General features: G+C 57.2%; 116 protein-coding genes and 2 tRNA genes (1 of these 118 cut by a window edge). 48 read left to right on the forward strand and 70 right to left on the reverse strand.

From position 1 onward, the window contains the following. Position 1: 1 nt before the first annotated feature. From AB3X55_08520 to AB3X55_08545, 6 genes are all read right to left on the reverse strand, one after another. Positions 2-78 (reverse strand) — tRNA-Met (locus AB3X55_08520). A gap of 100 nt (positions 79-178) precedes the next feature. Next, positions 179-370, reverse strand: a complete 192-nt coding sequence (locus tag AB3X55_08525; protein MEX0503624.1) for a hypothetical protein — start codon at positions 368-370, stop codon at positions 179-181. 101 nt (positions 371-471) lie between these two features. Then, a tRNA-Ile gene (locus AB3X55_08530) sits at positions 472-548 on the reverse strand. A gap of 167 nt (positions 549-715) precedes the next feature. After that, a complete protein-coding gene (gene rpoD / locus AB3X55_08535) occupies positions 716-2,719 on the reverse strand; it encodes an RNA polymerase sigma factor RpoD (GenBank protein MEX0503625.1) in 2,004 nt (667 codons plus the stop codon). A gap of 87 nt (positions 2,720-2,806) precedes the next feature. Continuing rightward, positions 2,807-4,504 carry a DNA primase gene (gene dnaG / locus AB3X55_08540; GenBank protein MEX0503626.1) on the reverse strand — a complete coding sequence of 566 codons (1,698 nt, stop codon included), beginning with the start codon at positions 4,502-4,504 and terminating at the stop codon, positions 2,807-2,809. A gap of 123 nt (positions 4,505-4,627) precedes the next feature. Next, positions 4,628-5,098 (reverse strand): GatB/YqeY domain-containing protein, encoded by a 471-nt coding sequence (locus AB3X55_08545; protein ID MEX0503627.1) that lies wholly within the window; start codon positions 5,096-5,098, stop codon positions 4,628-4,630. A 254-nt stretch (positions 5,099-5,352) separates the two neighbouring features. Here AB3X55_08545 and carA point away from each other — a divergent pair, with 254 nt between their 5' ends. From carA to AB3X55_08565, 4 genes are all read left to right on the forward strand, one after another. Then, the gene (gene carA / locus AB3X55_08550; GenBank protein MEX0503628.1) at positions 5,353-6,546 is read left to right on the forward strand and encodes a glutamine-hydrolyzing carbamoyl-phosphate synthase small subunit; all 1,194 of its coding nucleotides are present in this window, start codon (positions 5,353-5,355) and stop codon (positions 6,544-6,546) included. Positions 6,547-6,548: 2 nt separating this feature from the next. Further along, positions 6,549-9,797 carry a carbamoyl-phosphate synthase large subunit gene (gene carB, locus AB3X55_08555; protein MEX0503629.1) on the forward strand — a complete coding sequence of 1,083 codons (3,249 nt, stop codon included), beginning with the start codon at positions 6,549-6,551 and terminating at the stop codon, positions 9,795-9,797. 198 nt (positions 9,798-9,995) lie between these two features. Beyond that, positions 9,996-10,490, forward strand: coding sequence for a transcription elongation factor GreA (gene greA / locus AB3X55_08560; GenBank protein MEX0503630.1), 495 nt, complete (start codon positions 9,996-9,998; stop codon positions 10,488-10,490). Between the two features lie 94 nt (positions 10,491-10,584). Next, a complete protein-coding gene (locus tag AB3X55_08565) occupies positions 10,585-11,922 on the forward strand; it encodes an HNH endonuclease (protein ID MEX0503631.1) in 1,338 nt (445 codons plus the stop codon). Here AB3X55_08565 and AB3X55_08570 read toward each other — a convergent pair. Further along, on the reverse strand, positions 11,919-12,407 hold the full coding sequence (locus AB3X55_08570; protein ID MEX0503632.1) for an Lrp/AsnC family transcriptional regulator: 489 nt from the start codon (positions 12,405-12,407) through the stop codon (positions 11,919-11,921). The genes AB3X55_08565 and AB3X55_08570 overlap by 4 nt on opposite strands. A 189-nt stretch (positions 12,408-12,596) precedes the next feature. Here AB3X55_08570 and AB3X55_08575 point away from each other — a divergent pair, with 189 nt between their 5' ends. Further along, positions 12,597-13,661 (forward strand): mitochondrial fission ELM1 family protein, encoded by a 1,065-nt coding sequence (locus AB3X55_08575; GenBank protein MEX0503633.1) that lies wholly within the window; start codon positions 12,597-12,599, stop codon positions 13,659-13,661. Between the two features lie 65 nt (positions 13,662-13,726). Here the strand turns inward: AB3X55_08575 and msrP are convergent, their stop codons facing one another. The 4 genes from msrP to AB3X55_08595 all read right to left on the reverse strand — a co-directional run bounded on the left by msrP (position 13,727) and on the right by AB3X55_08595 (position 18,018). Next, a complete protein-coding gene (gene msrP / locus AB3X55_08580) occupies positions 13,727-14,692 on the reverse strand; it encodes a protein-methionine-sulfoxide reductase catalytic subunit MsrP (GenBank protein MEX0503634.1) in 966 nt (321 codons plus the stop codon). A gap of 79 nt (positions 14,693-14,771) precedes the next feature. Next, entirely contained in the window at positions 14,772-16,013 is a 1,242-nt protein-coding gene (locus AB3X55_08585; GenBank protein ID MEX0503635.1) for a pyridoxal phosphate-dependent aminotransferase, read from the reverse strand. Positions 16,014-16,060: 47 nt separating this feature from the next. Next, a complete protein-coding gene (locus AB3X55_08590) occupies positions 16,061-16,627 on the reverse strand; it encodes a hypothetical protein (GenBank protein MEX0503636.1) in 567 nt (188 codons plus the stop codon). Then, the gene (locus AB3X55_08595) at positions 16,624-18,018 is read right to left on the reverse strand and encodes an AAA family ATPase (GenBank protein MEX0503637.1); all 1,395 of its coding nucleotides are present in this window, start codon (positions 18,016-18,018) and stop codon (positions 16,624-16,626) included. The genes AB3X55_08590 and AB3X55_08595 overlap by 4 nt, the downstream gene beginning before the upstream one ends. A 254-nt stretch (positions 18,019-18,272) precedes the next feature. Here AB3X55_08595 and uvrB point away from each other — a divergent pair, with 254 nt between their 5' ends. The 7 genes from uvrB (at position 18,273) to AB3X55_08630 (ending at position 25,998) form a co-directional block, all read left to right on the forward strand. Next, positions 18,273-20,438 carry an excinuclease ABC subunit UvrB gene (gene uvrB, locus AB3X55_08600; protein ID MEX0503638.1) on the forward strand — a complete coding sequence of 722 codons (2,166 nt, stop codon included), beginning with the start codon at positions 18,273-18,275 and terminating at the stop codon, positions 20,436-20,438. 431 nt (positions 20,439-20,869) lie between these two features. Then, positions 20,870-22,792 carry an excinuclease ABC subunit UvrC gene (uvrC, locus tag AB3X55_08605; protein MEX0503639.1) on the forward strand — a complete coding sequence of 641 codons (1,923 nt, stop codon included), beginning with the start codon at positions 20,870-20,872 and terminating at the stop codon, positions 22,790-22,792. A gap of 96 nt (positions 22,793-22,888) precedes the next feature. Continuing rightward, on the forward strand, positions 22,889-23,449 hold the full coding sequence (gene pgsA, locus AB3X55_08610) for a CDP-diacylglycerol--glycerol-3-phosphate 3-phosphatidyltransferase (protein MEX0503640.1): 561 nt from the start codon (positions 22,889-22,891) through the stop codon (positions 23,447-23,449). After that, on the forward strand, positions 23,442-24,017 hold the full coding sequence (gene mobB, locus AB3X55_08615) for a molybdopterin-guanine dinucleotide biosynthesis protein B (GenBank protein MEX0503641.1): 576 nt from the start codon (positions 23,442-23,444) through the stop codon (positions 24,015-24,017). The genes pgsA and mobB overlap by 8 nt, the downstream gene beginning before the upstream one ends. Then, a complete protein-coding gene (gene glp, locus AB3X55_08620; protein MEX0503642.1) occupies positions 24,014-25,270 on the forward strand; it encodes a gephyrin-like molybdotransferase Glp in 1,257 nt (418 codons plus the stop codon). The genes mobB and glp overlap by 4 nt, the downstream gene beginning before the upstream one ends. After that, complete coding sequence (gene moaD / locus AB3X55_08625) at positions 25,267-25,548, forward strand: molybdopterin converting factor subunit 1 (protein ID MEX0503643.1); 282 nt, start codon at positions 25,267-25,269, stop codon at positions 25,546-25,548. Before glp ends, moaD begins: the two co-directional genes overlap by 4 nt. Positions 25,549-25,551: 3 nt before the next feature. Further along, positions 25,552-25,998, forward strand: a complete 447-nt coding sequence (locus tag AB3X55_08630) for a molybdenum cofactor biosynthesis protein MoaE (GenBank protein ID MEX0503644.1) — start codon at positions 25,552-25,554, stop codon at positions 25,996-25,998. Between the two features lie 28 nt (positions 25,999-26,026). Here AB3X55_08630 and AB3X55_08635 read toward each other — a convergent pair whose 3' ends face one another. After that, positions 26,027-26,914, reverse strand: a complete 888-nt coding sequence (locus AB3X55_08635) for a branched-chain amino acid aminotransferase (protein ID MEX0503645.1) — start codon at positions 26,912-26,914, stop codon at positions 26,027-26,029. 124 nt (positions 26,915-27,038) lie between these two features. Between AB3X55_08635 and AB3X55_08640 the strand changes: the two genes are divergently transcribed. The 3 genes from AB3X55_08640 to AB3X55_08650 are packed head-to-tail and all read left to right on the forward strand — an operon-like array spanning position 27,039 to position 29,604. After that, positions 27,039-27,551 (forward strand): MarR family winged helix-turn-helix transcriptional regulator, encoded by a 513-nt coding sequence (locus AB3X55_08640; GenBank protein ID MEX0503646.1) that lies wholly within the window; start codon positions 27,039-27,041, stop codon positions 27,549-27,551. Between the two features lie 18 nt (positions 27,552-27,569). After that, positions 27,570-28,298, forward strand: a complete 729-nt coding sequence (locus AB3X55_08645; GenBank protein MEX0503647.1) for a response regulator transcription factor — start codon at positions 27,570-27,572, stop codon at positions 28,296-28,298. Further along, positions 28,285-29,604 carry an ATP-binding protein gene (locus AB3X55_08650; GenBank protein MEX0503648.1) on the forward strand — a complete coding sequence of 440 codons (1,320 nt, stop codon included), beginning with the start codon at positions 28,285-28,287 and terminating at the stop codon, positions 29,602-29,604. Before AB3X55_08645 ends, AB3X55_08650 begins: the two co-directional genes overlap by 14 nt. A 73-nt stretch (positions 29,605-29,677) precedes the next feature. Here the strand turns inward: AB3X55_08650 and AB3X55_08655 are convergent, their stop codons facing one another. The 5 genes from AB3X55_08655 to AB3X55_08675 form a co-directional block, all read right to left on the reverse strand. Next, positions 29,678-30,037 (reverse strand): tRNA-binding protein, encoded by a 360-nt coding sequence (locus tag AB3X55_08655; protein MEX0503649.1) that lies wholly within the window; start codon positions 30,035-30,037, stop codon positions 29,678-29,680. Between the two features lie 27 nt (positions 30,038-30,064). After that, complete coding sequence (locus tag AB3X55_08660) at positions 30,065-30,748, reverse strand: hypothetical protein (GenBank protein ID MEX0503650.1); 684 nt, start codon at positions 30,746-30,748, stop codon at positions 30,065-30,067. An 87-nt stretch (positions 30,749-30,835) separates the two neighbouring features. Continuing rightward, complete coding sequence (proC, locus tag AB3X55_08665; protein MEX0503651.1) at positions 30,836-31,651, reverse strand: pyrroline-5-carboxylate reductase; 816 nt, start codon at positions 31,649-31,651, stop codon at positions 30,836-30,838. A gap of 27 nt (positions 31,652-31,678) precedes the next feature. Next, positions 31,679-32,182, reverse strand: coding sequence for a YbjN domain-containing protein (locus tag AB3X55_08670; GenBank protein ID MEX0503652.1), 504 nt, complete (start codon positions 32,180-32,182; stop codon positions 31,679-31,681). Between the two features lie 220 nt (positions 32,183-32,402). Continuing rightward, a complete protein-coding gene (locus AB3X55_08675; GenBank protein ID MEX0503653.1) occupies positions 32,403-32,738 on the reverse strand; it encodes an accessory factor UbiK family protein in 336 nt (111 codons plus the stop codon). 192 nt (positions 32,739-32,930) lie between these two features. Here AB3X55_08675 and lgt point away from each other — a divergent pair, with 192 nt between their 5' ends. From lgt to AB3X55_08715, 8 genes are all read left to right on the forward strand, one after another. Next, entirely contained in the window at positions 32,931-33,722 is a 792-nt protein-coding gene (gene lgt, locus AB3X55_08680) for a prolipoprotein diacylglyceryl transferase (GenBank protein ID MEX0503654.1), read from the forward strand. Beyond that, positions 33,719-34,828 carry a class I SAM-dependent methyltransferase gene (locus AB3X55_08685; GenBank protein ID MEX0503655.1) on the forward strand — a complete coding sequence of 370 codons (1,110 nt, stop codon included), beginning with the start codon at positions 33,719-33,721 and terminating at the stop codon, positions 34,826-34,828. The genes lgt and AB3X55_08685 overlap by 4 nt, the downstream gene beginning before the upstream one ends. 1 nt (position 34,829) lies before the next feature. After that, complete coding sequence (locus AB3X55_08690) at positions 34,830-35,669, forward strand: polyphenol oxidase family protein (GenBank protein ID MEX0503656.1); 840 nt, start codon at positions 34,830-34,832, stop codon at positions 35,667-35,669. A 238-nt stretch (positions 35,670-35,907) separates the two neighbouring features. Further along, on the forward strand, positions 35,908-36,837 hold the full coding sequence (locus tag AB3X55_08695; GenBank protein ID MEX0503657.1) for a ribose-phosphate pyrophosphokinase: 930 nt from the start codon (positions 35,908-35,910) through the stop codon (positions 36,835-36,837). A gap of 119 nt (positions 36,838-36,956) precedes the next feature. Beyond that, on the forward strand, positions 36,957-37,592 hold the full coding sequence (locus AB3X55_08700; protein MEX0503658.1) for a 50S ribosomal protein L25/general stress protein Ctc: 636 nt from the start codon (positions 36,957-36,959) through the stop codon (positions 37,590-37,592). A gap of 72 nt (positions 37,593-37,664) precedes the next feature. Further along, positions 37,665-38,309, forward strand: a complete 645-nt coding sequence (gene pth / locus AB3X55_08705; protein MEX0503659.1) for an aminoacyl-tRNA hydrolase — start codon at positions 37,665-37,667, stop codon at positions 38,307-38,309. After that, positions 38,309-39,409 (forward strand): redox-regulated ATPase YchF, encoded by a 1,101-nt coding sequence (gene ychF / locus AB3X55_08710; GenBank protein MEX0503660.1) that lies wholly within the window; start codon positions 38,309-38,311, stop codon positions 39,407-39,409. Before pth ends, ychF begins: the two co-directional genes overlap by 1 nt. Positions 39,410-39,439: 30 nt before the next feature. Beyond that, the gene (locus AB3X55_08715; GenBank protein ID MEX0503661.1) at positions 39,440-40,117 is read left to right on the forward strand and encodes a dienelactone hydrolase family protein; all 678 of its coding nucleotides are present in this window, start codon (positions 39,440-39,442) and stop codon (positions 40,115-40,117) included. Between the two features lie 360 nt (positions 40,118-40,477). On the opposite strand, the gene AB3X55_08720 is transcribed toward AB3X55_08715, so the two are convergent. The 8 genes from AB3X55_08720 to AB3X55_08755 all read right to left on the reverse strand — a co-directional run bounded on the left by AB3X55_08720 (position 40,478) and on the right by AB3X55_08755 (position 47,004). Beyond that, positions 40,478-41,248 carry a cytochrome c1 gene (locus AB3X55_08720; protein ID MEX0503662.1) on the reverse strand — a complete coding sequence of 257 codons (771 nt, stop codon included), beginning with the start codon at positions 41,246-41,248 and terminating at the stop codon, positions 40,478-40,480. Further along, complete coding sequence (locus tag AB3X55_08725; protein MEX0503663.1) at positions 41,248-42,474, reverse strand: cytochrome bc complex cytochrome b subunit; 1,227 nt, start codon at positions 42,472-42,474, stop codon at positions 41,248-41,250. Before AB3X55_08725 ends, AB3X55_08720 begins: the two co-directional genes overlap by 1 nt. A 31-nt stretch (positions 42,475-42,505) precedes the next feature. Then, positions 42,506-43,066: a ubiquinol-cytochrome c reductase iron-sulfur subunit gene (gene petA, locus AB3X55_08730; GenBank protein MEX0503664.1), complete on the reverse strand. Its 561-nt coding sequence runs from the start codon at positions 43,064-43,066 to the stop codon at positions 42,506-42,508. 256 nt (positions 43,067-43,322) lie between these two features. Further along, entirely contained in the window at positions 43,323-44,189 is an 867-nt protein-coding gene (hemF, locus tag AB3X55_08735) for an oxygen-dependent coproporphyrinogen oxidase (protein MEX0503665.1), read from the reverse strand. A gap of 56 nt (positions 44,190-44,245) precedes the next feature. Continuing rightward, positions 44,246-45,535 carry a CCA tRNA nucleotidyltransferase gene (locus tag AB3X55_08740; protein MEX0503666.1) on the reverse strand — a complete coding sequence of 430 codons (1,290 nt, stop codon included), beginning with the start codon at positions 45,533-45,535 and terminating at the stop codon, positions 44,246-44,248. Continuing rightward, positions 45,510-45,806, reverse strand: a complete 297-nt coding sequence (locus AB3X55_08745) for a hypothetical protein (GenBank protein MEX0503667.1) — start codon at positions 45,804-45,806, stop codon at positions 45,510-45,512. Before AB3X55_08745 ends, AB3X55_08740 begins: the two co-directional genes overlap by 26 nt. A gap of 2 nt (positions 45,807-45,808) precedes the next feature. Next, positions 45,809-46,420, reverse strand: coding sequence for a CoA pyrophosphatase (locus tag AB3X55_08750; protein ID MEX0503668.1), 612 nt, complete (start codon positions 46,418-46,420; stop codon positions 45,809-45,811). A gap of 2 nt (positions 46,421-46,422) precedes the next feature. Then, positions 46,423-47,004 carry a DUF1285 domain-containing protein gene (locus tag AB3X55_08755; protein MEX0503669.1) on the reverse strand — a complete coding sequence of 194 codons (582 nt, stop codon included), beginning with the start codon at positions 47,002-47,004 and terminating at the stop codon, positions 46,423-46,425. A 485-nt stretch (positions 47,005-47,489) separates the two neighbouring features. On the opposite strand from AB3X55_08755, the gene AB3X55_08760 reads away from it, so the two are divergent. The 7 genes from AB3X55_08760 to AB3X55_08790 all read left to right on the forward strand — a co-directional run bounded on the left by AB3X55_08760 (position 47,490) and on the right by AB3X55_08790 (position 52,647). Beyond that, complete coding sequence (locus AB3X55_08760) at positions 47,490-48,269, forward strand: hypothetical protein (protein MEX0503670.1); 780 nt, start codon at positions 47,490-47,492, stop codon at positions 48,267-48,269. Between the two features lie 437 nt (positions 48,270-48,706). After that, on the forward strand, positions 48,707-49,036 hold the full coding sequence (locus AB3X55_08765; protein ID MEX0503671.1) for an ArsR/SmtB family transcription factor: 330 nt from the start codon (positions 48,707-48,709) through the stop codon (positions 49,034-49,036). Positions 49,037-49,308: 272 nt separating this feature from the next. Next, positions 49,309-50,223: a sulfite exporter TauE/SafE family protein gene (locus AB3X55_08770; GenBank protein ID MEX0503672.1), complete on the forward strand. Its 915-nt coding sequence runs from the start codon at positions 49,309-49,311 to the stop codon at positions 50,221-50,223. Between the two features lie 14 nt (positions 50,224-50,237). Then, positions 50,238-51,041: a TIGR02186 family protein gene (locus AB3X55_08775; GenBank protein MEX0503673.1), complete on the forward strand. Its 804-nt coding sequence runs from the start codon at positions 50,238-50,240 to the stop codon at positions 51,039-51,041. 57 nt (positions 51,042-51,098) lie between these two features. After that, positions 51,099-51,569 carry a universal stress protein gene (locus AB3X55_08780; protein ID MEX0503674.1) on the forward strand — a complete coding sequence of 157 codons (471 nt, stop codon included), beginning with the start codon at positions 51,099-51,101 and terminating at the stop codon, positions 51,567-51,569. A gap of 92 nt (positions 51,570-51,661) precedes the next feature. Further along, a complete protein-coding gene (locus AB3X55_08785; protein ID MEX0503675.1) occupies positions 51,662-52,132 on the forward strand; it encodes a peptidylprolyl isomerase in 471 nt (156 codons plus the stop codon). 305 nt (positions 52,133-52,437) lie between these two features. Beyond that, on the forward strand, positions 52,438-52,647 hold the full coding sequence (locus AB3X55_08790; protein MEX0503676.1) for a cold-shock protein: 210 nt from the start codon (positions 52,438-52,440) through the stop codon (positions 52,645-52,647). Positions 52,648-52,680: 33 nt separating this feature from the next. Here AB3X55_08790 and AB3X55_08795 read toward each other — a convergent pair whose 3' ends face one another. The 3 genes from AB3X55_08795 to AB3X55_08805 all read right to left on the reverse strand — a co-directional run bounded on the left by AB3X55_08795 (position 52,681) and on the right by AB3X55_08805 (position 55,139). After that, positions 52,681-53,793 (reverse strand): glycine cleavage T C-terminal barrel domain-containing protein, encoded by a 1,113-nt coding sequence (locus AB3X55_08795; protein ID MEX0503677.1) that lies wholly within the window; start codon positions 53,791-53,793, stop codon positions 52,681-52,683. Positions 53,794-53,895: 102 nt separating this feature from the next. Continuing rightward, positions 53,896-54,945, reverse strand: a complete 1,050-nt coding sequence (gene ltaE, locus AB3X55_08800) for a low-specificity L-threonine aldolase (GenBank protein MEX0503678.1) — start codon at positions 54,943-54,945, stop codon at positions 53,896-53,898. Positions 54,946-54,998: 53 nt separating this feature from the next. Further along, entirely contained in the window at positions 54,999-55,139 is a 141-nt protein-coding gene (locus tag AB3X55_08805; protein MEX0503679.1) for a hypothetical protein, read from the reverse strand. Between the two features lie 196 nt (positions 55,140-55,335). On the opposite strand from AB3X55_08805, the gene AB3X55_08810 reads away from it, so the two are divergent. Next, entirely contained in the window at positions 55,336-56,025 is a 690-nt protein-coding gene (locus AB3X55_08810; GenBank protein ID MEX0503680.1) for a hypothetical protein, read from the forward strand. Positions 56,026-56,096: 71 nt separating this feature from the next. Here the strand turns inward: AB3X55_08810 and AB3X55_08815 are convergent, their stop codons facing one another. From AB3X55_08815 to AB3X55_08835, 5 genes are all read right to left on the reverse strand, one after another. Next, entirely contained in the window at positions 56,097-56,471 is a 375-nt protein-coding gene (locus tag AB3X55_08815) for a DOPA 4,5-dioxygenase family protein (GenBank protein ID MEX0503681.1), read from the reverse strand. Continuing rightward, positions 56,464-57,978 (reverse strand): aldehyde dehydrogenase, encoded by a 1,515-nt coding sequence (locus AB3X55_08820; GenBank protein MEX0503682.1) that lies wholly within the window; start codon positions 57,976-57,978, stop codon positions 56,464-56,466. Before AB3X55_08820 ends, AB3X55_08815 begins: the two co-directional genes overlap by 8 nt. After that, the gene (locus AB3X55_08825) at positions 57,978-58,904 is read right to left on the reverse strand and encodes a dihydrodipicolinate synthase family protein (GenBank protein ID MEX0503683.1); all 927 of its coding nucleotides are present in this window, start codon (positions 58,902-58,904) and stop codon (positions 57,978-57,980) included. Before AB3X55_08825 ends, AB3X55_08820 begins: the two co-directional genes overlap by 1 nt. A gap of 71 nt (positions 58,905-58,975) precedes the next feature. After that, positions 58,976-59,722, reverse strand: coding sequence for an HAD family hydrolase (locus AB3X55_08830; protein MEX0503684.1), 747 nt, complete (start codon positions 59,720-59,722; stop codon positions 58,976-58,978). Between the two features lie 30 nt (positions 59,723-59,752). Then, on the reverse strand, positions 59,753-60,373 hold the full coding sequence (locus AB3X55_08835; GenBank protein MEX0503685.1) for a glutathione S-transferase family protein: 621 nt from the start codon (positions 60,371-60,373) through the stop codon (positions 59,753-59,755). A gap of 142 nt (positions 60,374-60,515) precedes the next feature. Here AB3X55_08835 and AB3X55_08840 point away from each other — a divergent pair, with 142 nt between their 5' ends. Then, complete coding sequence (locus AB3X55_08840; protein MEX0503686.1) at positions 60,516-61,427, forward strand: LysR family transcriptional regulator; 912 nt, start codon at positions 60,516-60,518, stop codon at positions 61,425-61,427. 52 nt (positions 61,428-61,479) lie between these two features. On the opposite strand, the gene AB3X55_08845 is transcribed toward AB3X55_08840, so the two are convergent. The 3 genes from AB3X55_08845 to AB3X55_08855 all read right to left on the reverse strand — a co-directional run bounded on the left by AB3X55_08845 (position 61,480) and on the right by AB3X55_08855 (position 62,736). Next, the gene (locus AB3X55_08845) at positions 61,480-61,794 is read right to left on the reverse strand and encodes a polymer-forming cytoskeletal protein (protein MEX0503687.1); all 315 of its coding nucleotides are present in this window, start codon (positions 61,792-61,794) and stop codon (positions 61,480-61,482) included. Between the two features lie 132 nt (positions 61,795-61,926). Beyond that, positions 61,927-62,301, reverse strand: a complete 375-nt coding sequence (locus AB3X55_08850; GenBank protein ID MEX0503688.1) for a polymer-forming cytoskeletal protein — start codon at positions 62,299-62,301, stop codon at positions 61,927-61,929. An 87-nt stretch (positions 62,302-62,388) separates the two neighbouring features. Next, positions 62,389-62,736 (reverse strand): polymer-forming cytoskeletal protein, encoded by a 348-nt coding sequence (locus AB3X55_08855; GenBank protein ID MEX0503689.1) that lies wholly within the window; start codon positions 62,734-62,736, stop codon positions 62,389-62,391. Between the two features lie 181 nt (positions 62,737-62,917). Between AB3X55_08855 and AB3X55_08860 the strand changes: the two genes are divergently transcribed. The 8 genes from AB3X55_08860 to AB3X55_08895 all read left to right on the forward strand — a co-directional run bounded on the left by AB3X55_08860 (position 62,918) and on the right by AB3X55_08895 (position 67,676). Beyond that, positions 62,918-63,280: a hypothetical protein gene (locus AB3X55_08860; GenBank protein ID MEX0503690.1), complete on the forward strand. Its 363-nt coding sequence runs from the start codon at positions 62,918-62,920 to the stop codon at positions 63,278-63,280. Between the two features lie 3 nt (positions 63,281-63,283). Next, positions 63,284-64,798, forward strand: a complete 1,515-nt coding sequence (locus AB3X55_08865) for a peptidoglycan DD-metalloendopeptidase family protein (GenBank protein ID MEX0503691.1) — start codon at positions 63,284-63,286, stop codon at positions 64,796-64,798. Between the two features lie 135 nt (positions 64,799-64,933). Beyond that, on the forward strand, positions 64,934-65,365 hold the full coding sequence (locus tag AB3X55_08870) for a hypothetical protein (GenBank protein ID MEX0503692.1): 432 nt from the start codon (positions 64,934-64,936) through the stop codon (positions 65,363-65,365). Beyond that, positions 65,358-65,648, forward strand: coding sequence for a hypothetical protein (locus tag AB3X55_08875; GenBank protein ID MEX0503693.1), 291 nt, complete (start codon positions 65,358-65,360; stop codon positions 65,646-65,648). The genes AB3X55_08870 and AB3X55_08875 overlap by 8 nt, the downstream gene beginning before the upstream one ends. A 139-nt stretch (positions 65,649-65,787) precedes the next feature. Further along, entirely contained in the window at positions 65,788-66,708 is a 921-nt protein-coding gene (locus AB3X55_08880; GenBank protein ID MEX0503694.1) for a potassium channel family protein, read from the forward strand. Between the two features lie 69 nt (positions 66,709-66,777). Beyond that, positions 66,778-67,131, forward strand: a complete 354-nt coding sequence (locus AB3X55_08885) for a cyclic nucleotide-binding domain-containing protein (protein ID MEX0503695.1) — start codon at positions 66,778-66,780, stop codon at positions 67,129-67,131. Positions 67,132-67,137: 6 nt separating this feature from the next. Next, positions 67,138-67,458: a cyclic nucleotide-binding domain-containing protein gene (locus tag AB3X55_08890; GenBank protein MEX0503696.1), complete on the forward strand. Its 321-nt coding sequence runs from the start codon at positions 67,138-67,140 to the stop codon at positions 67,456-67,458. Between the two features lie 11 nt (positions 67,459-67,469). Then, the gene (locus tag AB3X55_08895; protein MEX0503697.1) at positions 67,470-67,676 is read left to right on the forward strand and encodes a hypothetical protein; all 207 of its coding nucleotides are present in this window, start codon (positions 67,470-67,472) and stop codon (positions 67,674-67,676) included. Between the two features lie 155 nt (positions 67,677-67,831). Here AB3X55_08895 and rpoN read toward each other — a convergent pair whose 3' ends face one another. After that, entirely contained in the window at positions 67,832-69,343 is a 1,512-nt protein-coding gene (rpoN, locus tag AB3X55_08900) for an RNA polymerase factor sigma-54 (protein MEX0503698.1), read from the reverse strand. Between the two features lie 318 nt (positions 69,344-69,661). On the opposite strand from rpoN, the gene AB3X55_08905 reads away from it, so the two are divergent. Further along, a complete protein-coding gene (locus AB3X55_08905) occupies positions 69,662-69,979 on the forward strand; it encodes a hypothetical protein (protein ID MEX0503699.1) in 318 nt (105 codons plus the stop codon). Here AB3X55_08905 and AB3X55_08910 read toward each other — a convergent pair. Continuing rightward, a complete protein-coding gene (locus AB3X55_08910; GenBank protein ID MEX0503700.1) occupies positions 69,897-70,370 on the reverse strand; it encodes a DUF1566 domain-containing protein in 474 nt (157 codons plus the stop codon). The two genes, AB3X55_08905 and AB3X55_08910, sit on opposite strands and share 83 nt — an antisense overlap. Before the next feature lie 221 nt (positions 70,371-70,591). Here AB3X55_08910 and AB3X55_08915 point away from each other — a divergent pair, with 221 nt between their 5' ends. Both AB3X55_08915 and AB3X55_08920 read left to right on the forward strand, forming a co-directional pair. Continuing rightward, entirely contained in the window at positions 70,592-71,353 is a 762-nt protein-coding gene (locus AB3X55_08915) for a motility protein A (protein MEX0503701.1), read from the forward strand. Between the two features lie 56 nt (positions 71,354-71,409). Continuing rightward, entirely contained in the window at positions 71,410-72,567 is a 1,158-nt protein-coding gene (locus AB3X55_08920; GenBank protein MEX0503702.1) for a flagellar motor protein MotB, read from the forward strand. Positions 72,568-72,618: 51 nt separating this feature from the next. Here the strand turns inward: AB3X55_08920 and chrA are convergent, their stop codons facing one another. From chrA to AB3X55_09020, 20 genes are all read right to left on the reverse strand, one after another. Then, positions 72,619-74,022, reverse strand: a complete 1,404-nt coding sequence (chrA, locus tag AB3X55_08925; protein ID MEX0503703.1) for a chromate efflux transporter — start codon at positions 74,020-74,022, stop codon at positions 72,619-72,621. Between the two features lie 92 nt (positions 74,023-74,114). Beyond that, positions 74,115-75,011: a hypothetical protein gene (locus tag AB3X55_08930; GenBank protein MEX0503704.1), complete on the reverse strand. Its 897-nt coding sequence runs from the start codon at positions 75,009-75,011 to the stop codon at positions 74,115-74,117. Positions 75,012-75,139: 128 nt separating this feature from the next. After that, on the reverse strand, positions 75,140-75,877 hold the full coding sequence (locus tag AB3X55_08935) for a hypothetical protein (GenBank protein MEX0503705.1): 738 nt from the start codon (positions 75,875-75,877) through the stop codon (positions 75,140-75,142). Between the two features lie 211 nt (positions 75,878-76,088). Then, positions 76,089-76,313, reverse strand: a complete 225-nt coding sequence (locus AB3X55_08940; GenBank protein ID MEX0503706.1) for a hypothetical protein — start codon at positions 76,311-76,313, stop codon at positions 76,089-76,091. Next, positions 76,313-77,470, reverse strand: coding sequence for a flagellar biosynthesis protein FlhB (locus AB3X55_08945; GenBank protein MEX0503707.1), 1,158 nt, complete (start codon positions 77,468-77,470; stop codon positions 76,313-76,315). The genes AB3X55_08940 and AB3X55_08945 overlap by 1 nt, the downstream gene beginning before the upstream one ends. Continuing rightward, on the reverse strand, positions 77,463-78,284 hold the full coding sequence (gene fliR, locus AB3X55_08950; protein MEX0503708.1) for a flagellar biosynthetic protein FliR: 822 nt from the start codon (positions 78,282-78,284) through the stop codon (positions 77,463-77,465). The genes AB3X55_08945 and fliR overlap by 8 nt, the downstream gene beginning before the upstream one ends. 7 nt (positions 78,285-78,291) lie before the next feature. Beyond that, a complete protein-coding gene (gene fliQ / locus AB3X55_08955) occupies positions 78,292-78,558 on the reverse strand; it encodes a flagellar biosynthesis protein FliQ (GenBank protein ID MEX0503709.1) in 267 nt (88 codons plus the stop codon). Between the two features lie 25 nt (positions 78,559-78,583). Further along, positions 78,584-79,354, reverse strand: a complete 771-nt coding sequence (gene fliP / locus AB3X55_08960; protein MEX0503710.1) for a flagellar type III secretion system pore protein FliP — start codon at positions 79,352-79,354, stop codon at positions 78,584-78,586. Next, positions 79,351-79,773, reverse strand: a complete 423-nt coding sequence (locus AB3X55_08965) for a flagellar biosynthetic protein FliO (GenBank protein MEX0503711.1) — start codon at positions 79,771-79,773, stop codon at positions 79,351-79,353. The genes fliP and AB3X55_08965 overlap by 4 nt, the downstream gene beginning before the upstream one ends. A gap of 230 nt (positions 79,774-80,003) precedes the next feature. Further along, positions 80,004-80,291 carry a flagellar motor switch protein FliN gene (gene fliN / locus AB3X55_08970; GenBank protein ID MEX0503712.1) on the reverse strand — a complete coding sequence of 96 codons (288 nt, stop codon included), beginning with the start codon at positions 80,289-80,291 and terminating at the stop codon, positions 80,004-80,006. A gap of 72 nt (positions 80,292-80,363) precedes the next feature. After that, positions 80,364-81,329 carry a flagellar motor switch protein FliM gene (fliM, locus tag AB3X55_08975; protein ID MEX0503713.1) on the reverse strand — a complete coding sequence of 322 codons (966 nt, stop codon included), beginning with the start codon at positions 81,327-81,329 and terminating at the stop codon, positions 80,364-80,366. Positions 81,330-81,350: 21 nt separating this feature from the next. Beyond that, complete coding sequence (gene fliL, locus AB3X55_08980; GenBank protein ID MEX0503714.1) at positions 81,351-81,929, reverse strand: flagellar basal body-associated protein FliL; 579 nt, start codon at positions 81,927-81,929, stop codon at positions 81,351-81,353. 82 nt (positions 81,930-82,011) lie between these two features. Beyond that, complete coding sequence (locus AB3X55_08985) at positions 82,012-84,021, reverse strand: flagellar hook-length control protein FliK (protein ID MEX0503715.1); 2,010 nt, start codon at positions 84,019-84,021, stop codon at positions 82,012-82,014. A 125-nt stretch (positions 84,022-84,146) separates the two neighbouring features. Then, positions 84,147-84,563: a hypothetical protein gene (locus tag AB3X55_08990; protein MEX0503716.1), complete on the reverse strand. Its 417-nt coding sequence runs from the start codon at positions 84,561-84,563 to the stop codon at positions 84,147-84,149. A gap of 2 nt (positions 84,564-84,565) precedes the next feature. Continuing rightward, a complete protein-coding gene (locus tag AB3X55_08995; protein MEX0503717.1) occupies positions 84,566-85,852 on the reverse strand; it encodes a FliI/YscN family ATPase in 1,287 nt (428 codons plus the stop codon). Between the two features lie 34 nt (positions 85,853-85,886). Then, positions 85,887-87,164, reverse strand: a complete 1,278-nt coding sequence (locus AB3X55_09000; protein ID MEX0503718.1) for a FliH/SctL family protein — start codon at positions 87,162-87,164, stop codon at positions 85,887-85,889. Between the two features lie 17 nt (positions 87,165-87,181). Then, entirely contained in the window at positions 87,182-88,219 is a 1,038-nt protein-coding gene (gene fliG, locus AB3X55_09005; protein ID MEX0503719.1) for a flagellar motor switch protein FliG, read from the reverse strand. A gap of 57 nt (positions 88,220-88,276) precedes the next feature. Beyond that, on the reverse strand, positions 88,277-90,016 hold the full coding sequence (gene fliF, locus AB3X55_09010) for a flagellar basal-body MS-ring/collar protein FliF (protein ID MEX0503720.1): 1,740 nt from the start codon (positions 90,014-90,016) through the stop codon (positions 88,277-88,279). A gap of 48 nt (positions 90,017-90,064) precedes the next feature. Beyond that, on the reverse strand, positions 90,065-90,379 hold the full coding sequence (fliE, locus tag AB3X55_09015; GenBank protein MEX0503721.1) for a flagellar hook-basal body complex protein FliE: 315 nt from the start codon (positions 90,377-90,379) through the stop codon (positions 90,065-90,067). A 36-nt stretch (positions 90,380-90,415) separates the two neighbouring features. Further along, on the reverse strand, positions 90,416-91,594 hold the full coding sequence (locus tag AB3X55_09020; GenBank protein ID MEX0503722.1) for a sigma-54 interaction domain-containing protein: 1,179 nt from the start codon (positions 91,592-91,594) through the stop codon (positions 90,416-90,418). A gap of 338 nt (positions 91,595-91,932) precedes the next feature. On the opposite strand from AB3X55_09020, the gene AB3X55_09025 reads away from it, so the two are divergent. Together AB3X55_09025 and AB3X55_09030 are read left to right on the forward strand one after the other, a co-directional pair. Then, a complete protein-coding gene (locus AB3X55_09025; protein MEX0503723.1) occupies positions 91,933-93,018 on the forward strand; it encodes a sigma-54 interaction domain-containing protein in 1,086 nt (361 codons plus the stop codon). 38 nt (positions 93,019-93,056) lie between these two features. After that, positions 93,057-93,368 (forward strand): hypothetical protein, encoded by a 312-nt coding sequence (locus AB3X55_09030; GenBank protein MEX0503724.1) that lies wholly within the window; start codon positions 93,057-93,059, stop codon positions 93,366-93,368. Positions 93,369-93,390: 22 nt separating this feature from the next. Here AB3X55_09030 and fliS read toward each other — a convergent pair whose 3' ends face one another. Then, positions 93,391-93,858 (reverse strand): flagellar export chaperone FliS, encoded by a 468-nt coding sequence (gene fliS / locus AB3X55_09035; GenBank protein ID MEX0503725.1) that lies wholly within the window; start codon positions 93,856-93,858, stop codon positions 93,391-93,393. 418 nt (positions 93,859-94,276) lie between these two features. After that, positions 94,277-96,016 carry a chloride channel protein gene (locus tag AB3X55_09040; GenBank protein MEX0503726.1) on the reverse strand — a complete coding sequence of 580 codons (1,740 nt, stop codon included), beginning with the start codon at positions 96,014-96,016 and terminating at the stop codon, positions 94,277-94,279. Between the two features lie 185 nt (positions 96,017-96,201). Between AB3X55_09040 and fliD the strand changes: the two genes are divergently transcribed. Continuing rightward, positions 96,202-97,827, forward strand: coding sequence for a flagellar filament capping protein FliD (fliD, locus tag AB3X55_09045; protein ID MEX0503727.1), 1,626 nt, complete (start codon positions 96,202-96,204; stop codon positions 97,825-97,827). 42 nt (positions 97,828-97,869) lie between these two features. Here fliD and AB3X55_09050 read toward each other — a convergent pair whose 3' ends face one another. Continuing rightward, positions 97,870-98,358: a hypothetical protein gene (locus AB3X55_09050; protein MEX0503728.1), complete on the reverse strand. Its 489-nt coding sequence runs from the start codon at positions 98,356-98,358 to the stop codon at positions 97,870-97,872. A gap of 240 nt (positions 98,359-98,598) precedes the next feature. Here AB3X55_09050 and AB3X55_09055 point away from each other — a divergent pair, with 240 nt between their 5' ends. Both AB3X55_09055 and AB3X55_09060 read left to right on the forward strand, forming a co-directional pair. Beyond that, a complete protein-coding gene (locus AB3X55_09055; GenBank protein ID MEX0503729.1) occupies positions 98,599-101,028 on the forward strand; it encodes a flagellin in 2,430 nt (809 codons plus the stop codon). Positions 101,029-101,244: 216 nt separating this feature from the next. Further along, positions 101,245-103,089 (forward strand): tetratricopeptide repeat protein, encoded by a 1,845-nt coding sequence (locus tag AB3X55_09060; GenBank protein MEX0503730.1) that lies wholly within the window; start codon positions 101,245-101,247, stop codon positions 103,087-103,089. Between the two features lie 65 nt (positions 103,090-103,154). Here AB3X55_09060 and AB3X55_09065 read toward each other — a convergent pair whose 3' ends face one another. The 9 genes from AB3X55_09065 to AB3X55_09105 all read right to left on the reverse strand — a co-directional run. Then, positions 103,155-104,465 (reverse strand): tetratricopeptide repeat protein, encoded by a 1,311-nt coding sequence (locus AB3X55_09065; protein MEX0503731.1) that lies wholly within the window; start codon positions 104,463-104,465, stop codon positions 103,155-103,157. Between the two features lie 125 nt (positions 104,466-104,590). Next, a complete protein-coding gene (gene flgL, locus AB3X55_09070) occupies positions 104,591-105,493 on the reverse strand; it encodes a flagellar hook-associated protein FlgL (GenBank protein ID MEX0503732.1) in 903 nt (300 codons plus the stop codon). A 12-nt stretch (positions 105,494-105,505) separates the two neighbouring features. Then, entirely contained in the window at positions 105,506-109,720 is a 4,215-nt protein-coding gene (locus AB3X55_09075) for a flagellar basal body rod C-terminal domain-containing protein (protein MEX0503733.1), read from the reverse strand. A 5-nt stretch (positions 109,721-109,725) separates the two neighbouring features. Further along, a complete protein-coding gene (locus AB3X55_09080; GenBank protein MEX0503734.1) occupies positions 109,726-110,028 on the reverse strand; it encodes a rod-binding protein in 303 nt (100 codons plus the stop codon). A gap of 9 nt (positions 110,029-110,037) precedes the next feature. Beyond that, positions 110,038-111,129, reverse strand: a complete 1,092-nt coding sequence (locus tag AB3X55_09085; GenBank protein MEX0503735.1) for a flagellar basal body P-ring protein FlgI — start codon at positions 111,127-111,129, stop codon at positions 110,038-110,040. A gap of 70 nt (positions 111,130-111,199) precedes the next feature. After that, positions 111,200-111,889, reverse strand: coding sequence for a flagellar basal body L-ring protein FlgH (locus tag AB3X55_09090; protein ID MEX0503736.1), 690 nt, complete (start codon positions 111,887-111,889; stop codon positions 111,200-111,202). 21 nt (positions 111,890-111,910) lie between these two features. Then, positions 111,911-112,699, reverse strand: coding sequence for a flagellar basal-body rod protein FlgG (gene flgG / locus AB3X55_09095; GenBank protein ID MEX0503737.1), 789 nt, complete (start codon positions 112,697-112,699; stop codon positions 111,911-111,913). Positions 112,700-112,805: 106 nt separating this feature from the next. Next, positions 112,806-113,561, reverse strand: a complete 756-nt coding sequence (locus tag AB3X55_09100; protein MEX0503738.1) for a flagellar hook-basal body complex protein — start codon at positions 113,559-113,561, stop codon at positions 112,806-112,808. Between the two features lie 60 nt (positions 113,562-113,621). Beyond that, on the reverse strand, positions 113,622-114,091 hold the 3' portion of the coding sequence (locus tag AB3X55_09105; GenBank protein MEX0503739.1) for a flagellar hook-basal body complex protein. The gene runs 3,706 nt beyond the window's last position; the window shows 470 of its 4,176 coding nt (coding positions 3,707-4,176); the start codon falls outside the window, past its right edge — the gene reads right to left on this strand; its stop codon occupies positions 113,622-113,624.

The following is a 114,091-nucleotide window of genomic DNA, read 5'->3' on the forward strand; positions in this document are numbered from 1 at the left end:
ATGGTAGCGGAGGAGGGACTCGAACCCCCGACACGCGGATTATGATTCCGCTGCTCTAACCAGCTGAGCTACTCCGCACTTGAACCTGACACCACAATTCCCGACATCACTCGGCATCCAGTTTCAGACCGTCCCGCAGCAGCCGGTTGAGGCGCGTCTGCCAGCCCTTCTCCTGTGGTCACTTCAAGGCCGCGAGAACGTCGAAATCGAGCCGCACCGAAACATGCGCCTTTCTGGCGCCGGCGGGGCGGCCGCGCCGGATGACCCTTGCGTCGGGCGACGTTGGCCAGGTATCCGGGTCCTCCGCGATCTGCCGCTGGATGTCCCGCTCCTCCTCGGCTGTATTGTCCCTGATATCCGGTTTACCCATCCTGAAACTCCTTTCGCCAGATCGCGATTTCCGTCTGGTCGGCCCTTCGCGCATTTGACGGACGCTGAACGCGGTCTTTTTCTGCTATCTGCGGCGTAGGTTGGTGGGCCCGGCAGGACTCGAACCTGCAACAACACGGTTATGAGCCGTGGGTTCTAACCAATTGAACTACAGGCCCCCAAGGGTGGACTGACAATGGCGATCCCGCCTGTCATATCATCTTCACGCCATGCAGCATATACACCCCATCAGGCCGGTCGGCCAGAGGCGAATGCCATTTTTCAATGCCAGAATGCCGCTACAGCATGCCGCTACAGCATACCGCGCAATCCGAAGATGTGACCACTAGTTCTCGAGGAACGAGCGAAGCTTGCGCGAGCGCGAAGGATGCTTCAGCTTGCGAAGCGCCTTGGCCTCGATCTGGCGGATCCGCTCGCGCGTGACGCTGAACTGCTGCCCAACCTCTTCCAGTGTGTGGTCGGTATTCATACCGATGCCAAAGCGCATCCGCAGAACACGTTCCTCACGCGCCGTCAGGCTGGCCAGAACGCGGGTCGTCGTCTCGCGAAGATTGGCGTGGATGGCCGCATCCAGCGGCTGCACCGCATTCTTGTCCTCGATGAAATCGCCAAGATGGCTGTCCTCTTCATCGCCGATCGGCGTCTCAAGGCTGATCGGCTCCTTGGCGATCTTCAGAACCTTGCGAACCTTGTCGATCGGCATCGACAGCTTTTCGGCAAGTTCCTCCGGCGTCGGCTCGCGGCCAATTTCATGCAGCATCTGGCGCGAGGTGCGGACAAGCTTGTTGATCGTCTCGATCATATGGACAGGAATACGGATGGTGCGCGCCTGATCGGCGATCGAACGTGTGATCGCCTGGCGGATCCACCAGGTCGCATAGGTCGAGAATTTATAGCCGCGGCGATACTCGAACTTGTCGACAGCCTTCATCAGGCCGATATTGCCTTCCTGGATGAGATCAAGGAACTGCAGGCCGCGATTGGTATATTTCTTGGCAATCGAGATCACCAGACGCAAATTCGCCTCGACCATTTCTTTCTTGGCGCGCGCGCTTTCACGCTGACCGCGCTGAATGGTCTGGATGATGTCACGGAATTCGGCAACCGGCAGCCCCACATCGTCAACCACCAACCGGATCTTGCCAAGAATGTCATCCAGCTCGTCGGCATGCTGCGCCTTCAGTTTGCGCCATTGATTGCTGCGATAGCCGTCACCAGGCCATGATTCGACACATTCGCGGCCGCTCCAGGCGTCAAGAAGCTGGTCACGCGGAATGCCGGCATCGGTGGCAATCCGCAACAGCCGGCCATCAATTGTCGTGACATGCTTGTTCAGGGTGAACAGCTGGTCGGTCAGCGCCTCGATCCGCGCTGGATTGAAATTCACGCCTTCCATCAGTTCGACAAGCCGGATCTTGTACTCGAGATGGGTTGTCTCGCTGCGGGGTGACAGCGCTTCATCAGCCGCCATCCTGGCAAGCCGGCGATCCTGCGAGCGGGTGAATTGCTTGAACAGCGCGGCAATCTCGTCAAACAGCGCCATCATGTGGTCACGCACCGCGTCTTCCATCGCCGCAAGCGACATGTTCAGGTCATCGCCGTCATCGCCGGTATTTGCATCGCGGGTCGAGGTGTCGGTATCGGCGTCACCATCGGACGATTCCTCGTCTTCGGACTCGTCGTCTTCCTCTTCTTCCTCTTCGTCAAGATCGGCATCATCGATACCGTCACCCATCGAACTCATCACGTCCTGCTCGACCGGACCGCCATTGATTTTGGCATAGGTGGTTTCAAGGTCGATAATGTCGCGAAGCGGCACCACGCCATCGGCGATCTGATCGCGCCAGTGAAGCAGGGCCCGAATTGTCAGAGGTGATTCGCAGATCCCACCGATCATCATCTCGCGACCGGCTTCAATACGCTTGGCAATGGCGATTTCGCCTTCGCGCGACAGCAGCTCGACACTGCCCATCTCGCGAAGATACATCCGCACCGGGTCGTCCGTGCCCGATACATCGCTGTCGGACACATTGCCCGCGGCACGGGTTTCCTCTTCATCACCATCAGATGAATCGTCACCATCCGCGGCCTCGACGACAGACACGCCCATCTCGCTGAGAGTGGACATGAATTCGTCGATCTGTTCAGAGGTGAAATCCTCGGTTGGCAGGGCCGCGTTCAGCTCGTCATGCGTGACGTAGCCGCGCTCCTTGCCAAGCTTCATCAGCAGCTTTTGCGCCTGCTGGGCAGCATCGGTATCAGGCGCGTCGACGGCACCATCCTGCTGTTGGGTTTCAGATTCGGTCTGCTGTGATGCCTTGGATGCCATTTATATCGTCTGCTTTCCTTAGTACGGTCGGGCCTTGGTGCGGACGGGCCGCAACGGTCAATGGATCGGTCCGGTCAGAAACAGGAATCAACGCGGCACCGATGCCGCGCTGGAGAAAAGCCCTGACGATCCGCCAACAAGCTGGAGCAACTCCCTTAAATGCTGGCCGGCATCAGTGCCGGAAATTTTGCCTGGGTCGAATGGCATTCGCGCTTTCATCTCGTCCCCCTCAAGCACGCCAATCGCTTCCGCCAAATTCAACCCATCTAGATGATGCCTCAGCGCCGCCGCGTCAAGGTCAGGATCGCGAATTACCGCATCAATTGCCGCTTTTTTCAGCGCTTCGAGGCCCACATCGCCGGACTCGATGGCAAGAAGCGATTCGAACATGTCCGGCACCAGCTCCGGATGGGCCAGAATCAGCGCACAGATGGCCCGGTGTCGGTGAATGGCGCCAGCCGCAGGACGACGCACGCGCGGCCGGGCCATGCCGCCAAATGTGCCGCCGGCCCCTCTGGCCCTGCCGGCCGTGCGCATGGCGGCGATCCGGGCCTCGATCTCGTCTGAAAAGGCACCGCGAACCTGACCATGACCAATCTGCCGGACCTGATCGCGGATCGCCTGCCAGAATTGCGCGCGCTGCTCCGGCTGGCGCAGATCGTGCTGGTCGCCGGTGATTGTCCACAGGCTGTCGACAAGCGAGCGCGCCGTTGACAGCACCTTCAGCAGACCATCGCCGCCCTCGCTCTGCAGCAGATCGTCGGGATCCTGGCCTGCCGGCAGCACCGCAAGCCGCGCCGATTTGCCCGGCTGAAGCTGAGGCAACAGACGTTCCAGCGCCCGTGCCTGGGCCCGCTGTCCGGCGGCATCGCCATCGAAACACAGGACAGGCTCGTCATGAAGTTTCCAGAGCAGCCCGATCTGTTCTTCGGTCAAGGCCGTGCCGAGCGGCGCCACAGCCGTCGCAACGCCACTTTCCTGAATCGCGATGACATCCATATAGCCTTCGGCGACAACAAGCGGCAGACCGCGTCGCAGCCCTTCGCGGGCCTGCACCCAGCCATAGAGGACGGTTTTTTTGGAAAAGGTCGGTCCCTCGCCTGAATTCAGATATTTCGGCTGCGAATCACCAAGTGCCCGCGCGCCGAATGCAATCACCCGACCCTGGCGGTCCTCGATCGGGAACATCACCCGATCGCGGAAATAATCATACAGCTCGCCGTCACGGTCACTTTTCCTGATCACGCCGGCGGCAAGCATGTCATCATCGCTGAACCCGCGTGCCGCCAGTGCGGTACGAAGCCCGCTTCGCGGCGCATAGCCAAGCCGGTAGGTCGAGATCACCGCCTCGCCAAGACCACGTCGCTTGAGATAGGCGGCAGCTGTCTGGCCGTCATTGCGCTGCAGAGCCGCCTGAAAGACCCGTGCTGTTTCTTCGAGTATATCAAGCGCGGCCTTGCGTTGACGTGTACGCTGCGGATCCTCGGGGGCGCTTCGCGGAACGGCAAGCCCGGCCATGCCGGCAAGTCGTTCGACAGCCTCCATGAAATCCAGCCCATCTGTTTCCCGAAGAAACGAGATCGCATCGCCATGCGCGCCACACCCGAAGCAGTGATAGAAGCCCTGATCGTCGACAACCGAAAATGACGGTGTCTTTTCCGAATGAAACGGGCACAGACCGCTGAACCGACGCCCCTTGCGAACAAGCTTTACCCGCTTGCCGATCAGGTCGGACAACGGCACCCGCTGACGCAGATCTTCGATGAATTCCGGCGGTACGGCCATTCCCACTCCGACAGACGGCTGACCAGCCCCGAAAGCGGGGCCTGACGATCCGGACCAAGACGCCGGACTATGATGCCGAACCATAATGGGTGCCGCTTCGGCAATCGGCAAGCCGCCGACGGGCTAGCCGCGATCGAGAAGTGCGGCCTTGACCTTCTGGCTGGCGACCGAAAAATCCATCTGGCCGGCATGTGTGCTTTTCAGATGGCTCATGACCTGGCCCATATCCTTTATGGAAGCCGCGCCGGTGGCCTCGATTGCAGCGTCGATGGCGGCGGCAATCTCGGCATCGCCAAGCTGGGCTGGCAGAAACCTGATGATGATCTCGATTTCAGCTTCCTCGGCCTCGGCCAGCTCGGGACGGTCACCATCGCGATACATCTTTGCCGATTCGGTCCGCTGCTTGATCATTGTCTGCATCATCGACAGGATTTCCTCGTCGCTGATTCCATCCTGATTGCCGCTGCCGCGTGCCGCAATGTCGCGGTCCTTCAGCGCAGCGCTGATCAGGCGCATGGTTGCCAGCGCTGTCTGATCCTTTGCCTTCAGCGCATTCTTCATTGCCTCGGCAATATCTTCGCGCAAATTTGCCATAATGTCCCCGCCCTGAAATCTGTCCGTATAGCCTGGGCACCAGTCATGTAACGCCTGAAGGCTGCCGGGTCTTAGCGACAAAACACATATTTCGCAAGAGGTGGTCACAATTTGAGGCCGGCAGCCACTTGACCGGCTGCCATGCCTTATGTATCACACACCGGCTCTGCAGAGTCGCCGCCGCTGACGGGGATCCGTCGGTCGGCATCGCGCTACAGGGTCACCACTATAGACGATTTGCTGCAGGGATCTCAATGGCGCAGAACATGAACTCTGGCCGGACCGGTGCCGCGCCAAACCAGGGTCGGGCGAAACCGACCGCCGTTCTTGTTCTTGGTGATGGTTCAGTTTTCGAAGGTTACGGGTTTGGCGCCGCGACGACAAATGTCGGCGAGGTCTGCTTCAACACCTCGATGACCGGCTATCAGGAAATTATGACTGACCCGTCCTATGCCGGGCAGATCATCACCTTTACCTTCCCGCATATCGGCAATGTCGGTGCCAACGCCAAGGATTATGAAACGGATACACCGACCGCACTTGGCATGATCACCCGCCAGCTGCCGACAGAACCTGCCAACTGGCGCAGTGACACGCCGCTGCCGGCCTGGATGGAACGTCACGGTCTGCCGGGCATTGCCGGGATTGACACCCGCGCCCTGACCCGCCGCATTCGCGACGCCGGCGCGCCAAACGGTGTGCTTTGCCACGCGCCGGATGGCAATTTCGATATTCCGGCCCTGACCAGAATGGCCAATGAATGGCCCGGTCTTGCCGGCATGGATCTGGCAATCGAGGCGACCATTGATGCCGAGACCAGCTGGCAGGAGGGAAGCTGGGATATCGCCACATCCAGCCACCGCGCCAGCGCGGCGACACACCGTGTTGTGGCGATGGATTTCGGCTGCAAGCAGAACATTCTGCGCTGCCTGACGGATGCCGGGTGCGATGTCACGGTGGTGCCTGCCGAAACCGATGCCAAGACCATTCTGGCGATGCAACCCGATGGGGTGTTCCTGTCGAACGGTCCCGGCGATCCCGCCGCGACCGCGGGCTATGCGGCAACACAGATCGCTGCCCTGATCGAGGCTGACATGCCGGTCTTCGGGATCTGTATCGGCCACCAGCTGATGGCACTGGCAATGGGGGCGAGGACACACAAGATGGAGCGTGGCCACCGCGGCGCCAATCACCCGGTCAAGGATCTCGCCACGGGTCGGATCGAGATCACCAGCCAGAATCATGGCTTTGTTGTCGATCCCGACTCGTTGCCGGAAACGCTCGAGGTTACGCATCTGTCACTTTTTGATGGCTCGATCGAAGGCCTTCGGCATCGCGACAAGCCTGCTTTCTGCGTGCAATACCACCCCGAATCCTCACCCGGTCCGCATGATTCGCGTTACCTGTTCGACCGGTTCACTGCGCTCATGGACGGGCGGAAAGGATAAAGATGCCGCGTCGTGACGACATCAGCTCCATTCTGATCATCGGCGCTGGCCCCATCATCATTGGCCAGGCGTGCGAATTCGACTATTCCGGGGCGCAGGCCTGCAAGGCGCTCAAGGCCGAGGGATACCGGGTCATTCTGGTGAATTCCAATCCGGCCACCATCATGACCGATCCGGGAATGGCCGACGCCACCTATGTCGAGCCGATCACACCGGCGACTGTCGCGCAGATTATCGAGGCTGAACGGCCTGACGCGCTGTTGCCGACCATGGGTGGACAGACGGCGCTGAACACCGCGCTGGCACTGGAAAAGGATGGCACCCTGGCGAAATTCGGCGTCGAAATGATTGGCGCCAGACCTGATTCGATCGAAAAGGCGGAGGACCGTGAACTGTTCCGCCTGGCGATGGAAAAGATCGGCCTGCAATGTGCCCGCGCCAGAACAGTCAATAATTACGAGGATGCTGCCGCGGCGCTGGACATCGTTGGATTGCCAGCCATCATCCGCCCGTCCTTCACCCTTGGTGGCGAGGGCGGCGGCGTTGCCTACAACCACGCCGAATTCGAAGAGATTGTCCGGAACGGCCTGCGGCTGTCGCCCGTCAGCGAGGTGCTGATCGAGGAGTCGATCCTTGGCTGGAAGGAATTCGAGATGGAGGTGGTGCGGGACACCGCCGACAACTGCATCATTGTATGCTCGATCGAAAATATGGATCCGATGGGGGTTCATACCGGTGATTCGATCACCGTGGCACCCGCGCTGACATTGACCGACAAGGAATATCAGGCGCTTCGCGATGCCTCGCTTGCCGTGCTTCGCGAGATTGGCGTCGATACCGGCGGATCGAACGTACAATTCGCTGTCTGCCCGGATACCGGGCGCATCATCATCATCGAGATGAACCCGCGGGTCAGCCGGTCTTCGGCGCTGGCATCCAAGGCAACAGGATTCCCGATTGCCAAGGTGGCGGCGAAACTTGCCGTTGGTTACACGCTCGACGAGCTGGCAAACGACATCACAGGCGTGACCCCGGCAAGCTTTGAGCCGACGATCGACTATATCGTCACCAAGATCCCGCGCTTCACCTTCGAAAAATTCCCGGGGTCCGACGCCAAGCTGTCCACCTCGATGAAATCTGTCGGCGAGGCGATGGCCGTTGGCCGGTCATTTGAGGAAAGCCTGCAAAAGGCTCTGCGGTCGATGGAGACAGGCCTGTCGGGACTTGACGAAGTGCCGATGCCGGAACCGGACGAGGCGCTTGGCGGCGACCCGCTCCGCGGGTGGCTTGGCGAATTCGTGCCCTTCCGCATCCTGAGGATCGCGCAGGCGCTTCGGTCCGGCATGTCGATCGACGATCTCCACGCCATCACCAGCTGGGACAAATGGTTCCTCGAGAGGATCGCCACCATCATCGCGGCAGAGGCATCGCTTGCCACTGACGGCATGCCGACAGACGCAGCGTCGCTGCAGCAGCTGAAATCGATGGGATTTGCCGATTCCCGGATTGCCGCACTTGCCGGTATACCGGCCGCCAAAGTGGCCGAGGCCCGCCGCGCCGCCAACGTGCATCCGGTCTTCAAGCGCATCGACACATGCGCCGCCGAATTTGCCGCCGAAACAGCCTATATGTATTCGACCTATGAGCCGGTGCTTGGGGCCGAATGCGAGGCCGCGCCGTCAGATCGCAAGAAGGTTGTCATCCTCGGTGGCGGGCCAAACCGGATCGGCCAGGGTATCGAGTTCGACTATTGCTGCGTCCATGCCTGCTATGCGTTGGCGGATGCCGGCTACGAGACGATCATGATCAACTGCAACCCGGAGACGGTGTCGACCGATTATGACACGTCCGACAGGCTGTATTTCGAACCGCTGACAGATGAAGATGTCATTGAAGTCATCCGGCGCGAATCCCAGGCCGGCACCATGCATGGTGTGGTTGTCCAGCTTGGCGGCCAGACGCCGCTGAAAATCGCGGCGGCACTCGAAGAGGCCGGCATTCCAATTCTTGGCACCAGCCCGGATGCGATCGATCTTGCCGAAGATCGCGAGCGGTTCCAGAAGCTGGTCAATGATCTTGCGCTCAGCCAGCCACATAACGGCATCGCGCATTCGGCTGAAGAGGCCCGCGACATCGTCGCCACCGTCGGATTGCCTGTGGTGATCCGGCCGTCCTATGTCCTTGGCGGTCGGGCGATGGAGGTGGTTCACCAGCTTGCCGACCTTGAACGCTATATGCGGGACGCTGTGGTTGTGTCCGGCGACAATCCGGTATTGATCGACAGTTTCCTGAGCAATGCCATCGAGGTGGATGTCGACGCGCTGTGCGACGGCACCGACGTCTATATCGGCGGGATCATGGAACATATCGAGGAAGCCGGCATCCATTCCGGTGATTCCGCATGTTCGCTGCCGCCACAGACCCTGTCGGACACGCTGCTTGCCGAAATCCGCCGCCAGACCGAAGATCTTGCACGGGCGCTTGGCGTTGTCGGACTGATGAATGTGCAGTTCGCGATCAAGGATGACCGCATCTATCTTCTCGAGGTCAATCCGCGCGGAAGCCGCACCGTACCGTTCGTCGCCAAGGCCACCGGCGTGCCGCTAGCCAAGATTGCCGCGCGCGTGATGGCCGGGGAAAAGCTGGCCGGCTTTGCGCTGTCCGAGATCTCGCTCAACCATGTCGCGGTAAAGGAAGCCGTCTTCCCCTTCGCCCGCTTCCCCGGAAGCGATGTTGTCCTTGGACCGGAAATGAAATCAACCGGCGAGGTGATGGGAATCGACAGTGATTTCGGTCGGGCGTTCGCCAAGAGCCAGCTTGGTGCCGGGGTCGATTTGCCGCTTGCCGGCAAGGTGTTCGTGTCGGTGCGGGATGAGGACAAGACAGCCTTTGTCGCGATTTGCCGCGATCTGGTCGATCTCGGGTTTGACATTCTGGCAACTGGCGGCACCACCGGGATGCTGACAGAGGCCGGCGTGCCGGCTACCCGCATCAACAAGGTGATGGAAGGCCGCCCGCATGCTGTCGATGCGATGCTGTCAGGCGATATCCAACTTGTCTTCAATACCGCCATGGGCGCTGCCTCGATGCAGGATTCTTTCTCCTTGCGTCACACGGCATTAAAGAACAAAATTCCCTATTATACGACGGTATCAGGCAGCCGTGCTGCGGCGCAGGCCATTCGGGCCCTGCAGCAGGGCAACCTCGGTGTTCGCACACTGCAGGATTTCCTGTCCGACATAGCCAGCTGACACCAGCCCTGCGTCCCACGGCTGCAGGTGATCCGGGGATGCTGGCGCGATGTGGCGTTTTCGGGTCATTGCCCCAATCGGGATTTTATGGGCGGAGCCGCATGTGCCAAGGCATTGTGCAAACGGGTTAATCAGGGGCCATGATACGGTCTGAATGTCTATGAGCTTAACAGCGACGGATTGAACGGCGACAGAACGATGGAAAAGATTCCTTTCACGCCCCAGGGGCTGGACGCAATCAAGGCGGAACTCGCACACCTGAAGGGGCATGAGCGCCCGACCGTGATTCAGGCCATTGCCGATGCGCGCGAGCATGGCGATTTGTCCGAGAATGCCGAATATCACGCGGCGCGTGAACGCCAGTCCTTTGTCGAGGGACGGATTTCCGAGCTTGAGGATGTGACAAGCCGCGCCGAAATCATCGACGCCACCAAGCTGAGTACCGAGAAGGTGACCTTTGGCACCACGGTCGAGGTCGCCGACGAGGATACGGACGAGGAATCCACCTATCATATCGTTGGCCCCTATGAGGCCGATATCACCAAGGGGCTGGTATCGACATCGTCACCGATCGCGCGCGGTCTGATTGGCAAATCGGTGGGGGATTCGGCCGAGGTGCATACCCCCGGCGGCGTGAAAAGCTATGAAATCCTGTCGATTGCCCTGTTCGACATGAGCAAGGTGGCGGGGTAGGGGCGAGCCTTTTGTTCCGCTGCCTGCGCCGACTTTAACGACAAATTAACGAGTAATGACGCACCATTCCCGTCCACACAGACGGGAGGGCGTGATGGCGCGTTGGAATGATCTTCCCTGGCGGGAAGAGGTTTATGCGGCAGCAGATGTTTGGAAGGAGCGGTGCCTACTGAATGACGGTGCGCTGTTCAGTGACGCTAAAATATGGACACTTGAGAACATTCAAGCGCTCTATCAGCGTCTGCAATTTCTCCAAAAGCAAGAAGGAAAATTTTGGGAGAAGCTAATCATACAAATGAAGGACGCTTCTGCTGACAGCATCCAGCTCCAAGCGGAATTGCTCTGGTTCGTTCGTCTTTTTCCGATCGGCAAGCAAATGGATCAAACTGATCCCCATTCAAAAATTCTCGTATCGACAAAGAGGAAGGATATTGCGCGCATTCTTTCATGGGGTCGCTTACCGATGCCCGAAAGCCCCCTTCTATCAGAGGGGGTTCTGCTTGGAATAGGAAAACCCGGACCAGCGTATTTGCAGAAATTGCCGTATATGCAGTTGTTTTTGACAAAGTTTCTACAAAGCTGGAAATCCTTGTCAGACGAAGAGAAACTTCACCTTTTGGAACCGGAATCAGCGTTTGAGTTCGCGTCACATTGCGACAATTTCTTGGAAAACGATCTGTATAATTCTGGCGACGTACTTCCGCTTAGACACGCGCTAGTTTTTTTATTGTTTCCTGACAGCTTCGAGCGGATGGTGAGCACAAAGCATAAAAAGGAAATCGTACGGGATTATTGGAACAAATTATCTGTGCAACAGAGAGATATGTTTTTTGATCTCGGTGGAGTCGGGTCGCCGTTAGCTCTGGACAAAGCAATCCTCGTTATACGAAGAGAACTTGTGCAACAGCACAGGACTAATGAGCTCGATTTTTATCGAGGCATACTGGACCTCACATGGGGCATGGTAAACAAACCTTACCCTTCAAAGGAAATGGCCGTTAACGAAATTCATGTCGCCAAATCACAAAGAGATATGCATAGCGACGGAGAAGCCGAGCGGTTCGAAAACCTGGAAGCAAGGGAAGATGCCGACGAAAAACTGTCAGAAGGTGAAAAGACACTCCTGAGCCATTACCGCCGAGAACGAAGACCTCAACTTCGCGAAACAAAATTGAGAGCTGTGGAGAAGAGATACGGGGTCCTGAGATGCGAGTGCTGTGGCACTGAGGCAGAAAGCTATCCATCTGAATATCGAAAAAGCATCTTTGAGGTGCACCACAAACGCCCGCTTGCCGAAGGACCTAGCCTGACAGGGATGGATGATCTCGCACTCCTGTGTGCCAACTGTCATCGAGCCATTCATGTCGATGCAGAGTTGCCCGAAGTGGATGCTTTCAGTCGGAAGATCGGAAAGCTGACTGAAAGCCCCTAACCCGCATCCAGCCCGTCGATCGGCACACCCGGCATGTTCTTGGCCGAGCGGATGGCAAGTGCCGTCTTCACATGGCTGACATTCGGTGCCGGCGTCAGGCGGGTGGTCAGGAATTTCTGAAAATCATCCCAGTCATGGGCGACAATCTTCAGCAGGAAATCGGTCTCGCCCATCAGCATGTGGCATTCGCGCACCTGCGGCCATGAGGTGACCATCTCTTCGAACAGCTGCAGGTCTGCCTCGGCCTGGCTGGTCAGCCCGACAAAGGCAAAGACCTGTACCGTATAGCCGAGCGATTCCGGGTCCAGATCGGCATGATAGCCGCGGATGATGCCGGCATCCTCCAGCCCGCGGACACGGCGCAGGCAGGGCGGTGCCGAAATGCCGGCGCGCTTGGCCAGATCGACATTGGTCATGCGCCCGTCATCCTGCAGATCGCCGAGAATCTGGCGGTCGACGCTGTCCAGCTTCACCTTGCCTGTCATGATGCCCCGTATTCGGATTTGTGAAATGGTTCAGGCCATGCATTTGCATGGATCCTGAGACAAGACTAAATGCGGCCCTGTCCCGGCGCAAGAAAATTGCGAAATATTATTGCGTAACACCCCCGTATTTCCTACGAATGAAATCGTGCCGCTATCAGGAGACAGGCCGCTATCAGGAGACAGGCCGCAATGCAGGATGCCACTTCCCGCAAGACCGAACCGGATCGGGACAATGCCGTTCAGATCTGGACCGTCAGCGACGGCACGGCAGGCATGCGGGTTCAGGCCATGGCGCTTGCCGCGGCGCTGCAACGGGCCCGCCCCGGCTGGGATGGCGCCGAGTTCACCATATCGCCCCACAATATGGTCCGGTTCATGCCGCGACTGGCGGCATGGATGCCAGGCCTGCCACTTTATGCCGCCGCACGGCCCGATCAGCCATTCTCGCGTCCCGATGCCGGACGCTTTCCCGACATTCTGATCACCTGCGGACGGCGGATGGCCGGCTATGCGCTGGCGCTGCGGCGGCGGGCCCATGCCGCCGGCACCGCAACGCAGATCATCCATATCCAGGACCCGCGCCTGTCGCCGCGCCTGTTCGATGCGCTGGTGGTGCCGCGCCATGACGCGGCGCGCGGGCCGAATGTGATGGTGACCACCGGGTCGCTGAACCGCCTGACACTGGGGTCGATCCAGCGGGCGATGATGGAACTGCCCTCGCGCTGGCTTGGTGCGACGCGGCGCACCGCGGTGGCGGTGATGCTGGGTGGTGACAACAGACGCTATCGCGTGACCCCCGACATGGCCGACGCGATGGCCACGCGCCTTGCCGGCTTTGCCGATCACAACGAGGCCCAGCTTCTGCTTGTCGCCTCGCGGCGGACGCCGGACGGGCTGGTTGACCGGATCACGGCCGCACTGCCGGACGGGCAGGTCATGCTGCCACAGGATGACGAGCCGAATATCTATCCCGGGGTGCTGGGGCTGGCACAGGCCACCATCGTCACTGCCGATTCGGTGAATATGGTCAGCGAGGCGGCGATCAGCGGCAAGCCAGTGATGATCGCGCCCTGGCGGAAGACGAGCGCCGGCAATCCAAGCGGCGAGCGCCGCCGCATCCGCGCCTTTCACGACGCGATGTTCGCCGCCGGCCATACAGTGCCGCTTGGCGACAGGATCCCATCAGGACCGTTCGAGCGTCTGGACGAGATGGACGGGCTGGCAGAAAAGCTGCTGGACCTGCTGGGGCGTTAACGGAAAATCAAACCTTCGCGGGGGACTCTGCCCCTCCAGCGGCTCCGGGCGCAGGACCAAGCCCCCTAATAATACAGCTCCCGCTGGTCCCGTACCGGCAGGTTGGCATACAGATATTCGACCTCGTCGCGATAGCCGTTGAACAGCAGGGTCGGCACGCGCTCGTCGGAGCCAAGCATGCGTTCGCTTTCCTGTGACCAGCGCGGATGCGGCACATTCGGGTTCACATTCGCCCAGAAGCCATATTCATTGCCCGCAAGCTGTTCCCAGAACGAAACCGGGCGCTGGTCGGTAAAGGTAAAGCGGCGGATCGACTTGATCCCCTTGAAGCCGTATTTCCACGGCGTGACCAGCCGGATCGGCGCGCCATTCTGGTTCGGCAGCGGCTTGCCATAGATCCCGGTGGCAAGGAAGGACAGCTCGTTCTGCGCCTCCTCGATGGTCACACCCTCGACATAGGGCCAGGGATACCAGCCCTGTTTCTGGCCCGGCGCCACATCCGGATCGAGGAAGGTTTCCATACGGATATATTTCGCACCCGACAGCGGCTTTGCGACCTTCAGAAGGTTGGCAAGCGGCACACCCGACCAGGGAACCGCCATCGACCACGCCTCGACACAGCGATGCCGGTACAGCCGTTCCTCGAACCCGCCCATCGCCGAGACCAGCGCCTCGGCATCGATCGTCATTTCGGCCTCGACCATGCCGTCGATGGTCACCGCCCACGGGTCGGTCACCATCTTGCGGGTTTTCTTCCAGATATTCTTGGACGACCCGAATTCATAGAAATTGGTATAGGTTGTGGCCAGTTCCTCGTCGGTCACCGCGCGGTCCAGGCCATAGACGTCATTGCGCCTGAAGGGATAGCCGCCAATCGCCGCCAGCGCAGCGGCCGGCGCAAAATTCGCGGCGGCGAGTCCCAGCCCGGCAAGACCGGCGCCCTTCAGCCATTCGCGGCGGTTCATCCAGACTGTTTCCGGGGTGGCGGCGGATTCGGGCAGTTCCCAGCTGCGACGGGTGCGGATCAGCATGGCGTGTCTCCCTGCGGTGAAATTGTCTCCAGCTGCCATATGACCCGGTCATTATGGCAGCAGTGAGGCGATGCGCGCGTCAGGACAGCTGGCCGACGACCCGCGCGATCCGGCCAAGCGCCTCGTCCAGAACATCGTCCGCGGCGGCAAAGCTCAGCCGGAAGGCCGGCGACAGGCCAAAGGCGATTCCCGGCACGATCGCCACCTCGCCCAGTTCCAGCAGCGTCGCGGCGAAATCGCTGTCGCTTTCGATGCGTTTGCCGTCGGGGCGGGCCCGCCCGATCAGGCCGCTGATATCGGCGAACACATAAAACGCGCCGTCGGGGGCCGGACAGGTGATGCCGTCAATGGCGTTCAGCGCCGCCACCACCTTGTCGCGGCGGCGGGCAAAGGCGGCGTTGTTGGCGGTGATGAAATCGGTCGGCCCGTTCAGCGCCGCGATGGCGGCGTGCTGGGCAATGCTGTTCGGACTGGAGGTGGATTGCGACTGCAGCTTGGCCATCGCCTTGACCAGCGGCGGCGGCGCGGCGGCGAAGCCGAGCCGCCAGCCCGTCATGCAATAGGATTTCGACACCCCGTTCAGCGTCAGCACGCGGCCCGCCAGATCCGGCGCCACCGCCGCGATGGTGGCGAATTCGAACCCGTCATAGGTCAGATGTTCATACAGATCGTCCGACACCACCATCAGTCCGGGGTGCTGGCGGATCACGGCGGCAAATTCGGCAAGTTCCGCCGCCGAATAGCCCATCCCGGTGGGGTTCGAGGGCGAATTGATGATGACCCAGCGCGAGCGCGGGGTGATGGCGGCGGCCAGCGCATCCGGCGTCAGTTTCAGCCCGTCATCGAACCCGGCCGGTACAAAGACCGGTTTGCCGCCGGCGACCTCGACAATGCCGGCAAAGCTGACCCAATAGGGGGCCGGGATGATCACCTCGTCACCTTCCTGCACGGTGGCCATCAGCGCGTTGAACAGCACCTGCTTGCCGCCGGTGCCGACCGACACCATGTCGGGCGTCACATGCAGCCCGTTCTCGCGTTCGAACTTGGCGCAGATGGCGGCCTTCAATTCGGGGATGCCGTCAACCTGGGTGTATTTTGTGTGGCCGTCATGGATGGCGCGGATCGCCGCCTCCTTGACATGCGGCGGGGTGTCGAAATCAGGCTCACCGGTGGCCAGCCCGATGACATCTCGGCCGGCGGCGCGCAGGTCGAGCGCCAGCGTCGAGATCGCCACCGTCGGCGACGGCGCGATGCGGGTCACGCGGTCGGCCAGCGAAATGGCGGCGTCGGTCGGCGGCGGGGTGGTGGTGCTGTCATCCATGACAACAGATGTGCCACAGGGAACCGATGGTGGGAAGGGGGATTGGGTTAACAACCACCTGAAGTCTTCAAATCACAATCGCAAGCCGTCGACCTGTATTTTGCTGCTTTCAAATGTCTATCTATCGACGCTGCTGGTGTTGTACATGGCTTGATTGCGACTGGTTTTATACCCTTCCAGTTCGGATTGTTGAATTGACACCTGAGCTTGGCTTCAATTTCCTTAAGTATCGGATAATCTTCAGATAATGCGTTATCTTTTGTAATTAAGCAACTTGCACGTGCCGTAATTCCGATCGCGATAGCGTCATAATCTTTACTTTTGATCAAAGCTTCCTTGTGGTTTCTAGCAGATGTTCGTTTGAACCTACGACGTTTGAGTTCCTTCAATTGGCAACTTTTCTTTATGACGTGCTCAGATTTTACATATTCGACCCGACCCTTGGATGCCGCAAGCTTGAAAAAGTTTCTATTTGCATTCACCAATTCACGATGAAACCTTGTGCCTTCAGATGTGAGTATTTTTTTCTTATCTGAATTGATGAGTTCACGGACCCTATCATCAAGCAACTCATCTGAAAAAACACACGCATCAACAATAAATCCACCTTTCATAACCAGACCTTTTCATATTCCGCGTCAAAGAACGCGCGATAGCATTTCGGGGCGTCAACCGGAATACCGTGCTCATTTAAGTGAATTGAATGGATTTTTACGCAATTTTTGCGTTTTTCAAAAAATAGAAGACCAACATCTTTTGGGCTTATGGTCCCATTCTTTATCTCAAAGGTAAGGCGATCTAAGATGTAGTCGCTGTGAGTTTCGATGAGAAATTTCTTATTTCCCTCAATTGCACGAGATATGAAAGTCGCAAACTCCGCCTGAGCTCGAGGGTGTAAATGAACCTCAGGTGGTTGAACCAAGAACATTGTATTAGCGGGTAAAGTTAATACGCTAAAAAGGAGCGGTAAAACTTGTGATACACCATAACCGACGTCAATTATGTTTGCCTTCACCTCTCCGGTAGTTATTTGAATCTCGAAAAGCTGACTTAAGTCATCATTTATCGACGAATGATCGATGCCATCAAAAAGTCCTGCTTTGTTGCCAAACTCGACTAACTTCTCCTGCACCATTTCATAGCGCCGTGGTTCTTGGCGTCCTAGCTGATACATCTGGACTGCGAAATTCATTCCCTGAGGATCAGGCTCTGCCTTTTTTGAATGAATAAATGAATAAAACCTCTGAGGATAACTCCGGATTGGAGCTGCGCACTGGCAGGTGGGCAAACAATTTTCAAAACCCATAAATGACGAAATCAGATCGGGTATGAAGCGAATAACCGACTCACTTTTCGAGCGTCTTTTGTTCTCAGGAGATTTCCTTGGCCCAAATTCAGGTGAGGTAGACAACCCAAATAATAACATTTGAAAACTTGGGAATAACGACTTTGAATACTCTTGCATCCTTTCAGAGTCTTGCAAGAATTTGTCAGGTCGCACAGTGTATTCAACTGTTGCGATATCGTTTTCTATGGTGATGAATTTATCTTTGGTGAAGGATTTATCTTTCGATTTGAATATACCCTCTGTTTGTTTGTTTCGTTTAATCTCGTATCGAACGCGTACTCTTTTTGAAGGCGTCGACGTCGCAAAATAACTAACTCCATCATTCCGTATAATCTCTAATTTCTTAACCTGAAGTTCACCAGCGTCATTCCCAAAATGCCACTGAAGTGAACTCCCTTCATCCGTAACGAAACTATATTTGATTTTGCGGGAACTTGGTTGACCTGTTGATTTATACAAGATGTTGTTGAACATACCCATGTCGAATGGTTCGCGGTTCAATCCATTCACACCCTCATGTAGAGTTGAGATGTGGTGTAACGCCGCCATGAATGAACTCTTACCCGAACTATTCTCCCCGATAAGGAGAGTAATTGGTCGGATTGGAATACGCCCCGTGTCTTTGAAACATCGGAAATTTTGGAATTGAACTTCCATTGCGACACCTCCCTTTTCAGGACACGTTATCCGATCAATGGTAAAAATAACGTAAAGGTACGAATGCCTTTCTTAGGCAACCAACACTCATTCACCCTCGCCCCCTTCCCTCGCCTGCCTGCACCGCCTATCTTTCAGCTATGGAAGACGCGACCCCATCGCCCGACATGCCGGCCCCCGGCCAGCCCGCCCCCGGTGCCGTGCCAGGAACCGGTACCGGCAGCCCCGAAACCGTGGATGCGTCTGTCGGCGAGATGATCATCACCCGCCCGCGCGCGCCTGCCGATTTCGACCTGCAGTCGGAATTTTCCCCGGCCGGTGACCAGCCGCAGGCGATTGCCGAGCTGGTCGAGGGAATCCGGAATGGCGAGCGCGACCAGGTGCTGCTTGGCGTTACCGGGTCGGGAAAGACATTCACCGCCGCGCATGTGATCCGCCAGATCAAGCGACCAACGCTGATCCTGGCCCCGAACAAGACACTGGCAGCGCAGCTCTATGGCGAGATGAAGTCGCTGTTCCCCGACAATGCGGTGGAATATTTCGTGTCCTATTACGACTATTACCAGCCAGAGGCCTATGTGCCGCGGTCCGACACCTATATCGAGAAGGAAAGCTCGATCAACGAACAGATCGACCGCATGCGCCATTCGGCGACACGGGCGCTGCTGGAACGCGACGATGTGATCATCGTCGCCTCGGTGTCCTGCATCTATGGCATCGGATCGGTCGAAACCTATTCAACCATGACCTTTCGCCTTGCCGTCGGCGAGGAGATCGAACGACAGACCCTGCTGCGCCGGCTGACCGAATTGCAGTATCGCCGCAACGACACCAATTTCGTGCGCGGCACCTTTCGCGTGCGCGGCGACAATGTCGAGCTGTTCCCGGCCCACCTCGAGGACAGGGCCTGGCGGATCTCGCTGTTTGGCGACGAGATCGAGGATATCTTCGAGATCGATCCACTGACCGGCGAGAAGACGGCGAAACTGCCGCAGATCACGGTGTTCGCCAATTCCCACTATGTTACCCCGCGCCCGACCCTGCAGCAGGCGACAAAGCTGATCCGTGCCGAGCTGAAGCAGCGTATCGCCGAATTCACCGAGCAGGGGAAATTGCTGGAGGCGCAGCGGATCGAGCAGCGCACCCAGTTCGATATCGAGATGATCGAGGCTACCGGATCCTGTGCCGGGATCGAGAATTACTCGCGCTATCTGTCGGGGCGCGGCGCCGGCGAACCGCCACCGACGCTGTTCGAATATCTGCCGGAAAACGCGCTTCTGATCATCGATGAAAGCCATGTCACGGTGCCGCAGATCGGCGCCATGTACAAAGGCGACTTCGCCCGCAAGAGTACGCTGTCGAACTATGGGTTCCGGCTGCCATCCTGCATGGACAACAGACCGCTGAAATTCGAGGAATGGGAGGGCTTCCGCCCGCAGACGATCCATGTCTCGGCCACCCCCGGCAAATGGGAGATGGAGCGCACCGGCGGCGTGTTTTCCGAACAGGTGGTGCGCCCGACCGGGCTGACCGACCCGGACTGTATCGTCCGCCCGACGACAAGCCAGGTCGACGACATCATCGCCGAATGCCGCGAGGCGGCGGCAAAGGGCCAGCGGGTATTGATCACCACCCTGACCAAGAAAATGGCCGAGGCGCTGTCGGAATACATGTATGAGGCCGGCATCCGCGTGCGCTATCTGCATTCTGACATCGACACGCTGGAGCGGATCGAGATCATGCGCGATCTGCGGCTTGGCGTGTTCGACGTGCTGATCGGAATCAACCTTCTACGTGAAGGGCTGGACATTCCCGAATGCGCGCTTGTCGGGATTCTGGATGCCGACAAGGAAGGCTATCTTCGCTCAAGGACATCGCTGATCCAGACCATTGGCAGGGCGGCGCGGAATGTCGACGGGCGGGTCATCCTCTATGCCGACAAGGTGACCGACTCGATGCAATATGCGCTGGACGAGACGAACCGCCGGCGGGCCAAGCAGGAGGCCTGGAACAAGGAACATGGCATCACCCCTGAATCGATCCGCAAGGACATCAATGACGTTCTCGATTCGGTCTATGAGCGCGGCGACCATGTCACGCCGGAGGCCGGTGCCAAGGCCGGCGATCTGGTTGGCAACAATTACGCCACGGTAATTGCCGACCTCGAGAAATCAATGCAGGACGCCGCCGCCAATCTGGAATTCGAGGAAGCGGCACGGCTTCGTGACGAGATTCGCCGGATGGAAGCTGCCGAGCTTGGCCTGACCGCCCCCGGCGTGCCGCAGGCCATCGCCCAGCGCCACGCCGATGCCGGACGCGATGCGGGCCGGATTGAGGGTCGCAAGGGCGGCTCCGGGGCGGCACGCTTTCCCGCAGGCACCCCCGGCAGCAGCCCGCGAAAACGTCCCCGTCGTCGCTGACAGGATGAAGACATTGTTGGCGATAACTGATTTTATTCGGTTTTTCAAAAAAGGATGAATCAGGCGTATTTTTTTGCATGCCCGGCTTGACAGCTTTCTGTCGGTAACGGACGAATCGGAGGCTGTTTTGCACAACTTCACATTTCTGTGTTGTGATCCGGATTTTACATCCGTTCACCCCAAAATTAGCAATAACTAATTCAGAATGACAATTGTAACCCAATGTATTAATTGACTTTTTCAAGATATGCCTAAAATTTCATCATTCCGTAAAATTTTCCATGTTTTCAGTCACCAAGACACGGCCATGGCATTTCATCCACATAGTTATCCACAGCTTTCGGGGATAGGTTTTCGCCTGTGAAACACCCGGATGCGGGCGGCGTGCCGCACCCCCTATCACCCCGGCCAGATGACGGTTAGATTGACGCATGATGACGGACGCAGATTTGCACGACAAGCTGAAGGATGGCGGCGGCGCCAACCTGCCACCCGACCTGTCGCGCGGCCTTGCCTATCTGAAGGGTGAGGTCCGCAAACTGACGGGCGATCCCGGCGTTTACCGGATGCTGAACGGTGTCGGCGAGGCGCTTTATGTCGGCAAGGCGCGCAATCTGGCGCGGCGTGTGACCAGCTATACCCAGCCGAACCGCCTGTCGAACCGGCTGATGCGGATGGTCAGCGAGACCGAGACCCTTGAAGTCATCGTCACCAAATCGGAAATCGAGGCGCTGCTTCTTGAATCGAATCTGATCAAGAAGCTGAAGCCGCGCTACAATATCCTTCTTCGCGATGACAAGAGCCTGCCGCAGATCCTGCTGACCGCCGACCACCCGTTTGGCCAGCTGACCAAACATCGCGGCCGCAAGACCCGCAAGGGTGACTATTTCGGCCCCTTTGCCTCGGCCGGGGCTGTGAACCGGACAGTGGCCGACCTGGCGCGGGCCTTCATGCTGCGCACCTGTTCGGATTCGATTTTCAGTGTGCGCACCCGGCCCTGTCTGCAATATCAGATCAAAAGATGCAGCGGCCCCTGTGTCGGGCTTGTCAGCGAACAGGACTACGCCGCCCAGCTTGACCAGGCGCGGCGGTTCCTGTCAGGCGCTTCGGCTGAAATCCAGCGTGACTACGCCGATCGAATGCACAAGGCGGCCGAGGCGCTGGAATTCGAGACAGCCGCAATCTGGCGCAACCGCATCCGCGCCCTGAGCGGCATTCAGGCAAGCCAGGACATCAATGTTCCCAACCTGCGCGACGCCGACATCATTGCCGTGGCACGCAGCGGCGAGCGATCCTGCATCCAGACCTTTTTCATCCGCGGTGGTTCCAATTACGGCAACAGGTCCTATTTCCTGACCCATAATGCCGACAGCAGTGCCGCCGACGTGCTGACGGCCTTTCTCGGCCAGTTCTATGACGACAAGGATCCGCCGTCGGAAATCCTGTTGTCGGACCGGGCCGAGGAACAGAACCTTCTTGCCGAGGCGCTGTCGACACGGGCCGGACGGCGGGTCAGGATCAGCCAGCCACAGCGGGGCGCGCGGCGCAAGCTTGCCGCCATGGCGATCCACAATGCCGAAGAGGCACTGGCCCGCAACCTTGCCGATACCAGCTCGCAGCGACGTCTTCTTGCCGAGCTTGGCGAGCTGTTCGTCATGGAGGCCGCACCCGAGCGGGTCGAGGTCTATGACAATTCGCACATTCAGGGTCAGCATGCTGTTGGCGGCATGATTGTCGCCGGCCCGGAAGGCTTCAACAAAGCCGCCTACCGCAAGTTCAACATCCGTGACAATGGACCCGAGGCGGTCACAGGCGGCGATGACTTCGCAATGATGCGCCAGGTCATTCGCCGCCGGTTCGAACGCGCGCTGAAAGAAGACCCCGACCGCACCAGCGGCAACTGGCCGGACCTGTTGCTGATCGATGGCGGCAAGGGTCAGCTCAGCTCGGTGCTGGAGATCATGGATGATCTTGGCGTCAGCGATATCACGGTGGTTGCGATCTCCAAGGGACCCGACCGCAATGCCGGTCGTGAACAGTTCCATATGCGGGGCCGCGACAGCTTTACCCTGTCACCACAGGCATCGGCCATGCATTTCCTGCAGCGACTCCGGGATGAGGCGCATCGCTGGGCCATTGGAACACACCGCGCCAAACGACAGAAAACCGAGCTGACCAGCCCGCTTGACGGCGTTCCCGGTATTGGTCCGAAACGCAAGAAAGCGCTGCTGGCGCATTTTGGATCGGCCCGCGCCATTTCCAGCGCCGGCCTTGATGATCTTGAATCAGTTGATGGAATCTCGAAAGCGGTGGCGCGACAAATCTATGATTGGTTTTACAGTGGTCATTCCTGATACGATGTACCAGCATGATCAACAACGCGCCGCTGAACCTGATACGGGCCGACCTGATATGGGCCGACCTGAAACTAGCCTGGGTAAACCTTGCCGATGAATATCGCGCTTAAATCTCTGCCAAACCTGATGACCGTCCTGCGGCTGGTCGTGGCACCGGTGGTCGCCATTCTGATCTGGACTGACGATGTGGCCAGCGGTTACGCACCGGCGCTGGCGCTATTCATCCTTGCCAGCATTTCGGATTTCCTTGATGGCTGGATGGCGCGCCGGCTGGGCATCGCTTCGAAATTCGGCGCCATGCTTGATCCGATTGCCGACAAGGTGTTGATCGGTGTCTGTCTGCTGGCCCTGGCCAGGGTGACAGGCGATGGCTGGCTGTTCTTCCTGCCGGCGCTCATCATCATCACCCGCGAGTTCCTGATTTCCGGCATACGTGAATTCATGGCCGGAAGAAGCGTGACAATTCCGGTGTCACAGCTGGCAAAATGGAAGACCACACTGCAGCTGGTGGCAATCGGGCTGATCATGGCTGCCCCTGTCTTTCCGCAGGTGCCTTTCGTGAACGAGGCCGGTCTGATCACCCTGTGGCTGGCGGCGCTGATCACAGCACAGACCGGCATAGCCTATCTGCGAGGAACGCTGAATCATGTCTGAGACATTGGATGCAGGCCCGCGCCTTGATGCGGCGCGCGCGCGGCACGGCCTGGTGATCGGGCTTGCCGGATGGTCCGGCAGCGGCAAGACAACACTTGCCGAACAGGTGATTGCCGGGCTGACCGCGCGTGGTCTTGAGGTTGCCACCATCAAACATGCGCATCACGGATTCGATGCCGACAAGCCCGGCAAGGACAGTTACCGGCACCGCGCGGCGGGGGCCCGTCAGGTTGTCGTATCATCACAGGCCCGATCGGTGCTTTTCACTGAAAATCGCGACCGCGGGGAACGCCGGCTTGAAGACCTGCTTGATGCGCTGTCACCTGCCGACATCGTGATTGTTGAGGGTTTCAAGCGTGAACCCATCCCGAAAATCGAAATCTTCAGGCTGGCAACCGGCAAGCCGCCTCTGTTTACCGAAGATGCACAGATCATCGCCGTCGCCACTGACGACGCATCCGCGCTGCCGACCGCGCCGCCGCATCTTCTGGACCTGAATGATGTCAGTGCAATCATCACCTTCATCTGCGAGCAGGCCGGCAACGGCACAATCGCGGCAGCATCATGAGCGATACGGCCGATCTCTATGGCGACAGCCTCGCCCCTGACCAGGCCGTGCAGACCCTGACGGCCGGCATTGCGCGTCTCACCGATACCGAAATCGTTCCGGTCGCCGAGGCGGCAGGTCGTCTGCTGGCCGCGGACATGGTGGCGGGGCATGATCTGCCAGCAACCAACAATGCGGCTGTCGACGGCTATGCTGTTGATGCGGATTTTCTGGCCAGCAACCCCGATCATGACTTTCCGGTCATCGGGCGTGCCGCGGCGGGACATCCCCATGCGGGTGAAGTTGGCCCGGGCCAGGCTGTCAGAATCTTTACCGGCGCGGTGATGCCACGCGGCGCAGACGCGGTGGCGATGCAGGAATTCTGCACCGCCGACGATGCGTCCGGCACCGTGCGAATCACCCGCCCCGTCAGACGTGGCGCCAACAACCGCCCTGCCGGTGAAAATCTGCGCACGGGTGAACTGATTGCCAGCGCCGGCTGCCGCATCGGCCCGGCCGAGGTAGGAATCGCCGCTGCCGCCGGAAACGCGCATATGACCGTGTTCAGACGACTTCGCGTGGGGTTGCTGTCGATGGGAGATGAGGTGGTTGCAGCCGGGTCACCCACCAAGCCTGGACAGCTCCACGACTCCAACCGGCCGATGCTGGCATCACTGCTGGAGAGTGACGGTCATCTGGTACAGGATTTCGGGATCGTTCCCGACAGGGCAGAGGCACTGACCGACCGTTATCGTGACGCCCTCGCCGATTGCGACGCCGTGATATCGTCCGGTGGCGCGTCCGACGGCGATGAAGACCACACCCAGGAGGCAATGCGGCGACTCGATATCACGCCGGCCTTCTGGCGGCTTGGCATAAAGCCCGGTCGTCCCATGGCAGCCGGCATCGCCACGTCAGGCGCGCCGGTATTGTGCCTTCCCGGCAATCCGGTTGCCGCCTTTGTCTGTTACCGGCTTGTCGCGGCACCGGTTCTTGCGACCATGGCCGGCGGCACGCCACCGGCCCTGCTCCGCTGTCCGATGAGATGCGGTTTCGAGCATCGCAAATCGCCTGGACGTGCCGAATATCTTCGGGTCAGACTTGCCACCGGTGCGGACGGCACGCCTGAAATGCTGCTTCACGGTCGCAAGGGGGCGGGCGTGCTGTCCTCACTGACCGGCGCCGATGGGCTTGTGGAAATTCCGGTTGAAAATGACGGTGTGGCTGTCGGAGACTATCTGGCCTTCATACCCTTCAGGGAGTCTGCATTGTGACCAATATCACCTCAGCACCGGCCAGCCTGTCGGTCAGATATTTCGCCTGGATGCGCGAACATACGGGGACCGGGGTCGAAACTGTCGCGCTACCGGACGGTGTGAGCTGTGTGGGCGAACTGGTCCCGCATCTGATCGCCATGTCTGATGGACATGCGCTGGCACTCAAGGACATGCAGGCGGTTCGCGTGGCGGTAAATCGCAACTATGGCGATCTTGACACAGCTGTCGCCGCCGGCGACGAGGTTGCCTTTTTTCCACCTGTAACCGGAGGCTGAGACGTGGCTGTTCGTGTGCAGACAGAGGATTTCGATGTTGGCGCTGAAAGCCGGGCGCTGCAGGCCGACGCCGTCGGCGCAATCGCGCTGTTTGTCGGGACCGTCCGCGGACTCAGCAGCGACAATGGCGTCACCGCGATGACATTGGAACATTATCCCGGCATGACCGAATCCGAACTTGAACGGATAGAGGCGGTCGCCCGTGCCCGCTGGCCGCTTGAGGATGTGACCATCATCCATCGTGTCGGCAGGCTTGAGGCAGGAGATCAGATTGTGCTCGTCGGTGCCGCGTCACCACACCGCCAGGCAGCCTTTGATGCGGCACAGTTCATCATGGATTTCCTGAAAACGGACGCGCCATTCTGGAAGGCCGAGGAACGCGGCGACAAGACAAGCTGGGTCGATGCCCGTGAAAGTGACGATGCGGCGCGGCGGCGCTGGGAAAGCTGACCGCGCGCCGTCGCAGTCATTCTGCCTGTCAGATCGAGATGCGGCCCCGCACCAGATCTTCATAACCATCGACAAGCTCGCGGCTGACCTCGGCCGGGGTGAAGCTGTAATCGCCAATCTTCGAAACCGGGGTAACTTCGGCAGCCGTTCCGGTCAGGAAACATTCCTTCATGCCGGCCATGTCCTCCGGCGTCATGTGACGCTGAACGACTTTCATCTGCTTTGCCTCGGCAAGCGCAATGACCGTCCGGCGGGTGATCCCGTCGAGAAAACAATCGGCAATCGGGGTGTGGATCGTCCCCGCATCATCGACGAAAAAGACGTTGGCACCTGTGGCCTCGGCAATATAGCCGCGGTAATCCAGCATCAGCGCATCCTGAAAGCCTTTCTTCTCGGCCTCATGCTTGGACAATGTGCAGATCATATACAGACCAGCCGCCTTGGCATGAACCGGTGCCGATTCAGGTGATGGGCGCTTCCATTTCGCGATATCGAGGGTGATACCCTTCATCTTTGTTTCCGGATCGAAATAACTTGGCCATTCCCAGGCGGCGACGGCGACATGGATCGATGTCATCTGCGCCGAAACGGCCATCATCTCGGACCCGCGCCAGCAAAAGGCGCGTACATAGCCATCGGTGATTCCGTTGGCCTCGATCACCGCCATCTTGGCGGCATCAACCTCGTCATCACCGAGCGGGATATCGAAATCCATCAGTTTGCAGGAATTGCGCAAACGTTCAGTATGCTCGCGCCCCTTGAAGATGGTGCCGCCATAGACACGCTCGCCTTCGAAAACCAGGCTTGCATAATGAAGACCATGGCTCAGCGTGTGCGTCTTTGCATCGCGCCATGGAATAATCTCGCCATCCAGCCAGATGCTGCCGTCACGGTCATCGAACGGAATCAAGGCCATATTCGTCTCCTCCAGCGGTCACGCCCCACCGTGCCGCACAAACCGGATGGCAAAATTAGTTCCAATCCGGTCTTATTGTGGTAACTATTCCTCACGCTACCATCGTCTCGGATTATTGGTCAACATGGCTGACATAAAACCCATCGGAAAGGCTCTGTTCCTGCGCGAGGAGGAGCTTCGGCGCGGCATAGAGCTGATGTTCTTTGCCTACAGGGACTTTACCGGCGAAGCGGATTCGATCCTTGCCGAACAGAATATGGGCCGGGCCCATCACCGCGCGATCTATTTCATTGGTCGCAATCCCGGAATCACGGTCAGCGAATTGCTGGCAATCCTAAAGATCACCAAGCAGAGCCTGTCGCGCGTCCTGTCGGCACTTGTCGATACCGACCATGTTGTCCAGAAGACCGGCCCCGAGGACAGGCGGCAGCGGCTTCTCTATCTGACAGACCGGGGGACCGCGCTGGAATCACGACTGACCGAGGTTCAGGGACGCCGTTTCGCCAAGGCCTATCGCGACGCCGGCATGACAGCCGTGGAAGGGTTCCAGAAGGTACTTGAAGGGCTTCTCGATCCGGAAACGCAGCGTCAGGTTGACGCCCTCGGCCATGCACGCAAGGCACGGCAGGATGATTGATCGGCGGGGCACAGGGGCATGATGGGCGATGACGCCTTGCAGGGGCAGCATATCCTTGTCATCGACGATGACGAGAGGCTGCGACTGCTGTTGCGGCGTTTCCTTGAAGAAAGCGGGTTTCGCGTTACCGATGTCGGCTCTGCCTCCGATGCGCGCCAGCTTCTTGAAGGGTTGGTGTTCGACCTGCTGATCGTGGACATCATGATGCCGGGCGAGACCGGGCTGGAATTTCTGAGTGATATCCGCAGCACCAATCAGGTGCCGGCTCTGTTTCTGACCGCCATGTCTGAGACCGAGCATCGCATTGCCGGGCTGGAAAGCGGGGCTGATGACTATATGTCAAAGCCGTTTGAACCACGCGAACTCGTGCTGCGGATCCGATCCATTCTGAGCCGGGCCGCGGCACAACGCGCCGCACCGACCAAGAGCATTGCCTTTGGCCCTTACAGTTTCGACCGCACCACCGGCATTCTGATGCACAGCACAGGCCGCATTCACATCACCAATGCCGAGCAGAAGCTTCTGGCCAGCTTTGCCGAATCGCCCGGCAGGGTTCTGTCGCGTGATGACATTGCCGAGGCTATGGACAGCAGCATGCGCGGTCGCTCGATCGATGTTGCCGTGGCGCGGCTGCGGGCCAAGATCGAACCTGACCCGCACTACCCTGTGTATCTTCAGACCGTCCGTAACAGAGGCTGGTTGCTGCGCACCGACAGTCCGACAGGAGGTGGCGATGCAACTTCGTAACTACCTGCCGAAAACACTTTTCGGGCGCATGCTGTCCATCATCCTTGTGCCAATGATCCTGGTGCAGGTGATCACCGTGTTCATTTTCTATGAACGCCATTGGGACACAGTCACGCGCCACATGGCCGGCCAGCTTGCCGCCGATATCAGCCTTCTTGCCGACAGGCTTGGCAAAACACCCGACAAGGCCACGATCGAACTGATCCAGCAGACCGGATGGCAATATTTCTCATTTCCTGTCCAATATAATGCCGAGGGCGAATTTCCGGGCCGCAATGTCGATCCGCCGACAAGCTATGCCGAAGAAGTCCTGCGCTATGAGCTTGGTGCCAGGCTGCAGCATGAATGGCACGCCGATCTTGTCTCGGACCCGCATCTTGTCTTTGTCGATCTGGCCCTTGATCCCGGCGTGGTGCGTATCTATGCCAGCCGCAAACGGATCTTTTCATCGACAAGCTGGACCTTCTTTGGCTGGACACTCGGCTCGTCGATCCTGCTTTTCGCCATCGCCCTGCTGTTCATGCGCGGCCAGGTCCAGCCGATCCTGCGACTGGCCAATGCCGCGCGGGCGCTCGGCCTCGGACGGCAGGCTCCCGACTACCGGCTTGAGGGGGCCCGCGAAGTGCGGCTGGCAGGTCGTGCCTTTCAGGCGATGCGCCATCGCATCATGCGGCAGCTCAATGAACGCACCGAGATGCTTGCCGGTGTCAGCCATGACCTGCGAACGCCGCTGACCCGCATCCGCCTGCAGCTTGAATTGATGCGCGACCGCGAGGATGCCGAGGCGATCCGCGCCGACCTTGCCGAAATGGAAGGCATGATCGACGCCTATCTGAGTTTTGCCGCAGGTGAAGGTGAAGAACCGACCGAGGATACCGACCTGCAGACCATGCTGGACCGGATGGTCACCCAGACCCGAAATACCCACGGGTTCGATATTGTCTTTGACGCGCCGTCGGTACCGTTGCCTGTCTTTCCAGTCCGGCGCAAGGCGATCCGCCGTGCGTTCGAGAATATCATCTCGAATGCTCTGGCCTATTCACAGCAGGCACGCATAGCGGCAAGCTATCGCAATGACGAGGTGAGTATCACCTTTGACGACAATGGTGCCGGCATTCCAGCCGAACGCCGTGCCGACGCATTGCGCCCCTTTGTCAGACTTGAAACATCACGCAACCGCCAAACCGGTGGCACCGGCCTTGGCCTGTCAATCACCAGCGATATCGTGATGGGGCATGGCGGCGATCTGACACTTGATGAGTCGCCGCTTGGCGGCCTGCGGGTGATCATCAAGCTGCCAGTCTGACAGCTGCGGTTACACATTCCAGTCCCACACGTTGCGGGACCATCATCAAGATGGCGGAAAACAGCGCCGAAGGTCAGTGAAGTCTGCTGCCGTCGGGGGCATCACTGTCGGGCGCAACCAGCACCACCTCACCCTTCGCGTTGGCGACACCGAGTGTCAGAACCTCTGACATGAAGGGGCCAATCTGGCGCGGCGGAAAATTCACCACCGCCATCACCTTTTTGCCGACAAGCGTTTCAGGGCTGTAGAGTTCGGTGATCTGGGCCGATGATTTGCGGGTGCCATGCTCAGGACCGAAATCAATGACCAGCTTGAAAGCCGGCTTGCGCGCTTCGGGAAACGGAACCGCCTCGACAATCGTGCCGCACCGGATATCGATTTTCATGAAATCGTCAAAGCTGGCAGGTGCGGTCATGTCATCATTCTGGCTCATGGTCTCTCCATCCGGTGCGTCAACGGGTTACTGGTATCGGCCACCCGGGGTCTGGTCACGCTCGTCATCGTCGGCTGACACGGGATCGTCGCCTGCCTGGGCTGGTGACGGCTCGCCGGCAAGAACCAGCAATGTGCGGCCCCATTCCTCGGCCGTTGCAAGGCGTCGGTCGATTTCCTTCAATGTAGCGGACAGATCGGGGGTATCGTCATCCTTCCAGGTCCGGGCCACCACCATGGCCACCCCGGCAACACCGCGAACCCGCGCCTCGCCCTGCAGACCTGCCAGATCATCACCGACCATGCGCAGCAGCATGCGCATCGCCTGGGCCAGCGAATCCAGAAGACGCAGTCCCAGCGCCGGATCGCGCCGTGCCGCCATATCCAACTGCGCCACCTGCCGCCGATAGGGGACATAGATTTCAAAGCGATGCATCATCGCCTCGACAATCTTGTCGCGGATCGGCACGTCGCCGGCATCCTCGAGATCGGCCAGCGATTCGAGGACGGCCTGCCGGTCAAGCCGCTGCAATTTATGCAGAATCAACGCCGTGATGCTGCCGGCGACAGCGCGCGCCGCTGCCGGTGCGATATCGGCGCTGTTGGCAACGTCATCAATGTGAATGGCCCGGGGCGACTGGTCCGCCAGCATATCCCAGGCCGCATCTGCCAGCCTGTCCATCATCATGGTTGGCGTTTCACTTGCTGACATCGGACCACTCCTTTGCGTTGGCATTACCCTTCGAAGATGGTGCCAAACGGCAGCGGGATCAAGCCGCGACAGGTGCTGCGATCACAGTCATCTGCCAAGCTCTATCGACCGGTCGCGTGCCGCGAGGATGGCGCGGGCCATCAGTTCCGACATGCCGTTTTCCGCCATCAGCACAGACAGCGCCGCCGCCGTGGTACCACCTTTGCTGGTGACGTTGACCCTGAGCTGTGATGGCGGTTCGTCGGATTGTTCGATCAGGGCACCCGCCCCCGACACGGTGGCCTCGGCAAGCTGGCGCGCCAGTTCGGCTGGCAGTCCGGCCTTGATGCCGGCCTCTGTCATCGTCTCGGCAAGAAGGAAGACATATGCCGGCCCGGAACCCGATACCGCCGTGACGGCATCCATCAGCGATTCGTCATCCAGCATTACCACCACACCAACGGCAGACAGCAAGGTTGTGGCCAAAGCCACTGTATCGGCAGGCGCGTCACCGGCGAACAGCGCCGTGACACCTTTGCCGATGGCAGCCGGCGTATTCGGCATCGAGCGCAACACCAGCGCCGCAGCGCCAAGCCGTTCATGAAACCAGCCTGTCGGGATACCGGCGGCAATCGACAGAAACGCCGTATCATCACCGACAAGCGCACCAAGATCTTCAATGGCGCCGCCCATCATCTGCGGCTTTACCGCAAGAACAATCATCCGCGCGTTGCTGTGTGCCGCGGCGGCAGCATCGACGTTGGCATAGATGCGGACATTGTCATGCGACGCTGTCCAGGCAAGATGATCGGCCATCGGTTCGATGATCACAAAATCTGCGTCGAGCGCCGAATCAGCAAGCCAGCCATGCAGCATTGCACTGCCCATCTTGCCGCAGCCAATAAGCGTAATCAGAGGTTTCATCTGGTGTCAGGGCATGGCGCCGGCGCGCTATGCCTCCCCTTTCGTGACCATCATCACGGCCGTTGCGGCATCATCCGCCGAAAGCGCGCCACTGACCACCTGATAGATGGCCGGATAGACCTGTTCGCACTCACCAAGCATGATATCGACGACATCCTCGACCTGCTCGGGCGTCGCACCGCCGGCACCACGAAGTGCCAGCGTGTGCCGCAGTTCCAATTCGCAAGTCGCCATGTCGAGCGCCAGATGACCGATAAACAGCTGCTGGTTCAGCAACGCCGCCAGCAACGCCAGCTCGCCGATCTGGTCACGGTCAGCCTTGACATCGATGCGGCAGATCACCTGCAACGCCTCGTCACTGTCCTGCCATGAAACAGCCAGTTGATACTGGCTCCACTGTCCCGGGATTTCAGCCAGCAGGGCGTCATGCTCCTGCTGGCACAGCAGCCAGTCATGGCGCGCCACAAACCGCGACACAAGGTCGATCGGATGGGCAAGCGTCAGATCCAGAGAAGCTTGGGTCGGTGCCATGTGGCGGGCGTCCTCGGCAAGTGGTTACCCCCAGAAAATGCCGCATCCCGCCAACGCTTTCAACACAATATTTTGTGGTTTTTCCATGTCCAAACCACATCAACTTGTGGATAAATTCAGGAAATGGCGCATAAACAACAGCTTCACCGGCACTGTTCGCCGGACACGCAAAGCTGCACAAAATATGGGATGTGATCCTGGCTGGCCGCCAGGGCGCGATTCAGGATTTCTTTGCCGCCTTGGCCCGCGTGCCAGATGATGTACCAGCCGATTTTACAGCTTTTTTTGCGGCCTTTTTCGGGGCCCCTTTCGGAGCCTCTTTCACAGTCTGTTCGGCAAGGCGCGATTCGAGCGCGGCAAGCCGGGCCGCGACAGCATCATGGCGGGTGCGAAGCGCATCAAACTCTTCGCGCGTGACGAGTCCGCGCGCATTCAGGCTGCGCTCGGTACGCTGCTTGACAATATTGTCGATTTCCTCGCGAAGGCCTCCCAGTGCCGAGGCGGCACCATTTGCCATCTGCGCCATGTCGGAGATAAAACGTGATCTGCCTGGCATGGGTCACTCCCGAAATTTGCTGCCATGTCTGCCTTGTGGTCCATACCTGATGTATGGTGTCCTGATGCTGTTTCCAATACCACGCCGACACCGAATGCGATACTGTGCGATGCGCACGGCGTGGCGAAGCGCAGGGCGTGCGCCAGGGCGGCGCACCATACCAACCAGCAGATATTCTGTGAGGCATGACCCATGAATGGCGGCATTATCCTTCCCGAATTCGATCCGTTTCTGATCAATTTCGGCGGGATCGGCATCCGTTGGTATGCGCTTGCCTATATTGTCGGGCTTCTTGGCGGGTACTGGATCCTGCGTCGCGAGGCGCGACAGCATCCAGGCAGGCCGATGACGATCGAAGGGGTTGATTCGCTTCTGAACTATGTCCTGCTCGGGGTGATACTGGGCGGACGGCTTGGCTATATCGTCTTTTACAATCCGGCCTTCTTTCTGGCCAACCCGGTTGAGATCATCAAGGTCTGGCAAGGCGGCATGTCCTTTCATGGCGGGCTTCTTGGCGTGACCGCCGCAATGTGGCTGTTCGCCAGGAAAGGGCAGATCCCCGTTCTGGCTGTCAGTGACCGCGTCGCCATGGTGCTTCCCCTTGGTCTGTGTCTTGGCAGGATATCGAACTTCATCAATGCCGAACTTTACGGCCGTGTGACCGATCTTCCCTGGGGCATGGTATTCCCGCGGAGCGACGGTCTGGCACGTCATCCGAGCCAGCTTTACGAGGCCGGTCTTGAAGGGGTGACACTTGGCATTGTGATGTTTGTCGGCTGGCGTCGTGGCTGGCTTGGCGTCACCGGCACCATGACGGCGATTCTTCTGATCGGATACGGGCTTGCCAGATTTGTTGTGGAATATGTCCGCGAACCGGACGTCCATCTCGGGCTGGTGTTCGATCTGATGACGATGGGCCAGATCCTGTGTCTGCCGATGCTTGCGGCGGGTGGCTGGATTCTGCTGCGACGGCGTATTTCATGACAGTGGCCGACACATCTTCGCTCGCAGACAGCCTGCGTCATCACATTGCCACGCATGGTCCGGTCGGGGTTGATGACTATATGCACCGGTGCCTTGGCGATGCCGGGACCGGCTATTACCACAGCCGTGACCCGTTTGGTGAAGCCGGCGATTTCACCACGGCACCTGAAATTTCCGGCCTGTTTGGCGAAATGTGCGGGCTGTATCTTGCCCATATGTATGAAGTGGCCGGTGCCGCCGACGCCGCCGATACCGCCAGCGTGATTGAGCTTGGCCCGGGGCGCGGAACCCTGATGCGCGACATGCGACATGTGTGGGGCCGGCTGATGCCGGGCCTTGCCGCCGCGCCGCTGCATCTTGTCGAGACCAGCCCGTCATTGCGGCAGGCCCAGCAAGCCATGCTTGGCCCGGATGCGGTGGTGACATGGCATGATGATGTCGAATCGGCGCTGGCCGCGCGTGACGGTCCCCTATTCGGGATCGCGAATGAATTTTTCGATGCCCTTCCGGCATCACAGCGGATTTTCGAGGATGGCGCGTGGCGGCACCGGCTGGTCGGGCTGCAGAAGGATCATCTCGGCTTTGTGACGGGCAAAGCCGCGGATCATCATCCCGATCTTCCAGACCACCCCACCGACGGCATGGTGGCCGAACTTTGTCCGCTTGCGGCTGATATCACAGCGCAGATCGCCGCCGCGCTGGTGCGCCGCGGCGGCGCCATGCTGATTATCGATTACGGGCGGCACGGCAACCCCGGCGACAGTCTTCAGGCCGTTTGCGACCATCGCCCGGTCGATCTGTTTGCCGCGCCAGGTGACAGTGATCTGTCGCACTGGGTTGATTTTGCAGCCCTTGAAAGAGCCGCAAGCATGACTGGCGCACGGCTTGTCGGACCCGTGCCGCAGGGCCGGTTCCTGATGCGGATCGGGCTTGCCGCACGCGCCGAACAGGCAGCGCAGCACGCCGAGCCGGAGGAACGACGCGCCCTGCTGGCGGCCATCGACAGGCTGACAAGCCCGGCCCAGATGGGTGAAGTCTTCAAGGTGGCGTTGCTGTTGCCGCCCGGCACCGGCACACCGCCCGGTTTCGATGGTGAGGAGACATGAGATGACAGGGTGGAGGATGAATGGCGGCAGCGTTCCCTATCTTCATCATGAAGCGACCAGCGCGCGGGCAACACATGGCTTCTTCGGTGCCACAGGCGGTGTCAGCACAGGCCTTTATGACAGCCTGAACTGCGGATATGGATCAGCCGATGATTCGAACCTTGTGGCACAGAATCGCAGCCTTGTTGCCACCGCGATGGGATTGACAGCAGACCGGATGGCGGCTGTCTACCAGGTGCATGGCACGGAGGTTGTGACAGCCAGCAATGGCGGCGGCGATGATCGTGACCAGCTGGCGCGGGCGGACGGGCTTGTCACCACCTGCCGGGGGCTTGGCCTGTCGATTCTCACCGCCGACTGCCTGCCACTGCTGCTGGTCGATGCCGCCAACAGCGTGATCGGGGCCTGCCATGCCGGGTGGCGCGGCGCTGCCGCCGGCATTGTTGGCAAGACGGTCGCAACGATGCGGGCTGCCGGCGCCGGGTCGATCACGGCGCTGATTGGCCCGACGATTCGCCAGCCAAGCTATCAGGTCGGTGCGGATATGCGCGATGCGGTTCTGGCCCAGATCGAGCCGTCGATTCGGGACAGTGTGACGGCATGTTTTGGTCCCAGCAGCGAGGGCAGGCTGACATTCGATCTTGCCGGGCTTGTCAGGGCGCAGCTCGATCATGCCGGCATCGGGATGATCCATGACTGCGGCATTGATACCTATGCCAGCAAGCCGGGGATATCGTCCGATTCTCCCGGATTCTTCTCGCACCGGCGCGCCACACATGCAGCAGAACCCGATTGCGGACGCCAGATCGCTGTGATTTCCTTGCCGCCGATATCCGCGTGATCTCTTTCAAAAACGAGACGAAGACAATGCCGCATCTGTATATTTTTCTTGGGCTTCTGGTGGTTGGCATGCTGGCAAGCTGCTTCATGGTCTGACCAACGGAACCGATGAAAAGTTACGAAACCATTACAAATTTCCTGATATGTCCTTGCCCACCCGCCGAGGCGTTGGTATCTACAGGCGTCGGTCGGTGAAGGTGGCGGGTGTCATCTTTGGGGCCCCACCAAGTAGGTCGTAGATGAAGATCCTTTCCTGCAACAGCAATCGCCCGCTTGCCGAAGCGATTGCCGCATATCTTGATGTCCCCCTGACCAAAGCGGATGTCCGGCGGTTCGCCGATATGGAAGTTTTCGTCGAAATTGGCGAGAATGTTCGTGGCGAGGACGTGTTTGTCATCCAGTCGACCTGTTTCCCGGCGAATGACAATGTCATGGAATTACTGGTGGCACTTGATGCGCTGCGGCGCGGGTCGGCACGGCGTATTACAGCCGTTCTTCCCTATTACGGCTATGCACGGCAAGACCGCAAATCCGGTCCACGCACACCGATTTCGGCAAAGCTTCTTGCCAATCTGATTACATCGGCGGGCGCCGACCGCGTGTTGACCATCGATCTCCATGCCGGCCAGATACAGGGCTTCTTTGACATCCCGACAGACAATCTGTTTGCCGCGCCGGTCTTCATCGAGGATATCCGTTCACGCTATGACAACGGACAGGTGATGATCGTGTCTCCCGATGTTGGCGGCGTGGTGCGCGCCCGGTCGCTGGCGAGTCGGCTTGATGCCGACCTTGCCATCATCGACAAGCGTCGTCCGAAGGCCGGCGTGTCGGAAGTCATGAACATCATCGGTGATGTCAGCGACCGCCACTGCATCATGGTCGACGACATCGTCGATTCGGGCGGTACGCTGTGCAATGCGGCGGCGGCGCTGATCGAAGCCGGCGCGCTCAGCGTTGATGCCTATGTCACGCATGGTGTGCTGTCTGGTGGCGCGGTCAGCCGCGTTGCCGCCTCGCCTCTGAACTCGCTGGTAACAACGGATTCGATCCCTGCGACCGAGGCGGTTCGGGTCGCCCGCAACGTACGCCATCTTTCGGTGGCGCCCCTTCTTGGCGAAGCGATCAAGCGGATCAATGAAGAACGGTCGGTATCGACGCTGTTCTGATCCGGATCACGCCACGAACCCCCGCTTTTTGCTTGAGTTTTGGCCCCTATGGGCCTATACCACGCGCTGCCGCGCACCCCTGGAGGCGCGGCGCATTGTAAGAGCAAGGAGCAAGTACAATGACCGATATCACAACCATCAGCGCTTCCGAGCGCGAACGGGTCGGTAAGGGGTCCGCCCGTGCGGCACGCCGCGCAGGCCTCGTCCCTGCCGTCATCTATGGCGACAAGAAGGACCCCGTGGGAATCACAATGGAATCCCGCGAAGTTACAAGGATCGTTCACCAGCCCGGCATCTATGGCCGCCTTCTGGAGATCGAAGTCGCCGGAAAGAAGTCGACTGTGCTGACACGCGACATTCAATTCCACCCGGTGTCCGATACCATCATGCATATGGATTTCCTGCGCGTATCGCAGAGCGCCACAGTGGCGGTCGCGGTCGCGGTCGAATTCATCAATGAAGACAAGTGCCCGGGCATCAAGGTTGGCGGCGTTCTGAACGTGGTCCGCTACGAGGTCGAGCTGAACTGTCCGGCCACCGCCATTCCCGAAAAGATCACCATCGATCTCGAAGGGGTGAAGATTGGCGACTCAATCCATATCAGCGCCATTCCCCTGCCTGACGGCGTCACACCGACAATCACCGATCGTGACTTTACGGTCGCCACACTGGCATCGCCGGGTGGTGGTGTGAAGAACGAGGATGAAGAGGTCGAAGAGGCCGAGGGCGAAGCAGGCGATTCCGACGAGGAATAAGCCTCTCGCACCCTATCTGGAACGGACCGGACGGCAACGTCCGGTCCCCGCTTTTCTGCAATCGAGCGAAACATGCTGCTGTTCGCAGGCCTAGGTAATCCCGGTTCCGACTATGCCGGCAACCGGCACAATGTCGGCTTCATGGCCATTGACGCCATTGCCGCGCGGCATGGGTTTTCAGGCTGGAAGACAAAAGGGGCAAACCTGATTGCCGAAGGGCGGGTCGGTACCACCAAGGTGGTGGCGATCAAACCGCAGTCCTTTATGAACAAGTCCGGCACCCCGGTTGCCGAAATCGCCAGATTCTACAAGATCCCGCCATCCGACATCTTTGTCCTTTATGACGAGATCGATCTCGCCGCCGGGCGAATCAGGGTCAAATGTGGCGGCGGTCATGGCGGCCATAACGGCATCCGCGATATCGACCGTCACCTGGGCCAGGATTACTGGCGTGTGCGCATTGGCGTCGGACGACCGGAACAGGTCATTCCGGGGTCACGGATCGACATTCGCAACTGGGTGTTGATGGATTTCATGGCGTCCGAACACAGTGGCTGGCTGGATCGATTGCTTGACGCAATCGCTGGCGAGGCTGACCGGCTGACGGCGCATGATGAAGGCGGATTCATGAGCCGCGTTGCCCATCTGGCACCGGCACCAAAAACCGCCACTCAAGATGCCACTCAAGATAAAGACGGCGACAAGGAGACAGTCTGATGGGGTTCAATTGCGGGATTGTCGGTCTGCCAAATGTTGGCAAATCCACCCTTTTCAACGCGCTGACCGAAACCGCCGCGGCAGAGGCAGCCAATTATCCTTTCTGTACGATCGAGCCCAATACCGGCAGGGTTGCCGTGCCGGACCCGCGGCTTGACGATTTGGCGCAGCTTGCCGGTTCAGCCTCGATCATTCCAACACAGCTTGAATTTGTCGATATTGCCGGCCTGGTGCGCGGCGCATCCAAGGGCGAGGGTCTTGGCAATCAGTTCCTGGCCAATATCCGCGAGGTTGATGCCATTGCGCATGTGCTGCGCTGTTTTGAGGATACCGACATCACACATGTTGACGGCTCGGTGGACCCGCTTCGCGATGCCGATACGGTTGATACCGAACTGATGCTGGCCGATATGGATTCGCTGGAGCGCAGAATGGCCGCGCTGGTGAAAAAGACCCGTGGCGGCGATGCCGATGCCAAGCGTGATCTCGCGCTCATGGAAAAGCTGCTGCCACAGCTTGCAGATGGGGTGCCGGTCAGGCGGGCTGACGGCCTGACAACAGACGAGATCAAACGCCTGCCACAGCTGCAACTGCTGACCTCAAAGCCGGTGCTGTATGTGTGCAATGTGGCTGAAACAGACGCTGCGACAGGCAATTCACATTGCGAGGCTGTCGCCGCACATGCTGCCGCTGAAGGCGCGGCGCATGTTGTCGTCTCGGCAGCGATTGAGGCAGAAATCACTCAGCTTGATGGCGATGACAAAGCCATGTTCCTTGATGAGCTTGGCCTGGAGGAGGCCGGCCTTGCACGTCTGATCCGGGCTGGTTACGGGCTGCTTGATCTGCTGACATTCTTCACCGTCGGCCCGAAGGAGGCGCGTGCCTGGACTGTGGCTGCCGGGGCCACCGCGCCCGAGGCGGCCGGTGTGATCCATACCGATTTCCAGCGCGGCTTTATCCGCGCCGAAACAATATCATTCGATCACTATGTCACCTGCGGAGGTGAATCCGGCGCACGCGACGCCGGCAAGCTGCGCATTGAAGGCGCCGACTACAAGGTCAATGACGGAGATGTTTTCCATTTCCGCTTCAATGTGTAATAAGGGGAAAAAGCCTACAGAGGTGTCAAAATGACGCAGATTAAGACTCTGACCGCTGAGGACGGTCATACTCTTGATGCAGCCATCGCCGGCAACAGCGAAACCGCACGCGGCGGTGTTGTCGTCCTGCAGGAAATTTTTGGTCTCAATGACCATATCCGTGATCTTCCCCGCCGGTTTGCCGAGGCAGGCTATTATGCCGTTGCGCCAGCCTTGTTCGACCGTGCCGAGCGCGGTGTCGAACTTGATTATGATCCTGAGGGTCGTGACCGGGGTCTGGCGCTGAAGGCCGCCGTCGATGACGACGCCATTTTCGATGTCTCGGCGGCGATTGCCGAAGCCGCCACCGCCGGCCCGGTAGTGGTGGTGGGGTTCTGCTGGGGTGGATCGCTTGCCTGGCGCGCCGCCACCAGCCTGACCGGACTTGCCGGTGCATCTTCCTATTATGGCGGTGAGTTGCCGTCGAAGGCCGGACTGGTGTCCCACTGCCCGGTGCTGGCGCATTTCGGCAGCTTGGACAAGGGTATTCCAATCGAGGGCGTCAACACCTTCATCAACGCACAGGCAGACGCCGACCCGGCTGTGGTCACGCATATCTACGAGGCCGATCACGGTTTCAATTGCGACGCCAGAAGCCAGTATAATGAAGAGGCGGCATCGCTTGCCTGGACACGAACGCTGGATTTCCTGGCGCGGTGTATGGATTAGAGCACAAATATTGCTCTTTGGAGTTTTGCATTCACGTTGAAGTGATTTGACTAGCTAAATTACTTAGCTATTCTTTCACCAAGTCTCTAACAGCCCCTGTTGCTTCGTCAACAGGCTCCGGGGTTCCACTGTAGTTTTACAGTGGAACCCCGGCTTCGTTTTGGGGGAGAAATGCAAACAAATGTCTACATTGATGCCCTTAACTTATATTACGGCAGCCTCCGACACACAGCTTGGAAGTGGCTTGACGTTGCGATGGCCATCGAAGCTAAGCAAGCCAGCGGCTTGGAACACACCTTACTGATCACAAAAAAACCCCGGCGTAAGGCCGGGGTTTCTGATGTTTGATATGGCGATCTGCTAGTGCAGGTCTGCCCAGACACGGCGCTTGGCCATATAGGACATGATCAGGAAGATCGACAGGAAGAACACGGCGGCAACGCCGATCCGCTTGCGGACCTCCATCTTCGGTTCTGCAGCCCACATCAGGAAGTGGGTGATGTCCGAGGCAATCCCTTCGGGTGTCGTCGGCGCGCCATCCGAATATGCAACATCGTCACCATAGATCGGCTGTGGCATCGCGATCAGATGCCCCGAATAGGCGTTGTTGTAATACATGCCCTCGGGAACCTCGGTGCCGGCCGGCGCATCCTCATATCCCAGAAGCAGGCTATAGAGGTAATCGGCGCCGTTGGCCCGTGCCTTGGCAATCAATGACAGGTCCGGCGGCAACGCACCATTGTTGTTGGCGCGGGCCTCATTGTTATTGCGATAGGGGCTTGGGATGAGATCAGCCGGACGCGCCGGGCGCATGAACATCTCGCCATCATCGTCCGGACCGTCCATCACCTCGTACTCGGCAGCGATCGCCTTGATCTCGGCCTCGTTGTAACCAAGGTCGGCAAGGTTGCGGAAGGCCAGATATTCAACGCCATGACAGCCTGCACAGACTTCCTTATAGACCTGGAAGCCACGCTGCATGGCAGCCTTGTCGAAATAGCCGAAAGGCCCGGCAAAGCTCCACTCGCCAGAGACGAGCTTCACGTCACCGCCACCAGCCGCCTGGGCTGGACCGGCAAGACCAATCATCGCCGCCAGCGCGGCAAAGGATGCAATCAGAAACTTGCGCATCAGGCAGCTCCCTTCGCTGTCGCCAGCACCGGCTCGGAGATCGATTTCGGCAGCGGCCTCGTAGTCTCGAAGATACTCAGCAGCGGCAGGATCGCCAGGAAGTGCAGGAAATACCAGGCTGTCGCAATCCGCGAGAGCAGGACATAGATGCCTTCTGCCGGCTTGCCACCAAGATAACCGAGCGCGATGCAATCGATGAACAGCAGCCAGAAGAAAATCTTGAATACCGGGCGGAACCGTGCCGAACGGACCGGCGAACGGTCAAGCCACGGCAGAACAAACAGCACGAAGATGGCTGCAAACATCAGCAGCACACCGCCAAGCTTGTCGGGAACCGCACGAAGGATCGCATAGAAGGGCAGGAAGTACCATTCAGGAACGATATGTGCCGGCGTCTGCATCGGGTTGGCCGGGATGTAGTTGTCCGGGTGGCCCATGGCATTCGGGAAGAAGAACACCGCCACCGCAAGCAGCAGCAGGAACATCGCGATCCCGACCATGTCCTTGATTGTGTAATAGGGGTGGAAGGAAATGGTGTCCTGCGGCCCCTTGGCATCAATGCCGATCGGGTTGTTCGACCCGAAGCGGTGCAGCGCCACAATATGCAGCACAACCACACCCGCAATCACGAACGGCATCAGGTAATGCAACGAGAAAAAGCGGTTCAAGGTCGGGTTGTCGACTGAGAACCCGCCCCACAGGAAGGTCACGATGCTTTCACCGACAATCGGAATTGCCGAGAACAGGTTGGTGATCACCGTAGCACCCCAGAAGCTCATCTGACCCCAGGGAAGCACATATCCCATGAAGGCGGTCGCCATCATCAGAAGGAAGATCACCACACCGAGCATCCACAGCAATTCACGCGGTGCCTTGTAGGAGCCGTAATACAATCCCCGGAAAATGTGGATATAGACGACAATGAAGAAGAAGCTGGCCGCGTTCATGTGGATGTACCGGATCAGCCAGCCATGATTGACGTCGCGCATGATACGCTCAACCGAGCTGAACGCGTGATCGACATGGGCGGTGTAGTTCATCGCCAGGACGATGCCGGTGACAATCATGATCACCAGCGCCAGACCGGCAAGGACACCGAAATTCCAGAAATAGTTCAGGTTCTTCGGAACGGGATATTCATATTTTTCGTGGTCCAGCATCGAAAAGATGGGAAGACGATGATCGATCCATCTCACGACAGGATTTGCGAATTTTTCAGCAGACATGGAACCTCTAGCCTCCAGCGGAAAAGTCGGATCAGCCGATTCGGATCACGGCGTCGGAAAGAAAAGTATAGGGCGGCACTTCAAGATTCGTTGGCGCCGGCCCCTTGCGAATACGTCCCGAGGTGTCGTAGTGCGAGCCGTGGCAGGGGCAGAACCAGCCATCATACTCACCCTTGACCTCGCCGGTTTTCTGACCAAGCGGTACACAGCCAAGATGTGTGCAGACGCCAACCAGCACCAGAAGTTCCGGTTTCTGGACACGCGCCTCGTCTTCCTCGGGATCGCGCAGCTCGGCGCTGTCGATGGCATTGGCGCGGGCGATTTCATCGGCCGTGCGATGGCGGATGAACACCGGCTTGCCGCGCCAGGTCACGGTAATTGCCTGACCTTCGGCGATCTTCGACACATCGACTTCGGTACTGGCCAGTGCCAGCGTGTCAGCCGCTGGGTTCATCTGGTCGATCAGCGGCCAGCCGACGGCCGCCGCACCAACGGCACCCATCGCGTAGGTCGCAACGACAATAAAGTCACGACGGCCCACCTCGCGCGGATCGGTGGCCGATTTCGCGGGCTTCGAGTTCGTATTTGCCATTCTTCCCTCTTTAAATTTCAGCCCCACATATCCCCGAACACAGTCCCTGCGGACCAATCCGGAAATCTCCCTCCAGGCTCCTGCCGGGCGGCAGCGGCGTGACATGTAAGGCACCTTTCGTCAGCCGCGGACTTTCTAGCACGAGATCTCCCGGTTTTGCAGTCTATTTTGCCACGGAATCTGAAAAAATAACCGCGCCATCCGTCGCACCCGTTGGCAAGGCCGACAGTTAAGGGTCAGACGACAGGCAAAGCTGTCATGGCCAGCGCACTTCCGGCGGCAGACTCATCAGGATGGCCTCGATATTGCCACCCGTCCTGAGCCCGAAAAGCGTGCCCCGGTCATAGAGCAGATTGAATTCGACATAGCGGCCCCGCCGGACCAGCTGGTGGTGCCTGTCCGCCTCGGTCCAACTGCGATTCATTCTGTCACGAACGATGCCGGCATATCCCTGATGGAACGCCGTCCCGACATCGCGGGTGAAGGCAAAATCGGCATCCCAGTCACCGCTGTCGAGATTGTCATAGAAAATGCCCCCGGCGCCTCGCGGCTCCTGGCGGTGCGGCAGATAGAAATATTCATCGCACCATGCCTTGAACCGGGGATAGTAGTCCGCGTCATGGGCATCGCAGGCAGCGCGCATCGACTCGTGAAAGGCGGTGCCGGCAGCCTCGTCGGGAAAAATCGGCGTCAGATCACCGCCGCCACCGAACCACGCCTTGCTGGTGACAATGAAGCGGGTGTTCATATGTGCGGCTGGCACATGCGGGTTGCGCGGATGCGCGACAAGCGAGATACCGGACGCCCAGAAGCGACCATCGGCATCGGCGCCGGGAATGTTCTTCCTGAACTCCTCGGAAAATTCGCCATGAACGGTCGAGATGTTTACCCCGACCTTTTCAAAGACGCGGCCATGCATCACGCTCATCTGACCACCACCGCCGCCGTCACGTTCCCAGTTGCGGCGCACAAAGCTGCCGGGCTCCAGCCCCTTCCCGGTGGCTGGATCGACTTCCGTCTCGATGGCCTCGAAGGTGGCGCAGATCGAATCCCTGAGCGATGCAAACCAGGCTTCGGCTGCCTGCTGGCGCGATTTGATCTGATCTGGTGACTGGCTGGTCATGAATTGTCCCTGTCCTGTGGTCCGGATGCCCGGATGTCCGGCACTGTGGATCGGTGTCACGTTACCGGGTGATGTTCGACAAATGCCAGAAGATCCGCCTTCGTTGGCGCGAAATCCCGGCCGACCCATTCCCGCTCGGCGGCGCGTAACATCTCTCCCAGTGCCGGCCCGCTGTCAACGCCTTGCGACAATAAATCAGCGCCGGTCAGTGGAAATTCCGGTATCTCCCACGCGGCCATATCCGCCAGATGCGCGCTGTCGATCGCACGACCCGTGCGCCCGCTTGCCACAACAAGGCTGGCAAGCGGCAGACCGCCCCCGGGCATGACATCCGCGCGATGCCGCCACCATGCCGCCTGCCGCCATGTGGCGGCTGTCAATGCGTCGGCCTCTTTATCGGCGGCATCAAGGTCGAGGCTCGACAGAACAAGGCTGTCCCGCCGCGACAATCGAAGCCTCGTCGCAAGACCACCGCCACTGCCGGGCGGCGTCAGCACCGCCAGCCTGACAAGCCATGCCTGATCGGCACCGCCAAAAACCGTCTCGACAGCCTGATCAATACCCGCGCTCAGACAGCCGGCATCAAGTGTTGTGCCAAGCGCCGCAACGGCAAGTCCGGTATCCTGCATCACCGCAATGCCCGGGCCGGACCCTGGGCCGGCCAGCAATCCTGCCATTTCGCCGGCAACCCGCTCACCCGACAGATTTGCCGCAAGCCCTGCCCTTTCGCCAAGCGCTGCCAGCGCCTCGGCATCTGTCCCGGCGCGCCCGAAATGCGGCAGGAACCGGCAATAGCGCAGCATCCGCAGCGCATCTTCCTCAACCCGCTGTGTTGCGTTGCCGACAAAGCGCAAGATGCCCGCCGCAAGATCAGGCCGCCCCGCAAGCGGGTCGAAAATCTGCCCGGATGCATCGACATAGAGCGCGTTGATGGTGAAATCGCGGCGGGCGGCGTCTGCCGCCCAATCGTCGCTGAAAGCCACGACGGCACGGCGTCCGTCCGTTTCCAGATCAACCCGTGTCTGTGTGATCTCCAGATGCTGGCCCTGATCAACCACCGTGACAGTGCCATGGTCGAGGCCGGTCTCAATGACTTTCAGCCCCTGATCGCGAAGGACAGCGGCCACGCGATCAATCGGTGCGGCGACCGCCATGTCGATATCACCGATCCTGCGACCGACAAGCCAGTCACGGGCCGCGCCACCAACGATCCGCGCTTCGAACCCCGACTGTCTGGCGAGAGCGAAGATGCGCGCCGCCAGCGGCGGCACTGGAAAGGGCCTGTCATTCAACCCGGCAGGACCGCCAACAGCTGTGCCATCACTTGTCATTATCCGCACTGCCATTGAATTCACCGGCCGAAATCCTGCCATCCTTGATCTGTGCGGGTTGATATTTCATGCCCGGCTTGGACGCACCGGTTTCCAGAAACACCGCAGCCGCAAAAAACACCGCCAGACCGACCAGCGCGCCGACAATGTGCGACATCTCCACGCCAACAGTCGGCTCCGGCGTTTCGCCACGTGCCGCGGCGCGGCGGGCCTGCCACCATTTGATCAGGCTCATCACCAGAATGGCGGCCATAATGGCGGTGGCGATGATGATGTAACGGCGCATGGTCAGATCCCCCGCTGTGTTGAAACAGGCCGGGCGTCATCCGCCCCGGCCATGCCCCTGACCCGTGTCGCCAGATCAACAATGATCGCGGCTGACAGGCCCCATATATAATGCTCCGGATGGTCAATCACCCAGACTTCGCGGCGGCGGCCCTCACGAACATAGCTTTCACGGCGATGACGCGGTGGGCTGATCAAATCGGCCAACGGCAAGGTCAGGATCTGCGCCACCTCGTCTGGAAAGGGCTGAAGCGCCACCTGCGGCGCGACAATGCCCACAATTGGCTGGACAATGAACCCCGCCGGGCTGGTCACCGGGTCCAACCCCCCCAGAATATCGACCTGTGATGCGGGCAGCGCGATTTCCTCGTCGGCCTCGCGAAGCGCTGTCGCCACAAGCGTCTGGTCCATCGCGTCGACCTTGCCGCCGGGAAAGCTGATCTGCCCAGCATGATGCGCCAGATGCGAGGCACGTTCAGTCATGATCACCTGCCATCCATCTGTGTCGGCCATCAACCCGACAAGTACCGCCGCCGGCCGGTCGGCCCCACTGCGAAGGCGCGACGGAATCGGATTTAACTGCTCGGCGGTCACCGGGAGCGTTGACGTATCCACTCTCACTCCCCCTTGGTTTCCAGACTGAAAAACATGCCGGCGCTCCAGACTCCGATCTGCCCGTCTGGTCCCTCGACTGCCAGCGCCGCCAGTTCATAGAAGACAGGACGCGCGATCCGCCCTTCAAGACCGGAACGCCCCTGCATGCCGGGCCGCACCATGACATAGGGGCGAAGGTCATCTGCCTGCGGGGGATGTCGCATCAACAGCGGATGGTCGGCATCCAGAATGATTTCATCATCGACATTGGTCCGCAGCCTGATCACCTGATCCCGGCCATCACCTTCCCAGTTCGCGGCAATGATCATGAACGGAACGTCATCCACATCAATACGCCCGCGCTCAACGGGCGTGACAAGCCAGTAACTGCCATCGGCCTCGCGCCGCAGCACACTTGCAAAAAGCCTGACCAGCGCCGGGCGCGCAATCAGCCCACCTTCATGATACCAGCTGCCATCAGCCGCGATCCTGATATCGAATTCCTGCGGTGTGGGCCGCCTTACATCGCGCAGCATAGTCGCGCCTTCATCCTGAGAGATGACGGGCGGCTTCGGGGTGGTCCGGCGATCAGCTTTCCTGTCCATCCCGACAGTCTAGCGCGAAGCACGGCAAAGCGACATTCCCGAAAGCGATATTCCATAAACTTGAACAGGCTTTGTCGGTCATTCGGGCCCAGCATGCGTGGTTTGGCACAACAGAATATCCGTCTGCGCACCGATAATTGCAATTAATGCGCATTTTTTATCGGAAATTGACAGCTTATTAACCTAGCTCTGCCAGAATGGTTCCACGCAAACACCAATTGAGGGTGATGAAACGGTTCGAATCTGCTGGCTGAAGCTAGGTTTACGCTGATATCGCGGTCACGCCAATATCGTGGTCGGGCCGATATCATGGTCGGGCCGCCGCCAGATCGTTTTCCACAGATTATCGCACCACAGGTTGAAACTTGGAAATCCACAAGGTGGACCCGGAACAGATCGTCCAGTCGATTCCTTCCCAATGCCGTTTTCTTGGCAACGCCGATTTCTTCCCCGGTCAATTCCTTCTATCGAAGCGCAGGAGGCATATGCGTTCGCAGATCATCATTACCCGTGGCGGTGTTACAAAGGCAAGCACCGGCAAAGCGCCACCTGATGGCGGGGTGCTGGCGCGCCGGATCAATGGCAGCTTTACCGTGACATTGCACAGCAAGGTCAGCGAACTGGCACTTGTTCAGCTTCTGCGCTCGCTGCGCGCCCTTGAGCCCGAATTCAGGATGACGCTCGAAATGGCGGGCAATCGTCAGGTGGATCTGACGCGGCGGCAGGCCTGTTATCGGATCGCCCTGCAGGCCATCGGCATTATTGAAAGTGCCAACGAGACGATGTTCATGAGCAATCTTGAACTTTTCTACCACGCACAATCGCCGCCAATGCTTCAATCCAAGAACCTGCTTCGTCTTGCCAGCCTCAATCTGACAGACTGTGACGCACCAAGCGCCCTGATGCGCGTCAGCGCCGCTGATATCACAAATCTGGTGTCGGTCGCTCAGAACCGGTCGATGCGGCTCTATTATCTGGCCATCCCGCAAACCCATATCTGGCCGGCCCCAGGCCCAAAACCCGGCACGGCTCTCAGGGACATATCCGGATTGCCTCCCTGGCGATGGCTGTCCGTTACCTATGAAGCGGCGCTGGCCATCCAGGCGCCACTTTTCCAGCACGGCTTTCTGCGCATCCATGGCAGCACGATGCGACCATTCCAGCGAATAATCTATCCGATCGCGCCACCCATCGATCGACCAAGCAATTACCGGGTGCTGACAGTTGCCGAACTTATGGAAAGCCCCGATCTGGTGATCATCTGACAGATTTTACCGGAAATGTCCGACCATCATGACAGGACGTGAAACATCGAAATATTAGTAACTTGTTTACAAAGTAATACATTTTGTTTTTTTTATTTAACATAATGCTAACCATCATCTGCTAATGTTCTCCGAATTGTCAGACGTAATTTTCAGGCAGATTCCAGTCTTTCAGGCAGATTCAAGCCGCCCGTGGTCAGCTGAACGCCTGTTGGTTAACGCCTGTCGGGTAACGCCTGTCGGTTGACACCTGTCCGGCGGCATTTTGTGGGTAGGTTTTTTTTGAGGTATCGCCGGGGATGGCGTCATTGGAAGACAGCTGGGGTGAATGACATGTCGGGGATGAATGACATGTCGAGAGTGCACGACATCATGGCTGCCAGCCTTGCTGCGGCCGGCATGATGTCCGCCATTGACGCAGAAGGAGGTAGTGCATAATGGCGCGGCTACCAGATATCGAGGGTGAACAGTCGAAACTGACAAGCATCCTGCGCGCGATGAGCAACGCGAAGCGGATGCGCATCCTGAACGAACTTGCAGACGGGCGCGAACGATCGGTGTCCGAACTCGAAGGGGTGATGACGTCATTGAGTCAATCCGCCCTATCCCAGCATCTGGCGCGCCTTCGCCGCGCCAATATCGTCAAGACACGGCGCGAGTCACAGACCATCTATTATTCCATCAGCGATGCTGATGTGCTGCGGATCCTGCGCCTTCTTGGACATCTTTATGACAATGATCCGGTGATGAAGCGCACCAGACATTAATTTGGCGGCTTCGATGACGATCCGGCGTCAACACCCGCCTCATCCCACCGGTTGATCCGGATCCCGGCTACCGGAACATGCGTGCCGGATGGCGGACATTCAACATGGACATCACCAAGATCAACCGTGCCATGGGCGCGCCTGATAGCGGCAGAATTCCGGTGTTGAACATTCGGGGTCGCATTCACAGGCGACATTGACCCACACATCTGATATCCATTATCGAAATTGTTCACCGCTGTTGTCAGCCCTGCCCCTTTCGGCCACACACCATGTATATTTATTTACCAATCGCCGAAGTTTCGATGCATATCGGGATCATCATCGGACTGGGCGGTGGCGTCGGCTTCCTGTCAGGCCTGTTCGGGGTCGGTGGCGGCTTTCTGATGACGCCACTGCTGATCTTTTTTGGCATCCCGCCGGCGGTTGCCGTGGCCACCGAAGCCAACCAGATCGTCGCCTCGTCGGTGTCCGGCGTGCTGGCGCATATGCGGCGTGGCAATGTCGATTTCAAAATGGGCGCGATCCTGATGATTGGCGGTATGATTGGCTCTACGCTTGGCGTTGCGCTGTTTTCATTCCTTCGTGACATCGGTCAGATCGATCTGGTCATTCAGCTGTCCTATGTGGTGTTCCTTGGCATCATCGGCGCGCTGATGCTGACGGAAAGCCTTCGTACCATCATCCGTTCACGCAAGCCCGGCGCGGTGCGTGGCAAGCTGCATCAGCATAACTGGTTGCACGGGCTGCCCCTGAAAATGCGTTTCAGGCGCTCAAAACTCTATATCAGCGCCCTTCTGCCGCTTGGCATCGGCGCTTTTGTCGGCATCCTGGCCGCCATCATGGGTGTTGGCGGCGGGTTCATCATGGTGCCGGCCATGATCTATCTTCTCGGCATGCCGACCTCGGTGGTTGTCGGAACATCGCTGTTCCAGATCATCTTCGTGACCGCCAACGTGACCCTGCTTCAGTCTATCCAGACACAGACAGTCGACTTCCTGCTTGCCGGGTTGCTGCTGTTTGGTGCGGTCATTGGCGCCCAGTTTGGCAGCCGGGCCGGTGCCCTGCTTCGCGGTGAACAGCTTCGCGGCCTGCTGGCACTGATGGTCCTGGCCGTATGCGCCAAGATTGGCTACGACCTTGTCGTGCGACCGGAAGATCTGCTGTCGGTGGAGTTGCTGCGATGACAGGGTGGCAGAGAATGATCCGGAAAACAGCTGTCACAATCATCGGGCTGACGATGTTTGCAGCGGGAACCGCCAGTGCAGCACCAAAGCAGATCGTGGCGGATCTGTCCGACAGCTTGGTCGACATCACCAGCGGGTATCATGGCACCGAGCTGTTGCTGTTTGGTGCCTATGAAGGCAAGCCGGGCGACAACATCATCCTGATCGTGCGCGGCCCGGAAACCGATATCGTCCAGCGGCGCAAGGCGAAACGCGCCGGGATCTGGGTTAATGTGGAAACGAAAATCTGGCAGAACGCGCCAAGTTTCTATCACGTCTTCGCGACCGACACTCTGCCCGCCATCGCTGACGACGCATCCCTTGGCAATGCCGCTGTCGGCCCGCTTTCCGGCGGGTTGACATTCATCGCCGGGAACGAAGAGTCCGGCAATGGCCACGGGGGTGGCACCGGCAAGGCATCCGGCCCTGCTGTTGCCGGCAACGCCGACCAGCAGAACGACCTGCGCCGGAATATGGAGGCAAATGGTCTCTGGCAGGTTCTTCCCTCCTCGATCACCACCCAGCAGGACATGCTGTTCCGCGCAAGCCTTTCGCTGCCAAGCAATATTCCTACAGGCGCGTATAATGTGAGGGTGCTTCATTTTCGCGATGGCGTTGCATTGAGCGAACGCGTGACCGATATGAATGTAAGGAAGGCCGGCCTGAGCGCGCTGATCTACCGCTTTGCTCATGAATATTCCGCGCTATACGGAATTTTCGCGATCATTTTTGCGGTGGCGTCCGGGTGGCTTGCCGCTGTGGCGTTTCGGCGCAAATAATCCAGCGAACAGACTTACAACTATTCCAGACGGAACTGAAATCAGGAGAGCGGATCAATGGCAAAAAAAGACCCCCTTTTCCTTGTTGTTGTCGATGATTCCGAGGAGATGCACCACGCGCTGCGCTTTGCATGTGGCCGCGCCAAGACCATTGGCGGCAAGGTTGGCCTGATGTATTGCATTGCCCCGACGGAATTCGAATATTGGGCTGGCGTCGGTGAACTGATGCGGGCCGAAGCACGCGAGGAAGCCGAGGCCAACATGGCCATTCACGCGTCCTATGCCAAGCAGCTGACCGGCGAAATGCCTGTGCTTTACGTCCGCGAGGGCGATGTGCGCGAACAGCTTCTTTCCCTTATCAACGAAGAAACCCAGATCAGCCTTCTTGTTCTTGGCGCGGACACCCAGTCAGAGACCGCCGGCCCGCTGATCACTTTCATGATGGCCAAGGGCGCGGCAAATTGCCGGGTGCCAATCACCGTTGTGCCGGGCAACCTGTCGGACGAACAGATCGACGCGCTGTTCTAGACATCCTGTCATCATCATCATACCCAGCCCGGGCCAGGAAACCTCACATGCGACATCTTATTCTGACCTTACTTGGAGCCAGTTTTTTAACCATGACCACACAAGCCTCATCCGATTCCGGATCAACCCTCATACTCGACACCACAAAAGGTCAGGTTGAAATCAAACTTCTTCCCGACCTTGCGCCAAACCATGTCGCGCGGATCACCGAACTTGCCAATAGCGGATTTTATGACGGCATCATCTTTCACCGCGTCATTCCCGGTTTCATGGCCCAGACCGGCGACCCGCAGGGCACCGGTATGGGCGGCTCGGGCCAGAATCTGGATGCCGAATTCAGCGACTATGAATACAAGGTGGGCACGGTTGGCATGGCCCGGTCGATGAACCCGAATTCAGCCGACAGCCAGTTCTTCATCTGTTTCGAGGGATGCGGCCATCTCACCGGTCAGTATACCGTGTGGGGCCAGGTCGAGCGCGGCATGGAAAATATCTACAACATCACACCGGGCGAACCGCCGGCATCTCCGGACCAGATCGTGACAGCGCGGGTGGCCGATTAGGCCATCAGCAGCGCCGTTCACAACGGCGGACAATGCCGACAGACAGAGCGTAGATCCGGCCACCCCATCGGTGGCCGGATTTTTTTTATCATGACAACAGACCGGCCTCATGGAAGCCTGGCACAACACGCTCAGGGCGCGCCATTTGCCGCATGGCGCCGCATTGACATCGGCGACTGAAAAATTCTTGATAGAAAGGCCGTAGACGATGTGGGTTCTGGTTACCGTGCAAGCAGGTGCCTCATGTCAGCAAGTAAGGATGTAACGCTCATGACGGCGGGGCGTGACTAAAGGAGACTATTGGAATGTCACAAGGCACCGTGAAATGGTTCAACACCCAGAAAGGGTATGGCTTTATTAATCCGGATGATGAAGGCAATGACGTGTTTGTTCACATCACCGCCGTCCAGAATTCCGGGCTGACCGGGTTGAACGAAGGTCAACGCGTATCCTACGAGCTGGCCGAACAGCGCAATGGCAAGATGGCTGCTGTCAATCTGGCCGTTGTCGACTGATCTTGAACTGTATCAGCACCTGTGTCGGCCGGCCTAGATGATAGGCAGTTCGACAACTCTTGAACCAAGATCGTCTGCGCCGGTATGAACCGTGACCGGCGCGGACGCATCTATGACCTCGCTGTTGACCATGGCAACGGCGATGTTCGACCCCACACGCGGTGAGTAGGCCGAGGCGCTGGCATAGCCGGCATAGGCACCGTCAGCCCATGACAGTCGCCACCTTGATTCATTGGTGCCGGTGAACGGATCGCCGTCGATGATCAACCCCATAAAGCGCCGCTTTACCCCGGCATCGCGAAGTTTGCGAAGCGCTTGCTTGCCGGCGAAATCGTTCGGCTGGTCAATATCGACAAACCGGCCAAGACCAAGCTCGAAGGGATTCGAGTCGTCATCGGTATCAGCGCCATAGGATACAAGGCCGCTTTCCACACGTTCAATATAGTTCGGGGTGCCGGGGCCGATGCCATATGGCTTGCCGGCTTCGGCAACGATGGCCCACAGATCATCACCGCGGCTGCCATCCTGCAGGTACAGCTCGAAACCGCCCTGCTTTGACCAGCCAGACCGGGCAACAATCATCGGGATGCCGTCAATGTCGCATGATCTGAACCCGAAATAGCGAAGATCGCGCACCCAGTCGCCGCAAAGCGAGGCGACAACATCCTGGGCTTTTGGCCCCTGGATTGCCAATGGCGACACATCGGGCTCGAACACCGCGACATCCATCCCCCGCACGCCGGCGATGGCAGCGGCCCAGAGTTTGATATCGCTGTCGGCAATGGACAGCCAGATTTCATCATCGCTGACCTGGAGCAACACCGGATCATTGATCAGCACGCCGTCAAAATTGCACAGCGGGGCATATTTGCCCTGACCGATGACCAGCCCGTCAAGATTGCGCGGCGTCAGATAACGCGCCAGCGCCAGCGCATCCGGCCCCTTCAGGGCAACCTGCCGTTCGACCGCGACATCCCACATCGCCACACCATTGACCAACCGGTCATATTCGGCGGCAGGATCACCATAGCCTGTGGGCATGTACATGTGATTATAGACGCTTGCGGCGGCGAGACCTGCCGCACGCGCTGATTCAAAATAGGGGCTTTTGCGAACCCGGGGACCAAGCGAAAGCGTAATCGACATGCTGACACTCCTTGCAAAGCTGTCGCGGGAATAACCTGCCGAATGCAGTTTGCTGCTCCGGCATCCGATTTATGTCCCTATTGCGTCGCTGCGTAGCGCCGTTCAGGCAAAAAAGGCCTGAACCTCCTCGACAAACAGGTCAATTTCATCAGCGCGGCAGTCAAGATGCGTGACAAGACGGATCTGCGGCTCGCCACGATTGATCAGAATGCCACGGTCACGAAGATAGGCCTGAAGCGGTGCGGCGGCGCCATCGGGAAGCGTGGCAAAAACCATGTTCGTCTCGACCTTGTCAGGATCGACCGAAATCCGGGCGATACCGGCCAGCCTTTCGGCAAGCCGCATGGCGTTGTCGTGATCTTCGGCAAGCCTGTCGACATGATGGTCAAGTGCATAGATGCCGGCCGCCGCCAGAATGCCGATCTGACGCATCCCGCCACCAACAAGCTTGCGCACCCGGTGGGCCTTTCTGATCATCTCCCGCGATCCGGCAAGGATCGTGCCGGCAGGGGCACCAAGACCCTTTGACAGACACAATGACACCGAATCAACCTCGGCCAGCATTTCAGGCGGCGCGACGCCGAGCTTCACACAGGCATTCATCAGTCTGGCACCATCGAAATGCACGACAAGCCCGTGATCGCGGGCACGTTTCGCCGCCGCGTTGATTCTGGCAAGCGGCACGACCTTTCCATGCCAGGTATTTTCCAGCGTCAGCAGGCGCGACACGGCGCAATGTTCATCATCCGGCTTGATGGTGCGATCGATATCGGCAGGCTCAATAGCGCCGTCTGGACCTGTCTGCATGGGGGCGAACATGATGCCGCCAAGCACCGAGGCACCGCCAGCCTCGTCAACAAAGACATGATAATCGATGCCGGTCAGAATTTCCTCGCCACGCTGGCAATGTGCCAGCATCGCACAGAGATTGCCCTGCGTTCCGCTGGACATGAACAGCGCGGCTTCCTTGCCAAGAAGCGCCGCCGCCTTTTCCTGCAGTGCCTGCACCGTCGGATCATCGCCATAGACATCATCACCAACATCGGCCGCCATCATCGCGGCCCGCATTTCCGCGGTCGGCTTTGTCACCGTATCGCTTCGCATGTCGACGCGCGTTGGCTGGTTCGAGGTTGTTCGTCCGGCGTAATGCATCTTTGTGGCTCCCGGTTGATCAGGGGTGATGAGAGTGCCCGCGAAGAACCCGTTCAGGCAACCGGTTTGTCTGCGACAAATGCCTTCAGATCAAAGTCGTGCCGCCATATGGCATCGGCGAAGGCCACGCCAGCATGCCCGGCCCCAATGACCATCACCTTCATGTCCCCTACATCCATGTCACTTGCATCCATGTCACTTGCATCCCCTTGTCCGGAACCCCTCTGGCCTGAAGTTGCGATCTGCGCTGGCAGTTGTCACCGGCCTGAATACAACAGCGCGCTATCGCGACAGGCCTGAAACTCTGTGCGGCATAATAGATCTTGAACATTTATTTCAAGATTTTTATCGTCATAGTGTTTTGTAAGTAACTGCATGTGTTTTCCAGCGATGGACGAAAAAAACCTTGTCGATTTCCTGTTCACCGAAACCGCCGATCTGCGGAGCTACAGTGATTCCTTTGAATCGCGGGCACGGGACCGCTTTGTCAGCTATGTCAAGGAGCTGAAGGATCTGGGTTCGCATGACGAATACCGGACCATGCTTCATGCGGACCGTGTCATGCTGGAAAATAAAAGCCGCCGTCTTCTGGACTATATCGAGGTGTCGGCCTTTATGGACCGGCTTGAAATCATCTCGCTGAACCAGGAAGTGACGCGACAGCTGATCGAGATTATCAGGAACGACAAGGGCTTTGAGACGGTGCATCACGACCCGGCGGCAAGCAAGGTGACAGTGCCGTTGCCGCCATTGTCGACGAACGCCATGCTGGAACTGAAATCGACCACGATTGCCAAACAACAGCAGCTGGAAAAGACATTGTTCGGTGTGAAAAGCCAGACCGGACAGCAGATCAGGGCCGGCATCGAGCGCGAATATATCTTCCAGCCCGACGCGGCCAAGGTTTCCAAGGAAATCGACCAGATCATCGCGCATTACCTGACCTATTCGAAGATCTTCTCGATCGCCAAGCAGGAACTGATCATGGGGAACTTCAAGCCTAAAACGCCCGAGGATGAGGAACTCTACCCCCGCATCGGACCGGCAAAGGCACTGCTCGAGGCAACCTCCGAGGCCTGAAGGCCGCCAGCAAAGCGCTGCAGACCCACACCGCACCGAAAACAACGCCAAACCGACGCGGCAAATCAGTCCTATATCTGGTCTTCGCCGCCAAACAGCGACAATTTCAACGGTCGCACCGCCCCCATCCAGATGGCGTGGTCACGGTGGTCGCGAAGTTCCGACGCCCTGTCCTCGCCGGTGTTTGGATGGGTGAAAATGGTCAGGCCATTGCGCCTTACCGCCAGAAACGCCATCACATCGGCAAACAGATCATGCGGATATTCCAGCTGGATGCTGAAATCGGGATGCGGGCCGACCGGCTTGTGATGCCATCTGCCATAGGTAATTGGCGCCGCATCGCCAAAGGCGCGCTGCAATCCGGCCACAAGCATCTCGGCCCCGGAATGGCTGTCGGCGTCGAAATAGATGTGGCTATGCCAGCTTGTCGGCGTGCGGTCAGCCATCGACACCCTCTTCCGGCTGCCTGTCCGAAAGGTCAACCCAGATCGTCTTGATCTCGCAATATTGGTCGTGCGCGTGAAGGCCGTTGTCACGGCCACCAAATCCAGATTGCCTGTAGCCGCCGAAGGGCGTGGTAAGATCGCCTTCGCCATAGCAGTTCACAGTCACCGTTCCGGCACGAATGGCCCGCGCCGCCCGCAGCGCCCGTGCCGCATTCGCCGTGAACACCGAGGCGGCAAGCCCGTAAACACTGTCATTGGCGATGGCAATGGCTTCATCAAGACTTTTGACCGTAATCACCGACAGGACGGGCCCGAAAATTTCCTCGGTGGCCAGCGCACTGTCCGGCGCGACCCGGTCAAGGATTGTCGGGCTGACAAAATTGCCCTCGACCTCACCACCGACGAGCTTTGTCACATCCTTGCCGGCAGCGGCAAGATAACCGCTGACCTTGGCGCAATGGTCACCATCGATCAGGCAGCCAAGATGGTTTGTCGGGTCCAGCGGGTCGCCCATCCGCCAGTCGCGCACCCTGGCCAGAAGCTTTGGCAACAGGGCGTCGCGGACATCCTCATGAACAATCAGGCGCGACGTGGCCGAACAATTCTCGCCCATGTTCCAGAAAGCGCCATTCGCCAGATGTTCGGCGACAAGGTCCAGATTTTCGGCATCATCCATGACAATGGCCGGGTTCTTGCCACCACATTCCAGAACCACCTTCTTCAGATTGGAATCGGCGGCATAGCGCAGGAAGCGTCGTCCGGTCTCGGTTGATCCGGTAAAGGACACCATATCGACATCCGGGTGAAGGCCTATCGGCGCACCTGCGTCCGGGCCGGTTCCGGTAACGACATTCAGCACCCCGTTCGGCACTCCGGCCTCCATCGCCAGTTCGGCAACACGAAGCGCCGTCAGCGAGGTCTGTTCCGCCGGCTTGACGATCACCGAACAGCCAGCCGCCAGGGCCGGCCCGATTTTCCACGCCATCATCAAAAGCGGGAAATTCCAGGGGAGGATGGCCCCGACAACGCCGATCGGTTCGCGCACGACAAGCGCCAGCGCGTCCTCGCCAACCGGTGCCGTCTGGTCATACAGCTTGTCGATCGCCTCGGCATGCCAGATCAGCGTATTGATGGTTTCGGGAAGGTCGATTTCGGCGCAATCGCGGACAGGCTTTCCGGAATCAAGCGATTCAAGAACCGCAAGTTCATGCCGGTTGCGGCGGATCAGCTTTGCCAGCCGGATCAATACCTGCTTGCGCGCGGACGGATGCAGGCAGCGCCAGCGCCCCTCGTCAAACGCCTCACGGGCCTTGCCGACAGCGAAATCGACATCCGTTGCATCACAGGCCGCCACCGCGGCCAGCACCTCGCCCGTTGCCGGATTTATGGTGTCAAAGGTGGCACCGCTGCCGGCGCGCCGGAATGCCCCATCGACAAAGGCGGTGGTCGGGGGTGTCAGCCCGGCGGCGATGGTACGGTATTCATCATGGGTCAGCAGCTCGGACATCAGATGCCTCCTCTGGCGTCTTGCGCCTCATTCATCAGCCCGTCGATGGTACGGTTCATCACCGCAATCACCTGCGCCAGGCTGCGTTTTTCATCCTTGTTCAGATCGCGCAGGGGTGCCCGCGGCGGGCCGGCGGGCAGCCCGCGAACAGCACAGCCATATTTGATGCACTGCAGAAACTTGCCGCCCTGTTCCAGGGTGCGCATCAGTGGCAGCATGGCCGACATGATGCGCCGGCCACGCGCAAAATTCCCCTCGACAACACAGGTCTGCCACAGCGCCAGATGCGCCTCGGGCGCAAAGTTCGACCCGGCGCAGACCCATGATTGCGACCCCCAGGCAAAGAATTCCAGCGCCTGATCATCCATCCCACAGCTCATCTGGATATGGGGATAGTCGCGGGCCAGCATGTGAACCCTGTTGATGTCACCCGAGCTTTCCTTGATGGCACAGAAATTGGGGCTGCGGCCGACGCGATCGAGATATTCCCCGCTCATCTCGGCGGCCATCCGGCCCGGATAATTATACAGCATGATCGGCAGGTTCGCCGCGCGGTCGATGGCCAGCGCATGAAGCGCGTTCTCGCGCGGGGTCGGCTGGGCATAGGGCGGCGTTGTCACCAGCAGCGCGTCATAGCCCATATCGCGAATGGCCACAGCCAGATCCACGGATTCTTCGGTTCTGACAGCGCCTGTACCGCCAATCAGCGCAACCCGGCCAGCCACGATGTCCTTTGCCCGGCGAAGCGTTTCAAGGCGCTCCTCGGTTGAATGCGCGTAATATTCACCCGTCGTGCCACCAATCACGATCCCGTGGACACCGGTTGCGATTAGATGTTCGAGGATGGCGGCAAAGCCATCCCAGTCGATCGACATATCGGGCGCCAGCGGTGTGATTGCGGGTGTGTAGATACCCCTGAATTCCATTCGTCCGATGTCTCCTTGCAGGCGTGATTGCCGGCCCTGAAATGTGGCCCTGAAATATGGCCCTCTGCAGGCTATCGCATAACGCCGCGCCGGACCAGCAGGTCTGGAAGGTCTGTCAGCCTTGGAATCACGTTCTCGACCTTCACATCCTCGTGTGGACGATATTGTGGATCGTCGGCGATGCAAATGAAATCGGCGACGCGGGCATTCACCGCGGCACCGAAATCGGCCCCGGTATCGCCGATCATCAGCGCCCGTGACGGGTCGGTGCCGTGAACGGAAAGGCAATGCAGCAACCCATGCGGTTCCGGTTTGCCGCCATGCCCTGAATCAGCGCCGATGATGGGATGAAACAGCGACTCGATTCCCAGCTCGCCCAGGCTCCGGCGGGCCGATTCCTCGCTGTCATTTGTCAGGATGGCAAGCTGGAACCCAAAATCCGCAAGTGCCTTCAGCGGCGTCACCACATCGCCCTTCGGCACCGTATTGCCGTGGACATGGTCATTGACCAGCCGCCCGACCTCCAGATGATAGTTTTCGTCATTCTGCAGATCGATGGAACCCGGTGGCATAAGCGACTGCCAGACCGCCCTGATTTCGGTCAGTGACCCCATTGCGAACAGCCCCATCGGATCGATATGGCCGCTTGCCTCGTCCACCCCCACGGCGGCCAGCAGCCCTGTGCGGGTCACGGCACTCTGACTGGTCGCCGGGATCCGGCTCAAAGTGTAATCAACCAGCTTTTCAACAACGGGAAACCAGGTTTCAACGAGGTCCAGAATGACCCCGTCCTTGTCAAAGACGAGCGATTGAATCATGGAAGGAAGGCTCCTGTCGGGTGGTGAATATCAGCTGTCAGCAGGACGTTTGTGGCTGCGGGTTACGGCATCAACGCTCGGATGCCCGCGCATCTGGTCGATGAAGCTGGCAAGCCGCGGTCGCCCGGCCAGCATGCGCTCGCGGTCCGGGGTCCATCCGGTCATCATGAACAGATAGAAATCGGCCGCCAGTGGCGCCGCGCCGCCAAGGAAAGGGTCAAGCTGGCTTTCCAGATAGTCCCACCACCTGTCAGCATCGGCAATTGCCATGTCACGGACGCCGTCAAACATCTCCTCGGGAGCGTAATAATAGGTGTGATGATACCGGTGCATCGCCGGATACAGGCTTGTCGCCATGACCGACAGATGCTGCCACATCAGATCGCGCTCGGCCGTGCCGGCCGGTGGAGCCAGCGTTGGAAACATTTCAACCAGATGAATGAAAATGGCGACCGTCTCGATGATATTCCGGCCATCCGGAAGCACCAGCACAGGCACTCGCGCCAGCGGATTTATGGCAATGAAGTCCTCCGACTTGCTGGCTGTGCGCGAGACATGAATGAAATCATAATCCATGCCGGCCTCACGAAGCAGGCATTCAACAAAAAAGGATCCGGTCACCGACCGGCCCATTACCTTGTAGCCGGCCATGATCCACCTCCTGCGCGATGTCGGGTTGCCGCCTTTGTCACTGGCAGAGTGCCATGCTGCCAGCGTTGGCGCCAGCCCTCGAAAACCGATAGTCTGGCGTTATTTGCTTCACCTTTCTCATCAGCTTTTGATATGGTGCGACATGCGTTCCGTCGACCCCCGCCATCTTCTGCAGTTTCACGAGATTATCCGCACAGGGTCCTTTACCCGCGCCGCCGGTACGCTTGGTCTGACACAGCCGGCATTGACCCGTAACATGAAGCTGATGGAAGGGCGACTGGGGTTCGAGTTGATGGTGCGCTCGCGCCAGGGGATCATCCCGACAACGCTTGGCGCACGGATCCTTGAAGAAGCCAATGCCATCGTTCTGGCGGAACGCCGGATCAGCGCGCTGACAGATACATTGAAGCGCGGTTACGAAGCCGAATTGCGGGTTGGATGCACACCGACACTGAGCCTCCATGCCCTTGCCCAGCCTGTTGCCGATTTCGCACGCGACAATCCGGCCATTCGGCTGGATATGCGGCAGGCGCATAGCGGTCTTCTTGCCGAGATGCTTCGCGATGGGATGGTGGATGTGGTGCTGGGTCCGCCCGAGATCGCCTCGCAGGTGCCGGCAAGCCTGGTCACACCGTTGTTTGACAGTCAGGTTGTGATACTTGCCTCGCGCTATCACCCGCTTGCCGGGCGCAGCCTTGTCACCACCGAGGATCTGGACAATGCACGGTGGGCCTTGCATCAGCCCGGCACGGGGATCAGGGACGCGACGGACAGGTTGCTGCGCAAGCTTGGTGTCAGTGACGCGCTGCAGGCAAATGAACTGCCGTCCAACATGATCCTGTCGCTGCTGAGGCTTGGCGATCATCTTGCGGCGGTGCCGCGCTATGTGCTGAAGAATACCAATCTGGCGGGTGAGCTTGTGCAGATTGCCGGGGATGTGCCACCTGTGGTGCTTGGCCATGCCGCGATCAGAAGCGAACGCGTGGCATCGGCGGCGGTCGACCGTTTCATTGCCAGCATGCACAGCCAGCTGGCCGGATTTGACGCTGTCTGACAGGCCTTATGCGGCTATCCGCCGGCGCCGCATGCCGACCTGAAACACGGGATCAGGACTTGCGACCGATGGTACCGGACACTTCGGCGCCAAGCTCGATGACCAGAGCGTTGCTTTTCAGGTCACCATCAATGACTGCGGTGGACCCCACCGTCAGCTCATCAGTGACAAGCTTGCCGTTGAAATTCCCGGACAGTTCGACGCGCCTTGCATTGATCTGCCCGTTGAACACGCCGGTCGGGTCCAGAATGACCTCCACGGCATTCAATTCCCCGGTAAAATGGCCAGCAATCAGGACCGGAGCCTCGCCCGCGTCCAGCTTGCCCTCCATCACCATGCCTTCGATAATCGTCGTTGCTGTACTCATGTCCTTGTGTCCTTCGCTTGGGTTCCGGCCGATATCGCCAACCTGACCCTCTCTATCTGCGCTCGACCTGCTTCGCGTGCCGTCCGGATATTCAACCTGAACCTGCCGGACCGCCGCGCCAGACCAGAATGATTACTCTTCGGCGACATCCTCTGCCGGTGCCGCCTCTTCAACCGGGGCAACTGCCGGCTCCTGCCAGTTATGAACAACCCGGCAGTTCAGCGCCGCGCCGCGGTCCATCTGCAGGCTCTGATAGTGAATTTCACCAGCAATCTGTGCCGTTTCGGTGGCCCAGATGCTGCCGGCCTGCATGATGCCGTCATACGACCCGCCGATCACGACAAGGTCGCTTGTCACCTGTCCGGTAAACTTTCCCGTCGCTGCGATCGACAGTTTTTCAGCTGTCAAATCAGCCTCGACGGTGCCTTCGATCTCGATCGACTTGATGTTCGAAATGGTTCCGACGAACTTGGCATCGGCCCCGATGATCGCTCTGCTCCTGTCCATATCTGTCTCCCTTCTTGCCAGGCCATGACCAGCCAGGCGATAGCCCTGTAAATTCATTCAGCCAATGCTGGCCCCGTTTATTCGGTGCTAACGGCGGCGCTTGCGGAACTTGGCCGTCACATGCGCGCCATTCTCGACCTCGATACCCCTTGTCTTGATGACCCCGTCAAAGACGCCCGTATTGGTGATGCGCAGCGTGTCGGCATTGACCTCGCCATTCACCTTTCCGGAAACAATCGTTTCCTCTGCCTCGATCGTGCCAGTCAGGACGGCCCTGTCTTCAACAATCAGATTTCGACATTTGATTTCGCCGTCCACGCTACCGGCCAGAACAATGTCGCCAACCGATGTCACGCTGCCGGTGATTCGCATGTCCGTGTCGATCAGCGATGCTTCGCCAGCAGCAGGACCGTTCTTTTTGTCACGGTCAAACATGGCATCCTCCTGTAATCACGTCGAAAAAAAATCTGACCATATTTCTTCACCAAATCACTAATGGAAAGGTAACAAAATTCGCATATTGTCGTTAACGGATTTGTAAGATCTTTTCCGACCTTTGCCTATCTCGGTAAACGACGGATCGGATAAAAAGTTAAATGAAATCCGGAATTCGCTGATGGCTGAAGATGTAATCGACATTCGCAAACGTATCGAGGACATGCGCAACGAGGTCTCATCGGCGCTGACCGATGAGCAGAGCGTGGTTATTCCGTCCCAGCCAGCCGGCGAGATTGCCGAGTTTTCGGTGCCGGGGGTTACGGTGGCATCGGCAGCGGTGGCGCAGGAAGTCGTAACAGCCGCGCCGGATGCGGAAACGATGCGGCGGACAAAAAGCGCACTTGACGATGCGCTGCAATTGCCGTCTTTCCAGTTGCATGTCCGCAACCAGAGCATCAACAAGCTGCTGCTGTTCCTCGTCGCCTCGCAGCTTGCGACCAATGTCTGTCTGATTGCCATCATCTGGCTAAAGCTTGGATAGGTAATGCCCAAGATCCTGAAGCAACTTTTCCAACGCCTTGCTCCGCCAGTGCTGCGAAGCAACAGCCCTGACCGTCCAATGGTCGTGCGGCGGCAGAACTGGCTGCTTCAGGAAACCCGCTTTCTGTTCCTCACCCGAAAGGGCCCTGTCGAAATCATCCTCAAACCGTCATTGATCCTTGGCATCGGCTTTATCGGGGTTGTCGGGACAACGGTCATCGGTGCGACAACATTGTTTGTCGGCTTCAAGTCGGTTGAGGTGGTGCGCAACGAATCCATCACCGCCGCCGAGGCAAGCGCCCCGCCATTGATCATCGACACCACACATACGCTTGAGTCGCGCACGACCAGAGCAGATGAGGTGCCGGCACTGGCAGCCGCGGCACCGCCGCTGATTGCGCCCGTCGTTCCGGACATGGATAGCGCGCCGACCATGCTGGCGATGGCGACCGGACCCGTGCCAACGACTCCCTGGCCCCCATCCTCGGCGGCAACGGACAGCGTGACCCTGCCACCATATTCAGCAATGATGCCGCCTGGCACGGCGCCCCGCCCGGAACCCGGTCAGGGAGCCGGTCGGGCAACCGGTGACACAGCCGTCATTGGCGAAATGGCACTGGCGGACAATTACGCAGAGCCGGAAGGATTGATTCCGGTGCCGCCGGCAGGCGACCTGCCGGTCACCGATTCCGACACCGATCTGGCCGCTGCGAGGACCGGTTTGCAGATTCCCGATATCATGTCATTCCTCAGACCGAATGGTCCGGTTGCTGACGGTGAAGTCGAAGTCATCGCAATGACAACACCGGCACCGACGGCGCCCCCTGAACAGGAAGAGGCCGGGCTTGTTCCCTTCAACCCGGAAAGCAACCTTCCCGTGGTGACGGATGCGAGCCGCCAATACAAGCTGTTGCGCTCGATGGCACGCGAGGTTCGGGGCATTCGCCAGAGCCTTTCGGATATCGGCTTGCCAACCGACGAGCTGCCAGAACTGGAATCCCTCGACAGATTCATTGAAACTGCCGATTTCGCCGGGCTTGCGATGGCCGTCGAGGATCACCGGTCGCTGCTTCGCAAGGTGCCGCTGAAGCCGCCGATGCTGTATTTCTACATTTCCAGCAATTACGGGTTGCGCCGCCACCCGGTGCTGGAGACCAAGAGATTCCATCACGGCATCGACCTTGCCGGCACCTGGCAGGAAACTGTCCATGCGCCAGCCCCCGGAACGGTCATTTATGCGGGTCGCAAGGGGTCGTTCGGCAATGTCGTCCAGATCAGGCATGCCTACGGTTTTGTTACCACCTATGCACATCTTGCCAAGATCACCATTCGCAAGGGAGCCGATGTGGTCAATGGCACCGTGATCGGCAAGATGGGTCGCACGGGGCGCGTTCAAGGCGCGCATCTTCACTATGAAATCCGGCTTGGCGACAAATCCATCGATCCAAAGAAATTCTTTGCCATCGGACACCGGATCGGCGTTGGTGGCGAGCTGATGCTGGCAACAGACCAGCCCTGACGCCGCGCCGCCGGCATCAAAAATACCCTTTGACAGCACACAGCTAAAAAACGCCTCTGTCGCGTCGTTATCGTCATTGGAGCATGTCGGGTCATTTTGGCCTCGCACAGCTTTCAATGGCCAGCGGAGACAGAGATGACAGGGCGCATCCTGACGAAAACGATCATCATGGCAGGCATGCTGCTGTCCGTTGGCGCGTGCAACATGTATGTGATCGATTTCGAGAGCAAACTTCCCGATGGTTCGGTTCTGGCCCCGAAGACAGCCATGCCTGACGCCCCCCCGCCGCCGCCGCCCACACCACTGGAAGGCAGCGACAAGGTCGCCTTCATGGACAGCACCACCGCGCAGCTGGAAGGATGCCGCGTTATCACCGGGGTGCGTCTGTTTCATGACGGGGCGTTTGAGGACGGGCTGATCAAGCTGCGCAACACCGCGGTGCGGATCAACGCCAACCGGATTATTCCGCTGCGCATCGTCGAAAGCCAGGCCAATATGGCGCCGCATGCCTACAGCGCCAAGATGGTACGCTGCCCGGACGAAAAGGTGGAAACAGCCAATGGGTGACGTTATCTATCTGCCGACAGCCGCCAGCAAGCCCAGCGATCCCGGTGACTACAAGACACTGACAAAGTCGGAAATCGCGCGGCTTGAAGCGATTCGTGACAATGTCGAGGCACTGCTGAATATGGTTGCCGGAATCCGGCGCGATCCCGAGGCGGTTGCCTATGCGGCCGCCCGATTTGGGCTGATGCGGATGTATTACCTGCATGGACGCGCCGCCACCATGGCCTTTGCCGACCGCTGTATAGAAACAGCCGAGATGGCTGAAGATCTCAGCCAACGCTGATTATCCCTCTCCACCCTTTTTGCTTTTCAAAACCCTGCTCTTTTCACGACCATACTGGCGTGCCTATGATAGCGTCAGCGACACGGGTTCAGCGTGATTGGGCGGTTGGGATCCAGCTGGGATCCGGGGAGGAGTGCGAATGTCGGGGGTCGTCATCACAAAACGCAGGATGCTCCAGATTCTGAGCAGATCGAGCGGCAATGATCGCACAAGCCTGATCTGCGACAGGTTCCTGTCGACAATGATCCTGCTGAACCTGCTGGCGGTGTCTCTGGAATCCATCGACTCGCTCAGCGCCGCCTATGGCGACCTGTTCTTCGGTTTCGAGATGATTTCCGTGACTATCTTCGGCACCGAATATCTGCTGCGGATCTGGAGCATGGCAGCCAATGAAGCCAGTCGCTACAGCTCGGCAACAGGGCGGCGGCTTGAATATATTTTCAGCTTTACAGGACTGATCGACCTGATTGCGATTCTGCCAAGCCTGCTGCCGCTCATTCTTGGCGAGGTCGATCTTCGCTGGCTTCGGGTGCTGCGTCTGGTGCGTCTTCTGAAAATCTCGCACTACTCGTCGGCGCTTGAGGATCTGATCGCGGCCATCCGCTCGGAACGCAGCGCCTTTGGAGCTGCCCTTTATCTTTTCTGTATCGCGCTGTTCACCTCAAGTTCGCTGATGTATGTCGTTGAACGTCAGGCGCAGCCGGACAATTTCTCCTCGATCCCGGCAACGATGTGGTGGTCGCTCATCACCCTGACCACTGTCGGATATGGTGACGTGTCACCGATCACACCGATCGGCAAGCTTGTCGGTGCCGTTACCGCGGTGATGGGTGTCTGTGTCGTGGCATTGCTGACTGGTATCGTCGCCTCTGCCTTTTCAAACCAGATTTCCCGTCGTAAGGAAATGTTCCAGGCGGAAATTGTCTCGGCGCTCAGCGATGGCGTGATCACCGAGGATGAAATGCAGAAAATCGCCGAAATGCAGAAGCAGCTTGGCATGTCGGATGAACATGCCAGGGCGATGATCGAGCTTCTTCGTGACAGGCATGTTCCAAAATAACTGCTGGTAACAGGGCTATCCGGCTAACATTTCCCCCACAGCGTCGTCTCAGTGGTGAGGAGGCGCGTCATGCACGACATTCTGTTGCCGTTGATCGACCGTGATGCGTGCGCATCACGCATGGTCGAGGCTGGGCGCGTCATCATCGCCCCGGGCGAACCGACGTCATTGCTGTTTCTGCTGCAATCCGGCGAGGCGCGATCCTCGGACGGATCGCATCTTGGTGCCGGCGACATGCCAAGCCTGTGCGAGGCGCTGGCGCTTGATCACTATCAATCGACGGTCGACGCCGTTACGGCGTGTGAATTGCGGGTTATACCCCTGAAGCGCCTCGAAGCTGCCATCAGACAGGGGGGCCGGCTTGCCTGGCCGTTGTCACGTTCAATCGCCGCTGAAGTAACGCAGCGGCGCCTGGTGGGCTGATACCAGATGCCAACTGTCTCCCGCATATCACTTTTCCATGGCGAGGCCCTGTTCCGGCCCAACCAGATGGCAACGCATTTCTTCCTTGTTGAGGCGGGAATCATTCAGGTGCTGGACCTTGACGGCCATGCCGTGAAGCGACAATTCGGCAACAATGAAATGTTCGGCATTCCCGAGGTTCTGGCACGTGTGCCATGGGATCTGACGGCAGTTGCCGAAGGCCCGACAATCCTGCGGCGTTTTCCAGCCGAGGTGCTGTTTGAAACGCTTGCCGACATGCCAAAGGAACATGACAGCTTCCTTCGCGGCATCGCATCGATGGCATGAGACTTGCAACCATGATCCGACCGCTATGGGAGGACAGGATGCAGGACAAGCTGATCGCCAGAGACGAACCATATCTTGAAGATATCGACGAAACGGATAGTGCCGATGGCCAGCCATCGCCTGCGACAAGCGCACTGCCAATGATCGAGGTCACCTATTTTGACGATGCCGATCATCCCGCAGACAGCTATCGGCGGCCACTTCACAGTTTCCTCTAGAACATTTCCGCCAAGATCGCCCGGGAATATCACCCGGGAAAATCGTCTGCCGGGGTCGCCTGACAAGATTGTCCGGCAATCACTCTTCATCCCGGCCGTCCAACCAGATTTCAGACGCTGTTTCGGGGCCGCCGGCTCCGGCCCTGTTTTCAGGATTATCCCGCCATAGCCAGCCGTGCCCGGCGGCGACGCTCGGATGAAGACGGAATCCGCATCATTTCACGATATTTGGCGACCGTCCGGCGGGCCAGCTTGACCCCGCGGTCGGAAACAAGCTTTGCAATGGCGTCATCGCTGAGAGGCTTGCCGGCGGTTTCACCCTTGATGATGGACTCAATCATGTTGCGAACCGCAGCCGCCGCGCGTGCGTCGCCCTCGTCGGTTGCAAGGGATACGCTGAACAGTGATTTCAGCGGGAAACAGCCCTTTGGCGTTGCCATCAGCAGGCCACTTGTTACCCGGCTGACCGTGCTTTCATGCATGCCGACAGCCTCGGCAATGTCCTTGAGGGCAAGCGGCTTCAGCGCCGACAGCCCCTCGGTCAGAAAAGCCGATTGCTGGCGCACGATCTCGCCGGCAATCTTCAATGTCGTGCTGTTGCGCTGTTCCAGTGCCCGGCGCAGCCAGCGGGCCGAACCCAGAGCCTCGGCAGCGAATTGCGCGCCCGCCTCGGCGGCCTTGCCGCGCGCCGATTTACCGATCTGCGCGGCGTAATCCTCATTGATCACCAGCGCCGGCAGGGTTGACCGGTTCAGATCGACAATCCAGCCATCTTCGCCACGGGTGACAATGACATCGGGCGCATGAACACGAAGCGGCGCGGATTCATAGGCCTCACCAGGCTTTGGATTGAATTCACGAATATGTTTCAGACTGCAGGCAATGTCTTCCGGTGCGGCGCCGGCACGACGGGCAAGCTGCGCGATATCACCGTTCGCAAGCATCTGCAGATTATCAAGCACGACCTCCATCACCGGGTCGAGAAGGTCACGCTCACGCGCCTGAATACGAAGACATTCAGCAAGATCACGCGCAAAGACGCCTTCGGGTTCCAGTCTCTGGACAAGGTCGAGGACCACCTCCACTTCCGGTTCCTCGGCACCGCACTTGGCGGCCACCTCGCCCAGATCACGGCCAAGCCAGCCTGTCGGCTCCAGCGCCTCGGCAAGAGCATAGGCGATGACCCGTTGCCGTGGATCGAAAACCGTCAGATCAATCTGTCTTAGAACACATTCCATCAGGCTTTCCGGGCCCTGCTCGGCGATATTGGCAAGCGCGTCCCAATCCATGTCCGCCGGACGACCACGCTGGGCATGGCCAAAATCCAGCCCTTGCGAGCCAAACCGGTTTTCAAGATCGGTATTGGCCGTCGGATCGTCGCCAAGAGCAGCGCCGCCCGACATGTCATGATCGAGACCGGATGTTTCGCTTGATGCGGCAGCGGTCTGATCTGCGGCTGGCATATCACCCCCGTCAGCCGGGCCAAGATCGCTGGCGATTTCGTGGGACGGGCCACTTTCAACCTCGAGGAACGGGTTCTCAAGGGCCTGATCCTGAAGATAGTTGCAGATATCGAGATTCGTCATCTGCAACAGCTTGATCGCCTGCTGCAACTGTGGGGTCATCACAAGCGCCTGCTTCTGCTTGACCTGTAATGATGGCATCATCTGCATTTCGTCCTCCCGTGCTTTGCACTTCTTGAAAGGATGATGGCCAGACGAAATCGCCAATACAAAACATCTATTTGACGAGCGCATTTGTCAGAATTCAGACAAAATTAACTAATATTAATAATTAGTTAATAAACTTGTCTCCATTCATGGTGCGGGGGCTGTCAAGAATCAGACGCCGATTTTTGACCGCGCGGCGCTATTTTGGCATATGTTTTGAATAGGCAGACGGCTGCGGTCTGCATCGGCCACGGATGCCGCCGATCACGAGTTGCCGATCACGAGTTGCCGATCACGAGTTGAAGGGATGAACCATTGCTGACTCTGTCACGTCAACGCCCGGCGCGCGGCACAACCTGCCATCGCTGCCAGGTCATCCGGTTCTTTGTCGCCAGCACGGTCGGGCTGGCAATCTTTGCGCTGGTTGCCGATGACAAGCTGCATTATCTGCAGATGGTGACACCGCTTCGCGCCGCGCTGGCCATATGCGCCCTCGGCCTTGCCGGGCTGATCATCAAGATTGTGCTGTGGAAGCTGGAAACGCGCCGGGCTAGCGACGATCCCGAACCAGGCGAACCGCCAGCTGCTTACTCGGCAGAAAGCGGCCATAGGTCCATCCATTCAGAAAATTGACTGAAAAATAGAATCTGCTGGCGACCCTGTTGGTCTGCCCGGTCCAGTAAGGCTCGCCCGATGTCCCCGGGAACATCTCGGCATCGATCATCGGTGTGCCACAGGATTGACAGACCAGCCCTTCGAGTTCTTCAAGATCAGGCAGACGCCAGCTGCCACCAAGCTGTTCGTTGGCCTGCTGGATTGCCTGTTCGATCTGTTCATGATCAAGCGTTATGACGTTGCCGGTACAGCCTGTCCCGTTCCAGACCTGACCAACCGAACACCGGAGCCATTCGACACCATGCCTCAGATCGACCACAAGATGGTCACGTGCCATGAAATTGGCGGCAAAGGCAGCCGATGAGGGCAGCCAGAGTCCGACGCAAAGAATCAGTCCTGCCAGTCGCATGCTCATCCCCTTACCTTTTCTTCAGCACCATCCCCGACTTGGGAAAGTTGTATAAGTCCGCCTTTCAGAGGCCAATCTTCATCGCCAACGCCGCGCTGAGATGATAGTTTAACAGATATTAAAGAAATGTTCCCTGCAAACTCCTGTGGCGGCGGTGGCCGCTTTGGTACGGATTTTGCTACGCCTACCATCGCATGCGCATGTAAAGGGAAAGTGACATCATGGATTTAGCATCACTTATTGGCCTACTTGGCGCCATCGGCATGATCCTTGGCGCGATGATTTCGGGTGGCGGCGTCGGTCCGTTTATCGACGTGGCATCGATCCTGATCGTGTTTGGCGGTACCTTCTTTGCCGTCATGTACACGGCGCCACTTCCTGTTTTCCTGGGAAGTTTCGGTGTCATGGCCAAGGCATTCCTGCCACCGGTCAAGAAAATGGACGACATGATCGAGCGCATGGTCGACCTTGCCGGCATTGCCAGAAAAGACGGCATGATGGCGCTTGAGGGACAGGAAGTTCCCGACAAGTTCTTTGAAAAGGGATTGCAGATGCTGGTGGACGGCGCCGACGAGGCCAAGCTGACCATGCAGCTGAAGCAGGAAATCAAATCCATGAAACAGCGCCATGAAGCAAACCAGGGCGTGATCAAGGCGTGGGTCGATCTTGCGCCTGCAATGGGCATGATCGGCACCCTGGTCGGACTGGTTCTGATGCTTGGCAACATGGCCGACCCGAAGGCGATTGGCCCGGCGATGGCGGTGGCGCTTTTGACCACCCTTTACGGTGCCTTTGTCGCCAACATCCTGTTTGCGCCAATGGTCACCAAGCTTGAGGGCTACACCGCCTATGAATCCGTGTACCGCGAAATGGTGGTCGAGGGGCTGCGCAATATCGCACGCGGCGAGTCGCCACGTAACATTCAGGATCAGCTTCTGTCCAACCTGCCGCCGAAGCTGCAGGAAAAACTCGCCGCGGCCTGATCTAGTCAGGCCCGCGCCGCCGCCGCCGATGGCTGGATGGAACCGGAGAGCAAGTCATGAACGACGCCACCAACGAAGAAGTCGAAGAGCAGGAAGAACAGGAATGCCCGAAATGCCCGCCCGTTGGCGCGCCGGCATGGATGGCCACCTTCGCCGATATGGCGACGCTGCTGATGGCCTTTTTCGTTCTGATTCTGTCATTCGCCGAATTCAACGTCCCGAAATTCAAGCAGATCTCGGGATCGCTGAAGAACGCCTTTGGTGTGCAGAAGGTGGTTCCGATTGTTGAACCGCCAAAGGGCACAACCGTATTGTCGCTGAATTTCAGCCCGTCTCCCTCGCCGTCTATAACCAATGACATGACGCAACAGACAACAGATGTCACAAAGCCGGACCTTGAGGTGAAGCAGCGTGACAAGGACCAGGATGGTGGCGAAAATGACGCTGCCGAAGAGGTCGTCAAGGCGCTTCAGGATGCCATCGCCCGCGGTGATATCGAGGTTGAGGTTCTGGGCGAGAACGTGGTCGTGAATTTCACCCCGACCGAGGCCAAGGACGAAGAACTTCCCAATCTTCTCCAGGAAACACTGGCGGCTATCGAAAAGGCCAAGGAGGCCACCGGCAAGGCAGAGCAGGACGTTCTGTTTGGCGGCATTGAACAGAAACTGGCACAGCTTGCAGCGGCAGCCGAAGCCGCCATGCAGTCAAGCAGTGCTGCCTCTGCCCAGGCACAGGCCGAAGCGCAGGAGCAAAAGGAATCCAACGAGAAAGCCGAGATTGCCGAGGATAATCTCAAGGTTGCCCTCCGCCAGGAGATTGGCCAGGGACTGGTTGCTGTCGACCGACAGGAAGACAAGGTGATCATCACCGTTGGTGCCGGTGGTGCGTTCCCGTCAGGCTCTGCCGAGCTGACAGCAGCCGCCCGCAAGATCATGGAGGAAATTGCCGGCGTCAATGAAGCCGGGTCTGGCGAAATCACTGTGTCCGGACATACCGACAATGTGCCGCTGATCTTTGGCTCGCAATTCCGCGACAACTGGGATCTTGCCGCGGCACGCGCATCCAGCGTTGTGCAGGCGCTGGAAGATACCGGCAAGGTACCGGCAGGCCGTATGCAGGCCGTCAGCTTTGGCGAGTCACAGCCGGTTGAGTCGAATGACACGGCGCGTGGCCGGGCGGTCAATCGCCGGATCGAGATCGAAATCAACTACTGATCAACCCGTTTCACGGGTGGGACCGGAATGGGTTGGCCAGGTCAGATCAGATCAGACCAGCCCGACCGATCCCGCAGCCAGCCCCAGACAGGCGCTTGTCGCCAGCACCCTGATCATGCCGACCCGGAATATGGTGATGGCGGCAAAGGCGCTGACGGTGATGGCACTTGCCAGCGGATCAAAACTTGCCAGTGCCGGCAGCTGCATCACGCCGCCGGTGAAAGGCACCTCGACCTCGACAAGGCTGGCAAACATCACCCGCAGCCCGAACCAGATGGCAAGATTCAGAACAACACCGACGACCGCAGCTGTAATCCCTGTCAGCGCGGTCGCAAGCATCCTGTTGCCACGCAGCGCCTCGATGTAGGGCGCGCCAAGGAAGATCCACAGAAAACAGGGCGCAAACGTCACCCATGTGGTGACCAGCGCCCCAAGAGTGCCGGCAAGCATCGGATCCAGCGTGCCGGGGCTGCGATAGGCCCCGATAAAGCCGACAAACTGTGTGACCATGATCAAGGGACCGGGGGTGGTTTCAGCCATGCCAAGACCATCCAGCATCTCACCTGCGCTGAGCCAGCCATAATGGCCGACAGTCTGCTGCGCCATATAGGACAGAACGGCGTAGGCACCGCCGAATGTCACCACCGCCACCTGGCTGAAAAACAATCCCTGCTGGACATAGATTTGACCGGCACCAAGCCAGCCATAGAGAATTGCCACCGGCGCCAGCCACAGGATGCCGCAGACCAGCGCTGCCCGCAGCGCGCCATGATTGGTCGACAAGGCAGACTGGCCGACAACACGCCAGTCAATGATCCGCTGATCACCTGTCTCAGCCACGTCATCAGCCGGACCGTCAGCTGGACCATCCGCAGCAGCACCGGTCGGCACCCGCCAGATCAGCGCACCCAGTGCCGCCCCCAGAATGACAAATGGGAATGGCACGCCGAACGCAAAGCTGGCAAGAAAGGACGCGGCGGTGATGGCAACCAGCCGACCATGCCGCAGCACCCGTCCGCCAAGACGCCAGAGCGCGGTTGCCACGATGGCGAGCACCGCGGCCTTGATGCCGAAAAAGATGGACCCCATCGCCATGGTTTGCTGATAGCTGACGTAAAGCATGCTGAGTCCAAGGACAATCAGCGCCCCCGGCAGGACAAACAGCACCCCGGCGACAACCCCACCGCGCACCCGGTGTAAAAGCCAGCCAAGATAGATGGTCAGCTGCTGTGCCTCGGGGCCGGGAAGAAGCATGCAGAAATTCAGCGCATGCAGAAACCGCTTTTCACTGACCCATTTCAGCTCTTCGACAAGCAGGCGGTGCATCACGGCAATCTGCCCAGCCGGCCCCCCGAAACTGAGCAGACTGATTTTCAACCAGACAAGAAGCGCCTGGTCAAACCGGACATGCACAGCGCCATCCGTGACTGGTTCGGGGGAGGAATGATACTGCATGTTCGCCCTGCAAAGCTTGCGCGTGGCGACAGTATGGAGGAGGTCCGCCAGACTGACAAACGGCAAAACCGCCGGACAAGCGCGCGCGGGACTTAGATGCTGCCGCGGCGGCGACGGCGTTTCTTTGGCGGCTCGTCAGTCACGGGCGGGCCAACAAGATCAGGGACAAAGATAGATTTCGGGTCCATCTGGCGACACAGACGTTGCGCCTCGAGTTCGGATTTGACGGCAAGGACAAGCCAGATATGACGGCCTCGCATCATTGCAAAGCTGCGCCGCAGAACAAGATGAGCCTTCTTGAAATAGATCGACAGCAACACATAGGCTATGACGAACAGTACCCAATGCACAGCCAGGGTGATGCCATAGACAAGGAAGGTTGCGATCAGCACTTCCCACAATCTGTTCTGGACACACCAGAGCGGTGGAAAGAACATCGCCGATGGCGACAGCCGGGTATCCAGGACGATACAGTTGCGGAAGATATCGCGAAGCACCTCAAAGGTTGCGTAATTTTCCTTTGGCTCGACGACCACATCGGCAAAATCCTTTGTCGCCTGTTCGGCGAGTTCAGGTTTGCAATGTTCCAGAACACAACCAAGCGGGCCACGTGCCATCACATTGAAAATGATGCCACCGCGCCAGATCGACAGCACGACACCGTTTTCCGGATCACATTCAAACATGATATCGAGAAAGGTATCGATGTCGCCCTGGTAAGGCTGGCCATCAATGGCGATGATCAGATCTTCTGCCTGCAGGCGCAGCGACCGTGCCCGCGAAATGGATCGTAGTTCCTTGATCAGGAGATATGTGTTGGGTTGGGCATCGCCACCGGCCGGCGCATCTGCAGGTTTGCCTGATGCCGGACCGTCAGCTTCCCTCGAATGGGGGGCGCCGTCCTGTCTGGCAGAGATGGCGTCGATGTCTGCCGCAACAGCCGCGGCAGCAGCAGCGGCAGCAGCAGCGGCATCCGCCTGATCAGTCATTTGTGCTTGGTCCTGCTGTGCCATACCGGTTCATGCCATTGCGTAATTGGTCGAATGCCCGGACCGGCCCGTCAACCCGCAGAATGACGCCCCGATGGCGTCATTGATCGCAGTGTCACGGATGCTGGTCATGGGTAGCTGACGCGGTTGTCACGCTCGTTGAACAGCCGCATGATTTCCGTGTTCTGGGCTGCCAGTTCAGCAAGCGACCGGGTGATATTCTTTTGATTCTCGGCCAGCCTGTCCAGACCCTTGGTGTCGGAAACGGATTTCGACATCTCGCTCAACGCCTTGGCGTTCGCCGATGACAGGGTGTTCAGTTCCTTGACCATGCGGTTGGTCTGGGCCCCCAGCTCGTTGGCAATTCCGGTTGTGATGGACGAGGCCATCTGGTTGTTGCTGTCCGTGATCGCCGAGGATGTGGATTGAATGCCCGACATCATTGTTTCGTTCGACCGTGAGATGACATCGCGAAGACCGACCAACTCGTTGATCAATGTTTCGTTCTGGCCAACCAGCTTTTGCTGGGTTTCCAGGGCCACCCGCATCTTGTCGAGCGAGTCATTCACCCCGTCCACATTCTCGGCAAAGACCACCAGCGCCTCACGGCTTGTCGTGGTCATGGTGTCGAGTTCGGACATGGTCTTGAAATAGATCAGCGCGGCAAAGAGCAACGCTGCAACTGCCGCCACCATCGAACATGAAAAAATGATGACTGAGAAACGATGGACGTTTTTCACAGATGCCTCCAGCTTTTTGTGCTCACGCTTGGTCTTGTTGTATTCAGACGTCACGTCGGTGGCAGCGTCGGCAGCATCAAGTGCGATCTTGATGCTTTCCTGCACCGCATTGTACTCGGTGGTCATGCCAGTCTCCCGTTAGATCCGGTTGGCCCCCGCCCTGTATCGGCACGTTGGCTCGACTCGTAGTAAGCACATTTCATGCCAGTTTCCTGAAATACCATGCGCGATGGCAGGAAAGGCCCCTTGAAACCGAATCTTCGGCACCCGTAGGGGCGTTTCGGTTCATGCGTTATGAAGTGATGCCTGCATTCAAAGCAGTTCGGTTGCGGTGCTTTCATTGCCGCCTCGCCCGCAGTTTTTCAACCACATCGGAAATAATGAAGCGTGCGCCGCCCATTACACAGACGATGCCCGACAGCCACAACCCCAATGAGATATACAGCGGCGCGCCTTCATCGCGCGCCAATGAGCCTTCAAGCAGGAAATACAGCCCGACACCATAAAAACAGACCGAGCTGATCATCTCGCCAAGGCTACGCTCTTTGCGCTTTCGTGCCATCAGACCTCTCCTGCTTCCAGATTACCATTCTCGTCAAACTGCAGCTCGGGCGGCAATGTCAGATCGGGCATGTCCATGGTTTCACCACTGTCCAGACGAAACACATAGGCAAGCACAACCGCCACCGCATTATACAGACCTTCTGTAATTTCGCCGCCGATTTCACTGGTGAAATACAGCGCTCTGGCCAGCATTGGAATGTGAAGAGTCCGCACCCGCGATTCCTTGGCCCGCTCGATGATCTGCAGGGCCATCTGCCCACGCCCCATGGCCAGGACAACCGGCGCACCAGCCTGGCCGGCGCTGTATTTCAACGCCACCGCGAAATGTGTCGGGTTGGTGATCACCGTTGTTGCGTCGCCAACACTGTCAAGCGCCTCGCGCTGACGAGAACTTTCCTGCGCCTGCTGATACTGCATCCGGCGAATCTTCGCGCGCACCTCGGGCGAACCCTCGGTCTGCTTTGATTCATCCTTCACTTCCTTCAATGTCATGCGCAGGGACTGTGTATGCGTATGCTTCTGCCAGGCGAAATCGATGGCGGCGATCACCAACAGCGCAATCAGCAGACCGCCGACAAGATAGGGAAAGGCCTGCGCCGCGCGCGTCACACCCTGGCCAAGCGAGCTTGCCGACAGGAACACGAGTTGCGGAAGCTGCTGATAGATCACAAGCGCCCCGATGCCAAACAGCGATCCCACCTTCAGAACCGACTTGGCAAGTTCAACCAGCCCCTTCATAGAGAACATGCGCTTCAGTCCAGCAATCGGATCAATCCGGTTACCCTTGAAATTCATCGCCTGTGCAGCAAAATTCAGCCCGCCAACCGCCGCCTGAGTCAACAGAATGACAATAATCATCGGCACCCCGATGATCAGCGTTGCCAGGATCAGCAGCCAGAACGCATGGCGGACCTTGACCAGGCCAAGCGTGTCGAGGTTGAAACCGGAATCAATCCTGAAAAGTGACCCCCAGGCATCAAGCCCGTTGGCAAAGAGCGGTGCCAGCGCCATGAACAGGACCAGCCCCATCGCCAATGTGGTAAAGACCATCACCTCCTTGGAGGTCAGAACCCGCCCTTCCTCGGCGGCTTTCTCCAGCCGCCGCTGGGTGGGTTCTTCGGTTTTTTCCTGACCGTCCTGATTTTCTTCAGCCATTGGCCAACCCTCCTATCAGGCCCTGAAGGCTTGTCAGCGCACTATCGATCAGGCTTTGCGAACTGGTGCCAAAGGCGCCAGCCGAGAAGAACAGCATCAGGAACACCGCCAGAAGTGAAATCGGAAAGCCGAAGGAAAACAGGTTCAGCTGCGGCGCGGACCGGGTGATGATGCCAATCGCCACATTGATCATCAGCAGCACTGTGGTGATCGGCAACATGATGATTGTCGCCGCCAGAAACATCGAGCTGGCGGCCGTGATTCCCGAAGAGATCAGAACCTCCGGGGCCACCGGCGCACCGACGGGCAGGATGCGATAACTTTCCATCATTGTACCGATGGCCAGAAGATGCCCGTCAACAGACAGAAAGATGACAAGAAGAAACAGATACAGGATCTGACTGACAACCGGGGTCTGGCCACCTGTCGACGGATCAACCTGGGCCGCATAACCAAGGCCGGCAGAAGAGGCGATCTTCTCTCCGGCGAGCAGAACCGCCGAAAACCAGATGGTCAGGGTCAAGCCGGCTGTCAATCCGACGGCAATCTCGATGAACATCATCGAGATGCCAATTGACGATGTCAGCAGATCGGCGCTGATTTCGGGAACGTCGCCGATAACTGCGGCGGCAAGGGTAAAGGCCATGATAATCCGGACCTGAAGCGGCAGCCACCGCGCGCCGAAAATCGGCGCTGACAACAGAAAGGCGCCGATCCGCAGGCTGGACAGGAAATATTGCAAAAGCAGCCCGGTCACGAACTGCATATCCAGTCCCGGCAGCTTCATCAATTCCGTTGTCGCCATACCAAGCATTGGCGCCTCAGCTGATCTGCGTGATCTGGTCGAAGATGAAATGGAAGTAATCGGACAGCTGCGCCAGCATGAAGCTCGACATCAATCCAAAGGTCAGGATCACAATGACAAGCTTGGGCACAAAGCTCAGCGTCATTTCGTTGATCGACGTGGCAGCCTGGATGATACCGATCAGCAGACCAACCGCCAGCGCCACCCCCAGCAACGGCCCGGCGGCAATGATGATCTGCCAGAAGGCGATCCTCAGAAATTCGACATTTGAATCAAAATCCATCATCCGATCCTTTCACGGAATGCCATCAGGTGACCGAATAGGTTGCGACAAGCGAACCAACGGTCATCGCCCAGCCATCGACAAGAACAAACAGCAGCAGCTTGAACGGCAATGCCACCAGCATCGGGCTCAGCATCATCATGCCAAGCGACATCAGGATCGAGGCAATCACCATATCGATCACAAGAAAGGGCAGAAACAGCAGGAACCCGATCTGGAAGGCCGTCTTCAGCTCGGACGTAATGAACGCCGGCAGCAGCACGCTGAGCGGCACATCCTCAGCCGAGGCATAGGGCTGGTCACCCACCATTTCGGTGAACATCACAAGATCGTTCACCCTTGTGTTCTGCACGAGAAACCGCTTCATCACCTCGGTGCCGTTTACCAGCGCGGTCTCGGCCGGCAGCTGCCCGTCAAGATAGGGGGAGATAACATCACTGTTCAGCGTCGAGAATGTCGGCGCCATGATGAAAAAGGTCAGGAACAGCGCGATCGCCACCAGAACCTGGTTCGGCGGCGTCTGTTGCGTGCCCATCGCCTGACGAAGGATCGACAATACGATGATGATTCGGGTGAAGGACGTCATTCCAAGGACCAGTGACGGCAGCAGCGTCAGCGCTGTCATCAATGCCAGGATCTGCAGTGACAGCGAATAGGTCGAACCGTTTGCGCCTTCATTGATATTCAGCGCGGGAATGCCGGCAACCTGCGCCAGCGCCGGTGTCGCCAGATAAAGGCCTGCGCCAATCACGGCCAGCGCAAGGCCGGACCGGCCTGTAAAAAGGGAAGAGATCATTTGCCAAGCCTCAGCGATGGATTGTTGCGACGCGCCTGCGCAATCGCAGCCGCGAAGGCGCTTTTCGGTTTAGCCGGTTCGGATGTGGTAGTTTTTGCTTCGCCTGAGGCTGTTTTGCGGCGGGGTACAGCCGGGCCCTGCTCATCTGTCGGCGGTGTTCCGTCAACAGCCATGAAGCTGGCGGCATGGCCCTTTCCTGCATGCACGAGAAAGGTCCGACCATCCACTTCGATCAGATGCAGTTTCTGGCTTGGTGCCAGCGACAAATCCTCGAGATGCTGCATCCGCCTCGCGGGGTTCAACCGACCAGCAATGCCGCCACGGTGCCGTTTCACAACCCACATCAACACAAACAGCAACAGCAGAAACGCCACGATGGTGACGATCTGGTCCATTGAAATCACAGGCTGGACTGGCATGGCAACACTCCCTCGAAGACGCGTCCGTCACGAGAAAGGCAAACCGCGTGCCAAATTTGCCAGCCACCATAGGTTGGCCGGTCAAAGTATTGATTTTATTTATGAATATTTCTGCTGATGTCAGATGCCAGCATTGAAAAAGCCTGGTTGGCAGATTCCTGACATCGGGCGGGCGCCATGGCGCCGGAGCTGGTCAAAAAATCGACAGACCGGCATCCGGGCCAGATCGACTAGATCGACTCCATGCGCGCTGCCGGATCGACGATTTCCGTGAAGCGAATGCCGAACCGCTCACCGACCATGACCACCTCGCCCTTGGCGATCATCGTGCCATTGGCCAGAATATCCAGAGGGTCGCCGGCCAGACGGTCAAGCTCGATCACCGAACCCTCATTCAGGCGCAGCAGATCACGAATCTTAATCTCCGCCTTGCCAACCTCGACCGTCAGGGCAACATCGATATTTTCAAGCAGCCGCATGTTTTCGGCGCTGACACGTGACGCGGTTTCCGTATCCATGGTGGTTTCGGTGGTCTCTTCGGCCACTTCGGTTTCGTCAGACATGGTCCGTTCCTTTCTGGGCCAGCGCCGCTATCTCAGGCGCGACTTAAGATTGACAGCGGCATTGCCACCGACTTCGCCGAGATCCCCGATAAAGGCGTCTTCAGTATCGATCCGCACCTCGACCCCCTCGCCGATCGTAATCGGGAAGGTATCGCCAACCTGCATATTGATCAGCTTGTACATCGACACCACCGGCTGGCAGAGCCGCGCCGTCACCGGAAGGGGAATATTGAGAACCGCGCGCTCCATTTTTTCGCGCCAGGTATGGTCATCCTCGGCAACATCCGCCTGAAGACGCGAACGCAGCTGCGCGGCAATCGGCTTCAGCGTCTGCAGCGGATAGATGACGTCAAAGCTGGCAGCGTCTGTATCGGGAAGCTGCACGACGAAGGAGCAGATGATGACAAGCTCTGCCCCGTCAACAAAGGATGCAAACTGCGGATTGATTTCGCGATTCTGATAGGTGATGTTGATCGGCATCAGATCGCGCCACGCCACCTGAAGCGTCTCGTTCAGCCCATCGGTGACAAGCTCGATAATCCGCTCCTCGGTTGCCGTGAATTCGGTTTTCTTCGTCGGCAGGGCGGTGATCTTGCCGCCATAATAACTGTTTGTCAGGACCGAGATGAAATTTGGTGCCATGACGGTCAGCATGTTGCCACGAAGCTCTTCAATACGGCTGATATTCAGGCTCATGAAATTCTCGATGCCAGCCGTATATTCATCAAAGGTTTTCACCTCCGGCGGGAACGAGGAGATACGTGGCTGGATCCGCAACATCGGCAGATATACCGACCTTGCAAGCCTGGCAAACCGTTCATTGATGATCCGCAGCGCGTGATAGTCGCCAAGAAGCGACAGATCGTCAGAGCCGAACTGGAACGGACGAACATCATCGCCATCCATGATCGATGATGGCGCGTCGGTCTCGCTGCCAAGCCCGTCGATCAGGGCGTTGACTTCATCACTGCTCAGTTTGCGGGTCGATGCCACGGTTACACCTCTGCCCTTTTCCTATTGCAACACGAACGAGGTGAAATGCACTTCCTCGACGCCGCCAAAGCCTTCAAGCGCCTCGAGCTTGGCATTGATGGCGTCCCGCAAGGCAGCCGCAAGACCCTCGCGTCCGGCTGCGCCTTTCACATTTTCCTCGGTGAAGTCACTGATCACACCGAGAATAATCGACCGCAGCGCCAGCTGGTGCGCCTCGACATTCATCATCACCGTATCGTCATATTGCGTCGACACGCCAATACCAAGCTGCAGCATCTTGCGCGATCCTGCCAGGTTTGTTGTGAAGGTACCGGGGAATTCGTGATAGATGGTCTCGAACACCTCTTCTACCGGCGTGTCCTTTGATTGCTTGGTCGGGTCGGTAGAGTTGTCTGCCGCGGCTTCGGCCTCCTCGCGCTCCTGCATCTTGCGCTCGATGATCTCTTCAATCTCTTCCGAAGGATCGGGCTGCGCGCTGCCAAACACCAAATAGCCGACGCCAAGGCCAATGGCGATCAACAGAATGCCGCCACCGCCGAAAATCGCCAGTTTCTTGATCAGGCCACCGCCTGCCTTTGGTTCTGCTTCGTTGTCAGCCATCTGTCACTTCCTTCGTTACACATCGAGAATCCGGGTACAGCCGCAGCCGCCGAACAGATCCACGATCAAGCCAATGCATTGTCTATGCCAAAATGCTCAACACAGCGGTTTCACCCTTTCGCGGGGCGTGGCCCTGATCTTCCAGACCGTCATCAGCTTGGGAGATACTATCATCAGCAGAGGTTACTTTATTAGGAAAACCTTTATCACCACCAGTGTTTTTACCATCGCCATCAGGCTGGGCATGCCCCTGCTGTCCGGCACCACCATCCATCGACGCATCCTGGCCACCGGCGCTTGTCTGGAAACTGGCCAGACGCATGCCGGATTGCTCCAACATATGTCCAAGTTGACCGCGCGCACTGCCGAGAAGCTTTGCGGCCTCGGCGGTTTCAGCGGCAATCCGGATCGACGCCTTGCCGTTACGAAGCCCAAGATCGACATTCAGACGACCAAGATGGCGCGGCTCGAGGATGATCCGTACTGTCTGCACGCCAGACCGAAGATCCGATGTCAGACGCTTGATCATAGTGTCAGACCAACCGGCATTGGCGGTATTCAGACGGTGCAGCATGGCACGATCCGTCAGATCACGCGACGTCCCGGTATCAGCAAACCCATATGATGATGCCTGACCGCCACCCTGACCGGACTGGCTGTGGCCACCTGTCTGTCCGCCGCCCTGTCCTGTTGCCGCGATAGTCTGCGATGATGCCGCACCACTCGATGATGACGTGCCGGATGCCGAAGGACCGGATGCCGAAGGGCCAGAAGATGAATGACCACCCGTCATCGCCGTTTGTTCGGCATGGGCGCGCAGATCACGTGGCACCAGATCCGGTGACACCATCTGGTTGCCGGCAGGGCCGAACCGAGGCCCCGAATTCATCACCATCTCCTGACGGGATTTTATCTGGTCGAGGCCAGGACCGGCGCCCCCCTTCTGATCGAAGATATCCCGCTTCGGCATCAGGGACTCACCACCCTCATCCGGCGTCGCGACATCCGGCCGCCAAGACCCATACTGGCCCAATCCAGCCTGACCCAATCCAGCCTGACCCAATCCAGCCTGACCCAATCCAGCCTGGCCCAATCCAGCCTGACCAAGGCCCATGCCATCTTGGCCAGCAAGCGGCACCGGCTGAAGCGGCATCGGCCCGACAAAGGCTGGTGATGGTGCCGGCTGTGGAACCAGCTGAACAGGCCCCCCTGTGGTGGGTGGAACTGTGGTGGGTGGAACTGTGGTTGGCGGAACTGTGGCGGGTAGCACCATAGCCGGCATCGGCCCAACAAAGGCGGGGGACGGTGCCGGCTGTGTCATGATCCGGGCTGCATTCTCACCAGCTGGAATGGCTGGCATCGGCCCGACAAATTCATCAGAAGGGGCTTGCTGTGTGATCATCCGGACCACACCGCTGACAACAGGCATGGCCGGCATCGGTCCGATAAAATCCTCGGATGGTGCCGGCTGGACAGTCACGCTGTTTGCGGCTTCCGTGGCGGCCTGATCATCACCCGTGGCTGGCAGCTGACCGGAAGGGGCCAGCAAGTTCAATTCCGGATCCAGATCATCCGCTGCCACCTGATCGGAACTGCCGTCGATGTCATCAAGGATCTCGATGGCGCGCGCCAGAATGGCCTTTGCGGTTGTGATGCTGGTAGGCGCATCCCCATCGGCACCCTGCGCTGTCTGGGGGCCTGGGGCCATCGACTGATCCGCGCCCTCGGACAGGGATTTTGCGGCAATCAGCAGGCTGGCAAGTGACGCTGTTTGTGTGATGCCGGTCTGTTCCGATGGCATGGCGGCAGCCTGGCCACCATCCAGCATCAACCTCGCGGCGGCTGGCAGATCATTGAATTCAGACTGGTGACCAGTCGCGCCTCCACCAGCCGCAAGCGCGGACAGCTCAGACGACACATTGTCAGGCGACGCATTGTCAGACGGTTCACCATCAACCGCCTCGTCCGGTGTCTGCAGCATCGCAAACAACCCGGCAAAAAGCGCCAGCGTTTCGGCATCCGGTGTCAGATTCACTTGTGGGTCTTCACCCGTCTTTACAACAGCCGACTGGCCGCCAACAGACTCCAGCATCGTCATATCCGGTCCCTGTTCCTTTCCGGCATCCCGCTGCCCGCAAAAATGGATTGCCCCTCCGGCACTGCTGCAAAATCAATGCCAGAGACGGAACATGCCGAAAAATCAGATGAAGTATGGCGCTATCGTTTGACAGGTCGCCGCGACGGCATGGCGGCATCCGCCTTGTCCTCGCGGATACTGCGGAGCTTACGATCATGAGCCTCGCCCTTTTCGACGGCACGGTTATGCTGATGCCGCACCCGTGCTGCGTCACGGCGGTGACTCGCCACTTCCTCGGTCAGGAATTCAGCCCGGTTAGAAATCGTTTTCAGCTGCTCCTGAACCTGACTGCCATACCAGCTTGCGGACCGCAGATGGCCAACCGTAGTTTCGCCAAGCGGCACCGTCATATCATCCGCCATCTCTGCCAGACGGTCGCGCACCCCTTCGGCACGCACAAGCTCTTCCTGCAGCGTCTGGACAGCCCTGGTCTTGCGTGCCAGAGCGACCTTCTGCTTCAGGGCCATCAGGTGAAAGACGCTTCGCCCTCGGGCCATGCTCAGCCACCCATCAGTCCGACAAGCGCGTTGCGACTGGCACCAAAGGCAGCCTTGTCAGCACCACTCTGCTGGATCAGATCCATCAGCTGCGGCCAGATGCTGACCGCAAGATCGAGGTCGGCATCCTGTCCTGGCGCGTATCCACCCATCAGGATCAAATCGCGATTTTCCAGATAGAGTGACACAAGACGGCGGAATTTCCGTGCCGCCTCGCTCTGGTCGGCATCAACAATGTCATTCATCACCCGGCTGACGGATGATGGAACATCAATGGCGGGATAGACCCCCAACTGCGCCTGTTGACGAGATAGCAGGATATGCCCATCCAGAATCGCCCGCGCCGTATCGACAACCGGATCGTTGGTATCATCGCCATCGGCAAGCACGGTATAGATCGAGGTGATGGTGCCCTGACCGGCGGCACCACTTCCGGTGCGTTCGATCAAGCGCGGAATCATCGAAACAACGGAAGGCGGATAGCCCTTTGCGGTCGGCTGTTCGCCAAGCGCCAGTCCGATTTCGCGGCGGGCATGCGCCACCCGCGTCAGCGAATCCATGATCAGCAGGACATCCTTGCCCTGATCACGATAATATTCGGCGATCGCCGTAGCACGTTCAGCACCCCGGATCCGCAACAGTGGCGAGCGGTCCGCCGGCACAGCGACAATCGTTGTCCGGTTTGCCGCATCCCCATCCAGAACAATCTTTGCGAATTCGCCAACCTCGCGGCCCCGTTCACCGATCATCCCGACAACGACAACATCTGCCGTGGTAAAGCGGCTCATCATTCCAAGCAAAACGGACTTTCCGACACCGGACCCGGCAATGATGCCAATCCTCTGTCCCTTGCCAACCGTCAACAGCGCGTTGATCGCCCGCACCCCGACATCGAGCGGGGCGTCGACAGGCTTGCGCGCCAGCGGGTTGATCTCGCGCCCCATCAGCGGCCAGCGACCGTCAAGTCGCAGTTCAGCACCAGCATCAAGAGGGTTGCCAAGCGCGTCGGTGATGCGCCCCAGCAGCCCGTCGCCAACCTGAATATTGGCCCCATCATCAGCCAGTGTAACCCTGGCACCAACCCTGATCCGGGCGCCGAACTGATGTAGCGAAAGCAGATTGTTGCCGTTGTTGAAACCGATGAGCTCGGCAACGGCCGGGGCGCTTTCATCATCTGTCTGGACGTGGCAAAGCGACCCGATATTCGCAGGGAATCCACCGCATTCGATCATCTGGCCATCAAAACGGCTGACATGGCCGAACATCGACATACGTCGATCATCGGCCATCAGATCGATGCCGGCGACAAGACCGCGCGTCAGCTCAGTCATCGTCATCGCCTGTCTGCGGTTCGGGATCCGTGCTGGCATCGGATTCCGGATCAATATCTGCAACATCCAAGGCTTCACCGACCGCGTCCTCGTCAGCGTCGGTTTCCGCTTCTGCTCCGGTTTCTGCTTCTGCTTGAATTTCAGCTCCTGCTTCCGCTTCAGCCTCAAGGCCAGTCTCGGCGTCTGCCATTTCAGGCGGTGCTGCTACAGGTTCAACAGCCGCTGCCGATCTATCGGCTTCGTCCGCTGCCTGCGAGGCCGGCAGGATAATATCGTCAATACCGATGGTGCCAACGGTGACCGTCAGATCGCCGGGCGCAAGATCTGGCGCGGCAACAAAGCTGCAGTGACGCAGTTTCTCGCGGGTCTCGACAAGCGGCTGGATGCTTCCCAGATCGCCGGGGTTCAGGCGGATCACCGGTTGACCGGAGGACGCCCGAATGGCCGCAAGAAGACTTTCGACCCGGTCCGCGAACGCATCCGGCTGTTCGGCAATGGCCCGTCCGGCCCGTTCGCTGGCAAGCGTCAGGATGGCATTCCGGATACTGTCACCCAGCGCCGTGCTGTCGATACCGGTCAGCCCATCAAGTTTGCCAGCGGCAGTTTCGAAGGCCTGAATGGCGCGCTCAAGCTGCGCCGATGCCTCGGCACGACCCGCCGCACGGCCTTCTTCAAGACCGGTGGCGTGACCTTCCTCAAGTCCAGACTGGCGGCCTTCTTCAAAACCGGCGGCATGACCCGCCTCGAAATCAATCTGCGATGTGCCCTGGGAGGACGATTCCCCACCATCGGCTTCAGCTTCTGCGTCCGAATCTGTCTCCGAATCTGTCTCCGCCTGGGCATTGGCAGCATTGGCAGCATCGTCAGCAGCCACAGCATCGCCATTTTCGCCAGCCGGCATCATGGAATCGGCCTGTGTAACGGCGTTGGACTGTTCATCCTGTGGGTGATCACCGGCCGCTGTGTCAGCCTGCGCACTGTCTGCATCAGCGCTGTCGGGGTCGATCACCGCCCCTGCCGCCGCCGCGGTCCGCATCTCGGCTTCACGGCGACGCTGGGCATCCATCGCGATGGACACCAGCGACCTTGGTTCAAACGCCTCGACGGTCTTTACCGGCACGCGGTCGGAACGCTGATAGCCAGCATCACGTGACAGCACGACAAGGCGTTGGATCTCGGCATCGTCCAGGCGACCCTGCTGGGCCGCCTCGGCAATGGCCGGGTCCAGAGCGTCGGACAAACTTTCATTGGTTGTGGTGCTTATGGACATAGCCTGTTCATCCCTGTCTAGACGAAGTCGTCACCGCCACGACCGGCAAGGACGATAGAGCCTTCATCCGACATCCGGCGTGCAACATTGATGATCCGTTTCTGTGCTTCCTGAACCTCGGTGAGACGGACCGGGCCAAGTGCTTCCATCTCGTCCTGAAGGTTCGCGGCAGCGCGTGAGGACATACAGCTGAACAGCTTGTCGCGGAGCGGTTCGTCCGCGCCCTTGAGCGCCAGCACCAGATCCTCAGTGTCGACACTGCGAAGCAGCGTCTGCAGCGATTTGTCGTCGGACATGATGAGGTTGTCAAAGACAAACATGCTTTCCTGAATGGCGACCATCAGGTCTTCATCATTATCCTTCAGCGCATTCATGATGCGCGCTTCCATCGCCTGTTTGGTGAAGTTCATGATCTTGGCCGCCGCCGTCACACCGCCGACCTGCGAGGCACGAAGCGAGGTATTCGCCTTGAACTTGCGCTGCATGACATCTTCAAGCTCGCGAAGCGCGTCCGGCTGCACGGTCTGCAGAGTGGCAATCCTGGCAATGACGTCGGACTGCGAGTCTTCGGGAAGCAGTCCCAGAACATCGGCCCCAAGGCCGTAATCGAGATAGGAGATGATCAGCGCGATGATCTGCGGATGCTCATCAATGATCAGTTCCGCAATGGACCTGGCATCCATCCAGTCCAGGATTTCAATCGGCCTGTCTGTACTGGACGGGGTGATCCGGCTGAGTACGGATTCCGCCTTATCCTCGCCAAGGGCGCGTGTCATCACGTTACGGATATAGTTGCCGGCCCCGAGACCAAGGCTGGTCTGTTCCTTGATGATGGCGAGGAATTCATCCAGAACCCTGTTCACCGTATCCTGATCCAGACCCTGGACGGAATACATGGCCGTCCCCAGATGCTGAACCTCGCGCGGTGACAGGTTCCGCAGGATTTCAGAAGCTTCCTCTTCACCGAGAAGCATCATCAGAATGGCCGATTTCTGGGTTCCCGACAGGGAATCATATACGGAATCGGTGTCTTCTTCGTTCTTCTGCTCTGCCATGACAACCTCACCTATCTAAAGGGGCATTCTTATCTGGTGTGGACCGGGCGGGCCGGTCTACACGGTATCCATGTCCTTTTGCATCATCGTCTTGAAGACGTTCGATACACGGCCAGCCTCGTCCGAGACGATCATACGGATCACCGCCACCTTATCATCATAGGTGTTCGCCGTATCCAGCATTTCTGCCGAGATTGCAGCCTTCTTCGGCTTCAGCTTGGCCTTGATGTCCTCAAGCGACTCGCCTTCCTGAATTTCGACCGTATCGAGATCGACATCGTCATCCATGCTGACGACAGCCTCGCCCGGGCCACCTGTCGCGGTCGGCACCATGATCCGGTTGATCAGCGGACGGATCACTCCCAGGACAACCACCGCCATGATCAGAATGGTCAGGCCCTGACGCATGATGGTGACCGCCCAGTCCATGTCATACCAAGGTTTTTTGACACCCTCGAGTGCCGACACAAAGGTCGAACTGGACACGGTCAGACTATCGCCGCGATCACTGTCAATGCCGATCGCGTTGGACACAAGGGCTGTGATCTCGGCAAGCTTTTCCTGTGGAATCTCCTGAACTTCCCTGATTCCCGTCTCCGGGTTCACAACCTCCATTTCGCGGATCAGCACCGCGGCATGGATACGGGTGATCTGGTTGCTTGGGCGCAGCGTGGTGGACACGGTCCGGCTGACTTCGTAGTTGCGTGTCTCGCTCGATGACCTGTTCTTCATCGCGCCGTTGCCGCCATCATCACCCTGCTGCGTGTCGATTTCCGTCTGGGTCGGTGCTCTGTTGGTGGTGGCACCGGGAACGCCACGCGCCGTTACTTCGCTCGAATAATCATTGCTGCGCTGCTCGCTACGCAGGGCATTTCCCTCGGGATCCACGATCTCCTCGGTGATTTCGCTGCGGGTGAAATCCATATCAAGATTGACCTGTGCGGTGACATTGCCGGCTCCGACAATCGGGCTGACAAGGGCAATCAGGCGGTTGCGGTAGATATCTTCAAGCCGGATACGATGTTCAAGCTGGGCATCAGACAGCATGCCGGCACTGTCCTGCGGTGGGCGGGACAGCAAATTGCCATACTGGTCAACAACCGTGACATCATTCTTGGCCATGAACGGGATCGACGAGGACACCAGATGAACAATGGCGTCCACCTGCTGACGGGACAGCGAGCGACCATTTTCCATCTGCACGAAAACCGACCCTGTCGGCGGCGTCGAGGCGCGGGCAAATACCGATTTTTCGGGAATCGCAAGATGGACCCGCGCCGTGACAAGACCGTCAATTTCACTGATGGATCGGGCCAGTTCGATTTCCTGACTCTGTTTCAGTCGCACATTTTCAACCGACCGGCTGGACCCCATGGGAATGTCGGCAATGGCGTCATACCCGTCGGGAATAGAGGCCGGCAGCCCCTGCGCGGCAAGCGTCATACGCGAACTGTGATAATCCGCCACCGGCACGATCACATCACCCGTCGTCGGATCGAGTGTCACATCGACCCCGGAATTCTTCAGCGCGTCAACAACACGGGCTTTTTCACCTTCTGGCAGCGAGGCATAGAGCGTTGTGCGCTCCGGCTGCTGCGAGACCACGAAAAAGACCAGCCCGACCACCGAAATCACAATGGCGCCAAAGGCGGGAAGCACCTGGCGAAGGCTCTGGCCACCGGTCAGACGATAGAGGATCGCCATCGGTCCTGATGTCGGTACAGCGGCGACCGCGGTTGTGGCCTCATCGGCCTGGCCGGCTGCGTTCGTATCCATCACTGTCGTTGCTTCTGCCATCGTTTCGGTTCCTGTTTATTGTCGACCGTCAGGTGTCGTGAGGCCGGATCAGACCGGCATGTTCATGATGTCCTTGTAGGCGCTCAGCACCTTGTTCCGGACATTCAGGGTCAGCTGGAAGCCAAGCGAGGAAACCTGCTGGCTGATCATCACTTTGCTGAGGTCATTCTCCATGCCCATTTCATAGGCCTTGGTCAGCTCGGCGGATTTTGACTGCGCGTCGGCCACCTGATCCAGCGCATTGGTCATGCGGTCGGTGAATGCCTGGGTCGGCTTTTCGGTCTGAAGCGCCTGTTCGGCACGTTTCAGCACCTGTGCATGCGCGCTGCCGACAGAACTGCTGATGGGTCCAATGGTTGTCATGTCACCTTACCTCGCTAAATCTCTGTGGTCCGGGCGTCAGGCCTGGACAGCGGTCTGCCGGAAGGCAGCCGCCATGCTGTTTGGAAGCTCGTCGGAAAGCTGGTTCATCACGTCATCGATCAGGATTTCATTTGCCGACACCACGCCGCCCTGGGCCAGTACCAGCGCCCGCTGCAGCACATTCTCAAGCTCGCGAACATTGCCCGGCCAGCCATAGCCACGCAGCGTCTCGATGGCATCATCGGCAAGCCATGGCAGATCCGACGCGGATTTGACATGACGGCTCAACAGGAAGGTTGCCACCGGAACAATGTCGTCCGGCCGCGTTGCTAGCGCCACGGTGTTCAGCGGAAAGACGTTCAGGCGGTAATAGAGATCCTCACGAAAATGGCCCGCACGGATTTCTTCGGCCATATTCCGGTTGGTTGTTGCAACAACGCGGACATCAACAGGAATGTCGGTCTGCGAGCCGATCGGTGTCACGGCCTTTTCCTGAAGCGCGCGAAGCAGCTTTGCCTGCAGCGCCATCGGCATCTCGGAAATTTCGTCAAGCAGCAGCGTGCCGCCATCAGCCGCCCGGAAGATACCCTTGTTGGCTGTCGAGGCACCGGTAAAGGCACCCTTTTCATGACCGAACAGGATGGCTTCGAGCATGTTGTCCGGAATGGCGGCGCAGTTCACCGCGACAAACGGCGCGTCTGCACGTTCGGAATGATTATGGATGAATTTGGCCAGTACCTCTTTTCCGGTGCCGGTCGGGCCATTGATGAAAACAGTGACTTCGGTCTGCGCGACGCGGCGCGCCAGCGCCAGCAGATCGCGACTGACCTGGTCGCCACACGCAACCGTCCGACTGTCGGACAACAGCGTTGCGGCCAGCTGCAGACCATAATCATCGGCCATTGACGCCTGCGGGGCCGCGGGAATGGCAAGGCGGATGAGCTTGCCACCAAGCGATTCAGTCAGCGCAAAACTGTCGGCCGTCTCGTCGATGATCATCATCGAACCGGCCCGCGCGGCGCGACCTCTTGCAATGGCCTCGGTCTCGCCGCCAATCGATGCTTCGAACGCGGCGCTGCATATATAGGTGTTTGATTTCGGGTCACCTGTAAGGTCGCCATCCGAAGTGGCAACCTTCAGCAGCCGGTCCTTAAGAATGCAGTCCAGCCTCTCGGCTGACGCAAACCTTTCATGTTCAAGGCGGATTGTGCTCATGTCTCTGGCCTCAAGCAAAAACTATCTCTGCCAGACCAAAGGCAAGAACCCTGCCAGCAAGGCCAGCAAAGGTTAAAAAAAAACGGATTTTCTTAATTATTCATTAATTTTCAGATATCTACCATGTACATAAATTTTCACTTTCGTATCAGGGCCACACCAGGAATGTTCGGAATGGGCTGTCATACACCCACCAGAAGTCGGGTTTCCGACGAATTTTCAACACCGACCCCGGCCCCATCAAAATTTTGACATCCGCCCGCGTGAAGCTGTACTCTTTGGCAAATTATTGACGCCTGTCGCCTCGTTCGATTTTTGTTTTTGTGGTGGGAAAGAGCATGGACAGTTCGATAGACGACATTATTGTCGGCCAATCCGTGCCAGTCAAAGAACTGAAAAAACTGATAGACGTTGTGTCGCCTTCGCCGACAAGCGTGCTTGTGCTTGGCGAAACGGGTACCGGCAAGGAGCTTGTCGCCCGCGCCATTCACGCGGCTTCTGGCCGCCGTGGCAGGTTGGTATCGGTCAATTGCGCCGCGATCCCGTCGGAATTGCTGGAATCCGAAATCTTTGGGCATGAGAAGGGTGCTTTCACCGGTGCCGACAAACCGCGCGAGGGCCGGGTGGAGCTGGCACGGGGCGGCACCTTGTTTCTGGATGAGATCGGCGACATGCCACTGCCGCTTCAGACAAAGCTGCTGCGTGTCCTCGAGGAACGCAAGGTCCAGCGTGTTGGCGGCAATGATGAAATAGCGGTGGATTTCCGGCTTGTCTGTGCAACGCACCAGAATATCCAGTCACGCGTTGATGAAGGCGCGTTCCGGGCCGATCTGTTCTATCGGATCAATGTGTTTCCGGTGCAGGTTCCAACCCTGGCCGAACGTCAGGTCGATATCCCGATGATTGCCACGGCGATCCTGAAGACCCTTGCCATGGCTCAAGAAGTCGAGGCACCAACGCTTGACGACAGCGCCATGGCCGAACTTTCGCGCTATCCATGGCCGGGCAATGTGCGCGAACTTCGCAATGTGCTGGAACGGGCGATGGTGATGTTTCCCAGCCAGCCCATCACGGCAACGCAGGTTCGCGAGAACCTGCTGCGCATGAAAGCCCCTGACCGGGCCGAGGAGATGGATGCGCTGTGGGAAGCCTCGCAAGGGCTTGGCGGCGTCGACATCATGACCGAAAACAGCGAGCCGCCGTTGCCCCACCCGGCACATTATGCCGACTGGTTCAGCTATTTTGACAGCATCGACATGCGTCGTCATCTTCGTGATGTCGAGGTGGTGTTGATTGAAGCGGCGCTTGCCAAATCGGACGGTATGGTCAGCCAGGCGGCAGAGGCGTTGAAGCTGCGTCGCACCACACTGATCGAAAAGATGAAAAAGCTGATGATCGAGCGACGTTCCACGAAAGAAGACTGAGATGTCGGTGCACGGCGTTCGACCAGCCACGACAACAAATGATGGGTCTACTGACTTCGACTGACCCTATAACCATTCAATTGCCGCATTTTGCGGCTAGCCTGTCGTTGAATTTGACCCATCTCCTCTGTGATTTTTGTGATGGCACGAGCATTGTCAGCTGCACATCGCTCGAGTGTATCGAAGAAGAGTTTGTCACCACCGGACATCGGCCTGCTGGTAAATTTATGCAGCATCTGTCTACGCGCGACATCGATACGCCTCGCCTTATCGAAATCATGCTTTTCGAGAGCACTTTCGAGTTGCGAGCAAAGCTCAGTGAACTTCGTCAGAAAGTCATCCTTGTTTGACTGAACACTCATCTTCATCTTCTTACGACCCATATGCCTTATTCTGGATGTCAGTTTTGGTATTCATAGCGGACCATGCCTCTCTTATTTCTTCGATAGCGTCGATTGCAGTCTTTGTGCCATCAACCTTGCCATTGCGCGAGGTTTCGATCAGCTGTAGTCGTCCATATTCATAGAGACGGTAAAGGTTCTCCGCGATCTCTCCCCCTTCTTCAAAATTCAAACAGGATTGAAGCCCGTAAAGCATGGTGAGGGAGCGCGCGAGGTGATCGGTTTTCCGCTTTTCATCACTGTCCTCAGTTTCGATGAGTTTGACATAGATGTGCATTGCCCTGAGAAGCTCGTCGAGTAAGATCATAATCAGCGCCTGAGGATCATCCGATTCGACCAGCGCCTCCCGATTGACACTTGTGTAAGCGTTTAAGATTCTCTTCGTCGCCATCTTATTTTTACTCACAATTTCAACTGGTTGCCCATACACGTCCCCCATGGGGTGGACGCAACCGAGAAAGCTGGTATCGTTTTTGCATGATCTCTGGACCTGCACCCACGCTAACCACTTTGCCTAGTGACCCTGGCGCCACTCTTACGCAGTCGTTTGCAAATGGTGTGCCAACACATCGGCAGACACATAGCGGTGTTCCGGCTGTAGCTTCCACTGACCGGAACAAGGAAGATTATCAGCGCAGGCCAATGACAATTGCGAGCCCCAGGCTAGCGCCTTCGACGATTTCAACCGAGAGAGCGTTGGAAGCGCGCAGTCTCATGATGCCTGAATTCAGCCATAACGTTTTGGCCACACGGATGCTCCGAATTTCCAACCTTCACAGCGAGACACCACGGTTCAAAAACCAACTGGATATTCTTGCCTGACTGGTTCATCTACACAGAGTTGTGATCGACACACCTTAGGTCCGTTCAAGGTCTGATACGCGGTGTTGAAGACTGAGGTAAAGCTTGAAGAGATCCGCCTCAGTCACCACTCCAACCAACGTGTTCTCTAACCGGTTTATAACCGGAATACTCTCGCCAACAAAATCACTCGCCACCTCAATTGCCTGTTGTAACGAGGCGTCATGCTTGATTGATATGGGCATATCATCTGCAAAGGGCAGCACCATTGCCTCAGTATTATGCGACAGCAATTCATGCAGGCGCAGTTTGCCATGGAATCTTGAATTAACGTCGACCACATAGGCCTCCGTCACCTCTAACCTTCTCAGTTCCTTAATCGCAAACCCTACATCCGCATTTGGCGATATGCGGCAGAAGTTACTATCCACTACTGACAAAACTGGCATTTCCGTCATCTCGATATGCCCGCGCCCCTGTGAGACATCGATGCCACGATCAAGAAGCTGCCTGTCAAAGAACGAATGACCGAAGACCAGATTGGTGACCATGATCGATGCCACAACGCTGATCATTGCAACAAGTGCGAAATCATAATTCATCGTGAGCTCGAGAATGATCAATACTCCAGCAACCGGCGCGCCAATGACCGCGCTTGCAACAGCAGCCATACCACAGATACTTAGCGCTGTTATCGAACCAAAGCCCATGGTTCCAACCATGATGTTACCCATCACAGCACCCGCGGCAGCACCAACAAACAGCGCCGGCGAAAAGATACCCCCAAACAGACCGAATCCGATACACAGCGCTGTCAGCATTAGCTTGGCAACAACAAGCAAAATCAGATAGGACGGCTCAAAACCACCATCCAACATCAAACTCAATGCCGACGTACCCAGCCCAAGAACTTCAGGCATGAACATGCCAAAGACCCCCGTGCCTATCGCGGCGGTAAGTAACAACCGGAGTGGCGACCAGCCTGAGTTGGTGGCGAAACGGGCGCTAAACCGTATCGCCAACATGAACAGAACTGCCAAAAGGCCGAATAGAGGTCCGGCCAAAAGCGCTGTTGGCAACATATGACCAAGATTGATGCTGACATCTGACAGATCAAAGATGTGGGTCGAGCCAAAAAAAGCGTTGCTGAACCATACAGAAGACACACTCGCTATGGCGATAGGCACGATAGCCCTCATAGAAAAATGCCTTAGAACAGCTTCATGTGCGAAGACGATGCCTGCAATTGGCGCATTAAATCCGGCAGCAATGGCACCAGCGACACCACAACCAATAAAAATATCAGTGCTCAACGCGCCACCGGTTTTCTGACGCAGAAAACTTCCCACTGTCGCACCGAAATGCACCAGAGGTCCATATTGGCCAACCGAGGCACCGCCGCTAGCCGAGATAAACGCCGCCAAGGTTGACCCAAAGCCCGACTTCACATCAAGCTCGTTGTCACTTCTATGCGCCGCATAAATGGCATCCGCCGGCCCATGCCAACGCTTTATCGCAAAAACGCGCCGCACTACCAGAATGGCGACGACGGCGATGAGAAGACTGACCACAGGAGCGAAGGAAAAAGGCGTTTCGCCAAATTTTAACGCGTCAAAAAATTTACCGTCACGGAGGGATGACAAAGTTCTGACCCCAAGGACAAATCCATTAGACACAACCGCCATGACAAGGCCAAAGCCAAGCCCAGTAATAATTCCAACCACAATGGATTTGAGAAGGTGCGTGATAGCACCTAGTTTTTTACTATTCTGGCCAGTGCCACTCAAAACATCCATAATCCGCTACATGCAAAGGCTCCCGAGAGCGGCTCTAGATATAAATTTACCCATATCACACCGCTGAATTCCAAACGTTAATATGAATTTTTACCCTTGGCACGTGAATTTTCTTGAATGGCATAAAGTTTGCACCAGCTCGTCGTTAACAGTTCGTTAGGTATTCCCAGTTCTGGTGAACAATCATGGCCATTGATTATCTGAGTTCGCTTAATGTAGGGAGCGGACTTAATACCACTGAGATCATTGACGCGCTGGTAGAAGCAGAGCGTGCGCCTAAGGCAAGTGAAATAAACTCTGCCAAAGAAAAGCGCACAGTCGAAATCTCCAGCCTTGGCCAGATCAAACGGGGGTTTGAAACTTTTGATAACGGACTAGCACCAATTGAAGAGATAACTGGTCTGTCAGTCACCGCAAGCGGCTCGTCTATCGATGTAAAAATAGCCGACGCGAAGCTAGCGGGTAGCTTCAGCCACGCAATGAATGTTACCACCGTCGCTGCTGGTCAGACCCTTGTATTTGATGGCTATTCGAGCGAAACGGCCTCCACGGGAACAGGAACCCTCTCTTTTTCTTTTGGCACCTGGAATAGCGACGGTTCCTTTACTGCCAACAGTGATCGCAGCGATGTTGACGTTGCTCTCGCAACTGGCCAGGGCACCCTTGCAGATCTCAGAGATGCCATCAATGCATCCAACATGGATGTGACAGCCTCTATCCTGAAAACCGGAAACTCAAGCTACGCGCTTGTTCTGAAGGCGCGCGAGGGCGCAGCTCACGCCATGAAAGTCACCGCAACAGAAGATGTTGGTGCAGCCGGGCTGAGCGGTTTTGAGTATACATCCCCCGATAGTTCAATACAGACAATCACAGCCAGCGATGCCGTATTCGACATGGATGGCGTGACCATTACACGTGAAACGAATGAGGTAGCCGACCTCATAAAAGGCGTAACCCTAACGATCAAATCGACAACAAGTACAGCTGAAACCATTTCTGGCACCTATGATTCAACTCTGGCCGAAAGCGCCATGCAAATCATGGTGGACAAGATCAACTCAATCAGCACGACATTGCGCGATCTCTCGAAACGTGGCGCGGCCAATGAAGAAGACGGCCCTCTAGCTGGAGATCCCTATGTCAGGATGCTGAGACGACAATTAAGGAACTATACCACCACCCCAGTGACTGGGTTTGGTGACTCGTCCATCTATTTGACTGATTTTGGCGTCACTACGAACCGTGATGGCTCACTTTCCTTGGACAGCAATAAATTCCAAGAGGCTTTCCTTGCCAACCCTGACGCTTTCACGGCCATGACAACCAGCCGCATCACGACTGGAAGCGAACTGGTCGCAGCGACGGTTGCGGGCACATATCCCAAAGAAGGCATATACAGCTTTGATATAGCGAGCGACAACACCGCCACGCTGAACGGTTCGGCCATGACGGTGTCGGGCAGTGACTACACGATCAGTGGACATGATGCTGGCGGTCTGAAGCTGACGATCAAGAGCAGTGGCGCGGACACAAATATCTACGTTGGCAAAAGCCTGTTTGAAAGTCTGAACAATTTCAGCCGTAATGTTTTGGCCAGTGGTAGCGACCTACAAAAGAAGATCACAAACTACAATACTGATCTGTCAGAGTATGATGAGGATCTGGCTGCGCTCGAGGAAAGCATCGAGCGTCTACGCCTAAGACACGAGGTAAAATTCGCAGCAATGAACGCGGCCGTAGCCAGTCTTAAAGAAACTGAAAAAGCGCTTGATAACATGATGGAGGCATGGAAGGGCGGCATGAACCAGTAAGGCAGGGCATCCTTGCAACCGAAATTCCAGCCCAATCAGACGCTATAATATGTCGATCAGTGATAGCTTTTCTGCCGCCAGCTTTGCCAAAACAGGCGTCGCCTCTTCATTCTCCAACAACCAGCCTGTTGGCGCATGTGGCACGGTGTTAGAGCGCAACCCGAACACGAAAGCGCGAAACGACTTCGATGATGTTTCTTTTGACCATTCCTTTACCTTCACCGGATCTTCGATGCTGCCAAACATTGGCTTGATTTTTCTAGGCCGGTTTGGGCCTTCAAAATAAATTCTGAAGTAGCTGAAACTGATCAGCAGATCAAAAGCACTGTCACCAGCTTCTATCTCTGCCAGAAACTGAAGCATGTCTTCAGCAGCACCATTAATTTCGTCGTGCGTAATATCTTCGTAATGTTCGCAAAGACCTTCAAAATACTTTTTTGAAAACGATTCCAACCCAAGTTCTGAGCTAAGAAATTCAGATGCAGTTCGCGCCGCCGCAACATCAAACATAAACCCAGGGCAATGTGGCATTCGCTATTCCTTGCATTAAGCACAAACTATAACAGCGTCTTTCGATACCCGAAAGATTAACCATTTCCAAGCATCAACTCCATATTATGTGTCATCAGCCAAGCAAAATTACAAATTTACTGAAAAACGGGGACATTCAAAAAAATCAAAAAAAATTGCTAATCAAATTTCTCATGCGTCGTTAACGAGGCTGACAAGTTGGCTTGTGAGCCAAACCATAGTCAACAATAGGAGATCGTTATGACTGCGATTAATACAAATACTGCGGCGCTAAATGCTCAGTATTATCTTTCGAACACGAATAAGGACATGGAAAGCTCAATGGCCAAGCTCTCGTCTGGTCAGAAGGTTAACAGTGCCGCAGATGACGCTGCCGGCCTGGCAATTGCCAGCCGCATGACAGCCCAGATCCGTGGTCTGGCGATGGCCGTGAAAAACTCGAATGACTCCATGTCGCTCGCTCAGACTGCCGAGGGCGCGATGGAAGAAGTCACCAACATGCTTCAGCGTATTCGTGAACTGGCTGTTCAGTCAGCCAACGGCACGATGAATGCTGGCGACCGTTCCTCGCTCGACGCCGAAGTCCAGGCCCTTAAAGCCGAGATCGACCGCGTTGCAACCACCACCACTTTTAATAACCAGAAGTTGTTGGATGGCAGCTACAAATCTACTTTCCAAATTGGTGACAAAGCCGGCCAGACTGTTGGTCTTAAGATTGGCTCGGTTCTGACCTCCTCACTCGGCATGGGTGAAGGTGCTGCTGGCGCCAATTCTGTTGTCAGCGCTCGTATTGCTATTGCAGCTGTTGATGCCGGTGACATCATGATAAATGGCCAGGCTCTTGGCGCCATCACCACATCTGATGACATGGAAGACATTATCAATAACATCTCAGACAACGTCGATAACGTAACAGCAACTGGCTTTAACGTTGTTACCGCCAAGCAAAAGGGTAACGGTGTTACTGCTGATGGCGATCTTGAGATCAAGGTTGCTGAGCTTGGAGTGCCAGCCGCTGACGCCACCACTTACAAGATCTCAGCATCCAGCAGCATGGAAGAGCTGGCCGCCAATATCAACGCTGAGACGGGTGGTGTTGTCCAGGCTTCAGTCAATGATGATGGTAAGCTTGTGCTTTCAAACAACACTGGCGCAACCATCAATGTTCAAGACACTGGCGCAACTGCAGGTGCCTACGACGGTGGCTCCGGTTTCCTAGGTGACACCACAGGTACCTTCGGCGCCGGCACAGCGTTTGCAGGCTTCCTCCGTCTTTCCAGCAACGACGACAATCCTGTCCGTGTTGAAGCAGGCAACAAGGGCCTTGCAATCGCTAATGTTGGCTCTTCGTCAGACCTTGAGGTGCTTGGCTTCCGTCAGACACAGGCCGACACAGTTGCCGACGGTTACACCATGGTCGGTAATGCGTTGACCGCTGCTGGTGCTGCAGCGACCTGGGCAAAGGGTGACCTCACAATCAATGGTGTGGAAATCTACGACGAAAATCTTGTCTCCACAAGCTTCACTGACAAGCTTACCCTGCTGAATTCGAAGTCCGCTGAGACCGGCGTTGTCGCCTCAGCAAGCTTCAACAAGGCGTTTGGTATCGACACCAATCATCTTGATGCGAACGGCACATTCCGTCTGAATGGTCACGAAATCACTCTGACAGACGGTACAATCAGTGGTCTTGTAGATGACATCAACACTGCAAAAGCAACAACGGGCATCACAGCTGAGTATAATGGCAACAACGTGACCCTGAAAGGTGAGAACATACAAACTCTCACCGTTGGTTACGCGACCACAGTAGAGGTGAATGATGGTCTCACCTCTGCGGCCGATGCAGCAACAACTACTGCCGCAACGGCAATGGATATCACCATTGACGCATCGGATGTGATTGCAGGTCGGACATTCACAGTCTCGTCAACTGGAGGCACGGGTACAGCGTTCTCCGTCACCCATACCGTCACCACGACTGACACGGCCACCACCGTTGCGGATGCAATTGTCGCAGCCCTGCGTGCTGACGCCACTGTAGGCGCTGACATGCGTGATGCCGCTGGTTCGAATGTGTCGAACGCTGCTGGTGTTATCTCAATCGCTGCAGCTGGTGACTATGGCGACTCCACGCTCGCAGTGGAAGTCTCTGCCATGCCGGCGATCTTTGGAACAGCTGCCACGCACTATGCGTCGATCAAGCTTGACTCGGTTAATAACAACCCAATCAAGATCGATCTTGGTGACAGTGCCGCCGCCGCCGCTGTTGCGGGTCACGGTTTCATTGAATCGAATGTTGGTGCAGCCGACTTTGACGTCAATGAGCCGACCATGAGCGCGTCTGGTGGTCAGTCAATGTCCGGTCTCACTGTGGCATCGGCAGCCAGTGCTACCGAGGCTCTTGGAGTAATCGATAACGCGATCGACACTGTGAACAGCATCCGTGGTAATCTTGGCGCGATTCAGAACCGCCTTGAGTACACAATCAACAACCTGTCTTCGATCTCGAACGCCACTTCAGGTGCTCGCGGCCGTATCCTGGATGCTGATTTTGCCAAGGAGACCTCTGAGCTAACCAAGCATCAAATCCTGTCGCAGGCTGCAACTAGTATGCTTGCTCAGGCCAACCAATCGAAACAGGGTATCCTTGCCCTTCTTCAAGGGTAAATGACGCCCGCTCGAAAAATCTAGCTAAACTTGACGAAAAGCCCCGGCAGGCACTTTGCCGGGGCTTTTTTGATGCAAACACAAAAGGTTTCAACCTTTGACAATTCAGCCATCCATACTTGCCTGGCATAAAAGTTGCTCATAACCCTCTATTCAACAAGTCCACGTCTGATCGCCTGTGGCAATTAGCAAATCATAATTAAGGCCCTGACACCTATGAACCTCGACCGCAACTTAACTCTGGCTAAAAAACACCTTGGGCGAGGCGAGGTGCATCTTGCACAGGACCTAATACGCACTGTTCTTGACCACTACCCAGCGAACACGAGGGCACTTGCCATACAAAACGCCATCAGCAGTCACTCCGATTTTCAGCCTTGCCAACAAACGCAGAGAAAAAACACTAACCCGGAGACAGCGAAGTCCATGTTACTTGAGGACTCCGATAGTTTGCTGCTGGCAAAGGCCGCCAATATTTCAACCAATATCGGGTCAGCGCCAGATATTTTGCGTCTTGAAGCAGCGTCCTACGCCAAATTGGGTGACACTGAACGTGAAGCTTTGAAACTTATGGAGCTGATCGAATTGGAACCCAATAATTCTGAAAATTACTTCAACCTAGGTATTGCTAAATCAGAATTAGGTCTGCTCTACGATGCAGCCGCGAATTATCAACATGCAATAACACTCAACAATGATGTTGCAAAATATCATCAAAATCTAGGGGCCACCTATCGATCTCTTGGTGATATTGAGAAAGCTATAACTTGTTTCAGGAATGCTTTAGCGATCAACGAAGACTTTTTTGCCGGTCATTTCAACTTGGGCAACGCTTATTTTGCTGCTGGCTCGTTCGAAAATGCTATCGCAAGCTACAAAAAAACGATCGCTCTAAAACCAGATTTTGCTGAAGCGCACAAAATGCTGGCCATGGCCCTAAGACAAATAAAGGATATTGTTGGAGCGATCGAAGCCTTCGAGGCGTCACTGGAGTACGACAAGAACGACACTTCCGTCCTGAATAATTTAGGCAATCTACACTCTTCACGAGGCGAGCTTGGCCAAGCGATAACATGCTTTGAAACATGTTTGCAGCACGACGCCAACCATTTATCTGCGATCATCAACCTTCAAGCAATATCGCTGCAATACTCTGGTGAATTATTGGATCCAAAATATTTTAAGGCAGTAAATAATAAAGGTTTGCTCAAGAGTTTATCTAATGAACCAAAGTATTTGACTAACCTTGCTATAAACCAATTCATACAGGGTGATGTCAAAGGTTTGGAGCAAACATTAGCAACCCTTTCTGCCCGATTACAAAAGCCAGACGAGTATCCACTCAAAGAAAAGGACATTACTTTTTGTGGTGCCTATTACCGATTTCTTGTTAAGCAAGCAGAGGATTTGACAGAAGCCCAGATACAAAACCACTGCCAAATGCTCCCCACTGTTTCACATATTGGGGACAGCCACTGCCTCAGCTTTGCTCACAGACAACTCAAACTAGGATCAAAGCACCTTCGGATAGCGCCTAAAATATGTCTTGGCCTTAAAGCTTATCATTTGGCTACCAAAGAAGATAACCAATACAAAAACTATGTGATTGAACACTTTCGTTCAGTTCCAAAGAACTCACCCATCTTACTTTCTGCAGGTGAGATTGACTGCAGAGGCGACGAGGGGATAATCAAGGCAGCAAAGAAGCATCGACTGCCTATTGAATTGGTGACAGACCGGACAGTTGCTGGATATCTGGCGTTCGTAAACAAACTCAGCGCTAATTTGAAGAGAGACATCTATCTCACAAATGTGCCAGCACCCAGCAAACTAAATGGGTTACCAACGGACATTAATAACTTAAGAAAGCAAATAATAGTGCGCTTTAACAAGCAACTGTCTGAGGTGGCATCTCTATACGGATTTTCGATTATTGATGTGCACAGCTTTTCAAAGAGCTCTGATGGATGGTCTAACAACCTTTTTCATTGCGACCATGTTCACTTAGGCTACAAGGCCTTTGGGAATTTCCAGAGATGTTTCGACGATCTGCAAAAGTGAGCTGTTAAATGATTTTGCTTTGGCAAACGAGGCAGCCAACCCAACTACCTAAACGTCCTACCAGTTCAGATCTTTGTTAAACGGCAAATCACCTGTTTGGTGAATAGGGATGCCGCAATGACTTCATAGCTAAAACCATTTGCCTCGCAGAACTCGTTCAGCGCCTTGAATTCATCCTCTTCCCATCGATCATTCACGATAAACTCATCAAACACGAGGATGGTATTTACATCGATCACTTGCTTGGCGTTGGTCAGCGCAGCGATAGTTGATGAATAGAGATCAGCGTCAAAATTGATCAGTCCGGCCATTGGCCGTTTGCTATCGAAGAACTCTGGTAATGTGGTAGCAAACTCCCCAACAACGAATTTGGCATTCTTGATATCTGGCACCCGCCCACGACTTGAATAGGTTCCTCGAGGTACGACCCCCCAGTCCTCTGGCAATCCCTGAAAGCTGTCAAAACCATAACCTCTTTCAAAGTGCGGAACGAGATAACGGAACGAGTCTCCCATCCAAACACCAAATTCATAAAATGACCGTGATTGATCAGAAAGCTCGATTGCGCGATCATATATGGACCAGCGGTTGAAATGGATTTCAGGCATGCGAGGCAATGACAGAATCCATTCAATGGACCGCACCAATGGCTCGTTGCTGAAGCCATAATCAATCAATTCCTTTAGCGCCCGTTTGTCACCGTTGAAGGCCCGAAGCCCCGCAAGAGTGAAGATGGCAATCTCATCGGTTGGTGACTTGGATACACAGGTCTCAACAATTGACTGCGCCTCACTCATATTTTCGGCTGTAGAATGTAAATTCCAATAGGCAATATGGTCTTCCGGATTGATCTCTATCGCACGCATGAAGCATTGGCGGGCCTCTATCAACCGGGCCTTGTCGTTTAACAGATTGCCATAATTGTTGTAGGCTGCAGCAAATTGGTCATCGAGGCGTAGCGCTTTCTTGAATTCAATCTCCGCTTGATCAAGGAAGCCCAGCGTCTTCAGAGACACAGCAAGGTTATTTTGGACTGTTGCCAGATTGTCCTGTTTGAACTTTGCATCGCAGGCGATCGGCGCGATCTCCAGAAAACGTCGGCAGTGATAGACAGCCTTGTCGTTCTTGCCAGTTTTTGAAAAGGCCGTTCCCAGCGCGTAATGCGGATACACCGAATCAGGCGCATCTTGAAGTAGCTCGTTAGCCATCAAAATAGCCGCATCAAAATTTGATTTTGACATAAGTGCTTTGACAAGCAGTTTCATTAACAGCAGTTTGATGCTGAGGCTTAGCTCCTGGCCGGACGTCACTAGATGCTTTGTGGCATCTATCCCGGAATCCAGTTGGTCTTCCAGATAGTCGATGTCGAACGCCATCGTTGAGCATGTCAACGAAGCAGACAAATCCGATGTATGTTGGTGTCGAAACCCACGCATAGCAAACTCCTTCGACCTCGTTAACGACGAAGGAGCAAAAGGTTTAGAAAGAAGTCTTGGCGTCGCTAACGGATATAATTGAACAGATTATCCTGCGCGATCTTGATGAAGGATTGTTGCGCTGCATTGCGGCTAACGAGCATGGACTGAAGCTCTGTTACAAGCTTTGCTATGTCGGCATCTTCGAGATTGGATAAGTCCTCATTTATGAGCAGCAAGCGCTTCTCATTCATCTCACGCTGAATTTCCGCTCGGTTCATCTGTGAACCAAGCTTTGTCTGCTGCAGACTGAAATGCTCCAAAGCCCTATTGACACCTTCAATGTCCTTATCCTCCATCTTTCCGCTTTCAAGGGAGGCAATCATGGAATCAAGTGTTGAGAAGACTGTGTCCGTGCTTTCCTCTCCAGGCACGCGAAGAAAGACATCTGCGCCATCAAGTGACGTTGAAATGCGCTGGTTATCAGAAATCTGCAGCGTATGGACACCGCGATCCCCTGAATGGACGATTTCGCCATTTTCATCAGCCACAAACGGCTTGGAACCAACTTTGTAACCCGCAAAAATATAATGGCCATTTGTGTCGCGGCTATTTGCGAGACTCTGGATCTGGTCTCTCAAATTGCTGACTTCCATGGCGATAATTCTACGGTCACCAGCATTGTTGGTATCATTGCGTGCTTGGATACCCAGCTCATAGACGCGCTGCAGGACATTAACGCCGACGCCAATAGCGCTTTCCGCCTGTGCCAGCCTATTCTGGGCACGATCTATATTTGCATTGTAGCGTTCCAGAAGAATTTTCTGATCTTTGGTGAAAGAAATCTTGGCGCCAATAGCTGGACTGTCAGATGTTTTCAAAATGTTTCGGCCGGTAGCGATACGCTGCTGGATACCCTGAATATCGCCAGTGATCCGGTTCAGGGTGTTCATCGCAAGATCGTTATATACGCGCGTACTGATTGGCATCTTTATCTAGCCTCATATGACTTGAAGGAGGGTATCGAACAACTCGCGCGCCGTGGACAGGATGCGGGCAGAAGCCTGATAGGCCTGTTGTTGCTGGATCAAATTTGCTGCCTCGGTATCGAGATTGACGCCCGAATAGGCCGCTTCAGCCTCTATACTGGCCTCACGCAGAGACACGGCCGCCTCGGCTGCAATGTTGGCTGACTGAACGATGGCGCCAAGCCGTGATACCGCATTGGTGAACTTCTGCTGGAAACCCCCGGAAGATTGATCGCCCGATTTGGGATATTGTAGATCGATGATGGCTTGCAGGTTTCGATTGTCGCCGGTGCCCTTGGTATTTGTGCTGATATTGAATCTGTCATCTGCATCAAGAGTGCCGTCCAATTCTAAAGTGAACCCTGCGACGGTTGCCCTGTTATCCGCATCAAGCGTCCGCGTGGCGAGGGATGTCTGAGTTTCCACATCAAAAATTTCTATGGTTTTCGCCGCTGCATCCTTCACCCTGACCTCAAGATCGCGCATCAAAGAAGGTGCGCCCTCGGGCGTTTCATCATACTGCATGGTGACGCGCTTCGCGCCTCCATCCCCAAGAAAAATAATCAGCTCTTCCTCAGGCAGATCCAGAAGAGATAGGCGTTGGTTTGCAAGGCTCTTGGCGGATACAGTTATCAATGGAACATCACCGAGGGTCTTTGCAGGCCCACCTATAGTGGTCGGATCGATGGTCACCTGCCCACTGCCAGAGGCGAGGCGATCGCCTCCTCGCAAGATATCAACCTTGCTTCCGTCATGTATTGTAAGCGTCACTTCATTACCCAGCACACTTACAGATGCAACGCCCGACATATCAGCTCCACTTGCCACATTGTTGGCCAGAGCATCATTAATTGCAGTTGCAATCGCAGTCGCATCACCGCTTGACATCGCCGCTTGTATATCGAGTTGCCTGTTAATTGCGGATGTGGAGCCACTATCTGGTTTGTTGTCAAAAATAAACGAAAGATTATAGGTATCGTCCTCACTGAAGGTCAGTTTAATTTCGTTGTTTTGCGCGGCTGATCCGGTCCCGTCTACAGTAAAGCGCTTGTCCAAAAGGCTTTTATCCTGAACTATTGCCGAAATCTCGTCACCTTGTCTGACAAGCTCATAACCTGGGCTCACATAGGCATCATCAAGTGTCTTTGAGGCCCCACTCATCGTCACAGGAGTGATTGCAACCCTGCCATCGCCTGTCGATAGCGTGTTGCCGTCACGCAAAATCTCGACCTTTGTGCCATCGGTGATCTTCAGAGTGACAACATTGCCAGACACCGTTGCGACCGCTGTGGCAGATATATTGGCGCCACCATCACCGTCAGTCACATTGTTGCTGATCGCATTATTGATCGCATCAGCAATGTCTGACGCATTACCTCCTGACATGGCAGCGCTTATATTGATCTGCTTGTCGGTCGTGGCTGTCGTTCCACTGTCCGGCTTGTCATCGAAGATGAAGGCCAGATTGTAGGTGTCATCCTCAGAGAAAGTCAGCGTAATCGTATTTTCCTGGCTACTAGAGCCTGTTCCTTCAACAACAAGGCTTTCGTCCGAATAGCGCGTGTTCAATTGGGTCAGGCCGTCCATCAGCCCAAGTCGTCGCGCGACGTCGACATTCTCCGGAATATCGTTTTCGACAAGCACTTCGATCTTCGACTTACCAATGGTACCGTCGGTGGAGACAACATGAAGCCGATCCTGGGCATCAAAGAAGGCCGTAAGTCTTCCCGGTTCCCCACCACTGACAGATGCCTCGCCATCATTGATAGCCAAAATATATGTCTGACCTTCAAAGGTAAGGCGAACTTTATCACCCTGCAGAGGCGACGCGGGCGCACCGATGATCTGCGCGACAGGGGCATCAGCGCGGAATTTACTGATCATCGCCTCAGCAACGCCAGCACCGCTTGGGTCGTTCACATCAGCGGGTCCGATTTGCTTTGTGATCCCGCCAATCGTCATTTCATAAGACATAGTCTGAGCAACCGACGAACGGCCGTTTATCGACACCTCATTTGTGTCTATACCGTCCAGAAGCCGGAACTCCGTGGTGACAGTGTCATCAGCGGTTGTCACCGTAGTAAGCATGTTCGACTGGTCACCCGTCAGCACAGTCATCCCGAGATATCCGGCATCCCCCGATCCATTCAGATAATCGCCAACATAGACGGCATTGGCGTCAAAGCCGTTCTCAGCCTTCATCGCGGCCTGATAGTCAGAAATTGTTGCACTGTCCGGTGTTGTGCCAGCAATGTGCCGGCCCTCACGGGTGAAGATCTGGATCTCCGATGCTTGGTCGACGCTTGCCGAAACAACAGCATCGATGTTGCCACCTACAGATCTGGCAAGGGTTGCGGATGTGAAGTTACCGTCCGTTAGGCTGAAATTCAGATACCCTTCCGAACCTGACGAAAACGCACCAATATCTGTGAGCGCCACCGACGCGCCGGAACTGGTCAGGGTGCCTTTCACGACGCCACGGTTCAAAAGGTCCGATATTTGTTCTGCATCGATCCAGTCACCATTCACCCCTTTGACCGCAAGGTAATCGATGTTGAAGTTGACCGTGTCGCTGGTGATGTTGCCGTTGCCGTCCGTGACGTCGTAATTGAGCGTCACTCCCGAGAGATTGGCAAGGTCCGTATCGGACATGCCGAACTGGGCCTGGCTCTGCTTGGCAAGGGACAGCAGGTCGATTGAGCTCACATTTGCGGGGATTCTAGCAACAGACCCGCCGGTCAGAAACTCTGTCGCGCCGACGGCTGAAGGATGGTTGCTAAAAATATCACCAATGACTGGCAAAGCACTGCCGATACTTGCCCGATCAGCAATGGGCGAGGCATCGACGAGCACCTGGCTCTTATTGTTCGGGTTGGCGCTGATAATCAACGGCGACGCCGCAGCAATATCCTGCGGCCGCTTGAGCGCCAGCGCCAAGCCACCAGCGCTCCCCTTCACCGGGTCATAAACAAATTCATCAAACTGGTTCGCCTGGCCAACGAAGGTTATCTCGACACCGTTGAAGGACACAGAATGACGGCCCTCAATGACAACCGAACCGTCCTCAGCGGTGCCTCTCCAGAGATTGGTCTCCTTTTCATAGTTAAACTTAACCTTTTGGGCTGTAATGGAGTCAGGATCGATGACCTTTAGCGTAGCTGACGCATTCCCTGTGTTGACCGCGCTAGCGCTCAGGTCCAGTCGCAGGGACTGGAAAAAATCCCCACCGGCTTCGCCTTCGAGAGTCAGGCCACGCTTATGGATGGCGTTCACGTCCTTGATCAGGTCAAAGGCGAGCTTGTCGATTTCGTGCGACACCTCGACCGCCGTCAAATAGGCGGATGACAAGCCGTGTGCAGCGCCACCATCGATCCGCTTTGTCAGCAGTTTTTCAGCCTGTGATCCTGTAAAGAACAGCAGCTCTGTGCTTGTCTGCTCTAACCCTATCCTTTTGACCTTGCCCTTACTGACAATCTCAGGCCCATTTAGGCTATCGCCAAGAATGACCTTCGCAGCCCCCCGTTCGTCAAGAGACACATTAACCTCGACATGTTTGTTCAACTTGTCGATAAGGTTATCCCTTGCATCTAGGAGAGAATTATTGGGCTTTGTCTGACTGCCTGCCGAGAGCTGTTTGTTCACAAGCTGTAGTTCGGCAGTTAGCAGATTGACCTCATCCAGCATGTATTCTGTTTGCGTAAATAGACCATCTTTCATTTCCTCAAGTAGAAAATGAAGTTGCCTAAAATTTTCAGAAACAAGCTTAGCTTGTTCCATGGCGACGGTGCGACCAACCAGATCAGCCGGATCGCTCGCGACCTCATGCAACCCTTCGAAAAACTTGGCAAGTGCATTGCCAAGATTGGCATCACCCGGCAGCAGGATATCCTCGATCTGCGATGTCGCAGCGGCAAACGTCGTGCTGGACTCTGAATAGGCCGTTGCACTGCGCGCCTTAGTCAAAAGGAATTCATCGAATGCACGCCGGATGGCACCAATGCGCACACCCATACCATTGCCTTGACTATTTTCAAGAACACTGCCCTTGGTAGAGCTAATTTCCTCAAGCTCCGCACCCCGGCGCTTGTAGCCATCTGTGTTGATGTTCGCAATGTTCTGCCCAGTTATCGCCAAGCTTTGGCGATAGGAATTCAGACCAGATCTGCCAATGTCAAAAAGGTCGGCCATCGAATCTAGTCACCCCCAAGCTGGCGCACCAGCGCTTCGGCGATGCCAAGATTGACCCGGCCCGACAGGTTCTTCGACAGTTCCTGATCCATCATGTCCTGATAGGTGGATTTTGCCGAGCTGGCGAACAGATCTTCGGCAAGCTTGGCCTTGCGCGCCTGCTTGATGAATTCATTCAGGAAAATGGCCTCGAATTGTTCCGCCGCCTCACGCAGGTCGGCATCCTTGTCGGGTGCCTTCATGGTTGCATTGCCAGCGGTTGCACGCAGCGCGTCAAACATTGCCTGGGCGTTTGTCTCTATGCTCATGGCGTTCCCCTAGATCACAATGATTTCAGCGCGGAGCGAGCCAGCCTCGCGAAGAGCTTCGAGAATGGCCACCATATCGGCGGGGCTGGCACCCACACCGTTGATCGCATCAACGACATCGGACAGCTCGACCCCCGGATCGAAAATGAAGGCACGGGCAGGTTCCTGCTCGATGATGATTTCAGTGTCATCGGTGGTGGTCGCATCGCCAGGCGTAACGACGGTGCCCTCTGCGTTCTGGGCAACATTCGTCGTCTGCGTGACCTGCTTGTCCTCATTGATCCGCACCGTCAGGGATCCGTGCGTCACCACCGAGGGCGTGACGCGCACATCACCGCCGATCACGATGGTACCGGTGCGAGAATTGACAATGACCTTGGCAGCCGGCCTTGCCGGATCGACCTCGATATTCTCCAGCAGGCTAATAAAGGATACCTTCTGCGCCGGATCGACCGGGGCGCGGACCTTGATTGTCGACGCATCGAGGGGGGTCGCAACCTCTGGTCCGAACACCTCGTTAACCGCATCGGCAACACGCATGGCGGTGCTGAAATCCGACTGGTGAAGATTGAGAAGCACATTTTCAGTCGACTGGAATGGTGTATCGACCATCTTTTCGACCGAAGCACCGCGGGGGATGCGTCCCACTGTCGGAATGTTGACAATCACCGATGACCCATCATTGCCAGCAACGCCAAGACCACCAACAACAAGATTGCCCTGGGCGATGGCATAGGTTTCGCCGTCCGCGCCAAGCATCGGTGTCATCAAAAGAGTGCCACCGCGAAGCGACTTCGCCCCGCCGATTGTCGATACGGTGATATCAAGGCGCTGACCCGGCTTCATGAAGGCCGGCATATCTGCGGTCACCATCACCGCCGCGACATTCTTTGCGTTCAGATTGGCGGCATCGGTCACAAGGCCAAACTGCGACACCATTGATTGCAGTGACTGCAACGTCAGCCCGGAGGATCCGTCACCTGTGCCGGCAAGACCAACAACAACGCCATAACCGACAAGCTGATTTGACCTGACACCGGCAAGCGATGTCATGTCCTTTAGCCTGTCAGCCTGGACCGAGGTCATCACCAGGCCGAGCATAAGCCCCGTCAGCACGCACCATCTTGCCAGTCTGGTCATCATTGCGGTTCGCATGGGTTTCATTCCCTGATCAGAATGGTGAAATGTTGCGCATTGTGCGGCTGAGCCAGCCCTGACGGCTTGAATCAGCAATTTCACCGGCACCTACATACACAATCTCGGCATCGGCAACGCGGTTCGACAGCACAATATTGGTTGCTGAAACATCTTCGGGGCGCACCAACCCGGTCAGCCGTACATATTCATCACCATTATTCAGACGCAGCTTTTTCTGACCGGCAATTTCCATGTTTCCATTGTCGAAAACGCGGGTCACGGTGACGGTCAGAAAACCAGACAGCGAATTTGACTGCGCCGCATTTCCAGACCCGGCAAAACTGCGGGTGGTGCCGGCATTCAGGCCGGCTGCATTCTTGTCATAACCGCCGGTCAGAATGTTCGGCAGACCGGTCGGAAGGGTAACGGCAAAGGCATCATTCTTCGATGATGCGGCAGATTGGGTCTTGGTCGCGGCAAATGTTTCATTCAGCGACACGGTCAGGATATCGCCCACTTCGCGGGCCCGAATGTCACTTGCGAACAGGCCACTGGAATTCTGCCTGAAAATGCCACCCGTTGGCGAAACGGCATCAGGCGTCATCTGGGCAGTTTCATAGATCGGCTTGAATTCGAGAGAAGCCTCGTTCTCGACATAGCTTGAACATCCGGCGGCAAGCCAGGCCGTTGCAAGGCAGAGCGCTGTTGTCATTCGTCCCGGCATCTTGAACACCTCAGCTAGCGATTAGAGATTCTGCGAAATGAAGCGCAGCATTTCATCGACCGAGGTGATCGATTTCGAGCTGACTTCATAGGCCCGCTGCGTCTCGATCATCTCGACAAGCTCGGTCACAACATTGACGTTGGAGGCCTCGAGCGCGCCCTGGATGAGGCGGCCCATGCCGTTCTCGTTGGGATTTGCCACAATCGGGGCACCACTGGTGTCGGTCTCGACAAAGAAGCTTTCGCCGATTGGCTGCAGGCCCGTACGGTTGGTGAAATCGGCGAGCGTCAGCTGACCCACGGCCTCGGCGCCCGTCTGGCCGGCGACAAGCACGCTGATGATGCCATCACGCGAGATATTGATCTGGGACACCCCGTCAGGGATCGCAATTTCTGGCTGAATGACATAGCCGCTTGCGGTCGTCAGAACACCTTCACTGTTTGTCGAGATCGCACCGTTGCGTGTATAGCCGATCCGCCCGTCCGGCAGCAGAACCTGAAGAAAGCCGCCGCCTTCGATAGCAACATCAAGCGAATTGTCGGTTGTGATCAGGCTGCCCTGGGTCATCGTCTTCTGCGTATTGACGATACGGGCGCCGGTGCCGACCGAGAAAGAAGATGTCAGATTGGCTTCAGCGGTCACCTGGTCACCGGCAACGCGGCGAACCTGGTAGAGCAGCGTTTCGAAATTTGCGCGGTCACGCTTGAAACCTGTCGTATTCACGTTTGCCAGATTGTTGGCGATGATCTGCATCCGGGTCTGCTGTGCGTTCAGACCTGTCTTTGCGACGTGCATGGAACTGGTGGACATCTGTCTTCTCCTGGGCCGGATTGTCTCCTAACACCAGTAAGCAAACGGCATGCCAAACAGTCAGTTCATATTAAAGAAGAAGCAAAGGATCGATTAGAATGCCGGATCAGCTCGGCATCCGGATCAGGCTGGCACCTGCTTCATCGATTTCGGAAGCGGACGAGATCAACTTGATGTTGATCTCATACTGCCGCTGGTCCTCGATCGAAGTGATCAGCTCATCAGTAATGTTGACGTTGCTGAGTTCCACATGCTGCGGGACCAGTGCCACATCCTGGTCGATCTGCGGCAGCGAGCCGTCGGTCGGACGAATTTCTCCATCCGGGTATTTCTTGAGTTCCTTGTCTGCGGCAAAGGTCAGGCCAAGCCGCCCGATGATCTGCTTGGTGCCAATCGGCGAGTTCAGCGGCTCGATGATCACATCGCCATTGTCGGCAACCTTGATCGACCTGTAGGCAGGCACCTGAATAGGTTGAAGCTCGGTATTCAGCATCGCCTGCCTGGATCCGTTTTCAAGCGTGCCATCCCCTGCCACTGTTAGATCACCGCGCCTGGTAAGGGACAACTCATTCTGACCTTTGACCACAAAATACCCATCACCGCGAATGGCAACATCGAGATCGTGATCCGTCTGGCTGAGCGTGCCCGGATCCGCTTCGAAATAGTTGTTGTCGTCAAGGATCGCCAGCGCCCTGGTCTGCAGGCTGGTGATGTTGTCGAGAAAGGCGGTGCCAACAGATTTCGAACCAAGATCGCGGCGATAGCCCGGGACATTGACATTGGCCAGGTTCTGGGCCCGCACCGAACGATTGTCGTAGATGTTGTTGACCGTGTTGAACGCCGTGTAGATCAGCTTGTCCATGACAGTCTCCTCTCAATCATACCGGTCAATCATACCTGTGGTGGGCCAGCCACACCCGGATTACATCCGGATGTTGATGATGGTCTGGGTCAGGCCCGTTGTTGTTTCAATGGCTTTCGCCGATGCCTGGAAGTTCCGCTGCGCGGTAATCAGGTTCACCAGTTCTTCGGTGATATCGACGTTGGAACGTTCCAGCGAACCCGACAGAATATTACCGAAACCCTCGGAACCCGCCTCGCCGACCTGCGGCGTGCCGGAAACGGCTGTTTCCGTATAGGTGGCGTTACCGATCTGTTTCAGACCGTTCTGGTTGTTGAAGTTCGCGACAACGATCTTGCCAAGCGGGTTGTTCTGACCGTTCGTGTAGTTGGCGCGAATGGTTCCCGAAGAGTCGATCTCGATACCGTCCAGTCGACCGGAGGTGAAACCGTCCTGTTCGACAGTCAGAACCGAGAACGGCTGGGCAAGCTGGGTCGAGGTCGAGAAATCAACATCCAGCGCAATCGAGAACCCTTCTTCCTGCTTCTCGT

It is taken from the genome of Alphaproteobacteria bacterium LSUCC0719, assembly GCA_040839025.1.
GTDB lineage: Bacteria > Pseudomonadota > Alphaproteobacteria > Puniceispirillales > Puniceispirillaceae > UBA8309.

Bases quoted from the DNA above. Each gene is read 5' to 3' on its own strand.
- AB3X55_08525 (MEX0503624.1), bottom strand. From the start codon at position 370: ATGGGTAAACCGGATATCAGGGACAATACAGCCGAGGAGGAGCGGGAC.
- rpoD (MEX0503625.1), bottom strand. From the start codon at position 2,719: ATGGCATCCAAGGCATCACAGCAGACCGAATCTGAAACCCAACAGCAG.
- dnaG (MEX0503626.1), bottom strand. From the start codon at position 4,504: ATGGCCGTACCGCCGGAATTCATCGAAGATCTGCGTCAGCGGGTGCCG.
- AB3X55_08545 (MEX0503627.1), bottom strand. From the start codon at position 5,098: ATGGCAAATTTGCGCGAAGATATTGCCGAGGCAATGAAGAATGCGCTG.
- carA (MEX0503628.1), top strand. From the start codon at position 5,353: ATGGCGCAGAACATGAACTCTGGCCGGACCGGTGCCGCGCCAAACCAG.
- carB (MEX0503629.1), top strand. From the start codon at position 6,549: ATGCCGCGTCGTGACGACATCAGCTCCATTCTGATCATCGGCGCTGGC.
- greA (MEX0503630.1), top strand. From the start codon at position 9,996: ATGGAAAAGATTCCTTTCACGCCCCAGGGGCTGGACGCAATCAAGGCG.
- AB3X55_08565 (MEX0503631.1), top strand. From the start codon at position 10,585: ATGGCGCGTTGGAATGATCTTCCCTGGCGGGAAGAGGTTTATGCGGCA.
- AB3X55_08570 (MEX0503632.1), bottom strand. From the start codon at position 12,407: ATGACAGGCAAGGTGAAGCTGGACAGCGTCGACCGCCAGATTCTCGGC.
- AB3X55_08575 (MEX0503633.1), top strand. From the start codon at position 12,597: ATGCAGGATGCCACTTCCCGCAAGACCGAACCGGATCGGGACAATGCC.
- msrP (MEX0503634.1), bottom strand. From the start codon at position 14,692: ATGCTGATCCGCACCCGTCGCAGCTGGGAACTGCCCGAATCCGCCGCC.
- AB3X55_08585 (MEX0503635.1), bottom strand. From the start codon at position 16,013: ATGGATGACAGCACCACCACCCCGCCGCCGACCGACGCCGCCATTTCG.
- AB3X55_08590 (MEX0503636.1), bottom strand. From the start codon at position 16,627: ATGAAAGGTGGATTTATTGTTGATGCGTGTGTTTTTTCAGATGAGTTG.
- AB3X55_08595 (MEX0503637.1), bottom strand. From the start codon at position 18,018: ATGGAAGTTCAATTCCAAAATTTCCGATGTTTCAAAGACACGGGGCGT.
- uvrB (MEX0503638.1), top strand. From the start codon at position 18,273: ATGATCATCACCCGCCCGCGCGCGCCTGCCGATTTCGACCTGCAGTCG.
- uvrC (MEX0503639.1), top strand. From the start codon at position 20,870: ATGATGACGGACGCAGATTTGCACGACAAGCTGAAGGATGGCGGCGGC.
- pgsA (MEX0503640.1), top strand. From the start codon at position 22,889: ATGAATATCGCGCTTAAATCTCTGCCAAACCTGATGACCGTCCTGCGG.
- mobB (MEX0503641.1), top strand. From the start codon at position 23,442: ATGTCTGAGACATTGGATGCAGGCCCGCGCCTTGATGCGGCGCGCGCG.
- glp (MEX0503642.1), top strand. From the start codon at position 24,014: ATGAGCGATACGGCCGATCTCTATGGCGACAGCCTCGCCCCTGACCAG.
- AB3X55_08635 (MEX0503645.1), bottom strand. From the start codon at position 26,914: ATGGCCTTGATTCCGTTCGATGACCGTGACGGCAGCATCTGGCTGGAT.
- AB3X55_08640 (MEX0503646.1), top strand. From the start codon at position 27,039: ATGGCTGACATAAAACCCATCGGAAAGGCTCTGTTCCTGCGCGAGGAG.
- AB3X55_08645 (MEX0503647.1), top strand. From the start codon at position 27,570: ATGATGGGCGATGACGCCTTGCAGGGGCAGCATATCCTTGTCATCGAC.
- AB3X55_08650 (MEX0503648.1), top strand. From the start codon at position 28,285: ATGCAACTTCGTAACTACCTGCCGAAAACACTTTTCGGGCGCATGCTG.
- AB3X55_08655 (MEX0503649.1), bottom strand. From the start codon at position 30,037: ATGAGCCAGAATGATGACATGACCGCACCTGCCAGCTTTGACGATTTC.
- AB3X55_08660 (MEX0503650.1), bottom strand. From the start codon at position 30,748: ATGTCAGCAAGTGAAACGCCAACCATGATGATGGACAGGCTGGCAGAT.
- proC (MEX0503651.1), bottom strand. From the start codon at position 31,651: ATGAAACCTCTGATTACGCTTATTGGCTGCGGCAAGATGGGCAGTGCA.
- AB3X55_08670 (MEX0503652.1), bottom strand. From the start codon at position 32,182: ATGGCACCGACCCAAGCTTCTCTGGATCTGACGCTTGCCCATCCGATC.
- AB3X55_08675 (MEX0503653.1), bottom strand. From the start codon at position 32,738: ATGCCAGGCAGATCACGTTTTATCTCCGACATGGCGCAGATGGCAAAT.
- lgt (MEX0503654.1), top strand. From the start codon at position 32,931: ATGAATGGCGGCATTATCCTTCCCGAATTCGATCCGTTTCTGATCAAT.
- AB3X55_08685 (MEX0503655.1), top strand. From the start codon at position 33,719: ATGACAGTGGCCGACACATCTTCGCTCGCAGACAGCCTGCGTCATCAC.
- AB3X55_08690 (MEX0503656.1), top strand. From the start codon at position 34,830: ATGACAGGGTGGAGGATGAATGGCGGCAGCGTTCCCTATCTTCATCAT.
- AB3X55_08695 (MEX0503657.1), top strand. From the start codon at position 35,908: ATGAAGATCCTTTCCTGCAACAGCAATCGCCCGCTTGCCGAAGCGATT.
- AB3X55_08700 (MEX0503658.1), top strand. From the start codon at position 36,957: ATGACCGATATCACAACCATCAGCGCTTCCGAGCGCGAACGGGTCGGT.
- pth (MEX0503659.1), top strand. From the start codon at position 37,665: ATGCTGCTGTTCGCAGGCCTAGGTAATCCCGGTTCCGACTATGCCGGC.
- ychF (MEX0503660.1), top strand. From the start codon at position 38,309: ATGGGGTTCAATTGCGGGATTGTCGGTCTGCCAAATGTTGGCAAATCC.
- AB3X55_08715 (MEX0503661.1), top strand. From the start codon at position 39,440: ATGACGCAGATTAAGACTCTGACCGCTGAGGACGGTCATACTCTTGAT.
- AB3X55_08720 (MEX0503662.1), bottom strand. From the start codon at position 41,248: ATGCGCAAGTTTCTGATTGCATCCTTTGCCGCGCTGGCGGCGATGATT.
- AB3X55_08725 (MEX0503663.1), bottom strand. From the start codon at position 42,474: ATGTCTGCTGAAAAATTCGCAAATCCTGTCGTGAGATGGATCGATCAT.
- petA (MEX0503664.1), bottom strand. From the start codon at position 43,066: ATGGCAAATACGAACTCGAAGCCCGCGAAATCGGCCACCGATCCGCGC.
- hemF (MEX0503665.1), bottom strand. From the start codon at position 44,189: ATGACCAGCCAGTCACCAGATCAGATCAAATCGCGCCAGCAGGCAGCC.
- AB3X55_08740 (MEX0503666.1), bottom strand. From the start codon at position 45,535: ATGGCAGTGCGGATAATGACAAGTGATGGCACAGCTGTTGGCGGTCCT.
- AB3X55_08745 (MEX0503667.1), bottom strand. From the start codon at position 45,806: ATGCGCCGTTACATCATCATCGCCACCGCCATTATGGCCGCCATTCTG.
- AB3X55_08755 (MEX0503669.1), bottom strand. From the start codon at position 47,004: ATGGACAGGAAAGCTGATCGCCGGACCACCCCGAAGCCGCCCGTCATC.
- AB3X55_08760 (MEX0503670.1), top strand. From the start codon at position 47,490: ATGCGTTCGCAGATCATCATTACCCGTGGCGGTGTTACAAAGGCAAGC.
- AB3X55_08765 (MEX0503671.1), top strand. From the start codon at position 48,707: ATGGCGCGGCTACCAGATATCGAGGGTGAACAGTCGAAACTGACAAGC.
- AB3X55_08770 (MEX0503672.1), top strand. From the start codon at position 49,309: ATGTATATTTATTTACCAATCGCCGAAGTTTCGATGCATATCGGGATC.
- AB3X55_08775 (MEX0503673.1), top strand. From the start codon at position 50,238: ATGATCCGGAAAACAGCTGTCACAATCATCGGGCTGACGATGTTTGCA.
- AB3X55_08780 (MEX0503674.1), top strand. From the start codon at position 51,099: ATGGCAAAAAAAGACCCCCTTTTCCTTGTTGTTGTCGATGATTCCGAG.
- AB3X55_08785 (MEX0503675.1), top strand. From the start codon at position 51,662: ATGACCACACAAGCCTCATCCGATTCCGGATCAACCCTCATACTCGAC.
- AB3X55_08790 (MEX0503676.1), top strand. From the start codon at position 52,438: ATGTCACAAGGCACCGTGAAATGGTTCAACACCCAGAAAGGGTATGGC.
- AB3X55_08795 (MEX0503677.1), bottom strand. From the start codon at position 53,793: ATGTCGATTACGCTTTCGCTTGGTCCCCGGGTTCGCAAAAGCCCCTAT.
- ltaE (MEX0503678.1), bottom strand. From the start codon at position 54,945: ATGCATTACGCCGGACGAACAACCTCGAACCAGCCAACGCGCGTCGAC.
- AB3X55_08805 (MEX0503679.1), bottom strand. From the start codon at position 55,139: ATGGATGCAAGTGACATGGATGTAGGGGACATGAAGGTGATGGTCATT.
- AB3X55_08810 (MEX0503680.1), top strand. From the start codon at position 55,336: ATGGACGAAAAAAACCTTGTCGATTTCCTGTTCACCGAAACCGCCGAT.
- AB3X55_08815 (MEX0503681.1), bottom strand. From the start codon at position 56,471: ATGGCTGACCGCACGCCGACAAGCTGGCATAGCCACATCTATTTCGAC.
- AB3X55_08820 (MEX0503682.1), bottom strand. From the start codon at position 57,978: ATGTCCGAGCTGCTGACCCATGATGAATACCGTACCATCGCCGCCGGG.
- AB3X55_08825 (MEX0503683.1), bottom strand. From the start codon at position 58,904: ATGGAATTCAGGGGTATCTACACACCCGCAATCACACCGCTGGCGCCC.
- AB3X55_08830 (MEX0503684.1), bottom strand. From the start codon at position 59,722: ATGATTCAATCGCTCGTCTTTGACAAGGACGGGGTCATTCTGGACCTC.
- AB3X55_08835 (MEX0503685.1), bottom strand. From the start codon at position 60,373: ATGGCCGGCTACAAGGTAATGGGCCGGTCGGTGACCGGATCCTTTTTT.
- AB3X55_08840 (MEX0503686.1), top strand. From the start codon at position 60,516: ATGCGTTCCGTCGACCCCCGCCATCTTCTGCAGTTTCACGAGATTATC.
- AB3X55_08845 (MEX0503687.1), bottom strand. From the start codon at position 61,794: ATGAGTACAGCAACGACGATTATCGAAGGCATGGTGATGGAGGGCAAG.
- AB3X55_08850 (MEX0503688.1), bottom strand. From the start codon at position 62,301: ATGGACAGGAGCAGAGCGATCATCGGGGCCGATGCCAAGTTCGTCGGA.
- AB3X55_08855 (MEX0503689.1), bottom strand. From the start codon at position 62,736: ATGTTTGACCGTGACAAAAAGAACGGTCCTGCTGCTGGCGAAGCATCG.
- AB3X55_08860 (MEX0503690.1), top strand. From the start codon at position 62,918: ATGGCTGAAGATGTAATCGACATTCGCAAACGTATCGAGGACATGCGC.
- AB3X55_08865 (MEX0503691.1), top strand. From the start codon at position 63,284: ATGCCCAAGATCCTGAAGCAACTTTTCCAACGCCTTGCTCCGCCAGTG.
- AB3X55_08870 (MEX0503692.1), top strand. From the start codon at position 64,934: ATGACAGGGCGCATCCTGACGAAAACGATCATCATGGCAGGCATGCTG.
- AB3X55_08875 (MEX0503693.1), top strand. From the start codon at position 65,358: ATGGGTGACGTTATCTATCTGCCGACAGCCGCCAGCAAGCCCAGCGAT.
- AB3X55_08880 (MEX0503694.1), top strand. From the start codon at position 65,788: ATGTCGGGGGTCGTCATCACAAAACGCAGGATGCTCCAGATTCTGAGC.
- AB3X55_08885 (MEX0503695.1), top strand. From the start codon at position 66,778: ATGCACGACATTCTGTTGCCGTTGATCGACCGTGATGCGTGCGCATCA.
- AB3X55_08890 (MEX0503696.1), top strand. From the start codon at position 67,138: ATGCCAACTGTCTCCCGCATATCACTTTTCCATGGCGAGGCCCTGTTC.
- AB3X55_08895 (MEX0503697.1), top strand. From the start codon at position 67,470: ATGATCCGACCGCTATGGGAGGACAGGATGCAGGACAAGCTGATCGCC.
- rpoN (MEX0503698.1), bottom strand. From the start codon at position 69,343: ATGATGCCATCATTACAGGTCAAGCAGAAGCAGGCGCTTGTGATGACC.
- AB3X55_08910 (MEX0503700.1), bottom strand. From the start codon at position 70,370: ATGCGACTGGCAGGACTGATTCTTTGCGTCGGACTCTGGCTGCCCTCA.
- AB3X55_08915 (MEX0503701.1), top strand. From the start codon at position 70,592: ATGGATTTAGCATCACTTATTGGCCTACTTGGCGCCATCGGCATGATC.
- AB3X55_08920 (MEX0503702.1), top strand. From the start codon at position 71,410: ATGAACGACGCCACCAACGAAGAAGTCGAAGAGCAGGAAGAACAGGAA.
- chrA (MEX0503703.1), bottom strand. From the start codon at position 74,022: ATGCAGTATCATTCCTCCCCCGAACCAGTCACGGATGGCGCTGTGCAT.
- AB3X55_08930 (MEX0503704.1), bottom strand. From the start codon at position 75,011: ATGACTGATCAGGCGGATGCCGCTGCTGCTGCCGCTGCTGCTGCCGCG.
- AB3X55_08935 (MEX0503705.1), bottom strand. From the start codon at position 75,877: ATGACCACCGAGTACAATGCGGTGCAGGAAAGCATCAAGATCGCACTT.
- AB3X55_08940 (MEX0503706.1), bottom strand. From the start codon at position 76,313: ATGGCACGAAAGCGCAAAGAGCGTAGCCTTGGCGAGATGATCAGCTCG.
- AB3X55_08945 (MEX0503707.1), bottom strand. From the start codon at position 77,470: ATGGCTGAAGAAAATCAGGACGGTCAGGAAAAAACCGAAGAACCCACC.
- fliR (MEX0503708.1), bottom strand. From the start codon at position 78,284: ATGCTTGGTATGGCGACAACGGAATTGATGAAGCTGCCGGGACTGGAT.
- fliQ (MEX0503709.1), bottom strand. From the start codon at position 78,558: ATGGATTTTGATTCAAATGTCGAATTTCTGAGGATCGCCTTCTGGCAG.
- fliP (MEX0503710.1), bottom strand. From the start codon at position 79,354: ATGATCTCTTCCCTTTTTACAGGCCGGTCCGGCCTTGCGCTGGCCGTG.
- AB3X55_08965 (MEX0503711.1), bottom strand. From the start codon at position 79,773: ATGCCAGTCCAGCCTGTGATTTCAATGGACCAGATCGTCACCATCGTG.
- fliN (MEX0503712.1), bottom strand. From the start codon at position 80,291: ATGGATACGGAAACCGCGTCACGTGTCAGCGCCGAAAACATGCGGCTG.
- fliL (MEX0503714.1), bottom strand. From the start codon at position 81,929: ATGGCTGACAACGAAGCAGAACCAAAGGCAGGCGGTGGCCTGATCAAG.
- AB3X55_08985 (MEX0503715.1), bottom strand. From the start codon at position 84,021: ATGCTGGAGTCTGTTGGCGGCCAGTCGGCTGTTGTAAAGACGGGTGAA.
- AB3X55_08990 (MEX0503716.1), bottom strand. From the start codon at position 84,563: ATGGCCCGAGGGCGAAGCGTCTTTCACCTGATGGCCCTGAAGCAGAAG.
- AB3X55_08995 (MEX0503717.1), bottom strand. From the start codon at position 85,852: ATGGCCGATGATCGACGTATGTCGATGTTCGGCCATGTCAGCCGTTTT.
- AB3X55_09000 (MEX0503718.1), bottom strand. From the start codon at position 87,164: ATGTCCATAAGCACCACAACCAATGAAAGTTTGTCCGACGCTCTGGAC.
- fliG (MEX0503719.1), bottom strand. From the start codon at position 88,219: ATGGCAGAGCAGAAGAACGAAGAAGACACCGATTCCGTATATGATTCC.
- fliF (MEX0503720.1), bottom strand. From the start codon at position 90,016: ATGGCAGAAGCAACGACAGTGATGGATACGAACGCAGCCGGCCAGGCC.
- fliE (MEX0503721.1), bottom strand. From the start codon at position 90,379: ATGACAACCATTGGACCCATCAGCAGTTCTGTCGGCAGCGCGCATGCA.
- AB3X55_09020 (MEX0503722.1), bottom strand. From the start codon at position 91,594: ATGAGCACAATCCGCCTTGAACATGAAAGGTTTGCGTCAGCCGAGAGG.
- AB3X55_09025 (MEX0503723.1), top strand. From the start codon at position 91,933: ATGGACAGTTCGATAGACGACATTATTGTCGGCCAATCCGTGCCAGTC.
- AB3X55_09030 (MEX0503724.1), top strand. From the start codon at position 93,057: ATGATGGGTCTACTGACTTCGACTGACCCTATAACCATTCAATTGCCG.
- fliS (MEX0503725.1), bottom strand. From the start codon at position 93,858: ATGGGGGACGTGTATGGGCAACCAGTTGAAATTGTGAGTAAAAATAAG.
- AB3X55_09040 (MEX0503726.1), bottom strand. From the start codon at position 96,016: ATGGATGTTTTGAGTGGCACTGGCCAGAATAGTAAAAAACTAGGTGCT.
- fliD (MEX0503727.1), top strand. From the start codon at position 96,202: ATGGCCATTGATTATCTGAGTTCGCTTAATGTAGGGAGCGGACTTAAT.
- AB3X55_09050 (MEX0503728.1), bottom strand. From the start codon at position 98,358: ATGCCACATTGCCCTGGGTTTATGTTTGATGTTGCGGCGGCGCGAACT.
- AB3X55_09055 (MEX0503729.1), top strand. From the start codon at position 98,599: ATGACTGCGATTAATACAAATACTGCGGCGCTAAATGCTCAGTATTAT.
- AB3X55_09060 (MEX0503730.1), top strand. From the start codon at position 101,245: ATGAACCTCGACCGCAACTTAACTCTGGCTAAAAAACACCTTGGGCGA.
- AB3X55_09065 (MEX0503731.1), bottom strand. From the start codon at position 104,465: ATGGCGTTCGACATCGACTATCTGGAAGACCAACTGGATTCCGGGATA.
- flgL (MEX0503732.1), bottom strand. From the start codon at position 105,493: ATGCCAATCAGTACGCGCGTATATAACGATCTTGCGATGAACACCCTG.
- AB3X55_09075 (MEX0503733.1), bottom strand. From the start codon at position 109,720: ATGGCCGACCTTTTTGACATTGGCAGATCTGGTCTGAATTCCTATCGC.
- AB3X55_09080 (MEX0503734.1), bottom strand. From the start codon at position 110,028: ATGAGCATAGAGACAAACGCCCAGGCAATGTTTGACGCGCTGCGTGCA.
- AB3X55_09085 (MEX0503735.1), bottom strand. From the start codon at position 111,129: ATGCTCGGCCTGGTGATGACCTCGGTCCAGGCTGACAGGCTAAAGGAC.
- AB3X55_09090 (MEX0503736.1), bottom strand. From the start codon at position 111,889: ATGCCGGGACGAATGACAACAGCGCTCTGCCTTGCAACGGCCTGGCTT.
- flgG (MEX0503737.1), bottom strand. From the start codon at position 112,699: ATGTCCACCAGTTCCATGCACGTCGCAAAGACAGGTCTGAACGCACAG.
- AB3X55_09100 (MEX0503738.1), bottom strand. From the start codon at position 113,561: ATGGACAAGCTGATCTACACGGCGTTCAACACGGTCAACAACATCTAC.